We start from the raw sequence: 108,985 nt of genomic DNA on the forward strand, positions 1-108,985 counted from the left end.
CCGCCGGAGCGGATGGCGATGTCGATATCCTCTCTGGCAAAGTCGACAACCCTGTTCGAAGTATCGACGCGCACCGCCAGCGACGGATGCGCGACCTGGAACGAACCGAGATGCTGCGCCAGCCAATTGGAGGCAAATGTCAGCAGCGTCGAAACGCAAAGCACGCCATCGGCGCCGGTGCGCGCGGCGGCATAGGCGCCGCTCAACAGCGCGAACGCCTCGCTGACCGCGGGCGCCAGGCGCTGGCCCGGTTCGGTCAGCACGATCTGTTTTGGCTGGCGCAAGAACAGGGGCGCGCCGATGCGCTCCTCCAGAAGCTTGATCTGATAGCTTGCCGCCGCCTGCGTCATGCCAAGCTCCTGGGCGGCCTTGGTGAACGAGAGATGCCGCGCCACCGCCTCGAACACCCGGATCGCCTGAAGCGGAGGAAGCTGCGAAACCAGCTGCCGTGAATTGAGCTCCGGCATAAGCCCTCCTTATGGGCAGTGATCGACGTTTGATTGGCGGCACCGGCCGGTCCTACCGATATTCCGTATTGAAGATCAATTACGCCTAGAGATAGCGAAGGCTGACGATCATGACCACAATACAGGAAAAGCTGCTTCTTGCTCCAGCCCATGGCTGGTTTTCACGGTTGGCGCGGGGATTGGCAAGGCACGCGGCGCGGAAACGGGCCTATCTCGACGTCCGGGAGCTGCCGCCGCACCTGCAGCGCGACATGGGCTTTCTCGACGGCAACGATCCTTGCGGCCGGCACCAGTAGTGACGCTCGTTTTATCGGGGATTCAGATGCGTTTCGATTTCACATGATCGTTTCCGACCGCCAGCGGCTCGGAGATCATGCGCCCGCAGCCAAGGCGGCGGCGGTCCGCTCATCGGTGATGAGGCCGTTGACCAGCCGCCGGTTGACGGCGGCGAAGATGCCCGGCAGCTTGCGGTCGCCCATGGCAAGCGCGATCACCAGCGACTTTTCGCGCGACGGCAGCGGTGCCGACGACACTCGATCATTGGTGATGCCCTCGATCATGCGGCCGTCACGATCGAATACCCAGCCGACGATCTCGGCGACGCCGCCGGCCTTCTGCAGCGCCTTTAATTCACCCTCCGAAATGAAGCCGTCCTCGTAAAGCGGCGCCTTCGGGCCGAGATCGCCGATGCCGACAAAGGTGACGTCGGCCTCGGCCGCAAGCGCCAGCGTCGGCTGGATCATCGGCTGGCTGAGCAGCATCTCGCGCTCCTCGGGCGAGGAAGCGATGACCGGCAAAGGCATCGGAAACGAACGCGCCTTGACCCTATCGGCCATGGTGAAGATGACGTTGTAGAAGGCCGCCGAGCCGTCCGGCGAGATGTTGCCGGTCAGTGACACCACCTTGTGCTGCGGGCATTCCATCGGCGGCAGTTGCTCGATCGCGGCCTTCAGTGTGCGGCCGGTGCCGATTGCCATGACGATCGGCACCGGCGACCGCAGCCGCCGTTCGATCTCGGCCGCCGCCGCCTCGGCGACGCCGATGACGGTGGAGGAAGAAGAAGGGTCGCTCGGCACCACCTCGACCAGATCAAGCGCAAAGCGCGATTTCAGCCGTGCCGCAAGGTCGAGGCAATTGGCGATCGGGTGGTCGACGCGCACCTTGATCAGCCCTTCGGAGACTGCGAGCGACACCAGCCGCTGCGCCGTCTGCCGCGAGATGCCAAGCGTGGCGGCGATCTGGTCCTGGGTGTTGCCTGCGACATAATAGAGCCAGCCGGCACGCGCCGCGTCGTCCAGCCTGTTGCCGCCGCTGTCCTGCCGCGAATTCAAGTTCCTGCCTCCCAACCCCGCCGAGCATAAGAGGCGGAGCGCAGTAGTTTCGCAGGGAATGAACTTGCGCGCAATTGCCTATTGTAAGAGCAATTGCTTAGTAATGAAACTTGGTGTTTGGAGCGAAGTGACAGGTCGACCCAGTCTCGTTGCAACAGCAAGGCTGTCGAGGTCGCACCAATCCCGGTTCTAAAGCGCGTTGCGTTCGATCGGCCTCATGCGACGCGTTTTAGGTTCTTTTTTATGCATGTCGTCATCGCAAAACCGCTGCACACTTTGCGCGACATGCATTAGCGGGGACGCGGCGGTTTATCTCGCGCGCTAAACGCTTTAAGGAATTTTTTGAGAATGGAGCCTTGCATGACGCCGAAAGCGGTTTTCTGGGATATGGACGGTACGCTGGTCGACAGCGAGCCGCTGCACGAGGCGGCGCTGATTGCGGCGCTGCACAGCGTCGGCATCGCGCCGCCGGCCGACCTGCATGAGCGCGTGCTCGGCATCGCCGCAGGGCCGGTCTACGAAATGCTGCGCGACGAGTTCGGCCTCGACCTGCCTTTCGACGACTGGATCGTGCGCAAATACGATCACTATCTGCCGATGGCCGAAACGCTGATGCCACGCACCGGCGCGATCGAGATTTTCAATGAGCTGCGCGCGCTTGGCGTGCCGCAAGCGGTGGTGTCCAACTCGGACAGGCTGATCGTCGATGCCAATCTGCGCGCCGTACGCCTCGTATATCCGGGCATGAAGACGGTCAGCCGCAACGACGTGCGTGAAGGCAAGCCGCATGCCGAACCTTTCCTGCGCGCCGCCTGGTTGGCCGACGTCGATCCCGCCGAGGCCGTGGCGGTCGATGACAGCGTGACCGGCGCCACGGCGGGGCTGGCAGCTGGAATGAAGACGATTTTCTGGCCAGAGGTGCCCATGGAGGGGCCGCCGGGGGCGATTGTCATCGACAGCGTCGGCGAATTGCGGGCCGAACTCGGGCTTTAAGCCAGGCCCGGCGGGACCGCGCTCAACTCCGGTAGGCAGGCTCCTGCTCGTCGAGGATCGCCTTCAGTTCGGAAAGGTGGCGCTCGGCCTGGCCGGGATAGTCTTCCTGTTCCCTTGCCGCTTTCTCCGCGATCTCATCCGACAGTACCCGCAGCGGCTGGCCGGTCCACAGCGCCTTGATATAGGTTTCGGCGGCGCGCTCGAAATAGAACATGCGGTTGAAGCTGTCGGCGACGCTGTCGCCGATGACCAGCACGCCATGGTTGCCCATCACCATCACCTTGACCTTCGGGTCGACAAGAAGCTGGGAGCAGCGCTCGCCCTCTTCCTCGAAGGCCAGCCCGCCATAATGAGCGTCGACGACATGGCGGTTGAAGAAGATTGCCGAGTTCTGGTCGACCGGCGGCAGCGTCGAGTCGGCGAGCGAGGCAAGCACGGTGGCGTGGATCGAGTGGACATGCATGACGCAGCGCGCATGACGCACGTTGCGATGAATGGCACCATGCAGGCCCCACGCCGTCGGATCGGGCGCATTCGGGCCGACCAGCGTGTCGGGATCATTGGCGTCGATCAGAAGCAGATCGCTCGCCTTGATGCGCGAGAAATGCACCTGGTTGGGGTTCATCAGGAATTGCGAACCATTGTCGTTGACGGCCAGTGAGAAATGGTTGGCCACCGCCTCGTGCATGTTAAGCCGCGCCGTCCAGCGGAAGGCGCAAGCGAGGTCGACGCGCTCCTCATAGAACGGCAGGTTGGTCAGCACTTCCTTCTGCAGGCGCGTGATGCTCATCGTAAACCTCCGTGAAAGAAGCAAGGATGCCGCGCGGCTGGAACACGCGCAACCGGTTTCGTTTGGTACAGGCGAGCGCCGTTATGCCGCCGTGCTGGTGGCCGCGCCGACCCGAAGCCCGCCATGCTCGACGATGAAATCGATCACCTGCTGCAGGCCCTTGCCGCGCGACAGGTCGGTGAAGCCGAACGGCCGCTTGCCGCGCATGCGGGCAGCATCGCTCTCCATGATTTCGAGATTGACGTTCACGTAGGGAGCGAGATCACTCTTGTTGATGACCAGGAAGTCGGACCGGGTGATCGCCGGGCCGCCCTTCCTCGGGATTTCCTCGCCCTGACAGACCGAGATGACATAGAGCGTCAGGTCGGCAAGGTCCGGAGAAAACGTGGCAGCGAGGTTGTCGCCGCCCGATTCGATGAAGACGACATCGAGATCCGGGAATTTCTTGGTCATCTCGGCGATCGCTTGCAGATTGATAGAGGCGTCCTCGCGGATGGCGGTGTGCGGGCAGCCGCCGGTTTCAACACCCATGATGCGATCCTCGGGCAGCGCCTGAAGCCGGGCCAGCATCATGGCATCTTCCTTGGTGTAGATGTCGTTGGTGACGACGGCGATCGAGAACTCGTCGCGCAGCGCCTTGCAAAGCTTTTCGGTGAGCGTCGTCTTGCCGGAGCCGACCGGGCCGCCGATGCCGATGCGAAGAGGACCGTTGGCTTGTGTCATCTAGGGAACTCCGTGATGGCAAGAATGGCGAAGCCGAGCCCGATCAACAGACAGAGCGGCGAATAGTAGCTGACATCAAGCCGCGCGAAAGGCTGTTCGGGCGCCAGCCGGCGCCACCAAGGCGTGAAGCCGGCAATGCCGCGCGCCAGGAAGACCAGTGCGATGAGCAGCGCTGTGGCGGCAAGCCCTGCCTTGGGAAAGGGCGTAGCAAACACACCTTCGAGCGCCATGGGCCACAGTGTCGCCAGGCCCAGGCATGCGGCAATGGCGAAGCTGGCGAAGGGTGCCGGCATCTCGTCGACGCCGCGAAAGCCGATGACCGCGCGAGCGCAGGAGGCGGCGTCCCTGCCCGGCCAGATGCCGCCAATGCCCCAATAAACATGCAGCGTGGTGATCAGCAGCAGGACCAGCGAGAGCGCGAAGGCGAGAATGATCATGAGCTCAGACCCGAGGCAAACAGGTAGCTTCCGCCAACTTTGAAATTCCAGCCACCATTGTCCTCGCTATGGTCAGGCCTGAACCGCAGTGTTGCGCCACCAGCAAAACGAATTTCTGCTTGTTGCCGAAATCCACGCAACTGTGTCCCGACGACTATGGTCCCGATCATCAATTCGATTTCCTTGGCGATCCGACGTGGATTGTCTGACGAGCGCAGACTATAGCCGTTGGGACCACGCAACTCCCATGCAGCGGAGGCCAAAAAGAGATCGCGCTTGGCAATCCTGGAATAACCAGTGCGACGTTTGCCGCTCCTGCGCTTTGCGTAGCGACGCGGCTCAGTTGCACCAAACCCGAGGTTGATCGTCGATCCGATCGAATGCCCGACCACACAGACCGACAACTGGCGAACGCCATTGAGTGCCTCGACAAGGTGAAGCCTGTTCGCGCTGAGGCTCATGAGCGGAACAGCCGCGAATATTGCGTCTCGTGCTTCATCGCCATGATGTCCGAGACGAACGCGCAGCCGCCGAGATCGTCAAGCGTCGAGCCGGAAGCGCGAGCGGCAGTTTCCAACGCCAGTGGCTCGAAGCCGGCGAGCAGCGCCGTCGCTCCGGTCTGGCCGATGACGCCGAGCCGGATCGCGGCCTGGACGAGATTGGAGAAGAAGGCCTGCAGAAAGGCCGCCAGGGCGTCCCGCAGCGCAATGCCGTGATCGCCGGCAACGGCGCCGACGGCAACGCAATAGGCACATTCGGCCGGCAGGCGATCCAGAACCTGGCACGGCCAGGCGAAGGCCGCCTTCAGGAAAGCAGCGCCCTGCAGCATGGTCTCGGCATGGCGCTCGCGCGAGCCTGCCAGAGCTTCGGCAAGGGCGACGATTTCATCGAGATCGCCGGTTTCGCGCGCCCTGCGCCAGCTTTCGGCAAACAGCACCGCATCATTCCAGCCCGAACCCATCTCGACCAGCGTTTCCAGCCACGCGGCGAGCTCTTTGCTGTCGGCAACCAGCCCGGCATGCACGGCTTGCTCGAGACCATGGCTGTAGGAAAAGCCGCCGACCGGGAAGGAAGGCGACAGCCACGCCATCAGCCGCAACAAAGCAATATTGGAAGGCTGGGCAACCTTGGAAGGCTGGTCAGTCATGGTCATGGTCATGCGAATGGCTGTGGGAATGCGATTCGCTATGGGTATGGGAATGCGCTTCGGCGTGGCTGTGCGCATGCGCCTCGGCATGAGCGTGGCCGTGGCCGCCATGCCCGGAATAGGCGCCGCGCACCGGCTTGAACGGCTCGGAGACGTCGCTCACCGTGGCGCCCAATCCCTCCAGCATCGCCTTGATGACATGGTCGCGCAGAATGAGGATGCGCCCAGCTTCGATGGCGGCTGCGAGATGGCGGTTGCCGATGTGCCAGGCAAGCTCTGCCAGATGGACAGGGTCGCTGGCCCTGATATCGTAAAGCGGCTCTTCGGCCGCGATGATCTCGATGTGGCGGCCATCCTCCAGCACCAGCCGGTCACCATGGTTCAAGCTCACCGGTTCGGGCAGGTCGACCAGCACCTTGTCGTTACGCACCGTTTCGATGGCGCGGCGGCGCAGATGCCGCTCGTCATGGGCAAGCACCGCACTGTCGTATGGCGTGGTGGTTCCGGCTTCGCCTGCGGCCAGGACGGAGACGGCGCGCGGGAATTTGGTGAAGTCGGTGCGAATATCGAGCTTCATGTAAAAACTGCCTCTCCCAAAAAGCCTAGCCTATCGCGTCCGCCGCCCCAATGGGGCTCAGACGATCGTGTCGAAGAGCCGCAGGATGAACGATATCTGATAGACGAGCGCGCCGGCGACAAAGGCGATGTGAAAGCGGCGGTCGCGCAGCAGGATCGCAATGACGCAAAGCGCGACGAAAACCGGCGTGCGGATCAGATATTCGACACCAAAATGGGCGAAATGCTCCGGCCCTTTCAGCAGCGTATCGATTACGTCGAGCAGATAGGTCGCCGCCAGCAGGCCGAAGAACCAGGCCCGGCGCGAATAAAAGAAATCCTCATAGCTGGTGTAGTCCAGCATCGAATCCGGAAACAGCAGCGCGCAGAGCAGGAACAGCGTGACGGCGTAGAAGATGATGAACAGGTATTTGCCGAAGGTCCAATTCTCGATCTGGAACAGGCCGAACTCCCACCACCAGAAATGCACCAGCATTAAAAGCACCGACGCAACCCAGGCGAGGTGCACGGGATAGAGCCGGTATTGGCCGGGATGCTGGACGATGCGGGCGACCCCCGACAGCAGGCGGGTGACGCCGAGGCCGATCACCATGCCCAGGACGATGCGGATATGCGGGAAAATGTCGTGGGCGTAGGGGAGTTGCGGGTCCATAGGCCTGGCGCGGCATGTTCTACATCGGTCGTTCTAACGCCTGTGGTTCAGAACAGGAAGTAGCGTTGCGCCATCGGCAGCACGGTAGCCGGCTCGCACGTCAGGAGTTCCCCGTCGGCGCGGACCTCATAGGTTTCGGGGTCGACCTCGACATGCGGCGTGGCGTCATTGAGCACCATCGAATGCTTGCCGATGCCGCCGCGGGTGTTTTCGACCGCGACCATCTGCTTGTCGACGCCGAGCCTGCCGCGCAGGCCGGCGTCGAGCGCGGCCTTCGAAACGAAGGTCACCGACGAATTGGTCATCGCCTTGCCGTAGGCCCCGAACATCGGCCGGTAATGCATCGGCTGCGGCGTCGGGATCGAGGCGTTGGGATCGCCCATCGGGGCGGCGGCGATCATGCCGCCGATCAGCACCATGTCCGGCTTGACGCCGAAAAAGGCCGGATTCCACAGCACGAGATCGGCGCGTTTTCCCACCGCCACCGAGCCGATGTCCTTCGACAGGCCATGCGCGATGGCCGGATTGATGGTGTATTTGGCGATGTAGCGGCGGACGCGGAAATTGTCGTTGTCGCCGGTCTCCTGCGGCAGCGAACCGCGCTGGCGCTTCATCTTGTCGGCGGTCTGCCAGCAGCGGATCGCCACTTCGCCGACACGGCCCATGGCCTGGCTGTCCGACGAGATGATCGAGAAGGCGCCGATGTCGTGCAGAATGTCTTCGGCGGCGATGGTTTCCTTGCGGATGCGGCTCTCGGCAAAGGCGATGTCTTCGGGGATCGACGGCGACAGATGGTGACAGACCATCAGCATGTCGAGGTGTTCGGCCAGCGTGTTGACCGTGTAGGGGCGGGTCGGATTGGTCGAGGACGGAATGACGTTGGGCAGGCCGCAGACCTTGATGATATCAGGTGCGTGGCCGCCGCCGGCGCCTTCGGTGTGGAAGGCATGGATGGTGCGGCCCTTGATCGCCGCGACCGTGTTTTCGACGAAGCCGGACTCGTTCAGCGTGTCGGTGTGGATCATCACCTGCACGTCGTAATCGTCGGCGACCGACAGGCAGCAGTCGATTGCAGCCGGTGTCGTGCCCCAGTCCTCATGCAGCTTCAGCGAGCAGGCGCCGGCGAGCACCATCTCCTCGAGCGCGGCAGGCAGCGACGCGTTGCCCTTACCCGACAGGCCGATATTCATCGGGAAGGCGTCGAAAGACTGGATCATGCGCGCCAGATGCCACGGCCCCGGCGTGCAGGTGGTCGCCAGCGTGCCGTGCGCCGGGCCGGTGCCGCCGCCGAGCATGGTGGTGATGCCCGACATAAGCGCTTCCTCGATCTGCTGCGGGCAGATGAAGTGGATATGCGCGTCGAAGCCGCCGGCGGTCAGGATCTTGCCCTCGCCGGCGATGATCTCGGTGCCGGGACCGATGATGATGGTGACGCCGCCTTGGGTATCCGGATTGCCGGCCTTGCCGATCGCGGCGATACGGCCGTCCCTGAGGCCGATATCTGCCTTGACGATACCGGCGGTGGCATCGACGACCAACGCATTGGTGATGACGGTGTCGACCGCGCCTTGCGCGCGCGACACCTGGCTCTGGCCCATGCCGTCGCGGATGACCTTGCCGCCGCCGAACTTCACCTCCTCGCCGTGAAGAGTGAGATCCCTTTCGACCTCGATGAACAGCTCGGTGTCGGCGAGCCGGACCTTGTCGCCGACGGTCGGGCCGTACATCTGCGCATAGGCGGCGCGGGTGATTTTAGCCATCAGCAATTGCTCCCGAAATACAGCCCGAAAATACCGCTTGTCGAAGCCGGGCCCCACATTGCCGCCATCCTATGGTCACGCAATGACCCGCTGAGCGACACTTTCCGATCCCATTTAGCGTTTGAGGTGGCCGGGCCACCCCAAAACGACCATTTGCCAATCGATGGAAAGGAACATCCATGCGCAAAACGACACTTCTGGCAGCCGCCGCCACGCTGGTGCTCGCAACCGCCGCCAGCGCCCAGCAACAGCCTGCGCAGCAGCCCAGTCCGGCGCCGGCTGCGCCTGCTCCTGCCGCGCCCGGGGCGCAGCCGCAGGCGCCCACCATCCAGGCGATCAACGTCGTCGATATCAAGGATCTGCCCGCGGCCACTCAAGCCAAGGTCAACGAGGTGATCGCCAAGCGCAGCGATGCCGACCTGCAGAAACTGCGCGGCTCGATCGACGCGACACCGCAGGTAAAATCCGCGCTCGAAGCCAAGGGGCTCACCTCGGCGCAGGTGATCGCCGCCAGCATGAGCACCAATGGCGCGCTGACGCTGATCACCAAGAAAGCGAGCTGACGAGACGAGGCGGCGGGCCGGCGCCCGGCCAGCCCGCCGCATCGCAAAGGGAACCTTCACGGGGGACGTTACGTTTCGGTCCTGTCGCCCTGACACGAGCCTCGAAAAGGACCCTGAGAACGAGCGATGGCGATCACCACCTTCTCCGACACCAGATGGCTGCATGGGATTGCCGCGACCGCGTTTCTGGCAGCCAGCATTCCGCACGCCGCGCTGAACGCGCAGAGCCTCGACAGCGCCGAGACCGTCAACCGGATCGTCGGCTCGGAGGTCGGCCAGGAAGAGGCCCAGACAAATGCGGAAGCCGGCAAGGTCAGTTCGGCGATCGACCGCACGCGTGAAAACATCGCCGCCGTGCGCAAGACATCCAAGCTCGACAAGGTCGATATCGTGTTTCTTACCGATGCCGCGCGCACCGAAGGCGGCCCGCCGCCGGCGATCGAAAACAAGGTCAGGCAACATCGGGACGACATCGCCGAGCTGCGCAAGGAGATCGAGGCGAACGCATTGCTGTTCAACGCCATCGATTCGCGGCGAGTGCAAACCGAGGACGTTCTGGCGGTGGAATTCGACGATCCGGGAAAGGTCGTCATCTATGCGGCGGCCAAGCCGCCCGGCTGAGCCGAAACTGCTCGACGCCTTCGATCTCACAGCGCGCCCATGATCTTCTGCTGAAATCCGTAGACCTCGCGCTTGCCGCCGAACGGCACCAGGGTAACGTCGCGCTCTTGGCCGGGCTCGAAGCGCATGGCGGTGCCGGCAGCGATGTCGAGGCGCATGCCGCGGGCCTTGTCGCGATCGAATCTCAGTCCCTCATTGGTCTCGAAGAAATGATAATGGCTGCCTACCTGGATCGGCCGGTCGCCGCCGTTGGCTACCTTCAAGGTGACCGTCGCCAGACCCTTGTTCAGTTCGATCTCGCCGCTTGCCGTGATGATTTCGCCGGGGATCATCGCGGCCTCACACGACGCCGAAAGCGAGGCCGGCGCCAATCACGGCACAAGCGGCGCCAGCGGCGCGGGCAAGCCTGCGGAAGCGCCAGCCGAGGCCGAGACCGGCCGCGATGCCGACGGCGTGGAGCAGTGCCGTGGCAACGGCAAAGCCCGCCATATAGCCGAGTCCGCCGACATTCTCAGGCACCTCGGTGCCATGGGCATAGCCGTGGAACAGCGCGAACAGGCCGGTGACGGCGACGCCGGCCGAGACAGGAAGATCGACGGCGAGCGCAACCAGCAGCCCGAGTGCCACGACGGACGCCAGTATCGCCGGCTCGACGAAAGGCATCGGCACATGCAGCATGCCGAGCACGCCGCCGGCCAGCATGACGCTTACGAAGGCCAGCGGCCATGCCCAGATCGCTTTGTCGCCCCTGAGCGCGGCCCATAGGCCGACGGCAATCATCACCGTCATGTGATCGAGGCCGGAGAGCGGGTGGGAGAAGCCGGCGGTGAAGGACCAAACCGTGCCGGCGCCGACATGGGCATAGGCTGGCATTGCTGCCGCCAGCAGCAGGACCGCCGACAGCGTTGAGCGTTTCATCGTGGCGGGGATCATCGGCGTAGCTTCCATCTTCGAGTACCTCTCACGCCGCCTTGCGGGCCGGAGCGCAGCCCTCTGCCTTGAGGACGCGCCTGGTGGAGGCCGGATATTTCGTCAGCAGCGCTGCCGGACGGATCGGGCGGGCCGAGAAGTTGCCGCCGCAATTCGGACAGGCGCCGCCGAGCACGTTTTGTGCGCAGTCGGCGCAAAAGGTGCATTCGAAGGTGCAGATCACCGCATCCGTCGCATCGGGCGGCAGATCCTTGTCGCAGCACTCGCAGTTGGGACGCAGCTCAAGCATTTTCCTCTCCTTGGCGGTGTTATCTGATCGGCTCGTGCACGGTCACCAGCTTGGTGCCGTCTGGAAACGTCGCCTCGACCTGCACATCGTGGATCATTTCCGCAATGCCTTCCATCACCTGGGCCCGGGTGACGACATGGGCGCCGGCCTCCATCAGCTCGGCGACCGCGCGGCCGTCGCGGGCACCCTCGACGACGAAATCGGTGATCAGCGCGATCACTTCCGGATGATTGAGCTTGACGCCGCGTTCGAGCCGCTTGCGGGCCACGATCGCCGCCATGGCGATCAGCAGCTTGTCTTTCTCCCTCGGCGTCAGATTCATGCTTTTTCCTGCGGTGGCACAATCGAAATCAGAGTGACCATAATTTGGGCAGGCCCGCCCGTCCGTTGAGCAATTCGACAAGCGGCACCAGCCGCTTGCGGAGCTGGTAGCCGTCCTCAGCGAAGAGCCTCGCAAGAAGCTTGCCAGATTTCCGCACGCTCCAGAAACTGACGCCGCCCTGGCCGCCAACTATGCCCCGGGCCGGCTCGAGCAAAGCCTCTGCCCGTGGCGACAGCATCAGCAGCGTCGCCACGGCGACGGCACCGCCGGCCGCTGCGGGACGGTTCAAGGTGGCCGCAATGTCCGGCCCGATGCGGAACTCCTCTGCATGGACCAGCGCCCCGTCCTGGCGGACGCGCCAGCGGTCGTGGAAATGGCCTTGCGAAGCCCGTTCACCCATGGCCAGGCGGCCGAAGACGGTAGCCTCCAGGATCAGCGCCTCGGCTCCGGTGGCAAGCTCCACGTCAAGGCTGCGGGCAAAGGCCGAGCGGTCGAAGACGATGGTTTCCTGTGGCAGCCAGGCAATGTGGCCGTTTTCCCCGACAGTCAGTTGCACCCGCACTTCGGCGCGGTCGGATGCGGCGCGATAGATTTTCTCGCAGGCCTGCGTTGTTATGGTTGCGGAGGCGCCGGCACCGACATCGACCTCCCAGGCGAGACGGTCGCCACCGGTCAGCCCACCGGCGGTGTTGATCAGGACGGCTTCCAGCGGATCGGCCGAGACCGCCGGCATGCGGATCTTGGCCGAACCGTCCTGGTACAGACGCCGAAGACGCGTGCGGCCTCCGTTCCAGTCGCAGCCAAGCCGCGCGACGCCGGCAACACGCTGGGCCGGCGGCACTGAAGTCAAGCTATATGCGATCGTATCCACGACACCAACGTTAAGCACTGCGGCGGCTTTGTCGATATATAGCTTGTTGCTTGACAGCGTTTCGGTTTCTATAGAGGGAGCCACCTTGGTACGGTCACCGGCGCCTGGCGGGGGTAAAAGGCGACGATGACGACGTAATCGAGGACAAAAGGGGCGCTGATCAGTTGGCGTCGGGAAACGACAGAGTTGGGGAAGAAACCGAATGGCTGACCAGCTGGCAAACGATATCATCGCCAAGATCAAGGCTCATGCCGAGCCGGGCGGCGAGGAAATCACCACCAGTACCGAACTGACCGCCCTTGGCATCCATTCGCTGGAACTGACGGAGATCATCTTCGATCTCGAGGAAGAGTATGGCATCGAAATCGAGATGAACACTGTCGATGCCTGGAGCAATCTGAAGAATGTCGGCGACATGGTCGAGGCGGTTCGCGCGCTGATCGCGAAAAAAGCCTGACTGAATGCACAAGCGCGTCGTCATCACGGGCATCGGCGGATTATGCGGGCTCGGCACCAATGCATCGGCAATCTGGAATGAAATGCGCGCCGGCCGTTCGGCAATCGGCGCGATCGACAATCCGCTGCTGCATGATCTGAAGGTCAAGGTCGGCTGCGAAATCAAGGCGCTTCCCGAGCACGGCATCGACCGCAAGCAGGTCGTGTCGATGGACCGCTTCAGCCTTCTGGCGACGATCGCCGCGCGGGAGGCGGCACAGCAGGCGGGATTGAACCCGCACGCGGCCAACACCTACCGGATGGGCACCATCGTCGGCGTCGGCGTCTGCGGCTGGGAGGCAATCGAAGAGAACTATCGCGCCATCCTGCTCGAAGGCAAGAACCGCGCCGGCATCTTCACCGTCCCGAAAGTAATGCCGGGCGCAGCAGCCGGCCATGTCAGCATGAATCTTGGTCTGCGCGGGCCGGTGTTCGGCATCACCTCTGCCTGCTCGTCATCCAACCACGCCATTGCCTCGGCGGTCGATCAGATCAGGCTCGGCCGGGCCGACGTCATGGTCGCCGGCGGCACCGATGCGCCGCTGGTCTGGGGCATCCTCAAGGGCTGGGAGGCCCTGCGGGTACTGTCGCCGGACACCTGCCGGCCGTTTTCGGCCGACCGCCAGGGGCTCGTGCTCGGCGAAGGCGCCGGCATGGTGGTGCTGGAAACATATGAGCATGCCATGGCGCGCGGTGCCGCCATCCTTGCCGAAATCGCCGGCGTCGGCCTTTCCGCCGACGCCTCCGATATCGTCGCGCCAACCATCGAAGGGCCTGAGGCGGCGATGCGCTTCTGCCTCGTCGATGCCGGGCTCAATCCCGAGGACGTCGACTATCTCAACGCGCATGGCACCGGCACCAAGGCCAACGATCAGATCGAGACGGCGGCGATCAAACGCGTGTTCGGCGGCAATGCCTACAAGCTTTCGGTGTCCTCGACCAAATCGATGCACGCCCACTGCCTCGGCGCCTCCGGCGCGCTGGAAATGATCGCCTGCGTGATGGCGATCCGCGAAGGCATCGTGCCGCCGACCGCCAATTATCGGGAAGCCGACGCCGACTGCGATCTCGACATCACGCCGAACGTGGCGCGCGAACGCACTGTGCGCACCGCGATCAGCAACAGCTTCGCCTTCGGCGGCACCAATGCGGTGCTGGCGGTCAAGGCCGTGTGACCGCACCCCTTGCGGGTCCTTCACCGGGGCCGGCGCAACTTTCCATGCGCATATTGATCGCGCCAGGCGTCGCGCCTAACTCTCTGCGACCCGCCATGACCGTGCCGCTCGGCGCGGTCCCTACCAGGAGTTTCGATGACCGATCTGTCCGCGTTTCCGATTGCTAGGCGCTGGCCGGCGAGCCACCCCGACCGCATCCAGCTTTATTCGTTTCCGACGCCGAACGGGGTGAAGATATCGATCGCGCTGGAGGAACTTGGCCTCCCTTACGAGCCGCATGCCGTCGATATCGGCAAGAACGAGAGCTGGACCCCGGAATTCCTGTCTTTGAACCCGAACGGCAAGATACCGGCGATGATCGATCCGGACGGCCCGGGCGGCAAGCCGATCGGCTTGTTCGAATCCGGCGCCATCCTGCTTTACCTCAGCGACAAGACCGGCAAGCTGGTCCCGGCAGACGCGACGCTGCGTTATGAGACGATCCAGTGGGTGTTCTTCCAGATGGCTTCGATCGGGCCGATGTTCGGCCAAGTCGGATTCTTCCACAAATTCGCCGGGCGCGAAATCGCCGACAAGCGCCCGCTGGAACGTTATCGCGACGAGTCGCGACGACTGATCGGCGTCCTCGAAACGAGGCTCAAGGGCCGCAGCTGGATCATGGGCGACGATTACACCATCGCCGATATTTCGATGCTTGGGTGGGTGCGCAATCTGATCGGCTTCTACGAGGCGCGGGAACTCGTCGGTTTCGACGATTTCCCCAGCGTGGGCGCATGGCTGGAGCGTGGCCTCGCCCGGCCGGCGGTGCAGAGGGGCCTCACCATTCCGGCCAGAAGCTGATCTTACGTCGATTCCGCTCGGCTATTTTGCCTTGGTCCGGGGTTTTGAGCCGCCCTTGCCGACTACGGAAGCAGCAAGCGACGCCGCACCTTTGGCGGTGGCAAGCACGGCACCGGCGGCGACATTGGCCGTTGCTTTAACAGTGCGCATTGCGCTGCCTGCGATCGATCCTCTGCTGCTTGCCGATCTTTTGGGCTTGGGTGCAGCGGCTTTGGCCGCGGCAGGCACCACCTTCTTCGGCGCTGCCTTGCCAAAGCTGGGCTTTGCCGCATCCTTGGAGCGGGCCGCCGCTGCCGGGCCGGCGCTGGTTTTCGCTCGAGTTGCTTTTGATCGTGTTGCCCTGCCCTTGGCGGGCGCAGGCTTTCTTGCCATGGTTTCCATCGAACGGTTCCCTCATGGGCACAATTGCCGTGTCCGGGATAACGGCCTGAAACTGTCAAGGTTCCGGCCGGGCGGTTCCTTGCAAGTCAGGCCAGGTCGCCGACCACCAGGTCGGCGGGCCGCCGACGGGCAAGCACGCGGTCGATGTTCGGCATATCGTTAGAGGCGATCCAGGCGCGCGCGTCCTCGTCGGAGCGGCCGTGCTCGTGCCATCGCGCCAGCAGTCGGCGCTCGAGCTCGGCGCGCGGCACATCGACGAAGATCGAGAAGTCGAACAGCGGCGCCAGCCGCGTCCAGGGTTCCTCGTCGAGCAGGAGATAATTGCCTTCGACCAGAATGAATTTGGTGTCGGCGGCGACAATCGCAGCGGCGGCGCGCGACAGCTCCATGCTGCGGTCGAAGACCGGGATGGCGATATCCGGCTCGCCGGCGCGGATGCGCTTCAGCAGCGCTTCGAAGCCGGCAAAATCAAAGGTTTCCGGAGCACCTTTTCGCGCGCGAAGGCCGCGTCGATCGAGAACGACGTCATCGTAATGGAAGCCATCCATCGGCACGACTTCCGCCGTGCCTTCCGGCAGCAGGTCGTGCAAGCCTGTCGACAATGTCGACTTGCCGGCGCCGGGCGGACCGGCAATGGCAACGATGAAGCGCGGCGCCTTGCCGGCGCGCTTGAAAATGGCAGCAGCGATATGGGCGATTTCTGACATTGGCCCCCTTACGGTGGTTCTGGCGCATTTTGGCGGCAGTTTTCGAAAATTTCAAACGCCGGATTGTGCCAAGCCTTCAATCGGGCCCGGATTGACCGATCCGCAGGAAATCGCTGTCGAAGGCGATGTCGCGCACGGCACCGTCAGCCGCCAGGATGCGCATGCGGCCCGGCGAGGTCGTGACGTCGTGCGGCGGCTCGCGGGATGGCCATGGCAGCGCGCCGATGACATGGCGGAACGAAAAGCGGCGCCCTTCGGAAAGGGCAAAGGCGGTCGCCACGCCTTCGCGCTTCAGCCAGTTGTCGCCGAGCGATGCGGCGTGGCCGACGGCCGTGCGGCCGTCCTCGATGCCGAGCACGCCGCGGTGGCGGCCACTCCATGGCGCATAATCGCGCCCGCCGTTGCTGACCCACAGCATGGTGACCGGCAGTTCGGCCGGGTTCTTCAGCACCAGCACGAGATCGGCTTCCGCCTGGCGCGCCAGCGCGGTCCAGCCCGGCCCGCCATGATCGGCCTCGACCAGCGTCACGAAGTCCTCACGCAGCTGGTCCATGCGATAGGTGGTCAGGTCAATCGTGCCGCCGTTGGCGGCGGGAAAGCGCGTCAGGTCGGCGGTTCGCGCCGGGTAGGCGAGCAACGAGCGGCCGCGGGCCGGATCGGGCTCCGGCGCCTCACTCGGCGTTGCGGCAAGGCGCTTGGGCGAGAAGGCCAGCCTGCCGCCGGCCGTCATCACCGTCATCGGGTGGTGGGCGACGGGAATGGCGCCGGCGCCGCCGGAAAAGACGTGTTCCTGATAGAGAAAGGGATGATCGTCGCGCAAGGTCAGGATCTTGTCGACGGTTGCGCCCATGACCGGGCGCTGCAGGCGGAAGACGGCGCGCCAGCCGTCGGCCGTTGCCGCGCTGTCGACGACGTCCCAGCGACTATTTGCCGGCCAGCCATGCAAAGGTGCCGCTTCGACGTCGCTGATCGAGAACGGCGCGCAGAGGAAATCGCCGGACAGGTGGACCGTCCCTTCAGGCAGGTCTTTCGGCAGCATCTCGCGCGGCTCGCCGACCCAGGGTGCGCGATGCAGCGGCTTCAGCCGGCGGCCATCGATATCGACCGTCATGTCGGCGAGATGGCCGACGGCAAGATCGACCGATACCGAAATGCCCGTCGCCGTGATCGTGACCGTATCCATGTGCACCTACCGATTCTGCCAGCCCGATTCTGGCGGCCCGATTCTGCCGGCGCCAGCAAAGCCCACTCGCCGCCGGTTGCGCAAGCGCGGTGGCCGGGAATTCACATTAGGCGGCTCGGCACAGCCGGCACATGGGCCTGTGGACAGGGCACCGATCCAGGCCCGACCGATATTAACCAAATGGACTGTGCCTTTGCGTTAAGATAGCTTCGCCTCGTCTCAGAAACTGCCTGCCTTCGGAACTGACTTGTCCGCCTTCCGGTTCTTTTCGTCCATCCACAAATGCGTCGCTGTGCTGGCGCTGCTGCTGTTTGCTGCCGGCTGCACGACTGTCACGCCGCCCGACAGCGTGCTGGCGGTACCGGCGCCGCCGCAGAAATATGCCGCCATGGTCATCGATGCCGGCACCGGCAAGACGCTGTTCGAGGTCAATTCGACGGCGCCGCGTTATCCGGCGTCACTGACCAAGATGATGACGCTCTACCTTCTGTTCGAGGCGCTGGATTCTGGCCGCATCAGCAAGGAGACACAAATTCCGGTGTCGGACAACGCCGCCCGGCAGCCGCCGACCAAGCTGCGGTTCAGGCGCGGCGAGACCATCGACGTCGATTCGGCGATTCGCGCCATCGTCGTCAAATCGGCCAATGACGTGGCGGTCGCAATTGCCGAATATCTCGGCGGCAGCGAAGAGGGGTTCGCCGGCATGATGACCGCCAAGGCGCGCCAGATCGGCATGAGCAGCACCGTGTTCCGCAACGCCTCGGGCCTGCCGGACGGCGACCAGCACACCAGCGCGCGCGACATGGCGGTGCTCGGCATGGCGCTGCACGCCCGCTTCCCGCAGCATTTCCACTATTTCTCCGAAAGCGACTTCATGTTCCGCGGCAGGCTGGTGCGCGGCCACAACGACATGCTCGGCCGGGTGCGCGGGGTCGACGGCATCAAGACCGGCTACATCAGGGCTTCGGGCTTCAATATCGTCACCTCCTATAATGCGGACGGGCACAGGCTGATCATCGTGGTGATGGGCGCCGACAGCGCGCGCCAGCGCAACGACCACGTCGAGGCGCTGATCCAGCGCAGCCTGTTGCCGACCTCCGAGGCAAAGACGCGGCTGCTGTATGCCGAGGAGCAGTGACAGTTGAAGTCCGAGTGTTGACCGCGTGCGGGTTCAGGCGACAAACGCAGAGCCGCCGTTTTGCGCGACACTGCTGAGATACTTTGCCGGCGGCTTGCCAAGCGCTTTCTTGAACATGGTGATGAAGGCGGTGACCGATTCGTAACCGAGATCGGCCGAAATCTGCTGCACGCTGGCGCCGGAGGCCAGTTCGCGCATTGCGACGATCAGGTGCAGTTGCTGGCGCCAGCGCCCGAAGGTCAGCCCTGTCTCTTTCACCACGAGACGTGCGAGACTGCTCTCGCTGAGCGCGGCGCGACTGGCCCATTCCGCCAGGGTGCTGCGATCGGCAGGATCTTGCGCCAACGCCGCGGCGATGCGCCTCAAGCGCGGCTCGGACGAGATCGGCAAATGTAGCTGCTGGACAGGCATGCGCGGCAGTTCGGTGAGCAGAGCCCTGGTCAGGAGCTCGCCCCTGGCGTCATCGTCCTCAACGCGATCCGTCAGCTCGATGATGAGCTCGCGCAGCAACGGCGTGATCGAAAGCGTGCAGCACCGGTCCGGCAGGTCGGTAGCTCCCGGTTCGATATAGACGAAGAAGATCCGGGCGTTGGCGGTCGCGATATTGCTGTGCTGCATGCCACCCGGAATCCACACCGCGCAATGCGGCGGCACCATCCACAGGCCGCTGGGGACGCGACATGTGACGCCGCCGCCCAGCGCGAAGACAAGTTGCCCCTTGCGGTGGTGGTGGTCCGGCACCTCCGCCCTGGTCTCGGGAACGTCAACGCGCACGGCGATTGCCGGGGCGAGGACGTCATCCGGATCGAAAGGCCAGGGGTAGCGGAGAGGCTGTCTCATGTTGACTGATTTTAGCGATCGACTGCCAAGATATCTAAATTACTCAAACAGGAAAGTCGATAGTTTAGGGATGAGTAACTCAGAAGCCGACAGGCGGGCTTCCATTTAGTCATGCCCTGCTTGCGTTCTGAACGTCGGACCAACAAGCCCGGCGCACGAAAACAGGCTGGCGTCCGCCATGCAGCAAGAAGGGACGATACCAATGCTCGCCTTGGTCACATCTTCCGACAGCGCCACCGGGTTGCGGCTCGCCGAGTTTGGTGAGCCCGAGCCCGCCCCGCATGAGGCGCTGGTCTCGGTCCGGGCAGTCTCGCTGAACCGCGGCGAACTGCGCCTGCTCAACATCCGTCCGAACGGCTGGGTGCCTGGCCAGGACGTCGCCGGAATTGTCGAGCGCGCCGCGGCCGACGGCTCCGGGCCGGCCGTCGGCGCCCGGGTTGCGGCTCTGGTCGACGAGGCCGGGTGGGCCGAACGGGTCGCCGTTCCGACCGACCACCTCGCCGTCCTGCCGGACGACGTCAGCTTCGTCTCCGCCGCCACTGTTCCGGTCGCGGGCACGACCGCGCTGCGGACCCTGCGCCTCGGCGGCGACCTGGCCGGCCAGCGGGTCCTGATTACCGGCGCAAGCGGCGCCGTCGGCCGTTTCCAGATCCAGATCGCCCGCCAGCAGGGCGCGTCGGTGGCGGCGGTCGCCGCCCCCCGGCATGCCGACGATCTCCGCGGCCTCGGAGCCGAGCGGGTCGTCGAAACGATCGAGCTGGCCGAAGGACTGTTCTCGCTGATCACCGAATCGGTGGGCGGCGATAGCCTCGCCCACGCGATCGAACGGATCGCGCCCGGCGGGACCGTCGTCATGTTCGGCTCTAGCAGCGGCGAACTCACGCCCATCGGCTTCCGCCAGTTCGTTCCGGGGCACGAAGGCGCGCGGCTGCAGACCTTCGCCTACTACGCTTCCGGTCCGGAGGTTGGCGCCGACATCGCCTCGCTGCTCGCGCTGATCGCAGCCGGCCGGCTCGAAACGCGCGTGGTCCTGACCGTGCCGTGGCGGGACGTCGGCCTAGCCCTCGACGCGCTGCGGCAGCGCAGCATCAGCGGCAAGGCGGTGCTTACCGTGACCGAATGAGCAGGCGGTGGCGCCGGACGGGACGGTGTCTGTCTCCCCCGGGCTGCAACGGCAACTTGAGCCCGCTGGCGATTGCCCGTTGAAGCCGGCGCCTGCTTCCGCTAAGAAGCCGTGGCTGGCCGGTTTACCGGCTGGTTCGTTTTTGGGATCACCGATCCTGAAGGCACCCGTAGCTCAGCTGGATAGAGCGCTGCCCTCCGAAGGCAGAGGTCACAGGTTCGAATCCTGTCGGGTGCGCCAAAATATCGAACGAGATCAGCGAATTATGACTTAGAGCTATCGCCCCTCCAATTCTGTCATCCTTCAGGTAAGCGTAGGGTAAGCAGAAACCTAAGTTCGAACCGTCCCTTGGGCGCGCGGGACACTGGGGATCAAATCATAATGCTGTTGGCTATGATCTGGGTGACAATCAGCCCAAAGAAGTAGGGAAGCGAGATCGAGACAACGAAGCTGGTGACCCCTGAAAACCACAAGAAAGCCTCCCGAAAGCGGGCCGGTAGCTCAAAGTGCTCGGCGGCTGCGTGCAGACCGTAGCGTATGTAAGTTCCGATAAATAGGAACGCGCCGCCATAAGCTAACAAGTACAAAACTAACACCGCAGGCGAACCGCTCTTTTGCCAGGCTAGTTGTAGTGCGCTCATAATAATCAAGCTTTCGATCGTTACGAAGATGAACTCATGCACCGCTTTGGTGTTGCCGAGCCATTGTTCAAAAAATGATTTCGGCTGATCGAAGTCTCGTAGTGTTCTAAACATGCGAAATAAGATCATCATGCACCTTTTGCTGAGACGCCAACGCGGCCACGGTCCCTCGCCGAATCTTTGCATCCGTGCGCTGCATTAGACAAGCGAGGTATTAGCAACGAGGCCACAAACGTCTTGTTATAATCCCCAACTTAAGCCATCCTGATTATGGGTTTGGGGGATCAATCATGAAAAATTTTGTTACGTCAGTTCTCGGCATCGTCGGCGTCTTTGGCGTGATGGCGATCGGGCTTGGAACGCTCGCGTTCTATACCGTTGCATTCGAAGCTGGTGCTGATGAATGGTTCGGATGGCATGGATGGTGGGTGCCGGTTCTGTTCTTTGTCGCTGTGATCATGTTTCGATCAGGCATGCTAATCGCCGCCGCAATGGTGATTGGCGGCTACGGAGCATACTATACATGGGAATGGCCGATTTGGATCGTTGTCCCGGTCTTCTTCCCAGCACTTGCGTTCATGCTTGCCGGCTTGCTGGTAGCAGCTGTCGGCGGGGTGACGGAGCGCGTGCGCGGATGATTAGAATTGTCGCGATTTGCGCTGCGGTAGCGCTCACCATCGCAACCCTGTCCTTGCCATACGGGTACTATCAGCTGCTGCGTCTGGGAATTTTCGCTGCCGGCATCTATTGCGGCATTAAGTTGAAATCAGCCGATGACGAGAAACTTGCCTTCTCTCTTTTCGCCGTCGCGCTGGCCTTCAACCCATTCTTGCCGGTATTTCTTTCGCGGGAAATTTGGTTGCCAATTGACCTCATTTGTGCGGCCTTGTTCGGCTTCGTCGCATATCGATGCGGAAAGAAGATCCCGGCAATCGGTTCAAAGTAGCGGAGCCGTCTCGCTACCTTCGCCCCTGTAGCTGGTCGTTCTCTTTCTTCGCGGCCTCGACGCGCTTGTCAATCCAGGCGGCAAGGTGGGGCAGATACACGCCCCTAGCCGCCTTCTGGCTGTTCTCGATCCGCACCACCGGCAAATCGATCTCGCCCTCTGTCGTCTTGCGGATGAACTGTTGAGGCGTGAGGTGGCTGAAAAAGGACGCGCACACCTTCTCGACGGGGATCACAGCTGCGCCGTCGAATTGCGCCATGAGTAAAAAAACGGTGTTCATTGGTCTCCTTTAATGCCGTTGTCTAAGGGCGCGACGAAATCGCCCCACACGAAAGATGCGCGCCATTGGGCCTCCTCGACCCCGCAAACGAACACAAATAAGGCCTTGTCGTCGGCTGGATGGGTTTCCCAATCCGGATCGTTCCCCATGACCTGGACGATCTCCCAGTTATCACACGGCGTAAGCTCGTCGCCGTCTACGGTCCCGTCCGCGGCTGTTCGCCATTTCGCCCAGTAGTAGCCGGGCTCAAGCGGGATCTGCGGTACTCTGTGGCCGTATGGAATGCACATCTGGTGAACCCTAAAGCTGATCGGAATCAAAGCCCGGATGTTCTGCCATCACGACGGCCAAGCCGACACCTGTCAAGTTACCCAGGTTGCGAACAAGAATTCGGTCCCTCTCAATTCAATGTCCCAAGTCCAACGTCCGCCCAGTAGGTTCCGTCGATCCAAGCGGCAGCTGTGGCCTTTATCCGGATTTCCGTTTCGCTCTGCGCCGGCAGAGACGAGATTGTTTCCGCAATGGCGAAGGCCGGCGCGCTCGCAGCGTCGATCGCCGCGAACTCCTCATCAACGCTGATGTCCTCGGGCAACGCGTCGATCTTCGCTTTGGAATAGGTCATAGCCTGATGCAGCAGGATGCCGAGGAAATTCATTTCGCCTTCGAAGACAATGCCGTTGCGGTCCATGATGCCCGTCCTTCCGTTTTGGTTCAGTCAACGGTATCCTTTATAGATATTCCGTTGTCCCTTATGGTCAATGATGCAAAACCAGTTGTCAAGCCATTTCGGATAATCTATTATCTTTTTTAGACACCACGAGGGGAATGCGAGAATGATCAATGCAGAACAGATGCGCGCCGCCAGAGCGCTGCTCGACTGGACCCGTGACGACCTCGCGGAAAAGTCTGGAGTGTCCGCGCCGACAATTAAGCTTATGGAAACGCGAGGCACCGAGCGAAGTGTAATCGCTACGGTGAATGCTGTTCAGACGGCCCTTGAGGTTGGCGGGGTTGCATTCATACCGGAGAACGGCGGAGGCGCTGGAGTGCGCAGGAGGGACAGGAGGGCATGACCTCGCCACTGCGTGAAGTCGTCCCCGCCAAGGATGAGGGATAACTTAGCCCCCAATCCGGCCGAGCAGGTATTCAAGCGGCGAAACGTCCTTGCCCTCCGCTTGTCGCCATGCAGCATCGACAAAGCGATTGATCTGAACAGCCGGCAGGCCGGTAGCGAGGCAGGTCGCGTTGATCACCGCCTTAAGATCAGACGCATTGACCTTCCCATCTTCTAGGAATGGGGCCGTGAGAATATCAGCTACGCCCTTGCCGCCGCGCACCACGTCCTTGACGAAGCTGCCGTATGCTCCTCCCGCCTCAAAGCCCTGCATTGCGCTCACGCTGTCGCGGATGAACGGCAGCGTTCCCATGACGGAAAACGCTGTTTGCTTGGCGAGGAACGCCGCCCATTCATCATCCTTGTCGTCTTCGTCGTCGGGTAGCCGGCCACGGATCGCCGCGCCCACCACAGCCTCAAGCGTGAACAGGAACGCCATATCCATCGTCCAGGACAGCGCCTCTTGCGCCGAGCGCGCTGAAAATCCGTCTTGCCCGATTAAACGCTTGGCCTTGGCCGTGCGCTCATAGGCGACGTTAAACTTAGCGAACATGTACGAGCCGAGCGCCGTAAACAGTCGCACAACGTCATTCTGCCGCGCGGTGCGCGAGACAGAACCGCGCTCGACCGCCGAGCGATCGGCAAACAGGCCCGACGCCTGGGCACGCTTCACCACGGCGTCGGCATGAGCGATGGCCTTGGCCTCATCATTGCCGTATTGCCGCAAGCCCTGCCGATAACCGGCCAGCCATGTCGGCACGTCAGCCAGATACCATTGCGTCTTGGTCATCAGCCAGAAGGCGAACGGCCCCACGATCTCAGCTTTGATCTCGCCCCAACGCGAGGCGACCGGCCCTGTCTTCGGATCGGAATAGAAATCGAAGATATCCTTGCTGAAAGTGGTCTGACGTGTCGCCATGAACGGCGACTTGGCCGCGATATCGCGCGCCATGCTGATCGGGTTTTTCGCCGCCTGCATGATGCCAACGGCCATATCCTTCTTGCCGACGACGACCATCGACTGAGATAGGCCGGTCACCTGCATTGCGACCGTCGAAATATTGAACGCCAATTTAGCCGCGGTGAAGTTCGATTTCAGCGTGCGAGCCGCGCGGCCGACCAGATCGGCGGATTTCAACTCGCCCTCGGCCACGTCCTTTAGCCAGATTTCCAGCGCGTCAAAATCGGCCTGCTTTCCCGCTTCCATGAACGCCGAACGGATTTCACCGTTCTGCAAGATGCGCCAGGAGTTCGCGACCGGCTCGCTAAGCTCCAGGTCATAGATCACTTGGTTGACGTGCCTGTGCAGCACCGACATATCAAGCTCGACATCGCGCCCCGAAGATCGCGCGCGCTCCTTGAGGTGCCCTTGCCGTGTCTGCGCTTTGCCAAACCGGCCGGCCTGGAGCGCCTGGGCGATGTTGTTCGCCTCATCATCGCGAGCGAGCGACGACAAGCGCGGATCGTATTTGAGCGGGTAATAGCCGCCCTTCAAGGTCTTGCCGGCGATCTCGACCGGCGCTGCCTCGACCCAATCCGGTTCAACGCCCGTGGCGCGGCGCTCGCGAGCGGCGATATCGTCACGGAACGATCCGACATAATCCCACACCGATTGCACGAAAGCCGCGTCTTTCGCGTCGAGCGTGGCGATCACGGCAGCTATTTGAGCCTCAGACAAGGATCCTCTAACTTTTGGATCGGTGAGCCTCGCCCGGTTGCCAGCGTTGCCGAGATTGAGCGCAACGGCGATCCGCTCCCACTTCGAAAGCGCATAGCCGAGTTCGGGGATATGATCGCGGACGGCCATGCGGCGGCGATCCGCCTTGTCATAGACGGCATACAGACTTTCGAGATCGCTCGCCGCTTTCAGCTTGCGCACTGTCAGCCGATCCATCGCCTCATCTATCGGCGTCTTGATGTTGCGATAGGCCGCGCCCAGGTCCTTGAACCCGTCGATCTCGCGCAGGATCGTGCCGGCATTCAGCACCAGGTCAAAGAACTGGCGAACCGAATGCCGCAAGGCTTCACCCTTGGTTCCGACGCGACCGGGCGGGCGCTTCGGCATGTTGGCGTCAAAGGCCGCGACGACATCGGCAACGACCGCCTCAAGCTCGCGCTGCTTTTGCGCGTCGATCAGCTTGTTCCATCGTGTCGCCATGTGCTCCAGGTTCTTGAGACTGTCGATCACGCCGCGCATTTCTTCGACCGGCAGGGTTTTGTATGGACGGCGCGCCGCGTCACTCAGGACGGCCTCAGGAATGGCAAGCTCATTCTCCCTGCCCGCAGCCGTCATTGCGGCGACAAACGCGTTCAGCGCCCCGCGCCGGCCCTCAGCGGCCCCACTCAGCTTGCGGAAGTCGTAACGCTCAAGGATTTCATCGATAGCGCCGAGATAGTCCACCTGGGCGTTCTCGCGCCGGCCAGCACCCGCGATCCGTTCGCGCGTCGATTTCTTGCCGAGCTTGGCAACGAAGTTTTCCGCCTTCTCGACTTCATCGGCCGCGTTGCGCGCTTCCATGTAGAGCGCGTGATTGATCAGTTGGCGGCGCTTCACATCGATAAGACGGGCGACCGTTTCGTTGTAATTGCCAGTTGAGGCGTTCGCCCGCTCAATCTGAGGCGCAACGGCGTCGACTGTGCCGGCCTCGCGCATGGCAGCGCGCGCCTTGGTCGCAATCCGGCGACGGGCGTTCTGCATCCATAGGCTTTCTCGAGACAGCATTGCGCCGAGCTTGGCGGCTTCATCAGCGGCCTTGCGTTCGGCGGCGAGGAACCGGCTGGAGTTGACGGCATCGCGGACGCGCATGCGGGCAATCGATGCACGAGCCGACGCGCGAGCCTCTTTCGCGGTCATGCCGAGGCCAGCCCCGGCCACCTCGACAACTGCCTTGAGTTCGGCCGCGATCCATTGGCCGCGCTTGTCGGAATGCAGCGCATCGAGCGCCGCCGCCTCGACAGAGCCGTCAGTCAGCACGTCACCGTGCCGCTCGCGCATGAGCTTGTCCGTTTCGGCCTCAATGGCTTCCTTGCGCGGCGGAGCCTTTTCGAGAGCCTGGACAAGCTCATCGCCGCTGTCGAACCCGAACCACCCGGCAGCATCGTCAGGGTCAATCCCGCCCTCGACCGCGTAAATGGTTTGCATGCCGCGCGGCAGCGTCTTCAAGACGCCCTCACCATAGCGCTGCACAAGGATTTCCTTGGACAGCCGAATATCGGGCATTCCTTCCGGCTTCGTTTCGGTGTCCCACCAACGGCGGTTGCCCATCCATTCCCATGCGCGATAATAGCGATAGGTGTTAACTTGGCGCTCGACTTCCTCGCGAACCTTGGCGCGCTCATCCTTGAACCACTTCTCTTGCGCGCGCTTGACCGGAGCCATCGCCTCGCGCAACAGTCGCGCCTTGGCGTCATCCTCAGCCTGATCGCGCAGCTTGAGGAAGGAGGCGAATTCGCCCGGCGTCAGGCCCATTTCGTCAGCCGTGGCGAAGACCGGCCCGTGATCGCCGGCCTGCTCCTTGGCTTTGGCGATCTCATCATCCGAGGCAACCATGCGGTCGAAGACCTCGCGAATGCCGTCCGAGACCGTGACGTTGAGGCCAGCCAGCCGGCGATAGACCGAGATCAGCCAAGACCGGAATTTTTCGAACGCGCCGCGCAATTCGATGGACGGCGCTTTGCCTTCCATCAAATAGGCTTCGAACCCGCGCGCCCATTGCTCTTGCATGCCGACATCAACCGCCGCGTCCTTCATCAGATCGCCGGTCGTTCCGCTGGCGAGCGCCGCGCTCACGTCATCGGCAGTCAGGGTGACATCGGGCATAACGCGCATGCCGTCTTTCGCCACGGCGTCGGCATTCTCGCCCCACCATGCCTTGACGCTTTCCATGTCGCCAGCGGCCGACGCCTCGCCCTTGGCGGCGAGATCGCGAAGAACGGTCAGGAAGTAGTGCCCGCTCTCATGCAGGAATGTCGACAGGTCCGCGCCTTCGAACAGGCGAACAACCGTGTCGCCATTGCCGACGCCGCCGCCTGGGAACTGGATCGAGCCGCGCGGCCCGCGCACGTCGCCGGATTGGAACAGGAACCGCGCATCAGCCGGGTCGAACGTGCCGCGATTGTTGACGGATTTTATTTGCTCGGGAGAGAAGGCTACGATCTCCTGCTCCCCTTCGCCGACATCGGCCACGACGCCATCGTAACCGCGCTCTTTAAGGACTTCCGTCACGGCGCGCGACATGAGCCGTTCGACGTTGGCGTCCCACTCGGCATTCTCGTCGTAAGAAAAGCCGGTTCGCTTCATTACCTCATCGTGGATATCGTCTGGCAGGCGAAGGCCCTGCATAACAACGCCGCGAACACCTCTAGTCTTAGCATTCCAAACATATGGATTTTGAATTGATAGATAAGCAGGGATGACATTTTGTCCCTCGTCGACCCCGCTATTTGCGTAATAGTTGGCTGTGTCAGGGTTGGATGAAAAATACACGCCTTCGCCCAAGAACCCGCTATCCAGCCTCCCGGCTTTAGATGGTTGAAACGCATCAAAATTTGCTTGCGTACCGTGATAGGCAACCATCGGTTCGCCGTTGTCATCAACAATCTTACTCTTGCCAAACCAGCGCTTGAAGGCCGGCGTTTCGATAGCCGGGCGGCTCTGCCCGTACTTCTGCCCCTCGTCGGCCTGATCAGCCTTAACGGCGGCGCGGATAGTGTCGTCGCTATCATCCAGGCCGACACCCAGGCTGTTGAGGTACGCCTCAATCTGGTCAAGCTGGGCCGCGTGATCCGCCGCAGCTGGGTCAGAGGGAACCGCATAGTCAGCCTCGCCGCGCAATTCGCGGTCGATGGCATCGAGCAACGCGTTACCGATGTTCGGAACCTCGCGCCCTTCCTTCACCGCGTTGCGGTATTCGGCCGCCACCGGATCGTTCGCCAGATAGCCGGCCTCAATCGCCGCCTGAGCCACATCATCAACGCCGTGCTTCTTGCCGCTCGCCTGCCCGAACATATCGCGCATGCCGTCGACAATGCCGCCGCGCGCCAGCTTGAGCGACTTCTTGCCCTTGCGCTTGATCACGGCAGCATCGCGAGCTTTCAAATTGCCGCCCGGATCATTGATGCCGCCATAGTCGGAAATGAACTCAAGCAGCGATTGTCGCTTGTCGAGACCGGCAGAGCGGCGAACTCGGGCCTCCGCGAGCGTCCGGTTCAAGGCGTCAACGTCGCGGAACTGCATGCCTTCCGGTATCGATCCGCTCACCTGTGGCAGCGGATAAGCGGCCATGAAGTCTTCGACCGACTGCCCCGAGCGTTCAGCCATAGTGCGATAGAACGCCGGATAAAGCGTGGCCTCAGTCGTGGCTACATCGGTCGACCGGCCGGCCTCGCGCAACCGCGAAACCATCGTGTCGTAGATTTGCTGTTCGAAGGACCGCGAGCCCTCATCCTCCAGGCGCGCGGTCTCAGCGGCTTGGAATGCTTCATCCATCGCGTCTTGCGCGCGTTCGTTGAACTCCTTGGCCTCCAGCGCCGTGAACTCGTTGGGATCGAACCGCATGTTTTCCATGAGGAAAGCGTCGTGTTCGGTGCCGGCGATCTTGGCCGCATAGGTGGCAGTCGGAATTTGCAGATCGCCGCCGCCCGCAAGCGCAACGTCGAGATCGTCACGGCTCACGCCGTCGAGTTCATCGACCAGGGCGTAAGGATCGACGCCGAGGCTTTGGAAGTACGTTGAGAACTGTTCGGCCGGAACATAGACATTTTCCACCGGCCCGTTCGCGGTCGCGGCCTCGACAAACTGGCGGAACTTGTCGGGCGTGCGAGCGCGCACCGCCGACGCCTGGGCGTTGGCGGATATCTCGCCCATCTGGGCGACCGTTCCCTCAGCGGTCTTGGCCTTGCGCCGATTGGCTGCAAACTCGCGACCAGCCACACCCATATCGACGGGCGCAGTGGCGATTTCTGCGACACCTTCCGCAATGATGTCGTTCCAGTCGATTGGCTGACCAGATGCAACCCGAGCGCTGTATTCGCCGGCAGAGCCGAGGATCGCCTGTTGAGCACTCTGCGCTATCGCTTCGACAATGGGATTGTGGGAAGCGGCCTTGCCGGCGAGACCACCGGACAGCAAATCGAAAGCGCCAACGATTGCGCCGCGAATGACGCCGCGCTTTGCCGCTTCCTCCAAAAGCTTCGGATCGGACAGAACGCGCTGCACGTCATCAGGCTTGCCGAGATCAATCCCCTTTTCCGCCAGGAAATCGGCCGGCGCGGTGTATCGTTCGGTGACGTAGGAGCCGCCGCCGAGAGCACCCACGCCAAGCGCCGGGCTGAACCGTCCCGCGACAACAGCCGCCGCAAGTTGCGGCGCGCTTTCGCCGGCCGTCTCCAGAGCCCACGACAGACCGCCGATAGGGTTCTGTAGGAACGCGGTGCCGAAGTTGGCAATCGCTTGGCCGGCCGTCGCGTCCTTGACGATTGCGGCCTTTTCGAACGACTGTGCGGTCGCTGATTTTGGCGTTGCCGCAAGTCGGTCTTGGCTGGCTTTGACGCCTTCCGCGAATTGCACCGCAGCCGCGTTGTCATCCGCGCCGATCACGTCGGCATAGCGGGCATCTACCCAGCGCCCGAACGCGCCGAGGTATTCCGCGCCGGTCCAGGTCTCAAGCGGGTTCCCCTGCATGTCCTTCAAGCCGGAACTGGTTTTCTCTTCCTGGAGGATTTGCCCGAACGGCTTAGAGCGGTCGCGGTTGCGGCCGGCCGTCTGTTCGAACATGAATTGATTGCCCATCTGGCTAAGACGATCACCCGAGCGTGACAGCGTGTTCGCCGCGCCGCGCCCGAAGCCTTCGAACCAGGACAGGTTTTGAAGATCGTCGCGGGCGAGCGCCGCATTGTCGGGGCTGCGCAGCCATTCCGTCAGGCGCGGCTTTGATGATAGGATCGTCTTGTTCTTCTGTTCTTCGATCTTTTGCTGAAAGACGTTCCGGTACTCGCGGACCATTGGCAGCGGCGGAACCGGGTTGCCTGTGGCCTTGCCGAACTCGTTTGCGAGGTTCAGATCGCCGGCTATTTCGTCGGGCTTCTCGTTAACCGAGCCAAGCACGACTTGCGCCGCACCGACGCCGTTCTGTTGCTGCTTTTGTTTCCAGGCGTTATAGTCCGCGATTGTATCCAAGATTGATCTCCTTTAGGCGAATTTTTCTATGGGTGCAGAACGAGCCGGAAGCCTTGCCGATAGCCGACTTCGACAACGGAGACGCCGGTGTCCTTCAGTCGAGCGCTCAGGCCGTCAAATGCTTTTCTAAGCGCGCGGTACATGACCGTCGGCGATGGCCCGCCGTCTGGATCGTCGGCGTACAATGCGTCGAAAACTACATGGCTCATCACCGGCATGCCCTTGCCGCGCCAGACAGCTTCAAGAAGGGCAGCGGCGTGGCCGCTGATCCGACGCTCCGCAATCAAGTCGCTAAGTGCCGGGGCAGACACAGACTGGTTGCAGCAGGGGCAGGTCACCGTATCGCCTTCGACTTCCGAGCCTTTGCCCGGCGTGCTGCGGCCTCGCGGATTTCCGGCGCACGGGCAAGCAACGCGTCCTCTAACCGTTGAGGCTTCGGCGGCTGTGGTGGTAGCGTCGAGCGCAGCCATGCGATGTGTTTCACATGGGCCAAGAAGTCATCCAGCGGCCAGTTTAAAGCCGCCTCACCCAGCCCCTCTTTGATGTCGTCAAGCGGCCCAGGCATCAGCGGTATCCCCGACGCTTGGCTTCCTTGATGGCCGCTCGGAAACATCGCGGCGGCGGCAGGGTCAGGCTTGCCGTGATTTCCCGTCAAGCGCTGTTCCGCAGCTGCATGTTGCGCCTGGGCCCATTCCGGCACCGACGCAGGCTTTGACGGCGCATCATTTGGGAACAGAATGCTTGCGTGATCAATCTCAGCCATCACGCAGTCTCCTGTTCGTTTTCGGCTGCGAGCAAAATGACCCATGCCGAAGTCGCGATTTCTGTCACGGACTTGCCCGGGCCGGAGAGCCGCGCACGGCCATCAGCCAGGCGGATCAGCTTATCGATCGCCATTACTGCGAGACCCATCTGCCCTATGGGTCCGACCGACAAATTGACCTGCGCGCGTCCCAGGTTTTGCCGGATAAGTAGTTCTTCGGCTGCGATCTCAGGCAAGGATGCGGTTATTTCCGCAATCCCCGCATCAATGCGCTTGGTGGCGGCAAGGAGGCGCTTTGCATGGCCTTTCGCGGCGTCGAAGTGTTTCCGGCGCTCAGCTTCCGCCTTGGCCTCGCGAGCGGCGGCTTCGGCCCGCTGCGCTCGTGCCAATGCGCGATTTAGTATCAGGCGATCGACGGCCAACCGTTCGATGCGCTGGTTTATCTCAGCGGCCTTCTTGCCAGCTTCGGGTGCGCCGGCCACGGCGTCGGTCGAAACTTTGCCGAATTCGGCGTCCAGATCAGCAACAAGGATGTCGAGTGCGCTGATCTTCTCGAGGATTTGCGATGACGTGATGACTGTCATCTTAGGCCACCCCTGCCCAGGCATCGGCAGCAAGCGCCGCGATGGTCCTATCGCCCGCGATCGAGGGCTTGCCCATCTGGTCGAAGGCCACCAACGCAAGGCGCTCTTGGTAGGCGCGGCTTGGTTCCGATACGGGCCGTTGCTGCCGGATTTCGGCCTCAGCGGCGTCGACGGCTGCCTTGGCAGCGCGGACTTGACCAATCAGCGTGTCAAGCTCAGCGGCCTTCGTCTGGATGGTCGCAATATTGGTGGCTATGTCAGTCATCGGTTTCCCTTTCTCTCACGTGTTGCGGCGGACACTCAAAAATCCGTCCTCAGCGTTGTCGTAATCTGTGTCGGCAAAGCCCTGCCGATCCGGGTATTGCAGGATGGGTTGATACGGAGCCGGCAACCTCGGTGCTTCCCAATCGGCCGAGACAGCCGGCGAAGGCGCGGGGGCCTGTTCCGGCTTCGGCGCGACCTTCGTCTTTGGGACAGGTTCGGGCGCTGGAGACACCGGCTTATCTTGAGGCGCATCCGTCGCCGGCGCGTCCAAAGCTTGAGCGCGCGATAAGCGCGCAAGCCGATCGGCAAGGCCGTCCAAGCCCTTAACCTCCAGCGTATCGCGGAATGCGGCGACCGATACATGCCGCCCAATCGCCTCTAGGCGGCGCACGCGATCGGAGAGCTTAACTTTCCTGGCTACGCCGATCTGCTTCCGGTCTTCACCTCGACCGTCGAACAATTCCTCAGTCTCGACACCAGCAACTAACCCGCGCCGCCAGACTTCCGGCCATTCGTGGACCGGCAGAAGACTGCCCGTCTCCTCCTCGTAGAGGTCTGCAAGATCGGCCTCGACTTCCTCGTGCAGCCGCTTGAGAAGGTAATCGGCATCGACCCCGACGCGATCAAGCCGCTTTTGCTGTCCTTGCTCAATCGCAGCCAGTATCTCAGGATCGTCCAGGAGCCGAGAGGCCATGGCATGCGCCGACGACGATGCATACCCAGCGCGCAACGCGGCTTCTGTGGCCGTTTCCGACCTCAGATATTCTTGAATGAACCGCCGCTGACGATGCGTGAGTGCCATAAGGCAACGGGTATCAGCGCATGGTTGTTGGCAGTTTCCGCCTTGCACAAATTAGCACTTTTCCGTCTCAGCATGAAAAAGCCCGCCGTCGCGGATCATCGCGAAAGCGGGCAAGGAGGAGAGGCGCGTCAAGGCATCTTCGCCCTGACGCGCTCAACAGCGATTGGCGTTAGGCTGCTAAATCAACGCGACGCCACGGAAGACGGCTCGGAGATACATTCCGTAGAAAACGGACGATATCCGACCGGCCATATAGACGATGCCGCTGAGCTCCCAAGAGCACTACGGGCTGACCAAGTCGGAGGCTAAGTGCCCCGACAAGGTCATCGGCTTCTGTGTGGTTTTCAACGACGTGATCCCGTACCGAGGCTACGGCAAAGTTCACGCCCTGCTCTTTCACAAGAGCGATCTGCCACTGTGCCATTATGCTGCCCTCCGCTTAGCGGCGGCGAGCGCCTCACTTTCAGGGAAACGAAGGCCTTTCAGCACTTCATTGACGCGGCCAGGGTTGACCCCATATGTCGCCGCGATGTTGTGCTGAAACCGTCCATCCCAGTGACGAAGCCAAACGTCGATGGCGTCATCAAGGGTTAGTCGGTAGGGCGGTTCATTCTCATTCATCGTATAAGACTTTCTTTATGTCCCATACGGTGGGGTACGTTTTCCCTCTTGACACGCGGACTCTTGATGTCCAATTAATGTCCGGAGTGATCACGACCCCACCGCAAGGTGGCTTCAAAAAAGGCCCGGTTGGCGTTGACGCGCCTTCCGGGCCGCTCGTTGTCTACCGTTAACTTCCGGTAAACCTGTCGAATTTGGGTCAGGTCTCGCGATTCTGCAAGGCCCCTATGCAAATTATTAGGTTAGCCGATGAAAATCGTTCGGCGGTGAGAAATTTTGCCGTCGTTCGGGATGATCGTCCCGGTCGCCTGATCTGCACTACGAGGCGGCGATTACGTCGCGTCCGAGAGCTTCACGATCTGCTGTCTGGCAACCCCGATCGCGGTTGAGACGCGCTGAGACGCGCCTCAGCACATTGTACCTTATGCACTCATATACTCGCCTTTATAATCCTCTACACCAAAGTCACGCATGCAATGGTCAGAGACGCGTCTCAGCGCGTCTCAACTACCAATCAGCCATCCTCTCTTTCGGTTCAATCGCTTTCCTGCCCGCGATGTCGATACCTTCGTAAATGCGAACTTGCTGCCCCTCGACCCTTGGTCGACTTACCTTTAGACCCGACACAACAGCGCGCAGATCGCGCCCGAATGATTGAAGGGTTCCGGCTTCCTTCCTCCCGTTCGCGTCGCACCAAACCTTCCACTCCTCGAAAACGCGCTCTGGCATGCATTGCAGACCGGGCGCGACGGTGCAGTGCTGTTTCACGAATGCCGCGACAGGAGAGCCGAGCGCTTCAAGCTCGTCTATCGCGTCCCGCGCGCTCTCGGGCTGGAGGAAATACCCGCGTTGCCGAAGTCTAATGTAGCCGGCCCGCGCCCAATTGAGGATGCCGGGAAGCTCGCCCAGGAGCCTGTTTCCAAGCCCGCGATCCTCCCTTCCGAAGAACGAGTTCTCCATCGTCAGGACGACGAACCGCGAGGCCAGCGCGCCCGAAGCATCGGCAAGACGCGGCAGTTCGTTGGTCATGATGACGAACCTGATCGGAAGCCTGCCAGTCCAGGCCGGCAAGAACTTGCGATCAATCGTCAAACTGTCCTCGCCCGAGATTGAGAGCAGGCGTTCTGCAATGGCGGCTTGATCCGCGCGCGAGCCGAGACGAGCGTCACCTATGATGCCGAGCGGCTTCCCAATCAGCGGTGCGAGGCCAAAATTCGTCGCCAGGCTCGCCAATGTCGGAGCCGCAACGCTACCGTGGCCAAGCAAACCAGTGAGGACACGTGCAACCGTGCCTTTGCCGGATCGCTTCGGCCCGACGATGAGCGCTATTTTCTGTTGTGACGTATCGGGCGCAAGCAGATAGCCGAACAGGTCTTGCAGAGTTTCGATGGACTGGCGGTCGTCGGGCCATATTTGATCTAGGAAGCGCAGCCATTCGGTCGGCTCTGGAGCGTTCGGGTCAAACGAGACATCGGCGGCGTTCAGGCCGAAATAGGCAGGCGTCGGCGCGTGGAGCGTTCCGGTGGGCAGATGCAGCAGCCCATTTTCGACGGCCAGCAGTTCGCCCGCTGGAAGCATGTCACCAGACGCCAACCAAGCCGGTGTCTCGACACTGGCCGGCAGATTGCATGCAGCCGACAGTGCCGCGAACACATCGCCAACCCGTGAGCGATTAGGCTGGAAAGGGCCAAGCTCCTTTTCCGGTGTGTGGCATAACGCCTGATCCAGAAATGCCCATATCGCCGCGTGAATAGCGTCATGATCGGCCTCCCGGTAGCACGATCCGTTCCATTCGTAGAACGATCCGCGATGGTGATGCAGAGTGCGCAGCCCCTCTACGGCATAGCACGCCGTCAACAACTTGCGCGCAGATGGCAATGGGTCGCGTCTATCAAGGATCAGAGCCTTGCCAGCATCTTGGCGGATTGTGCGCGCCGCAGCCACGGGCGATGCGGGCTTCGGGCGCTGCGAAGGAGCGGCAGCGGGCTCAACTGTCTCAGCCGGCTTCTCTGCCGGTTTCTGTTGCGGTGGCGACCAGGGCCGAGCCGTCGCGCGCATGAAAGCGTCAAGCTGATCTTTCGACCAGCCGTCATCAATCGCGTCGGCGCAGTCCCACCCCTTCTTTGTTGGGCTCTCCCCTGCTTGCCAATCGGAAAATGAATAAGCCATGCGGACGTTCATTCGTCGTGCGCCTACTCAAATGTCGTCATTTTCAGGAGCCGGTTCCACATCGACCGGCACAGGCTTGGCCTCATCCTCGAATGGTACTGGCTTTGGGCCACGACGCGGGAACGGAACAACGTTGTCGTCAACAATCCGGTGGCCGGTCTTGGCGCAGAAAATGATTTCTTCGGCCATCTTGATCACGCAGCTGCGCTGGTCGACGCCATCGGTTCCGAAGTGACGCTGTTCGCCCAGCGATCCAATTCCGAAACATCGTAGACGACACGGCGCGTCCCAGCCTTCCGGAAGGCAGGCCCACCTCCGATCACGGCGAGCTTTGCCAGCGTGCCGTTGGACCGGCTGATGCCGTGCCGTTCTCTGAGATAAAGCGAAGCCTCAGCGCGCGTTAGGCGGGGAGGAATATTCGCAAAGGTCAACATTGGTCATGCCTTTCTTTTGATTACCCGACATGACTTTTCGTTACCAATGGTTGTGACCACCAACCGGAAAACCACAATAACATCAATGATCGCGAACTAAGCTGATGATTTTTCGCGCATTGCCGGATGGTCAATTACAGCTGCACTACGCGTTTCGCCCATCATCCGCGATACCTCATCGGCCACTTTATCGGCGGCGGCGGTCAGCACGGCGTCAACGCGTGCCACATAGCCGGCAGTGACGCCACCGGCAGAATGACCGAGGAGTGCCGCCACAGTCGGAAGTGTGAGGCCTAGACCGTCCGCCGTTGTCGCAAAGCCATGCCGCAAGCCATGCAGCGTCAGATTGGCCAGCGCAGCGCGGTCGACCTCTTTCAGGTCGGCATGGCGCACTATTCGCGAATAGGCCTTTGGCAAGCCACCAAAGGCTGCATCGCCCTTGCGCTCTGCCGGGAACACAAAATCGCCGCGCTTTTTGCGTTCTCGGATCGAGCGGAGCAGATCGACAGCCGCGCGGCTCAATGGGCGAACGCTCTCCCCCGTCTTACTGTCCGTCAGGCGCAGGCAGCGGCTACTCAGGTCGATCTCGGCCCAGCGCAGGCCGACGACTTCGCCACGCCTCATGCCGGTCAGGGCCGCAAACCGAACCGCATTGACGGCCTGCCAAGGTTCAACGTTCGCCCCGGCTAACGCTAGCGCCCGACCAAGCGCAGCATACTTGGCAGGGAAATCGGAGAGCTTGCGCTTGCCGTCTGCCGGCAGACGAAGCCCGTGCGCCGGGTTCCTCTCGATCAGGCCAAGCGACACCGCATGAGCGAGGACGCCGGATAGCAAACCTGTAGTCCGCTTCGCCGTGCCCTGCCCTCCGGTAACGATGGCGCGCCCGCGCTTCTTACTGGTCTTCACGTTCGCGGCTGTCTTGCCTGCCTTCACCGATACGAAGAACGCACGAACGTCTGAGGGCTTCAAATCAAGTACGACACGATGCGCCAGCAGAGGAAGAATGTGCCGCTCGATCCGGCCCGCATCGGTCGCTAGCGTTGATGCCCGTTTGGCGGCATGGCGGCGCGTGACGATGTTCCCGGCCTCCGTTTGGATAAGATAGTCCGCGCACAGGTCTTTCACGGTCCATGCCGTTCGGTCGATGCCCCGTTGATCGGCAGGATCAGCGCCGCGTGCAGCCGCCGCGAGCATCTGTCGTGCTTCGTCGCGTGCCTCGTCTGGCGTCAGCACTCCATAGCGCCCGACCGTCACGCGGCGCGAGCGGCCATGCTTGTTGCGGTATTGGACGAGGAAGGACTTCGCGCCGGATGGCTTTACCCTCAGCCCGAAGCCGGGCAGGCCATCGTCCCACAGAAACACATCGCCGGCAGAAGGCGACACGGCGTCGATGATGCGCTTTGTGAGCTTAGGCATGAAACCAAATTCCCCAGGTAAGCAAGAGGTCAGCACGGGTAAGCAATCTCAGGTCATGTCCAGTAATGACCGCTGCTTACCGAGTACCGGGATTTGGCTGTGTTCGCAAGGCTTTGGTTATGTCAATCCACTTCGGGTAAGCTTGGGTAAGAACTCGTCTCCTGCCCTCCGAAGGCAGAGGTCACAGGTTCGAATCCTGTCGGGTGCGCCAGTCGCTCAATTCAGAAGTCGAGATCTGCACCGGCTGGCCATTCCAGCCCTCGGGCTCGATTTTGACACGGCGCTCGACGAGACGGTCGCCGACCGTCGCGAGAACCTGGCCACGTATTGTTTCCTTGAGCTCAGCGCCATTCAGCGAAATTCTGACTTGTCTCGTGCGTCCTTGCTCCATTTCCCGGCGGATGATCCTCTCAGCGTCTGCGGCGAGAATTAAAGCGATGGCGCTCGCTACATCATCGAGAAGGCCCCAAACCTGTGATCGCACTCGAAGGAGTTGAAGCGCTTCAAAGCTCGCGATGAGCTGCACCTCGTCACCGACTATTATCTCGCGGCAGAGGACAAGGCTGAGGCCGCCCCACCAGCTTTGTTTGAAAATCGCAACTTTGGCGCGGCCATCAAGTCCGACGTGCTGAAGTCTCTTCGGCGTCCATTCGATTTTGAACAGGCAATGACCGTCTCCGACGACTCTCAAACCTTCTGGGTAGCTAGCGAAGAGTCCATGCGCAGCGTCATTCCAACTCCCGAAAATGTGATAAGGACTGATCGTGCCCCACGGCTGGTGATTTGCGGCCCATCGGCCGTCCATCGGTCGCAAGGGTGCGGGCGCGAGATCAGGGAGTGGGCGTGGAGGATCGATTTCCTTGCTTCTTCCTGGCGAATTCGGATGACGAGCCAAGATATTATCATCGACACGCCCTCCACGTTCACGATCGAAAATCAGGCGGCACGGCACCCCGAGCTGCTGCAGGTCAGAAATGCCGACACGCACGCCGGCGAAAAGGGGGTGCCGGCGTTTGCCGAACAACGCTCGTTCGATCAGCCAATTTTCTTCATTCCACAAGACCCGGGGCACGTCCTTGTGAGCTAAGAGAAGGCGCTTGACGTGTGCCTTCATGGCATTCCAGTCTGCGTCAAAGGGTGGTCGCCTACTGGTAGTAAGAGCTATGTCAATGTCCCCGACAGTTTCCTCAGCCCGCATCGTGCTGCCGAAAAGCCAGACTTGATCGATGAAGCTCGCGCCATTGGTATCTGCATTTAGCGCTGCCGCGCGATCAAGCAGTTCGTCGATAAGCTTCAGTGCACGCGAAAGGGCCGCTCGCTTCGTTGCCTTAGCGTCGGCAATTGCTTCGCCCGCTGCGGACAGTTCGTACCGACTTTCCTTTTCCACGATCAGGCCACGATCAAGGCACTCCTCGAAAACGACGGCTCCGTTGCGGGAATTACCAAAGAGGCTCTTCAACTCCACAAAACTGTTCGGCGAGCGAGTTCGGCGGAAAGCACGGAGAGCCTCCTTGAAAAGGGTAACTCGATACCCCGCAATTTTCAGCCCTTGTGGTAGTGTAACGCCCATAGCGTACGACAGTAGACATCGATAGACATCAAGTCACCACTCTGCTGGTTCATTCTTCATCTTCCCGTTCTCCAGGCGAAGTCAGCGGTGTCGGATGACAATCAGAACGAAAAACAATCCCATGGAATTCCCCGTTCCGCCGGGCGCTAAGATGGTCATGCATTTGTCTATCAGGTCCGGTGGCCGTTTCGTAATGTGGCGAAGATGCCCGATTCGGGGCGCATCATGCTCTAGCTCGTGACGTAGAACGAACGAAAAGCAATCACGAAAGGCGGGACAATCCCAGCGAACAGTTGACCTCACCTCAATAAATGATTCCATGAGTTACTACTATGATCCGAATCGCGAGCGGAGAGAAAGAATGACGGACATCTCCTACGCAGAAGCAGCCGAAAGCGAAGCCGCCCTCGCAACAACAAGGATTGACGTTAAATCGGTTTCGATTGCACTCAAGCCATTGCTTATCGATAGCCTCGCTCTTGCCAAAGCCTACAAGACACGCAGATCCCCTATTGTAAAAAAGACAGTACACATCGCGGACACTGACGACGCGGAGGCCAAGGGCTGGAAAGTTCTCAGACGTCAGAAGCGTGTGACGGTCGTCCAAAAGGCTAAATCCATAGCCGCAAGTTTGGAGGACCGTGTCTGGTGTCTGTGCAGAGATATGGGTTACTCCGTCCTGAACGGTGGAGCTTTCAAAATCTCGTATTCGCGAACCGACGGCTCGACGGGTACCAAACAGATTGACGTTTTCGCGAAAGATTCCGAGACGGCGCTTGTCTTTGAATGCAAGTCGAAGGAGGTCCGTGGCAGGAAGTCACTGCAGAAGGACCTGCATGAGACCGCGTTCTTAAAAAAGTCCGTCGCAAATGCCATTCGGTCCCATTTTGGCGAAGGGTATAATCCAAAAATTGTATGGATCTATGTCACTGACAATATAGTGTGGACAGAGCCGGACGTCGCGCGAGCTTCTGGAGAAGAATACGCATAATAACCGAAAACGAGCTTCAGTATTTTGAAGCTTTTATTAAGCACGTCGGCTCTGCAGGAAAATATCAGTTCTTGGCCGAGTTCCTCAAGGGCCAAGAGATTCCTGCCTTAAGCGGATACAAGGTCCCCGCCGTCAAGGGACGACTTGGAACAGAAAACTTTTACTCGTTTACTATTCCAGCTGGCCATCTTCTTAAGATCGCATTTGTCAACCATCATGCTTTAAACAACCCCGACGGCACTCCCGCTTACCAGCGCATGGTTGAAAAGAAGCGACTTCAAAGCATCGGAAAATTTATCACTGACGGTGGTTATTTTCCTACAAACATCCTTATTAACTTCACCGATCCATGTGTTTTTGAGCCTCTCTCTAAATCCGACAACACAATAGAGGGCCTAAAATTTGGCCATTTGGTTCTGCCAAACAAGTTCAAAAGCGCTTGGGTAATTGATGGTCAGCACCGGCTGCTTGGATTCACAAACCTGCCGGAAGAATATTTGAAACAACCGCTTTTTGTTGTCGCGTTCGAGCAAATGGCCACCGTAAAGGAGGCTGAACTTTTCATAACGATAAACCACAAGCAGAAAAGCGTCCCGGCGAGCCTTTTAGTGGCCCTGCAGGCCGACCTTCAAATGGGCAGTGACGATCCCGATGAAGCGCTGTCAGCGATATCATCGTTTCTCATTCGGAAGTTGGCGCTAGATTCAACGAGCCCTTTCTATGGTCGTTTCCAAACTCCGGGTGTGCCAGCGTCTGATGCGCAAGTGCTGACGGTGCCTGAGATTCAGAAGGGTTTGAAGCGATCCCAACTCCTAGGTCGCGTCGTTAAGAAGGTTCGTCTTGGTGGATATCTTTCGGATGCCACCGATTCCAGCACTCTCGATCGGGCGAGACGAGCAATAAATAGCTATTTTAGAAGGATTGAAGATGCTGTTCCCGAAAAATGGGCGGCAGGGCGTACCGCGCATATCGTTACAAACCCTGGGATACGAGCGCATCTTTTGCTGCTTAATGAAGTACTGAGATTCCAGCATGCTGCAGGAAAGATCGATCCTGTTCTTGCATCACTCGATGAGATTGACGCCTGCGTAGCCAAATTTTGTAAGCCACTGATCGATTGGCTCAAGACCGCCGATGCGGTAGACATTGAAGCTCGATTTGCTAAGCAATACGGCGAGGGTGGCGTTCGTGACTACTTCTTTCACCTCTGCGATTTGATCACATCTGAGACGCCAACATTTGGACCCGACGAATTTCGCGATTATAAAGCAAAGTCAAACGACGAGAGGCGCGCTCAAGCAAAACTCGACGTCGAAGACATGACGAAGCTTATTTCTGGCGTCGTAGTTGAAAAATTGAAGGACATCTATGGGAAAGACGAACTTCCTTCTGGGGAGAAGAAGTACGGGGAGCTCGGAATCGCTGATAGCAAGATAAAACAAGCGGCCTATAACGCCCAGCAACAAGTTAGACCGGAAAAGCGAGCTCCGAAGGAGGCGTACTTACACCTAATAGATTTCGAGACGATTATAAAACAGAAAGGAAATTGGGAGTACTTTAAGACAATCTTCAGCATTCCACTGGTTAGCATTAATCCAAAATCAAAGGAATACCACGTTGACTGGATAAAAGAGTTCAATGACATTAGGAATGTTGCCTCACACAGTTCAATATACAGGCAACTGACGGATGACGATCTAAATTTTCTTGTTTGGTTAAAGGGCGTCCTTTACGAGCGCTGCGAAGCGGCGGAAATCCCTATCGTTGAATTTTAGTGAGAATCAATCTTCGGATCGTGGGGACAAGGTAAGCCGAATGAGCTGGACATTCCAAACGGACGAAATTGTTGTCCCGTTTCTAAAATGGGCCGGCGGGAAGAGGTGGTTTTGCGAAAATCATCTTCATTTTGTCCCGGAATTTAAGGGGCGCTATATCGAGCCATTTCTCGGCAGCGCTGCTGTTTTCTTCGCGTTGCGTCCCCAGAAAGCTTTCTTAAGCGATCTGAATTTGGATTTGATAACTACCTATAGCGCGATCCGTGATGCACCTTTAGAGGTTGGCCGATTGCTGCGATACCATCACGCTCGACATAGTGACAGTCACTACTACGCTACACGGGCGGTGAAGCCGAAGCCGTCGATTGAGCTGGCAGCATGGTTCATTTACTTGAACCGAACTTGCTGGAACGGCCTATACCGGGTTAATTTGCGCAATCAGTTTAACGTTCCAATTGGTACAAAGACTGACGTAATCATGCAGACAGACGATTTTGAAAAGACGTCCGTTTCTTTGCAATCGGCCACGTTGTCTGTGACCGATTTCGAGAGCACCATTGACATGGCAGAGGCAGACGATTTCGTATTTGTTGATCCTCCATATACGGTAAAGCATAACTACAATGGGTTCATAAAATACAACGACAAGATCTTCTCTTGGGCTGATCAGATTCGGCTTCGCGACGCTGTAGTCAGGGCCGCTGGGCGCGGTGCCTCGATAATGGTGCTAAATGCCAACCACGAGTCAGTTCGCGATCTGTATTCCGGAGTTGGTGAGCAAACCACGCTGGCACGAGCAAGTGTGATAGCGGCCAGCGCCGCGAGTAGATCATCCGTGGAAGAATTGATGATATGCGCAGGCGGGCGCTAACATGTTGTGGCTTTCCAACGAGACCGGGCTCGCTCCGGTGAAATGGTAAGCGAATCTGCGGGCTAGCGTTGGGCGATTCGCACCGCAGCTCAGCAGCGTTCCCCTCCGAAGGCAGAGGTCACAGGTTCGAATCCTGTCGGGTGCGCTAAACTTGCGATTTGCCGATTTCTATTTCGGCTATTCGTAAGCCAAAGGTCGAATCCAGCCCTGCCCCCTCACGACGGTCATCTTCGATCCCGCCGATCGCCTTGGAACTCAATCGGCCTCGAACGACTTCTTCGTGAGATAGATCGAAGGAGCGCCCCGTGCCCGCACCACCCGAAATGGATTTCGTCCTCGAAAAGCTGCCTTTGAGGATCGGCGCCTATATCCCCGACGACTTGCTGGAGGACTGGTTTGCGCCGGGAACCGGCATGAACCCGGTCAGCAAGGAAGCACTTGCCGCCGCCAAGACTTACGGCTGGCGCTTCGAATGCGAGTTCAAGCACTACCCCAACCGCAAGGAAGGCGTGTTCTGGAAGTGGGTGCCGGCGATCTGACCGGCGCTGGACGGTTCATCGTTCCGCGGAAACGCAGAACCGGTCTATCTTATTGTTTGACGCAAATACCGGACCGCTTCACACTTTTCCTGGAATTGCTCAGCCTCCGCCTATCGGCGTCGTCACCTTGCCGGTTCTGCCGCATTCGGGGCAGGTGCGGCCGTCGATCATGCCTGACCCTGCACAGCGGCGGCAAATATTCTCGCCAGCGCCTGGAGTGCCTGCGGGGACTTCGTCCGTGTTGGTCTGACCGGCTTGCCGGGGGTTGCCCTGCAGCTTGTTTCTCAGCCGGGCGACCCAGCGTTCGTCGACCTCGAGCGGCCTGCTGCTGTCGTCCGGCAGGCCTTCGCCGGATTGGCCGATGGTTTCATTGCGCGGCCGGTCGTTCGCGCCTGTCGTGATCTTCTGAGCCATTGCGTTTGCCTTTACGCCTTGCAATTTTCGAACGCCTCAGCTCCGCAGAGGTTCCGGTTCGACCGGCAGCCTTTCAGCCGGGTTTTCGCCGCACATTATCTATCCTGAACCCGGATTTCGGCCGCGCCGGCATGCGGGCAAGCGAGACGGTCATATCCTGATCAGGCACCTGGTAGGCCATCGACCGCGTCAGCAGGCGAACCGCTTCCATGATCAGCGCGACGGTGACGGCTTCTCCGGGGCAGCGATGGGTAGTCGCCGGATCTCCGCCGCCATGCGGGATGAAGTCGAAGCCGTGGGTTTTCCAGCTCAAGCCGCGCTCCGGGATAAATCGGGCCGGCTCCACAAACAGGCGGCGATCGTGGTTGGTGCCGTGCAGGTCGAGCAGAACCCAGTCGCCTTTGCCGAAGCGGTAGCCCTTCCATTCGAAGGGGTGGCGGGCGCGGCCGCCGATGAACGGGAAGAACGGATAGAGCCGGCGAACCTCCTCGGCGAAGGCTTCCAGCCCGTCGTCATCGCCGGCGGCGAACTTATCGTACCATTGGCGGTGCTGGTGAAGCGCCAGCGCCGCAAACATGATGAAGCGGCCGATGGCGACGACTGGCCGGATGATGTTGATGATCTCGACCGCAGCACTGGCAACATCGAGCGGCATTCCCTCGGCATCGACATATTCGCTGACCAGGCGGACCGGGCTGTTTGCCGGCAAATCAAGCGCACCGCTTCGAACGCGCCGTACAAGCTCGCCGATAGTGCGTTCGGTCCGGCGGCGCCGCCACAGCGCCAGCATGGTCGACGGCCCGATGCCGCCGGCGTTCTCGACCATGCCGCTGAGCTCGCGGCAGAGTTCGGCGCGATCCTTGTCGGCGGGGATGCCGGCCCAATCCGCTGCCGCCTGGGTCAGGACGAGGTTTACGGCGTCGAACAGGACGATCTCGTCACGCCGCTGCCAGTCTTCCAGTCGGTCGAGCCAGGCGCGACGGAAAGTTGCGCGAAGCCGATCGATCTGGTCACCATCCAACAGGATCGACAGGAAAAGCGCCTTGCGGTGGCGGTGAGCGGCGCCGTCGAGCGCCTGGACGCTGCCCTTGTCCTGCAGCAGACGCAGCGTGGTCTGCGGCATCGCACCAATTCGGGTGAAGTGGTCGCCGCCATAAAACATCTCGGCAGCCTCGGCACCGCGGACGCAGATTGCCGGCCGCAGCATCAGGCGCGTGGCAAAGATGTCGGTGTTCATGCGCCGGCAGCGGGCCGAAATGAAGTCATAGCCTTCGCGCAGCAGGGCCAAGGTGCTGTCGAATGCGGCGCGCGGAATGGGTTTTGCGGCATGATTGCCGCCGTCGGCATCGATCAGTTCACGTCTGTTCATGGCGTGCTCCCTGGCGTTGAAATTCCTCAACGCACGGCCGGCACTTTCGATCACTCGACTTTTTGACGGCTTTGCCGCGCCGCCCTTCGGCCGCGGCTGGCAAGGATGGTGGTCAGCGTGACCGGACGAAAAGCCCAGCTGTCGACGCCGACGTCATACTGGCGCGTGACCGGGGTCAGCCTGCCGTGGGAATGGCCATGCAGGTCGATCGATTTCCTGCCGATCTGGTTCCAGGTGCGAAAAGGGTAGTGGCAAAGGATCAGCAGGCTGCCGTCGAGCGCCAGCTCCTTGTAGTGCTGCGTGCTCGCCCAACCTGTGGCCTCGATGGTGGCCGCAGCATCGTTGTTGCCGATGATCAAATGCTTGCTGCCATGAAGAGACGCCAGAAGCGACGACACGAACGCGGCCGATCCCCTGGCAAAATCGCCGAGATGCCAGACCTCGTCGTCCGGCCCGACAGTCTCGTTCCAGAACGCAATGAGCGACCGGTCATGTTCCGCCAGCGAGCCGAACGGGCGGCGGTCGATGCGCAAAATGCGCGGGTCGCTGAAATGCGTGTCGGCGGTGAAGTAGATCATGCGCGCTCGCTGGGGCCTGTCGTCGACCTGCCGCCCGGTGCTTGCTCAACCCGCTCGATCGCCAGTTGTTCCTGTAAGCAGGCCTAGGCGGTTCCCGCTCGTTGGCACTTTGAAACGGGGGAACTTTGAAACGGGGGAACTTTGAAATGAGACGCAGGTTAGAATGCTTGAGGCCGATGCTCTGAAAGGACCTCGACGATGACCGACGCAGAACCTCTTGGGCGAAGCCCGGCGCAAGCGCGGGGCGACATCGACGCCGGGCGCGAAGGGGACAAGACCCCGGGCATCGATCCGGCTGCGGCTCCCATGGAAACGGACGCTGAATCAGCCGGCAACGCCCCGCCGAAGAGCCCTGCCGCGCGCCATGAAACGCCGAAGTTTACCAACCAGGCGAGCTATGCCAATGCGATGCGCCCGCTGAAGGATGAGCCCGACGTCCAACCGAGCAGATATGGGCCAGTCATGGTGATTGCCGCCATCGTCGTGCTGGCCGCGGCGGTTTTCATCGGCGCAGCCATGCTGCACTGAATACCGCTGCCCCAGGTTCGGCGGCGCGATGGCTGGACATTTTGTTTCCGGTCCGGGACCTTGCTGACGCGCCAGGTTCAGGCGTGATCGAGTCTGCTGCACATTGACCACCAACCATCAATTCTTTGCCCGTGACGCCACCACCGTGGCGCGCGACATGATCGGCGCCACGCTGTTTTTGCACGGCGTTGGCGGCATCATCGTCGAGACCGAGGCCTATCGCCCGGATGACCCGGCTTCGCATGCTTTCGGTGGCAGGACGGTGCGCAACGGCGCAATGTTCGGCGCCCCCGGCAGCGCGTACGTCTATCGCTCCTATGGCCTGCACTGGTGCCTCAATGCCGTGTGCCTGCCCGGCAGTGCCGTGCTTATCCGCGCAATCGAACCGCGATTAGGGCTGGAGGTGATGCGGGCCAATCGCGGCCTTGACGATCCCCGGCTGCTTTGCTCGGGACCGGGCCGCCTTTGCCAGGCGCTGGCAATCGACAAATCTTATGACGGGCTGCCCCTGGACCTGCCGCCATTCGAATTCAGGCAGCCGGGCGAAGCCGGCGCCGTTCTGACAGGCCGCCGGATCGGCATTTCCAAGGCTGTCGATGCCGAGTGGCGGTTCGGACTGCGCGGCTCGGATTATTTGAGCCGCAAGTTCTGATGCCCGCGGCAGCGGCAGAGCAGTTGCCCCCCGGCATCACTCGTCGGGTTTGCCGAGATGCATGGGTGTCGCCTGCTGGCGGGCTTCTCTGGTCACCTCGTCGGCTCCGGCAGGTGAAATCCCTCGCAACGCCTTCGCGGCTTCGGTCAGGCGCCCGCGATCATTGCCGAAGCTCTTGATCAGCTGGCGGACCTGGTCGGCCGTGACGCCGTTCAGTTGGGCAAAATACTCGACCTCACGGTCGTCTTCCGCAGCAACGCGATCGCGGTTGCGGAAATCCCGCTTGTTCTTATCGTCAGCCATTTTTTCCTCCTGGTGGAGCTTCGCATCAATGGCAACGTGGGCAAGCGGCTTTCGTTGCCGCGACCAGGCGGACTTTTGCGCCGTCGTGCCGACTGACCAGGAACCATGAGGCGAGCAGCCGGTTTGGCTTGGATGCAGACATATTCGGCTACAATTCATACCGATGGAGAATACGATGACGCTCGCAAGCAAAACCACCGTAATTGCCGCGGCGCTGGCCATGTTGGCCGCGCCGGCATTCGGCCAGACGAGCCCACCTGCGCCCGCCGCGCCGGCACCGGATCGTGGCGCCGAACCGTCGCCCGGAATGAGCGGGCAGAGCCAGGATGCCATGCGCGAAATGATGCGCCAGATGATGACTGAGATGCTGGAGGAGAGAATGCAAGAAGATCGCGCGCCCCGGGCGGAACGGCGAGGTCCCGACCGCTGGCATCGCGACTACAGGATGGGCCCACCTGAGCGAGGGTGGGAGATGGGAGGGCGCGGCGGCATTCCACGCGGGATGCATGGCGCGAAGATGCGAATGATGTTCGCCATAGTGGATGCGGACGGCGATGGCGCGCTTTCTCAGAGCGAAGTCCAGGATTTCGTCGGGCGAATATTCAACGCCGTCGATGAGGACGGTGACGGCAGCGTCGACATGCAGGAAATCCGGTCCTTCTTCCACGGAGGAGGCGCCGAGGATCAGGAGTAGGTCTCCTAGCGGTCGGCAATGAGGCCCCTAGCGGAGGTAGCGCCCACGTCAACCGGGTGCGAAAACCGTCGCTTGCAGATGCATTCCCTGGCTGGCCTTGCCAAGCCGAATGCCGGGTCGGAACGGTTCAAGACAGCAGGAATTCAATGGCTATGACAGAGAAAACTCCAAACATCGCCCGTGTCTGGCGCGGCAGAACCGTGCCTGAAAAGGCGGATGCCTATGAGAGTTACAACTATCAAGCCGGCATCAAGCCGCTGATCGAGAAGGCGCTGGGCGTGCAGACCTTTCGCGAGGACACGCCGACCCATTCGGAATTCGTGACGATCTCCTATTGGGAAAACGTCGAGGCGATGGCGGCGTTCACCGGCGGCGATCCGACGAAAATCCACCATCTCGAGCGGGACGAAGAGTTCCTGATCGAGTTGCCGTCGCGGGTGCAGGTGTTGCGCATCCGATCGAGTCACGGGCGGCTGGGATAGGGCATCGCCGCCCGGTTCGGCCCGATCTAGGAAATCGCCGTCAAGTCGATTTCGGTGATGTGCCAGCGGCCGAGATTTGCGGTGTAGAGCTTGTCGCCCTTGAAGGCGATGTTGGTGGGGTGGGCGAGCGTCGTTGCCGCCGGATCCTCGATCACCACCTCGAGCCCGCTATCTTTTCGCCAGCGGTAGATGCGGCTCGGCTCGTAGCATGAGATGAACAGCGACCCGTCCAGCGCCAAGGCGACGCCATCGGGGACGTTGTTCACGCCCTCCACGACGAGCTGGCGAGGTCCTGCCGTGCCGTCGGCACGGATCGGCACATAGCTGAGGCAGGCCGCATGGCTTTCCACGACGTAAAGCCCATCGCCACCCGGCGCCATCGCCATGCCGTTGGCGAAGGCCATGGTCTCGCTGCACCACAGGCCGCCTTCGCCGGTCTTCAAATCGTAGCGAAAAATGCCGGAGCGGTTGTCTTCACCGAGGCTGTCGGAAACGTAGAGCCAGCCGCGCGCCTCGTCGACAATCGGATAGTTCGGCACGCGGATGCCGGCCGAGGCGAAGCGCGTCATATCAGCCGTCGCGGCATCCCAGCGAAAGATCGCCGCATGTCTGAGATCGCACGCGAAGCAGTTGTCCGCGCTATCGAAGGCGATGCCGAGCAGAAAGCCGTCCGTGCCGCCCATGCGTTCGACCGAGCCGCCATCGGCGGCCAAGCGCAGCAGGTCGCCGGTTTCGGTGCCGCACCAGATCGAGCCGTCGCGATGGATGGCCACGCCTTCCGGATGGGCGACGCGCGGGCTGGTGAAGATGCCATCGAAGAAGACCCTCGCGGCCGACATTTCGAGCAACGGCTTTGCCATGCGCACCCCCTTCAATCCGGTGCAGTATGCGACCGCCGTGCGGCAATACCGCGCTCGACCATCCGCCGGTCGGCGGCGAGGATCTCGGCGATAAGCCCGCGGCGCTCCCTGGCGCTGACGAATTCGAGGCGCCGCAGGCCGAGCGGGTCGATGCGGTTTCGCAGGATGTCGAGCGTCTCGTTTGAGGGTAGCGCAACTTCGCGGCAATCGGCATCGAATGTCAGGGCAAAGCCGGTGGCATCCTGGAGCTGCTGGCGCGTCACGCCCGGCATGGTCTCGATGACGGCCAATTGCCGGCTCTCCCCGTCGAGCCGAAACACGCAAAGGTCGGTGAACACCAATGCCGCGCCGGTCCGATAGCCCATCGGCTCGCGTTCGGCCTCAGTCAACAGGCCGCGCGCCGAGCTGGCAATCTCGACCGTCTCGACCAGCGACTGCACGGAATGGCGGGGGACGTAGAGCAGATAATCGCGATGCATGTTGGCGACGTCGGCCATGCCGCCTTGCCCGGGCAGCCGGATAAGGCTGCCGTCACGCTTGCGCAGCGCAATGGTGTTGACGCGCCCACGGCGGTCGACCTGCGCGGCACCGACGATCTCATGCGTCACCGCGCCGGCCTGGTAGTAGGTCGAATAGGTGTCGTCGCCGCCGGCATGCGCCACCGCCGTCTCGCAATCGAGGCTTTCGATCAGCGACAGGATCATCGGGCTCGGTGCTATGTCGAGATGGCCGCAACTCATGGTGGCGATGATCATGTCCGGCGCGTGCGTCGCTTTGGCCAGCCGGTAGGCGACATTGGCGAGCGGCGACACCGCGCCGGCACTGGCAAAGCTCTCATTGTCGAGCTCAGCGGCAATGCGGGCGGCGATGATCTCGTCGATGGACGCCTCCTTGTTGCCGTGCACGAGCCTGGGCATTGCGAGGACTGTTTCAGCGCGGACTTTTGCAGCGTCTTGAACCCGCTCCGGCACGCCTTCCGAAGGCATGCTCAGGCTGTCCGACAAAGGTATTTCCTTGGCCGCGAACGCCCCCGCCAACGCTTGATAATCCGTCACATAGAATGGCAGGCAGGAGGCGGGATAGGCGCCGCCTGGTGCCAGCGCGATCGCCGACACCTGGTTGCGGGTCAAAATGCTCTGCCGACCATCATGCCGCAGCGCTCCGACCGGGACGATCTCCTCGACCGTCACCAGCACCTCGCGCGCCGCGCCGGCCATGGCGAAATCCAGCGCCCGTGGTCCGATGATCTGGACATTGCCGCTCTCGTCGGCACGCTGGGCATGGACGACGAACGTATCGAGCCGCAAGGCCGGGATGATCCCGGTCGTGATTCCCGCGATCGGATCGGGCGCGGCGATCGCACCCGGCACGCGCGCCAGCATGTCCGAACCCTCCGGAAGCTGAAACGGCATCAACGGCAGGTTCTGCTGCCCCGCCCGCAGCGCCTGGATCATGGCCAGCGCCGTCCAGTCGCGGACCGGCACGGCATTGGTCTCGGCAGCCGCGCGGAAGCGCGGCGGCAAGCCAAAAATATCGAGGCTGGAAAAGCAGATATCGACCTCCGCCACGGCATTCGCTTCGAGAAGCAGTTCGAGCGGCAGGCCGCCGGCCCAGCAGACATAGCGAAGATCCTTGACGCCCAAGCGGGCGATGGCCCGCAACAAGGCGATCGGCAGCCGGGCAAAATGATGGCCACCGACACCGAAGACGTCGCCGCCGCCGACCATCGCGGCCAGGCCCTCGACATCGGTGAAGCGCGGCCGGTTTTGCTTGACCAGGGACGTCATTTCGCAGCCTTCGGCCGCGGCGCGCTCTTTTCAGCAAATTCCTTGACGCGCCGCTGGCCGGTCTCGCTGCGGTACAGGCCACCCAGGACATCGCGCTCCATGGCAAGGCCGTCGGCCAGATCGCCCGAAACGGCATGCGCGGTCAGCGCTTTCAGCCCTTCGATCGCTGCGGCCGGTTCGGCGGCGATCATCTCGGCAAGGTCCAGCACCCGCGGCATCAGCCTTTCGGCATCGACGATTTCGTTGACCAGACCGGCGCCGACGAACTCGGAAGCCGGCACGATGGCGCCGGTCATCAGCAGAAAATTGGCGCGGTTGCGGCCGAGCTTCTGGACGCTGCGCTGGGTGCCGCCGCCGCCGGGGACCAGCCCGAGCTTGATCTCGGGCAGGCCGAGCTTCGCGAACTGGTTGGCGATGACGATGTCGCAGCACAGCACCAGCTCCATGCCGCCGCCGAGCGCAAAGCCGTTGACCGCGGCGATGACCGGCTTGCGGTTGTTCTCGACCGCCGCATACATGCGCGTGCCGGCGGCCTGGAAGGCGTCGAACTCGATAGCTGTCTGGGCAGCGTATTCCTTGATGTCGGCGCCGGCCATGAAGCCGCGCCCCTCGCCGGTCACCACGATCGCGCCGACGCTGTCATCCTGCGACAGCGCCTCGAAAACCTTGGTGATCTCGCTTTGCATCAGCCGGTTCATGGCGTTGAGCTGATCGGCGCGCCGGAAGGTGACGACTGCGACGCGCCCGGATATTTCCAAGGTGAGTGTCTGGTAAGCGCTCATCGTCAGGCAGCATCCACGGTCATATCGCCGGACGCCTCAAGCGCTGCAATCTCGCCGCTGGAAAGGCCGAACTCGGCCAGTATCTCGCGGCCATGCTGGCCGACCAGCGGCGCCGGCCGTTCTATGGTAGCCGGCGTCTCGCTCATCTTGACCGCCGGCGCGACCACCCTGACCTTGCCGCCGCGCGGATGATGGTAGCTGGTGATCATGCCCAGGTGCTTGACCTGCGGGTCCTCGGCTGCGCGCCTTATGTCCTTCACCTCGGCACACCAGATGTCGGCTGTCAGCAGCCGCGCCAGCAGGTCCCGCGTGGCAAACTTCCTGGTTTCGGCGTTGACCTTGTCGAACACCTCGTCGCGCCTGTCGAACAGCGTCTTCAGATCGTCGTAGACAGCAAGCTGCGGCGCCTCCAGCACTTCATACAGCGTCTTGAACGGGCTCATGGCGATCGACACATAGCCGCCGTCCTTCGCTTCATAGACACCGAACGGCGCCTGCATGCCGGGGTGGCCGATGCCGGAATTCGGGCGCACGAAATCCTCGCCGAGATTGAGCACGGCGACATATTCCTGATTGAGATGCGCCAGCATGCCGGCGAGCAGATTGACCTCGATCTTCTGGCCCTTGCCGGTCTTCTCGCGATAGTAGAGCGCCGACAGGATGCCGTAGACCATGTTCATGGCGCCGATCTGGTCGGCCAGGCCGGCACCGGCCGGAACAGGAGCCTGATCGCCGCGGCCGGTGTTGGAGATCAGCCCGGACAATCCCTGGATCAGCATGTCCTGGCCGGGGCGCTCGACATAGGGGCCTTCCTCGCCATAGCCGGAGCCCGAGCAATAGATGATGGCGGGATTGACCGCCCTGAAATCCTCGTAGCCATAGCCGAGCCTGGCGAGCACGCCGGGGCGGAAATTCTGCACCACCACATCCGCCTTCTTGGCCATGTCCATGATGATGGCATGCACCTTGCGACTTTTCAGGTTGAGCGCGATGGAGCGCTTGTTGCGGTTCCAGGCGAGGAAATTCGGACTTTCGGAGCCGCCGACCCATTTGGCGAAGAAGGTCATGCTGCGGAACATGTCCCCGGCGCCGGCACGCTCGATCTTGATGACGTCGGCGCCCATGTCGCCGAGCAGCTGCGTGGCGAACGGCCCTTGCAGCAGATGGCTGAAATCGAGAATGCGGACGCCTTCGAGGGCTTTGTTCATTTCATGTCTCGTTGGTTGTCAAAGCAGGTCGGGTACGTAGCGGGGTGCTGCGGTGAGGCCGCCGTCGACGCGCAGGTCGGTACCGGTGGTGAAGCCGGCGGCGTCGGAGGCCAGATAGACGGCGGCTTCGGCCACTTCGGACGGTTTGCCGATGCGGCCGAGCGGATGCATCTTGACCCAGGCCTTGGCGAGATTGCCGCCGATCTCCTTGACCAATTTGTCGTTCATCGGCGTGTTGATGGTGCCGGGCGAGATCGAGTTGACGCGGATGTTGAGCGGGCCGAACTCGACCGCCATCTGGCGCGTCATTGCCATCACCGCGCCCTTGGCGCCGGCATAGGCGGTCCAGCCGTCGAGCCCGATGTGCCCTTGCGCCGAGGCCATGTTGATGATCGAGCCGGATTTCTGCGCGATCATGTGCGGCAGCGCATATTTGCAGCCGCGGAACACGCTGGTCAGGTTGACCGCGATCAGCCGGTGCCACTGCTCGTCGGTCATCTCATGGACCGGCATGCCGCCGATGGCGATGGCGGCATTGTTGACGAGAATGTCGAGATGGCCGGTCTTGCCGACGGCTGCGGCGATAAGAGCGGCGATATCGGCCTCGTCCGCGACGTCGCAATGGATGTAGTCGGCGCGGTGGCCGGCGGCGCGCAGTTCCGCCGCAAATTTTTCACCCTTCTCGTCGGCGATGTCGCCAAGGAAGACATGCGCGCCCTCCCTTGCCATCGCCTCTGCGATCGCATGGCCGATGCCGTCGGCGGCGCCGGTGACGATTGCGGTTTTCCCTTTGAGACGATCCATATCAGCCTCCAATGGCGCGCCGGCGCTTTGCTTCGTCGAAGGCGACGGCGGCAATGATGATCATGCCGGTGATGACCAGTTGCCACTCGGTCGGCAGGCCGAGACCGCGCAGCCCGTTGGACAGGAACTGCAGGATCAGCACGCCGAGTGCCATGCCGGTCAGGCTGCCTATGCCGCCGGCAAGGCTCACCCCGCCGAGCACGGTGGCGGCAACGACCTGGAACTCGAAATTCAGCCCGGCCGTATGCTGCGCCGAACCGACGCGGGCTGCCAGGATGATGCCGGCTACCGTCGCCAGCAGCGCGCTGATGATGAAGCAGCTGAACTTGACGCGGCGCACGTCGTAACCCGCCAGCCGTGCCACTTCCGGATTGCCGCCGACGGCATAGATCTGCCGCCCGAACGGCCGGTGCTGCATCACGTAGGCGAAGACGGCGAGCAGGACGATGGCGATGACAGCCGAATAGGGAACGACGTTGAACAGGCGGCCGTCCGACAGCGCGATGAAGCTGTCGAGCGCGGCATCGTCTGGAATAGCACGCTGGCCGGTATAGAGATAAACGCCGCCGCGCATGATGAACATCGTGCCCAGGGTCACGATCAGCGAGTTGATGCCGGCATAGGCCGTCAGATAGCCATTCACGACGCCGATGATCAGCCCGAACAGCAGCGCGCCACTGATGCCGAGCACAAGCGAGTTGGTGTCGTTCATGATGATGATCAGCGGCAGCGCGATCGTCGCCAGCAGCGAGCCGATCGAGATGTCGACCTCGCCTGATATGAAGACGATGGCGCAGCCGATGCCGGCTGTCAGCGCCAGCGAAGCCTGACCGAGCACATTGGTGATGTTGCGCACGGAGAAGAAATTCTCGGCGGTGAAGGAAAAGAACGCGATCACCAGAATGAGGCAGAGGAGCAATGCCAATTCCTGCCGCGCGACGAGCCGCGCCAGCATGGACGGCCCAGCTTTCATGGTGTCGGTGCTTGCCAGGCTCATCGCTTGGTCCCTTTGCGAAGCGTCATCGTCTTAGCCGATTGCCGCATTGAGGATGTTCTCCTGCGTGGCCTCGTCGCGAGGCATGATCGCGGTGAGGCGGCCTTCGCACATCACCGCGATGCGGTCGGCAAGCCCCAGCAGCTCGGGCATTTCGGACGTCATCATGACGACCGCCAGGCCCTCGCCGGCGAGCCGGTCGATGAGCGCAAAAATCTCCGACTTGGCGCCGACGTCGATGCCGCGGGTCGGCTCGTCGACGACGATCACCTTGAGACCGCGCATCAGCCAGCGCGAGATCAGCACTTTCTGCTGATTGCCGCCGGACAGATTCTTGACCTGCTGGAACAGGCTGGGCGTCCGGATGCGGAAACGGTCGACATAGTCCTGCACCGCCTTGCGTTCGCTGACCTTGTCGACGAAGCCCATTCTGGCGAAGGCGCCGAGTGAGGCGAGGCTGGCATTCTGGTAGACCGGCAACTCGCCCATCAGCCCCTCGCTCTTGCGGTCCTCGGTGAGCAGGCCGATGCCGAGCCGGACGCCGGTGTGCGTTTCGTGCGGCAGCAGCCGGCAGCCATCGACCGAAATGGCGCCGGAAGTGATCGGGTCGTAGCCGACGATGGCCTTGGCGAGCTCGGTCCGGCCGGCCCCCATCAGGCCGAAGAAGCCGAGGACCTCGCCGGCATGCGCCTCGAACGACACATCCTTCAGCTTCTTGGCGGTGCTGAGCCCCTCAACGGAAAGCGCGACCTTGCTGCCCGGCGCGCCGCGCTTGCGAGGGAACAGGTTTTCGATGCGCCGGCCGATCATGTCCTGGATCAGCGTGTCGTTGGTGTGCTCGCCGATCGGCCTGGTCGAGACGTGGCGGCCATCGCGCAGCACGGTCACGGTGTCGGCGATCTCGAAGACCTCGTCGAGCTTGTGGCTGACATAGAGCACCGCGATGCCGAGCGCGGCCAGCCGGCGGATGACGGTGAACAGCAGCGAGACCTCGTTCGGCGTCAGCGAGGAGGTCGGCTCGTCCATCACCACGACGCGGGCCTCATGGGCGAGTGCGCGGGCGATCTCGACCATCTGCTGCTGGCTGACCGGCAGCGATCCCGTGCGCGCCGCCGGGTCGACATTGAAGCCGATACGCTTGAACAGAGCGGCCGCATCGGCACGGATCTTCTTCCAGTCGATCGAGCCGCCTTTGCCGGTCGGATAGCCTTCGAGGAAGATGTTTTCGGCGACGCTGAATTCGGCGATCAGCGCGATTTCCTGGAACACCACCTTGATGCCCTCTTTCAGGCTATCGCGCGGCGACTTGATGTCGGCCTCTCGGCCGCGCAGGCGGATAGTGCCGGCATCCTTGCCGTAGACCCCGGCCATGATCTTGATCAGCGTCGACTTGCCGGCGCCGTTCTCGCCCATCAGGGCATGGATTTTGCCGGGTTCCAAGGTCAGATCGACATTGTCCAGCGCCACCACGCCGGGAAAACGCTTGCCGATACCGCGCATCTCCAGCGCCGGCACGCTTTTGTCGACAGCCACGGTTTCGCCGGGGTGAAGGAAATCAACCGACATTGGCTCTGTTCCGCACGATGTCGAGATAGGTCGCCAGGATGATGACGATTCCAGGCACCACCATCTGCAGATCCTGGTTCCAGCCGAGGATGATGATGCCGTTGTCGATGACCTTCAGCACCAGCACTCCAAGCAACGTGCCGAGCAGCGAGCCGCGGCCGCCAAGCAGGCTGGTGCCGCCGAGGATGACGGCGGCAATCACCGTCAGCTCGAAGCCGCGGCCGGCGGTCGGCTGGCCGGCATTCATCAGCGACGACAGGATCATGCCGGCAATGCCGACGCACAGGCCGGTGACGACGAAGGCGAACAGCTTCAGCCGTTGCGAGCGCACGCCGGAGAGGCGGACCGCTCGCTCATTGGCGCCGACAGCGTAGAGATAACGGCCGAGCGTGGTGAAGCGCAGCGTTGCCGCGGCCAGCGCGAAAATCAGCGCGGCAACGACCACGGGCAGCGGGATCGCGCCGAGATAGCCGGCGCCGAGATCGGTGAAGCTTGCAAGCCGGTGGTGGTTCTGCACCGCCTCGCGGGTGAACAGGTAGACGCCGCCCTGCAGCATCATCATGGTGCCGATGGTGGCGATCAGCGAGTTCACCTTGAGGCTGGTGACGACGAGGCCGTTGAAAAGGCCGACCGCGCCTGAAAAGGCGAGCGCCGCCAGCAGCCCGAGCGTCAGGCTGTGCGTTGAATTGAGCACGGCCATGCCGATGCAGCCGACAAAAGCCAGCGATGCACCGACCGACAGGTCGACTTCCGCGGTGATGATCAGCATCGTCATGCCGGAGGCGACGATCAGCACCAGCGCGCATTGGCGCAGGATGGCGATGATGTTGGCCTCGGAATAGAATTGCGGCGCGGCAATCGAGATGGCCATGCAGAGCACGGCCAGGATCACGCCGAGCACCAGCTGGCTGCTGCCCAGCAGCTGGCCGCCGATGAAACGCCTTGGCGCGGAGGATTGCGTAAGCTCGCTCATGTCCATTTCATTTCCGGGCCGTATCGGGTGCCGTCGCCATCTGGAAACTGCCGGCCAAAACAGGACGGTTGCCCTGTTTTGCCGTTCGGCATCGATCCGATGCCCTTCCCGCCGTGCGGGAAGGGCTAGCCGGAATCCTTACTTCTTCAGATCGGCGGAAGTTTTCATGCATTTTTCCGGTGGCTGAAGCGCATTGACGGCATCCCATTTGATTTTGCGTGTGGTGCCATCGTAGTCGTAGAACTTCTTCCAGTCGTCACCGTTCATCGGCGCGGTGGGGCTGACGATGTGTTCCGGCACCTCTTCGCCGTTGAAGAGCTTAACCGCTGCATCGATGGCGGTGTAGCCTTCCTTTTCCGGGAACATCGCGGCTTCGATGCGATAGGACGGCTCGTTCTGCATTGCATTGATGAAGGCGAGGCCTTCGCCGCCGGTGCCGACCGTCAACAGGCCGTCCTGCGACTTGCCGGCCGCTTTCCAGGCCTGAAGGCCGCCGAGCGAGGAGGAATCGTTGATGCCATAGATGATGTTGATGTCGGCGTTCTTGGCAAGTGCCGCCGAAGAGACCTCGAGCGCGCGATCGGGATTGCCGCCACCGTCGAGGTCGTGGACCATGACCGCGTCGGGGATGATGGTCTTGAGGCCATCCATGAAACCCTGCGACCGCAGCACCGTGGCGGACAGCAGCGGCAGGCCGACATTCATCACCTTGGCTTTGCCTTCGAGCTTTTCCTTGGCGAATTTACCGGCTTCGACGCCAGCGGTGTAGCCGGTATCATAGTCGCAGATCGCGACCATTGTGGTCATGCCCTTGACCGGATTGCCTTCGAGCACGACCGGAACGTTGTTGGATTTCGCCTGGCGCAGCAGCGGCACGACGCCTTCCTCGTTGACGGGCGTGATGATCAGGACGTCGACGCCCTTGGCCATGAAATCTTCGGCGGCGGAGACCTCCTTGGCAACGTCCAGATTGGCGTCCTGCACCTCGAGCTCGATACCGAGTTCCTTGGCGCGGGACTGCATGCCCTTGATGACGTTCTGATACCACTCATGCGTGGCGTAGTTGGTGACGTAGCCGATGCGCTTCGGCATGTTTTCGGCGTGTGCCGCGGCGGCGCTCAGAGCAAGCACCGCCGCCGAGGCAAACAGCATCGATTTGGACCAGTTCATGTTTCTTCTCCCTGTATTTCTTGTCAGTTGCTGAACGGATAGTCCCGCCGTTCCGGGTCGGCACGTGAAGAGGCGGCAGCTTCGCCCGCGCCCAGCGCCGCCGATATCGTCTCGGCCGCCGCCTTCGTCCGCTCGAAGACGGTGCTGCGATCGAAGCGGGCGGCCTTTTGCGGCAGGAAGGGGACGGTGAGCGCGGCAATGACGGCGCCGGTATGGTCGCGCACCGGCATCGAGATGTTGGTGCAGCCCTCGACAGCCAGCGAGGCGCGCATTTCATAGCCGAGCCTTGCGACCTCGTTCAGCCGCGCTTCGATTTCCGCCCGGCTGCCTTGGCCTTCGCCTGCGGCGACGATCCGTTCGACGATGCGGTCGCGCTCGGCGCGGCTCGAATGCGCCAGCAGCACCGCGCCGGAGCTCGTTTCGAGGATCGGGAAATGCGAGCCAAGGGCAACCGAATAACGCATCGGCAAAGGCGAATCGATCTGCAGCACGACCAGTGCGCTCTCGCCTTCGCGCACGACCAGATGGCAGCTCTGGTCGGCATTGGCGGCGAGGCCGCGCATCACCGGCAGCGCACATTCGACCAGGCGGTTTACCGGCGGATGCATATGCGCCAGCTCGAACAGCTTCAGCGACAGGCGGAAGCGGTCCGATTGCGTCCGGAAAATGTAGCCGCGCTTCTCCAGCAACAGCAGGATGCGGTAGATCTCGTGAATGGAGCGCCCCATTCCGGTGGCGATCTCGGTTTGGGTCAGCGGCTCGCCGCTGGCAGCCATGAATTCCAGTATGTCGAGCGCCTTCTCCACCGCCGGCACCCGATAGCCGTTGCGGCCGCTTTCGCCTTCGTCGACGATCTGGGCAATATCGGCGGCCATTACGCGACGCTCCGTTGCGGCTGGCCATGCCTGGTCTCGCGATAGAGCCGGTTCAGCCGGTCCGCGAGCTCGGCCGCCTGCAATTCGCCGGCGATCGCCGCCGCGGCATGAGGGGCGCATTGCCGGAAGAAGCTGATGAAGCCCGGATGGGTCGGGCGCAGATAGGAGGCTTGGATCGTCGCCAGCGTCGAGGCGAAGAAGCCGCCCGAGAGAGCGTTGACCACGGTATCCTGCCACGCCGCCAGCGACCCCGGCTGTCCGCCGGATTTCACATAGTCGCCTCGCTGATAGCCGGGCGAGCACAGAAACAGCGCGTAGTCGATGGCGGCTTGCTTGTGTTGCGATTGGGCGCTGACGCCGATGCCGGCGCCGCCGAGCAAGGCGCCGGCGGATCGCGGCGTCGGCACGTCGGCGAAGCGCAGATGCGGCCTGTCTGCCTTAGAGGCGTAGTTCACATAGCCGAAGGCGAACGGCACGTAGACCACGTCGTCATGCGCGATCATGTGATCGTAGCAACGGATCGGGTTCCATTTCGGCGAGTTCGGATGCGACAGCGCCGCAAGCTGGCGCAATTGCCCGACGGCCCGCTCGATTTTTTCCCCGGCGATGAACTCGTCGCCGTCTTCCCGGGGCTCGCCCAGCGTCAAAAGCAGGCACATGGCGTCAGTCGGCACCAACGGCAGCCCAAGCCATTTGCCGTCCTTCAAGGCGCGCCGGCCGAGCTCCAGCACCTCGTCATGGCTGCGCGGCAGCGGTCCGTAGCGCTCCAGGAGATCGGGGCGATATGAGGCAACCTGACAGGCAGCATCGATCGGCAACGCCCATTGAAGCCCGTCCCTTGCGTAGGATTGCCAGGATGCGCCAACCGAATCCCGTTCGAAGCCGCGGCGCTGCTCGGCCGACAAATCGAACGGCACCATCAGCCCGCCTTCGGCAATATCGCCGATGAACGGATGGTCGAACACGACAAGATCATAGGCGCCGAGCACCGGACCAAGCGCGCCCTCGCCGAATTCGTAGAGGCTGCGGCGGTCCCATTCGATCTCAAGACCGGGATTGGCGGCACAATACGGCCCGATGCTGGCGTCGAGCGGACCCCAGCAGCGTCGGTGATCCCACGCGAGACCGCGCAGTCTTGTCATGCCCGAAATTCCTCCCAGAGGCGGCCATGCGCCGGCCCAGCCGATTAGTAGCAACTATTTTCACCTAGACAAGTAGTTTTTACATACGCAAAGCCAGTCCTCGCTTCCGTTTGGCGAGAAAGCCGCCCAACCATCCTTGGTGCGCATCGCGTTGCCGCCGGCCTGCAACCAAAGGCTGCGATGGATCTGGCTTTTGGGGAACTTTCGCGACGAACATTCGTTCGGTTGGCGCAGCCATCTGGAGCAGCATCACTGGAATCAGCAGCCACGTCGCAGGGAGCGGACTAAATGGACCAACCGTGGGCGCGGCCATGAACCGGTTTACCGCCTTGGCATTCGCCACGTTTCTGGCGATAACTTCGATCTGGGTCCTGTTCCTGGTTTCTTAAGATTTGGCTCTGGTTTTTCAAGATTTGGCGCTGGTTTGTTAGGATTTGGAGGGGTTCTCGACAGGTCGACCGCTTAACGACAACATCCACGGCATGCGGTTCTGCCAGCCGGAGCCGCGTGCGTGAAGAAACTGTCGCCAGGAGCACACCGGCACGCACATTCGGGGTTGGCAGCCACGCTGCCTGCAACGTTCCAATCAGTTTTCAGGAAACGGCGAGATCTCATGCTGCTGAGGGTGATCGTTCGAAACTGTGCCGCCATCCGTCTTGGCTGCCTCGGCGCGACGATCTTGCTGGTCGGGCTGCTTGCCGGCTGCCACGGCGGCGTGCTCGATCCGCAAGGGCCGGTGGGGGCGGCGCAGCGGACGATCCTGCTCAATTCGGTTGCTATCATGCTGGCCATCGTCATCCCGACGATCGTGGCGACGCTCGGCTTTGCCTGGTGGTTCCGGGAAACCAACACAAGAGCGTGGTACCTGCCGGAATGGGCCTATTCCGGACGCATCGAACTGGTGGTCTGGTCGATCCCCATCCTCGTCATCCTGTTTCTGAGCGGCATCATCTGGATCGGGTCGCATGACCTCGATCCAATGAAGCCGCTGGATTCGCAGCAAAAGCCGCTTGAGGTGCAGGTCGTCTCGCTCGACTGGAAATGGCTGTTCATCTACCCCGAGCAGAATGTCGCGAGCATCAACCAGCTCGTGGTGCCGGCGGGCAGGCCGGTGCATTTCTCGCTTACCTCGGCAAGCGTCATGAACGCGTTCTTCGTGCCTCAGCTTGGCGGCATGATCTATACGATGAATGGCATGACGACGCAGCTTCACCTGCAGGCGGATCAGCCGGGCGAATTTTATGGGCGGTCGGCCCATTTCAGCGGTGACGGTTTTCCAGGCATGCAATTCGTGCTGCATGCAGTCGCAGCGGATGCCTTCGACGCGTTCGTCAATTCGGCGCGAAGCCAGGGACAGGCACTCGACAAGGCCAGCTACCAGGAACTAGCCAGACAGAGCCTGGACGTGCCGGCTTCGACCTATCGCTCGGTCGAGCCGGACCTTTTTCATGAAATCGCGACGCAGGGCGTTCCGCCCGCGCCCGGCCCCCAGGCCGGTCGCCCCGGGCCGAGCGTATCGCCCAAGGCAGGAGGCTGACAATGCTCGGAAAATTGAGCTGGGACGTCATTCCGTTCGATCAGCCTCTGCCTATGATCGCCTCGGCGGTCGTCGCCCTGGCAATCCTCGGCGTGCTGGCCTGGGTCTTTCTGGCCGGCCATTTCCCCTATCTGTGGCGCGAATGGATCACCAGCGTCGATCACAAGCGGATCGGCGTGATGTACACGCTGCTGGCGCTGCTGATGCTGCTGCGCGGCTTCAGCGACGCCGTCATGATGCGGTCCCAGCAAGCCCTCGCCTTCCAGGCGCCCGGCTATCTGCCGCCCGATCACTTCAACCAGGTCTTTTCCGCCCACGGCACCATCATGATCTTTTTCGGGGCGATGCCGTTCGTCATCGGCCTGATGAACCTGGTCGTGCCGCTGCAGCTCGGCGTCCGCGACGTTGCCTTTCCAACGCTCAACTCGGTGAGCTTCTGGCTCACCGCCACCGGTGCGCTGCTGGTCAACATCTCGCTGGTGATCGGCGAATTCGCCCGTACCGGATGGCTGCCCTATCCGCCGCTCAGCGAGACCGCCTACTCACCGGGCGTCGGCGTCGACTATTATCTGTGGGCGGTGCAGATAGCGGGCGTCGGAACGCTGCTCACCGGGATCAATTTCGTCACCACGATCCTGAAGATGCGGTCGCCCGGCATGAGTTACCTCAGGATGTCGATGTTCTGCTGGACCTCACTTGCCGCCAGCCTGCTCATCGTCGCCGCCTTCCCGATCCTCACCGCCACGCTCGCGATGCTGACGCTCGACCGCTATTTCGGCTTTCATTTCTTCACCAATGAAGCCGGCGGCAACATGCTGATGTTCGTGAACCTGATCTGGGCCTGGGGCCATCCCGAGGTCTATATCCTCGTCCTGCCGGCGTTCGGCATCTTCTCGGAGGTCATCTCCACCTTCTCCAGCAAGCCGCTGTTCGGCTACCGGTCGATGGTGGCCGCGACGCTCTTCATCTGCATCGTCTCCTTCATGGTGTGGCTGCACCACTTCTTCACCATGGGCGCCGGGGCCGACGTCAACGCCGCGTTCGGCATCGCCACCAGCATCATTGCTGTCGGTACCGGCGTGAAGATCTACAACTGGATGTTCACCATGTACGGCGGCCGCATCCGCTTCGCGACGCCAATGCTGTGGTCGCTGGGCTTTATGGTGACGTTCGTCATCGGCGGCATGACGGGCGTGTTGCTGGCCGTGCCGCCGGCCGATTTCCTGCTTCACAACAGCCTGTTCCTGGTGGCGCATTTCCACAACGTCATTATCGGCGGTGTGCTGTTCGGCGCCTTCGCGGGATATACCTACTGGTTTCCCAAGGCATTCGGTTTCCGGCTGCACGAGGGCTGGGGCAAGCTGGCCTTCTGGCTGACGCTGATCGGCTTCTACGTCACTTTCGTGCCGCTCTACGCTGTTGGCCTGCTCGGCATGACCCGCCGAATGCAGCATTTCGACGTGTCGGCATGGTATCCCTGGGTGCTGGCTGCCGGCGTCGGCATGTTAATCACTACCGCCGGCGTGGTCGCGCAGATCGTACAGCTCGTCGTCAGCATCCGGCAGCGCGCGGCGCTTCGCGACGCCACCGGAGATCCCTGGGACGGCCGCTCGCTGGAATGGGCCACGCCCTCGCCGCCGCCGGTCTTCAACTTCGCCGCGCTTCCGCATGTCGAGGGCGAAGAGCCCTACTGGAGCATCAAGCAGCGGGCACGCGAGCAAAACCGGCTGCGCGACGAGCCTGACTACGAGCCGATCGAGATGCCGCGCAACAGTCCCACCGGGTTCATCTGCGCCTTCTTTGCGACCGTAATGGGTTTTGCCCTCATCTGGCACATCTGGTGGATGGTGGCGCTCGGCGCGCTCGGTGCTTTGGCCACCTTCGTCGTATTCGCGTGGCGCGACATCCCCGAATACGTGATTCCTGCCGCCGAAGTCGCCCGGATCGACCGCGCCAACCGAAGTGCCCGCCGCGAGGCGCTGGTTACCTACACAGGGCCAAGGCCATGACCGCGATCGATGTTCGAGAGCGTGACCCTTACCGCCTCCATGGCGGGCACGGCCATGCACCCGGCCACGGCGACGGCGGCCCGGCACCGATTCGGATTGTCGTCGGCTACGGCTTCTGGATCTTCCTTCTGAGCGACATCGTGATGTTCTCGGCCTTCTTCGCGGCCTATGCCGTGCTGGCGGGCAAGACGGCGGGCGGACCAAGCGGAGCCGAGCTGTTCGACCTGCGCAACGTCGCGATCGAGACGGCCGCTTTGCTGTTGTCGAGCTTCACCTGCGGTCTCGCCAGCCTCGCCGTGACAGCGCGGCGAAGCTCCTGGTTCTATGTCGCGATGGCTGTCACCTTCGTGCTCGGCGCCAGCTTCATCCTGCTCGAGTTGCGCGAGTTCGCGCATATGGTTGCCAGCGGTGCCGGACCGACGCGCAGCGCTTTCCTGTCGGCGTTCTTCACGCTGGTTGGATGCCATGGCCTTCACGTCACGGCGGGGCTGCTGTGGCTGCTCACGATGATGGCGCAGATCTTCGCCAAGGGATTCCGCGACGATATTCTTCGGCGTTTCATGTGCTTCAGCCTGTTCTGGCACGCCCTCGACATCATCTGGGTCGCCCTGTTCACGGTGGTCTATCTCCTGGGAGCAAGTCGATGAGCAATGCGGACGATCGCCACGCGCAACGGCGCGACACCGATGGGCTGGAGCGCTACGACATCGATACGGCGCCGGGTGACGAATACCTCGGCGACACCGAAGTCGGATCCGGGCTACGCGGCTATGTGATCGGCCTCGGGCTGGCAACGCTGTTGACCATCGCCTCGTTCTGGCTGCTCGGAACCAACCTGATATGGGCACCCGGCATTCCGGTGGCGCTGGTCGTGCTTGCGATCGCCCAGATGGGCGTGCATCTCGTCTTCTTCCTGCACATCACGACGGGGCCGGACAACACCAACAACGCTCTAGCGCTTGCCTTCGGCGTGCTGATCGTAGTTCTGGTGATTGGCGGCTCGATCTGGATCATGGCCAACCTCGACAACAATTTGATGCCGATGAACGCGATCATGAACATGAACCGCTGATGCATGTCGCGCAAAAGTGTGCAGCGGTTTTGTGATAACGACATGCGTAAAAACAAGAATCTAAAGCGCGTCGCATGAGGCCGATCGAACGCGACGCGCTTTAGCGATTATTCCGGCGGTTCGCCGCAGTTCATGCGACAGCGAGTTCCGGTCTCAAGCCCGTTCGAATGTGCCGACGAGCTCGGCCTCTTCCAGGACGTGCGGCGCGGCCTCCTTCAGCACGTCGTCCACGGCAGCCTTCTCGCCGAGACCCAGCGTCTCGACGTCGAGCGCAAGAAGCCGGAAATGGTAATGGTGGAGCCCATGCCCAGGCGGCGGCTGGGGACCGTCATAATGAGGATTGCCGAAATCATTGACGCCGTGTCCGAGGCTCTCGGTCTTTGCGCCGGCGGTCGTGCCTTCGGGAAGAAAGTTGCGCTGTGCGTCGATGTCGTAGACCGCCCAATGACGGAACATGCCTGAAGGGGCGTCGGGGTCCTCGACGGCCAGGACGAAACTTTTGGTTCCTTGCGGCGCGTCCGTCCACTCCAATGGCGGCGAGACGTTGCCGCCGTCGCGGGAATAGCGCGGCGGTATTTTTTCGCCATCGGCAAAGGCAGAGCTTTTGAGAGTGAAAGCCATGGTCTCCATCTCCCTGTCTGAGATTCCCTCATAAACAGCTACGAGCCGCCGATGTTCCGGTCGCCGCCCCGGTCAAACCGGATTGCCGGCCGTTGGCCGGAACATTCGCCGAGGAAGCGGGTTTTTCGGTTCGGACGCATCGCCGCGGAATGGCGGCAAGAGGCTCGGCAATGGACGAAGGGCGCGACATGACCGGGCTAAGCGGTAAGCAACCAAGCGGGGCGAAAGGTGTTGTGGTCGCATTCTCCGTGCCGGGCGGCGAGACAATCTATACCCACGAGCGGGAAACCGTCGCTGCCGTTGCGCGCACGATTGCGGCGTTGAAGGGCTTTGCCTTCCGCGAGGGCCTGAGTGACGGCGGCGGTGACGGTCGCCGACTGTATTTCGTGCCGGACGACAGCCTGCTTGCCGTCGATGCGCTCCAACTGGGCATAAACGGGCCGGACGACCTCTTCGGCGGTGTGGTGCCCTGGCGCCTCGCAACCACCAAGGCCATAACCCACGAGCTGGTGGACGGGTCGGCGGCACGGCCAAAAGAATGGCCAGCCGGCTTCGGCAGAGCCGTCGGCGCGGCCGTACTGCCCGGCTATACCGCATTTTCACGCGATGACGCGCTGCGCGCAGCGGAACGTCTGCTGCAGCTCGGGCTGGTCCGGTTCAAGCCACCGCGCGCTTCGCGGGGCCGCGACCAGCACACCGCCGCGACCGTCGCCGATATCGAAAGGCTGCTGGATCGATATCCATCCTCCGACCTGAGGGAATACGGCCTTGTTCTCGAAACGGAGCTTCGCGACATCGTCACGCTGAGCATTGGCAGAACGGCGATCGACGGAACATCGGTCGCCTATTACGGCGTGCAGCGGATGACGGCCGACAATGCCGGACAGCCCGTTTACGGCGGATCCGATCTGGTCGTCGTGCGCGGCGGATGGGAGGCGCTCGACAGGCTGCAGCTTTCTCCGGCGCTAAGTTTGGCTGTGGCGCAGGCGAGGACCTACGACGCGGCGATGGATGACTATCCCGGATTTTTCGCCTCACGGCGCAACTACGACATCGGCCAAGGTGTCGATTCCTCGGGCATCTGGCGATCGGGTGTGCTGGAAGCCAGCTGGCGGATCGGCGGCAGCAGCACGGCCGAGCTTGCGGCAATGGAGGCCATGACGCGTGACCCCGACGTGCAGATCGTGCATGTCTCCGCGGTCAAGCAGTTCGGCAACACCGCGCAGCTGCCGCTGAATGCAGAAATCCACTTCGACGGAGAGGACCCCGAGGAGGGCCAAATCACGCGTTACACCGTCGTCACCCAGGCGATCCGAGGGCCGGTCGGGGAAGCCGGCCGATCGTCATTTTAGGTCGAAGTGAAACACGCCTTTGACAGGGAACATCCGCGAATGGCCCGAGTTTGTTTCAGGCAGCCAGCCAGTCAGAAACCGGAGGAAAAAATGATCGAGATGATTTCCGCTCCCCAGAACGTCGCCGCCTTTCGTGTCACCGGCACTGTGACGGCGGACGACTACGACAGAGTCATCCCGGCAATCGAAGCGAAACTGAGCGACCATAAGGACATCGGCGTCCTGACCGATCTTACTGATTTCGAGGACATGACGGCTGGCGCCTTGCGGCGCGACCTGCAGTATGGGCTGAGCAAACTTGGCGAGCTCCACCGCTTCAAACGTGCCGCCGTGATTTCCGACAAGCAATGGATCAAGGCAGCTACGGAAATGACGGACGCGCTGTTTCCGCAAATCGAGGCGCGGGTGTTCCCGGAGGACGAAAAAGCCCAGGCCCTGAAATGGGTGGCAGGCGTACAATAGCGGTGTTGGGGAGTGCCATGCCGTTCGACAAACGACAGGATTCAGAAGGCCTCTGGGAGGTCTATGACAGCGAGAGCGGCGAAGCCGTCGTGGTCGGCGGGTTGCCGCTTTCCGGTCTCGACGAAAGCGAAGCCGATGAAGCGATCGAAAAGCTCAATCGGGGCGATCTGACGTCGGACAACATCCCCGAGACGGTTCGGTCAGGGTGGCCTCCGACCAAGGACGGTTTGTGATGACAGCCTGACGGACGTCACCGAGGACCGGTCGCGGATCTACGACGAGGCCTTGACCCCGAGCTTGCGGGCTTTGTCCTCAAAGTCGTCGCGAATATCCTCGATCGTCGGCAGATGCAGGCGCCGCAGTTGGGCGTGCAACTTTTTGGCGGCATCTGAGCTCAGGTCGCGCTTGAAATTGGTCGCGACCTCCTCGGCCGAGCCGTAATGGCGATAGCGCTCGATCTCGGTCTTCGTGGCTTGCTGGACGTGCTCGAGCGTCTTGCGCTCGGCATCGGATTTTCCGTCTGGTTTGGCCCGCATGACCGGATTGAAGGCTTTGCTGATAACGAATTCGACGAGTTCCTGCTGGGCGTGAGCCATGATTGTTCTCCCTCGAAGCTGTCCGAGCCTAGAACGGTTCATCGGGGGAAACGCTGAACCGATCTCTCTTGTTTTGACGCAATTCCGAACGGAAAACCGTTTCACACTTTTCCCGGAATTGCTCTAACCGCGGCGGCAATTGAAGGTTCCGTGGCTTCGGATTTCGTTATCGCTACAGGTCCAAGGCGGTTCCTCGAAGGTCACAGCCGCGCCTTGGTGGTGCGCGGCGTTGCCAGGAGCAGGCTTGTTTCGCTGCCGGTAATTCCGGGGATCAGGCGGATACGTCTCAGCACCGCGTCGAACTCGCTCAGTGTCTGGGTTCCGAGTTCTATCACCAGGTCCCACCGGCCATTGGTGGTGTGGATGGTCGAGACCTCGGAGAAGCCGCCCAGCGCCCGAATGACGCGATCGGCGGCGTGGCCTTCGATCTCGATCATCATGATGCCACGCACGCGCTGATCGACCGCGTCGGCGCGCAGAATGACGGTGTAGCCGACGATGACGCCGTCTCTTTCAAGCCGCTCGATCCGGGACCTTACCGTTGCCCGGGAGACACCCAGGCTAACGGCAAGGTCGGAAATGCTGCGCCGGGCGTCGTGCCGCAAAGAGGTGATGATCTGCTCGTCGAGGCGGTCCATGATTGCTCACAACGGAAGTAGATGCTGCCGCTATGGTAAGGCACTTCGACAAATTTGCCAATTTGACATGTTCATTCTGCCAGCGATGCCGGCTTCAATAAAGGCATCGTAATTGGCGGGGTATGACAAATGCATTGCACGATCGTTGGGGCGCCGATCCAGGCCGGCTCAGGCCGCATGGGCTGCGAGATGGGGCCGAGTGCGCTGCGCACGGCCGGCCTGGCCGGCGCACTGACCGAGCTCGGCCATACGTTGACCGACCTCGGAACGATCGTCCCTGCCGACATGCGTCCTGTCGTACACGGCAACGCGGCGGTGAAGGCGCTGCCGGAAATTGCGGCCTGGACGGCGGCAATCAGCGAAACGGCCTATGCCGCGAGCGCCGATGCGATGCCGATCTTTCTCGGCGGCGACCACAGCATTTCGGCCGGCACGCTCGCCGGCATTGCCCGCCGGGCGGCGAATGCCGGCCGGCCGCTCTTCGTGCTGTGGCTCGACGCCCACCCTGATTTTCATACGCTCGACACGACGACCAGCGGCAATCTGCATGGCGTGCCGCTTGCCTATGCCAGCGGGCAGCCCGGCTTCGAGGGCTATTTCCCCCGCCTTGCAGCGCAGGTGGAGCCGGCTCGCATATGCGCGCTGGGGATCCGCAGCGTGGACCTGGCGGAAAGGGATGCATTGCGCAGAGCCGGCGTGACGGTCCACGACATGCGTTCGATCGACGAGCACGGCATCGCGCAACTGCTTCGCGCCTTTCTCGAACGGGTGAGCGCCGCCAACGGCATGCTCCATGTCAGCCTCGATGTCGATTTTCTCGACCCGTCGATCGCCCCGGCGGTGGGCACCACCGTTCCCGGCGGCGCCACCTTCCGCGAGGCGCATCTGGCGATGGAAATGCTGCATGACAGCGGCCTCGTCAGCAGTCTCGACCTGGTCGAGCTCAACCCTTTTCTTGACGAGCGCGGCCGCACCGCCACGCTTTTGGTCGACCTGACCGCAAGCCTGATGGGCCGGCGGATCATGGATCGCCCGACGAGGGGGTTCTAAGCCATGACCGTCAATTTGAACATCGTTCCATTCGTCAGCGTCGACCGCATGATGAAGCTGGTGCTTGCCATCGGCATCGAGCGTTTTCTGGTCGAACTCGCCGCCTATATCGAAGAGGATTTCAGGCGTTGGGAGCTGTTCGACAAGACGCCGCGCGTCGCCTCGCACAGCGTTGACGGCGTCATCGAGCTGATGCCGACCAGCGACGGGCAGCTTTACGGCTTCAAATATGTCAACGGGCATCCGAAGAACACGCGTGACGGCCGTCAGACCGTGACCGCTTTCGGCGTGCTTGCCGATGTAGGCAACGGCTATCCGATGCTGCTTTCGGAAATGACCATCCTGACCGCCCTGCGAACGGCGGCCAGCTCGGCGGTTGCCGCGAAATACCTCGCTCCCAAGGCCGCCCGGTGCATGGCGATCATCGGCAATGGCGCGCAATCGGAATTCCAGGCGATTGCGTTCAAGGCGCTGCTTGGCGTCGACAGGCTGCGCCTCTACGATATCGACCCGGCGGCCTCGACCAAATGCATGAAGAACCTTGCCGGCATGGGTTTCGACATCAAGCTCTGCGCGTCGGCGCAGGAGGCCGTCGAAGGTGCAGAGATCATCACCACGGTGACCGCCGACAAGCGGTCGGCAACAATCCTGACCGACAACATGGTCGGGTCCGGCGTGCACATCAACGCGGTCGGCGGCGACTGCCCGGGCAAGACCGAGCTGCATCGCGACATTCTGCTGCGCTCGAATATTTTCGTCGAGTATCCGCCGCAGACGCGCATCGAAGGCGAGAGCCAGCAGCTCGATGCGGACCATCCGATCACCGAATTGTGGCAGGTGATGACAGGAAAGGCAGCAGGCCGGACGGACGCCGGACAGATCACGCTGTTTGATTCCGTCGGCTTTGCGATCGAGGATTTTTCCGCGCTGCGCTACGTCCGCGATCAGCTTCAGCGGACCGGCCTTTACGAGGAACTAGACCTTCTGGCCGATCCCGATGAACCGCGTGACCTGTTCGGCATGCTGCTGCGCGCCGAAAAAGTGGCCGGGCTGGCGGTTGCCGGCAGCTGAGCTGCGATCCTGTCGGTCAGTCCTTCTTTTCCTGGTACAGGCGCTCGGTGGCGCGGTCGCTTTCCCTGCGCTCCGCCGGGCTGCGACGACGCTGGGTGAGCAGGGCGTAGGCGATCAGGATTGCCAGCAGCAGTGGACCGCCTGCAACAACGAGCAACCACAAACTAGTCTCAAACATCGAACCGTCTCCTTTCCTTCACAACCGGGAAGGACCAGAACCGTTCCTCCGTCTTATCGGAGGTCGCCCGCACGGCGTGGCGCGATTCAGGATTTAATGCTTCGAGCGGGGCGTTCCACGCCTTGTCTGCACTCAGGATGCCCTTATCTAGAGTCTTATCATTCGGTCACAGGCACTCTCTGCAAAGTGAAGGGAACCACAAGGGCTTTCCGACATTTGGTTGTTCAAGAGACAAACGTGCAGCCACACCGGCTCCGGGGCTAGGAATACCATGCGTGAGAATCAATCCGACGTCTTCGATCTGTTTTCCGAGGTTTACAAGAATGCGGCGCAGGAGGAGATAAGCCTCCAGCAATATCTGCTTGCCTGCCGCGAGGACAAGTCGATGTACGCCTCGGCGCCCGAGCGGATGGTCGAGGCGATTGGCGAGCCGACCTTTGTCGATACCAGCAAGGACGAGCGGCTTGGCCGTATTTTTTCGAACCGGACGATCAAGATCTATCCGACCTTCGCCGACTTTTACGGTATGGAGGATACGATCGAGCGTATCGCCGGTTATTTCCGCTATGCCTCGCAAGGGCTCGAGGAACGCAAGCAGATACTCTATCTCCTCGGCCCGGTCGGCGGCGGCAAGTCCTCGCTTGCGGAGCAGCTGAAAAGGCTGATGGAGCAGCGTCCGATCTATACGCTGAAGGTCGGCGGCCAGGTCAGCCCAGTGTTCGAATCGCCGCTCGGGCTGTTCGACCCCGATCGCATGGGCGACCTTTTGGAGGACAAATACGGCATCGCCCGGCGGCGACTGAACGGCCTGATCTCGCCCTGGGCGGCCAAGCGCCTCGACGAATTGTCCGGCGACATCTCCAAATTCAGCGTCGTCAAGCTGATGCCGTCCAGGCTTCGCCAGATCGGCATCGCCAAGACCGAGCCGGGCGATGAGAACAACCAGGACGTTTCGGCCCTGGTCGGCAAGGTCGACATCAGGCAGCTGGAAAACTTCAGCCAGTCCGATCCGGATGCCTATTCCTATAGCGGCGGGCTGAACCGGACCACGCAAGGACTGCTCGAATTCGTCGAGATGTTCAAGGCGCCGATCAAGGTGCTGCATCCGCTGCTGACCGCGACCCAGGAAGGCAGCTACAACGGCACCGAGAATTTCGGCGCTTTCCCCTATCAGGGCATCATCGTTGCCCATTCCAACGAATCGGAATGGCTGCAGTTCAAGAACAACAAGAACAACGAGGCGTTCCTCGACCGTATCCTGGTGGTCAAGGTGCCGTATTGCCTGCGGGTCACCGAAGAGCGGCAGATCTACGAGAAGCTGTTGCGCGAAAGCGAATTGGCTAACAGCCCCTGCGCTCCGGAAGTGCTCGATATCCTCAGCCGGTTCACCGTTTCGACCCGCCTGGCCGAACACGACAATTCGCCGCTCTACACCAAGATGCGCGTCTATGACGGCGAGAACCTCAAGGAAACCGATCCCAAGGCGAAGTCGGTCCAGGAGTACCGAAACGCGGCCGGTGTCGATGAAGGCATGACCGGCGTCAGCACCCGCTTCGCCTTCAAGATCCTGTCGCAGACCTTCAACTACGACACCGAAGAGGTGGCCGCCGATCCGGTGCATCTGATGTACATCCTGGAAGAGGCGATCAAGCGCGAGCAGTTCCCGAAGGAAACAGAGGCGGACTATCTCGATTTCATAAAGTCCGAGCTGGCGACCCGTTATGCCGAGTTCATCGGCCACGAGATCCAGAAGGCTTATCTGGAATCCTATAGCGAATACGGCCAGAACCTGTTCGACCGCTACATCGCCTATGCCGATGCCTGGATCGAGGATCAGGACTACAAGGATACCGATACCGGCCAGATCCTCAATCGCGAGGTTCTGGACAACGAACTGTCGCAGGTCGAAAAGCCGGCCGGCATCGCCAATCCCAAGGACTTCCGCAACGAAGTGGTGAAGTTCACGCTGCGCGCGCGGGCCAGAAACCACGGCCGCAACCCATCATGGACAAGCTACGAAAAGCTGCGCGAAGTCATCGAGAAGCGGATGTTCGGGCAGGTCGAAGATCTGCTGCCGGTGATCAGCTTCGGCTCCAAGCAGGACAGCGTGACGGAGAAGCGGCATACCGAATTCGTGCAGCGGATGATCCAGCGCGGCTACACCGAGCGCCAGGTCCGCCGGCTGGTGGACTGGTACATGCGGGTGAACAAGGCGGGTTGAAGCCAGCCCGGGGTAACATATGCCGATCTTCATCGATCGCCGACTGAACCCGAAGGACAAAAGCCTCGGCAACCGGCAGCGTTTCCTGCGGCGGGCGCGCGAAGAGTTGAAGCGCACCATCCGCGATCAGATCCGCACCGGCAAGATCGCCGACGTGGACGCCGAGCATGCCGTTTCGATGCCGGCGCGAGGCACCGGCGAGCCGAGCTTCAAGGATGCCCGGAACAGCGGCAGCCGCCAGCACGTCCTGCCCGGCAACAAGCATTTTGCCCCAGGCGACCGGCTGCCTAAACCCGGCCAGGGCGGCGGCATGGGATCCGCCCCGGGGAGAACCGAATCGGAGGACGATTTCCGTTTCGTGCTGTCGCGCGAGGAGGTGCTCGACCTCTTTTTCGAAGACCTCGAACTGCCTGATATGGTCAAGCTCAACCTCAAGGAGATCCTCGCCTTCAAGCCGCGCCGGGCCGGCTTCGCCGCGACCGGCTCGCCGACCAACATCAATGTCGGACGCACGATGCGCAACAGCCATGGCCGCCGCATAGCGCTCAGGCGCCCCAAGCAGGAGGCGGTCGACGCTGTCGCGCAGGAGATCGCGACGCTGGAGGCGAAGCCGCAAAACGCCGAGATGCGGCAGCGCATCGTGGCGCTGCAGGAAGAGCTTGAGCGGCTGGAGCGCCGCCGCAAGCGGATCGCCTTTGTCGATCCGGTCGATATCCGCTTCAACCGCTTCGACGCCCAGCCGGTGCCGAACGCCAATGCGGTGATGTTCTGCCTGATGGACGTGTCCGGTTCGATGGGCGAACGCGAGAAAGATCTGGCCAAGCGCTTTTTCGTGCTGCTGCACCTGTTCCTGAAACGGCGCTATGACCGCACCGAGGTGGTCTTCATTCGCCACACGCACGAGGCGCAGGAGGTGGACGAGGAAACCTTCTTCTACAACACTCAGAGCGGCGGCACGGTGGTTTCCACGGCGCTCGAGGAGATGCACCGCATCGTCGAGCAACGCTATCCCAGCCGCGAATGGAACATCTATGTCGCCCAGGCCTCGGACGGCGACAATTTCGTCACCGATTCGGAGCGCTGCATCACCCTTCTCGACGAACAGATCATGCGGCTTTGCCAGTATTTCGCCTATGTCGAGATCCTCGACGAGCGTGAGAGCCACATCTTCGGCGCCACCGACAACGGCACGTCGCTGTGGCGTGCCTACAGTGCGGTCAAGCTGAGATGGTCGAACTTCCAGATGAGCCGCATCGCCACGGCGGCCGACATCTACCCGGTTTTCCGCCAGCTCTTCGCCAGACAGCCGGGTTATCAAAAGAGCGCTGAAAGAGGGGGCTGATGGCGAGCAAATCCGGGTTGCTGTTTTCCGGTTCCGACTGGGATTTCAGGACGCTGTCGCGTGCCTACGAGACCATCGAGGCGATCGCCACGGAAGAGCTCCACCTCGACGTCTATCCGGTGCAGATGGAGATCATCTCCTCAGAACAGATGCTCGACGCCTATTCCTCTGTCGGCATGCCGCTGATGTACCGGCACTGGTCGTTCGGCAAGCACTACCTCTACCAGGAATTGCTCTATCGCAAAGGCGGACGGGGGCTGGCCTATGAACTCGTCATCAATTCCAATCCCTGCATCGTCTATCTGATGGAGGAAAACACCATGGCTCTGCAGGCCCTGGTGACGGCGCACGCGGCACTCGGCCATAACCATTTCTTCAAGAACAATTATCTGTTCCAGCAGTGGACGGATGCCAGCGCCATCCTCAGCTATCTCGACTTCGCCAAGGGCTACATTGCCCGCTGCGAGGAGCGGCATGGCGTCGATGCGGTGGAAGAGATCCTCGATGCCGCACATGCGCTGATGGAACAGGGCGTGTTCAGATATCACCGGCCGCCGAAACTGTCGTCGGAAAAGCAGCGCGAGGGCGTTCGCGAGCGCCTAGAATACGAGGAGCGTTCCTACAATGACCTATGGCGCACGCTGCCGCCTTCGAAGGACGGCACCAAGCCCCGTGAGACGGATACAATGGCGGAGCGCAAGAAATCGCTCAAGCTGCCCGAGGAAAACCTGCTTTATTTCCTGGAGAAGAACAGCCTGATCCTGGAACCCTGGCAGCGTGAGGTCATCCGGATTGTCCGCGTCATCGCGCAGTATTTCTATCCGCAGCGCCAAACGCAGGTGATGAACGAGGGCTGCGCCACCTTCGTGCATTACACGCTGATGAACCTTTTGTTCGACCGCGGCCTGATCGGCGAAGGCGCCATGCTGGAAGTGCTGCGCAACCATTCGAACGTGATCTTCCAGCCGGGCTTCGACGATCCGCGCTTTTCCGGCATCAACCCTTACGCGCTGGGCCTCGACATGATGCAGGATATCCAGCGCATCTCGACCGCGCCGACCGCCGAGGACCGCGACTGGTTTCCCGATATCGCCGGCAATGGCGACTGGCGCCAGACCCTGCTGGACGCCTGGGCCAACCATCGCGACGAGTCCTTCATCCGCCAGTATCTGAGCCCTACCCTGATCCGGAAATGGCGGTTCTTTGTGCTTGCCGATGCGGCCAACGATCCGCACTACGAAGTCGCCTCGATACACAATGAGCGCGGCTACGAGAGCATCCGCGCCGCACTCGCCCACAGCTACGACATCGGCGCCAGCCGGCCGGACATCCAGGTGGTGGACGTGGACCTGCTCGGCGATCGGCATCTGCGCCTGCAGCATAAGGTCAAGGACGGCATAGTGCTGGAAGGCGGCAGCCGCGACGCCACGCTGCGCCATATCCGCAAGCTCTGGGGCTACGAGGTCAGCATGGCCGCGGTCGACGCGCAGACCGGCGCCACAGTCCACGAACGGTCGACCAGCCAGATCGGGGAATGACCGAACCGGACTTGCCGGCGAAGTCGGGTGTCGTTGCCTTTTCCGGATCACCAACGACCCTATCTACGCGCGCACCTTGACATGGTCGGGAGCAGGAGCATGCGCGCATTGATGATCGCCACCCTTCTTCTGGTCGCCGTCTCGATGGCGCTCTCGCTCGCGCACGCACTGGAATTGCCCGGCAAGTTGCGCCTCAAGGAGGCCACCTACAAATCAGTGCAGGCGATCTATTATCCCGGCTTCACGATCGGCGGCTTCGCCGAAATCGGCGGCATCATTGCCCTCGCCATCCTGCTCTACCTGACGCCTTATCCAAGCGCTCGATTCTGGTGGACCCTGGCGGCGCTTGCCTTCCTGCTGGCGGAACATGCGACCTATTGGTTGATCACGCATCCCGTCAATAATTTCTGGGTGCAAGACGTTGCCATGCCGCAATCAGCCGCGACGTTTTTTTCAATGTTCTCTCGAAAGCAGACCGGCGACTGGAGAGACTTGCGCAACGTCTGGGAGGCTTCGCATGTCGCCAGGGCAGGCCTGGCGATGCTGAGCCTCGTCTCAATTGCTATCGCCGCGACATTTTTTGCCGAATAGCGCCGAGGAGATCAAGACGGCGCCCTCGTCCGCCAATTTGCGGCTACGAACGCTGCATCCGTCAGATCAGAGAACGGACCCGGCGGCCGTATTGTCTTAACGTCAAGCGATCCTGCCATTTCAGCGGTCGGCGCGATGCTTGTTGTGGGCGCTTTCCTGGTGCTCGCCGCGGATGATGTTGCGGTCGTCGGGATCGGCAATGTCCTTCGGGTCCGATCTGAGCTCGGCACCGCGCCGGAACGCCTCGCGCTCTTGCCTGGTCTTTTTCAAATCCGCTTCCGCGTCGAAATCCTTGCCGGCGTTTTTCGTGTTCTCGCGCTCTTCGATAATGCGCAATTGCTGCTCATGAGTCTTTTTTCCGGCCATCGGTGACCTCCTTCTTTTGATTTTCCGCTTTGCCAGGGTCCAAATTCGCTACAGCCCGAAAGGATAGGTCTCGGGAAGGCCTGTCCCAACATGTTCCGGCCCAAGCGGCGTCACGGCACTGGTTTCATCGAACCAGACGAAAGCATCGAACTGGCGGGCGAGCGAGGCGTCCGCATAATGGCTGTGGAGCTCGGTTTCGGGCCGGTAGATGACGCCGATAAAGCGTTCCAGCCGGCGCTCCAGAAGCCGTTCGCGCAGCGTGTCGTCGCGCTCGAAATCGAGCAGGAAAGGCGAGACGCCGCTGTCGTGGCAAAGCCGCTCATAGCTGTCGTTGTGGGAAGGCCGAACCGGTTTCACTTCCATGTCGCCGTCCCAGTCGGTGGCGGCGGCCACCGTCCCGGAATGCGTACTGAGCCCGATCAAGGCAACCTCGTCGCCAAAACGCTGGCGGCAGAGCTGGCCGATGTTCAGTTCGTCCCTGACGATCCCCATCTCGGTGTAGCGGGCATCGCCGATATGGGAATTATGTGCCCACACCACCGCCTTGGCGTTCGGGCCGCGGGCCTGCAGCAGGTGCTCCAGCGTTTCGAACATATGGGTGTCGCGCAGGTTCCAGGATTGCGCGCCGCCATAATACATAGTGCGGTAATAACGCTCGGCGGAGGCGACCAGGCGGGCATTCTGGCTCGCGTCGAGGAAATCGATGCCGTCCTGCTGCGCGTAGTCGAGCTCTCTGGAAAGCAGTTCCCGGCATTGCTCGAGCACGGCCTTCTCGCATTTCTGGTAACCGGAGGTGAGTGCGACACGGCCATAGGTGGCCGGGTCGTTCTGCCACGGCGTCAGGCAGCCATAGCGTTCGCGCGCGATCCTTGCGGCCTGTGGGTCGACCCGATCGAGATATTGCAGGACCGCCGCTATCGATCCACCCATATTGTAGATGTCGAGGCCATAGAACCCGGCCCGCCGGGAGGATAGCCTGATCCGCTCATTATGCTGTCGCATCCAGTCGACGAACACGGCGACATCGGTGTTGCGCCACATCCAGGTGGGAAAGCGCTGGAACGGCGGATCGGCGCCGGGCCGCGGCGGCCGATGGCGGACGTAGCGGTCGATCGCCGCGGCATCGGGCCAGTCGGCCTCGACCGCGACGATGGTGAAGCCATGCTTCTCGATCAGCGTGCGAGTGATCGCCGCGCGCGCACGATAGAACTCCGATGTGCCGTGGCTGGCTTCGCCGAGCAAGACGACGCGGCGGTCGGCAAACCGGTCGAACAGCGCACCGAAGGCCGGATCGTCGAAATCCGGAAGCGGTTCGGCGGCGGCCGCTATCATCTGCGGCAAGCTGCTCCTGCGCTGATGCCGGTGCGGAAGATCGGCCGCTATTTGGCTGTCGCTGCCTGGCTCGCCCCAGCCTTGCTCGCCGATCAGCGGAACAAACCGCACGCCGCCGAAATCCTCCTCGGTGTAGGTTGCGGCGCCGGTGCGGGTGACCTTGAGCAGGCGCTGCGAGTCGAATTCATCGCCGACCGGGATGACAAGCCGGCCAGCGACGTCGAGCTGTTCCTGCAGGGCGAGCGGCGCGCCGGGGCCGGCGGCCGCAACCAGGATCGCATCGAAGGGTGCCGCCTCGGGCCAGCCCTTGGTGCCGTCGCCGGTGCGGACTTCGATATTGTCGTAGCCAAGCTTTTTGAACCGCTGCCTTGCCGTTTCAGCCAACGCGGCGTGGCGCTCGATCGTGTAGACGCGTTCGACGATCCGGCTCATTACGGCAGCCGCATAGCCCGAGCCGGTGCCGACCTCTAGGACGTGGTCGCCGGCTCCGATCTCCGCCATTTCGATCATGAATGCAACGATATAGGGCTGCGATATCGTCTGACCTTCGGCGATCGGCAGCGGCCCGTCCTCATAGGCGAATTCTTCGAAACCAGGCTCGACGAAAGCCTCGCGCGGGACCTCGCGCATCGCCTGAAGGACATTGCGGTCGCGAATGCCACGGCGGCTCAAGTGGATGTCGACCATTTGGTTGCGGGCATGGGAGAGATCGAGCATCTTTTTGCTCCTCCTATGGGCCTCCGCTACAATCGCCCAAGCTGCTCAACGCCACCTCGGCCGGCTCGTATCTCAGGGCCTCGGCAGTCCCTTTGGATTCAAGCAATGCGGTGCATCTCCCTAACCGTTAGCAAGCCCCGAGGTTCCCCAAAAGACCGACCCGCTTTTGTGTGGCGAGGCGGGTTGCAGGATCGGCAAGCGGGCGCTGGCCACGCCGCCCAAACTTATTTCGAGGCAAATCCTTTCTCCGACGCGACGCCACCCCAGATAACGACGGACGAGGGTATTCCGGAGGCATTTCCATGAACGACGAGGCTCGCACCACTGCGCAAACAACCGGCCTTGACCAGGTCGATCTGATGGACCGCTACTGGCGCGCCGCGAACTACATTTCGGTTGGCCAGATCTATCTGCTCGACAATCCGCTCTTGCGTGAGCCCTTGCGGCCCGAGCACATCAAGCCACGGCTGCTCGGCCATTGGGGCACGACGCCCGGCCTCAATTTCATCTATGTGCATTTAAACCGGATTATCCGTGAACGTGGTCTCGATGTCCTGTTCATCTGCGGGCCGGGTCACGGCGGCCCGGCAATGGTCGCGAACACCTGGCTCGAGGGCACCTACAGCGAAATCTATCCCGAGGTCGGCGGGGACGAAGACGGCCTGCGCAAGCTGTTCCGGCAGTTCTCGTTTCCCGGCGGAGTGCCGAGCCACGCGGCTCCGGAGACGCCCGGCTCGATCCACGAAGGCGGAGAGCTCGGCTATGCGCTGGTCCATGCCTTCGGCGCCGCCTTCGACAATCCGAACCTTGTGGTTGCCTGCGTCGTCGGCGACGGCGAAGCCGAGACCGGCCCGCTCGCCGCGGCCTGGCATTCCAACAAGTTCCTGAACCCGGCATCCGACGGTGCCGTCCTGCCGATCCTGCATCTCAACGGCTACAAGATCGCCAACCCGACGATCCTCGGCCGCATGGAAGACGAGGCGTTGCGCAGCCTGTTCCTCGGCTATGGCTACGAGACCTTCTTTGTCGAAGGTCATGAACCTGCCACGATGCACCGCGAGATGGCCCGCACGCTCGATACCGTGCTCGACCGGATCCACTCCATCCAGGAGCCTGCAAGAGCCGCGGGCTGGAAGGGAGAGCGGCCGCTGTGGCCGATGATCGTGCTGCGCAGCCCAAAGGGCTGGACTGGGCCGAAAGAGGTCGACGGCAAGAAGGTGGAGGATTTCTGGCGTTCGCATCAAGTGCCGGTGTCGAATGCACGCGGCGATGCGGCGCACCGCCAGATCCTGGAAGACTGGATGCGCAGTTACGAGCCGGAAAAACTGTTCGATAAAGGCGGCCATCTCCTGCCGGAGCTCGCGGCGCTGGCGCCCACAGGGTCAAGACGCATGGGTGCAATACCCTACGCCAATGGCGGCCTGCTGAAACAAGACCTGGTGCTCCCCGACTGGAAAGGCCTGGCGCTCGACGTACAGCGTCCGGGCGGTGCTGTCGGAGAGGCGACGCGGACCGTCGGAAGCTATCTTCGCGATGTGATCCGCTTGAACGCCGATGCCAGGAATTTCCGACTGATGGGGCCGGACGAGACGTCCTCCAACCGCCTCGACGATGTGTTCGAGGTCACGGATCGGATCTGGATGGAGCGGATCGAGCCTTACGACGTCCATCTTTCCCGCGACGGCCGCGTCATGGAAGTGCTCAGCGAGCACCTTTGCCAAGGCTGGCTGGAGGGCTATCTGCTGACCGGCCGCCACGGCCTGTTCTCGTGCTACGAGGCGTTCGTCCACATCGTCGATTCCATGGTCAACCAGCACGCCAAATGGCTGAAGACCTCCGGCGAACTTGCCTGGCGCAAGCCGATCGCCTCGCTCAACTACCTGCTGACCTCGCATGTCTGGCGACAGGATCACAACGGCTTCAGCCATCAGGACCCGGGCTTTGCCGATTTCGTCGCCAACAAGAAAGCCGACACGGTAAGGCTCTATTTCCCGCCCGACGCCAACACGCTGCTGTGGATCACCGACCATTGCCTGAAAACCTACAACCGCATCAACGTCATCGTCGCCGGCAAGCAGCCGGCGCCGCAATGGCTGTCCGCCGAAGGCGCGGAAGCACACTGCCAGGCCGGCGCCGGCATCTGGGAATGGGCCGGGACGGTTGCCAAGGACGAAGATCCGGATGTGGTCCTGGCCTGCGCCGGCGACGTGCCGACGCTGGAGACGCTGGCTGCAGCCGATATCCTGCGCTCGGGCATTCCGGACCTGAATATCCGCGTCGTCAATGTCGTCGACCTGATGATTTTGCAGTCGAATTCCGAGCATCCGCATGGCTTTGCCGACGACAGGTTCGACGCGCTGTTCACCAGGGCCAAGCCGGTCATCTTCGCCTATCACGGCTATCCCTATCTCATTCACCGTCTGACCTACCGGCGCGCCAACCACGACAACATGCATGTGCACGGCTTTCGCGAGGAAGGCACGACGACGACGCCGTTCGATATGGTGGTGCTCAACCAGCTCGACCGCTATCATCTGGCGCTCGCCGCGATCGCGCGTGTGCCGGGGCTGGCCGAGCGGGCGAAGGATCTTGCCGCGGCGTTGCACGGGAAATTGGCTGAGCACACGGCCTATGTCCGCGAACATGGCGAGGACATGCCCGAGATCCAGAAATGGTCCTGGCCGCAGGACGGCGCGACGAGGGCCGGCGATTGATGCGACGATCGATCCTCGCGCTGAATGCCGGCTCTTCCAGCATCAAGTTCGGGCTTTACGATCTTGAAGCGTCCGCCGAGCTGGATCTTGCCTCGCGCGGTTCGCTGGATTTGGGCGATGCGCCAAGGCTGACCGCAAAAGCCGCCGATGGGGCGGTGCAGTGCGATCGGCCACTTGCAGCAGACGCATCGCCCGATTTAGGCATCGGCCAGATGCTGCAATGGATCGAGAACGAACTTGGCGGAAGGAAATTGATCGCCGCCGGCCATCGCATCGTCCATGGCGGACGCGAGTTCGTCGAACCTGTCCGCCTGACGCCGACAATTGTCGAGGCTCTCGACAGGCTGACCCCGCTTGCGCCACTGCACCAGCCGCGCAGCCTCGCGCCGATCCGGGCGCTTGCCGCGTTGCGGCCCGACCTGCCGCAGGTCGGATGCTTCGACACCGCCTTCCATCGGACCATCGAGCCTCTGGTCAGCCGTTTCGCGCTGCCGCGCCGCTATGAGGCGGACGGCATCCACCGCTACGGCTTTCACGGGCTTTCCTACGAATATGTCGCCGGCCGGCTCAAGCAGATATCGCCCGATCTGGCGGCGAAAAGAACCATCGTCGCCCATCTCGGCAATGGGGCGAGCCTGTGCGCCATGCGCGCCGGGCGCAGCGTCGATACGACGATGGGCTTTTCGGCGCTTGACGGCCTGGTCATGGGCACGCGCTGCGGCGCCATCGATCCGGGCGTGCTTTTGTACCTGCTGCTGGAAAGAGGCGTTTCGGGAGAGGCACTGCAGCACATGCTCTATGAGGAATCCGGGCTGCTCGGCGTGTCCGGTATTTCCGGCGACATGCGCTCGCTGGAAGCCAGCGACGACGGCCGGGCCCGCGAAGCGGTGGAGCTTTTCGCCTTCCGCGCCGCCAGGGAAGTTGCCGCCCTCGCCAACACGCTGGGCGGGCTGGAATGCCTGGTGTTCACCGCCGGCATCGGCGAGCACTCGGCCACGGCCCGTAAAGCGATTTGCGACAGGCTTGACTGGCTCGGCGTGGCGATCGACGAGGCCGCCAACAGCTCTCATGCCGCGCTGATGAGCCAGGCGGAGAGCAAGGTGGAAGTCCGCGTCGTGGCGACCGACGAAGAAGGTGTCATCGCCCGCCACACGCGCAAGGTGATGGAGGGGCCCGGCTGAGGCGGATGGCCTCGAATGGCGGCGCTTGCTCGACCGGCTACGTCGCGAGGGCGGCCGATCTGTTGAACACGATGGTCACCCGCGTTCCTTTGCCGGGGGCAGAATCCACCTCGAACCGGGCTTTGGCATTTTTCGGTCAGCGATTGAGCGATCAGTGCTCCGAGCTTGCCGGGTTTCGGCCAGGTCTCGCCTTCGCTCGGTTTTTTCGGCTCGGCGGACATTCCAAGCTTTCGATGTTTCGGGTGGGACCATGATCAATATCAGGTCGCTCGCCAACTGCGAAGGCCGCTCATTGCCACCACGCGGCCAGGCATGGCGGAGAGCCGAGATCGTGGTTGAGAAGCGGCTGAAGGCTCAGCTCGACTGGCTCTGCTCGACCAGATGGTATTTGTACCGGTCGCGAATATGCTCGTTGAAGAACCGGCCCTTTGACGAGGCTTTGCGGAATGCCGCGTGGACCTGCGGCGGCACGTCCTCGTAATCATAGCGGTTTCCGCTCGGGACGAACCATACGGAGAGGATCCTCGTCGCCGGTTGGTAATCGATGCTTCTGATCGCAGTTGAAGGCATCCTCGACAGGTCCAATCCACCCCGTCGTGTGAATAACCCTGCACGGAGAGCGAGGTTCCTTCCTGCCGAAGTAGCCTTGCCGCTACGGGCCGGCTTTACCAAATACGGTTGATGCCATCGCCCAAGACATCGGCTGCAGCCCGCCAGGGCGATCTCTTTGCCGCCGCCGACGATCTGCCGGAAGGATTCCGCTACCGGCCCGAACTGATCACGCCGGACGAAGAAGCAGCGTTGGCGAGCCAGCTCGCAAGCCTGCCTTTTCAGGCCTTCGACTTTCACGGCCATCTGGCAAACCGGCGGGTGGTCGGTTTTGGGCTGCGTTATGATTACGACCGGCGCGAAGTCGTCGAGGCACCGCCGATACCCGGCTTTCTGCTGCCGCTCAGGGAAAAGGTTGCAGCCTTCGCCCGCCTGCCCGCCGAGACCTTCGTGCAGGTGCTGATCAACGAGTACCGGCCGGGCGCCGGTATTGGCTGGCACCGCGACAAGCCTCATTTCGAGGCCGTCGCCGGTGTTTCCCTGCTGGCCGCCTGCAGCTTTCGCCTGCGGCGGAAAAACGGCACGCGATGGGACCGCAAGACGGTCACCGTCGAGCCAAGATCGGCCTATCTGATGACGGGCGCCGCGCGCAGCGAATGGGAGCACAGCATTCCGCCGGGGGCGGAGCATCGCTACTCGATCACGTTGCGCACGCTGCGGCCGCAACGCGCTTAAAGCAGAGCGGTGAGGAAGCCCGAGCACTGCCCTAAGAACTGGGCTGAAACAAATTCATCCGTCGCCATGCCGGCCGGCAAAGTCCGCCAGCATGGCGCGCTGGCCTTTCAGGATCTTGAGGTTGGCTTCAGGCAGGGAGAACCAGCCCGCTTTGTCGACTTCGGCAAATTCCTTCATCGAGCCGGACCTTGGCGGCCATTCCATGACAAAGGTGTTGCTGCTGATGGCGTCGCTGTCGAAATCCGCCTCGACGCACCATGCGATGACGAGCTTGCCGCCCGGCTGCCTGTAGCTGCCAAGGTGTTCGAAAACGCCATCGATGGCGACGCCTAGCTCCTCTTCGGCCTCGCGTTTTGCCGCCGCCAGCTCGTCCTCGTTCTCGTCGACCAAGCCCTTCGGGATCGACCATGCGCCGTCGTCCTTCGTCGCCCAGAATGGGCCGCCCGGATGCACCAGCAAGATCTGGAGATGTCCTTCCCTTCGGCGAAAGATGAGCAATCCTGCGCTGCGTTGGGCCATTCCGCTATTTCCCCTGACGAAAATGAAACGAACGTCCGGGCCGGCATATGGAACAGCCTGCCATGGCGGAACGATTTCCGCGCGCAGCCGTTCCGTCCGTTCGACAAATGAGTGATCGACATGGCGACGCCGCGAGCTGCCTGGAAGGGCTTTATGAAAGTCGGATCGGTTTCCTGTGGCGTCAAGATCATCGGTGCCGTCAGCGAGGCCGAGAAAGTGCATTTCAGGATCCTGAACCGCAAGGACGGTCTCCCGGTCAAGAGCGCCTATCTAGACGAGGAGACCGGCGACACGGTCGAGGCGGCCGAGCAGGTAAAAGGCTATGAGGTCGAAAAGGGTGAGTTCATCCATATAGAGCCGGACGAAATCAAGAAACTGAAGATGGTATCGCAGCATACGCTCGAAATCGGCGAGTTCGTGCCTGCCGCCGAAATCGACGCACGCTACCTCGAAAAACCCTACTATCTCGTTCCGGCCGACGCGCCCTCCACGGAGGCTTTCGCGGTGATCCGGGACGCCATGGCCAGGAAAAAGGTAGCAGCCCGCTCCTGCGTCGTGCTCTACCAGCGAGGCCGAGAGGTGCTGATCCAACCGCTGGGCAAGGGCATGGTAATGACGGAATTACGCAACCACAATGAAGTGGTCGCGGCGGACGCGGTGTTCGAAGGGCTGAAGGCTCGCAAGGTAGATCCCGAGATGCTGGAAATCGCGCAATTGCTGATCGACAGGAAGCCCGCCAAATTCGACCCGTCGAAGTTCGACGATACTTATGAAAAGGCGCTGGTTGCAATGATCGAGGCCAAGCGCAAGGGCAAGAAACCGCCCAAGCCGGCACCTGAGCCCAAGACGAACGTCATCAATCTCGCCGATGTTCTGCGCAAAAGCCTGGCGCAGGAAGGCGGCAAGGCTCCCAGCAAAAAGCCGAGAACGGCCCCGAAACGCAAATCAGCCTGAATGTCCGAAAGCGGATCGAACGGAACCGAAAACGCTCGCGCGCATTTAGATGACGTAGCAATCCGTCGGCAAGCCAAGCGGAGCGGGGGACTGGTGGACGTCGTTGAACTAAGGACTGGCGGGATCCCGCAAGTTTCCTCCGCCGATCTGATGCAGGCGTTGCCTGTGGCCGTCTACACTACCGACAAACAAGGCTACATCACCTTCTTCAACGAAGCCGCTGCCGATCTCTGGGGATATCGTCCGGTTATCGGCCAGGATCGCTGGTGCGGGTCATGGAAGCTTCGCCACCTCGACGGGCGACCGATGACGCATGACGAGTGTCCAATGGCCGTTGCCTTGCTCGAGGAGCGGGACGTTCGTGGGGGCCGAGCCATCGCCGAGCGGCCGGACGGCCAACTCATCCCGTTCAGTGCGCATCCGGTCCTGCTTCGCAATGAAGCCGGCGAGGTTGTCGGCGCCATCAACACCCTGCTCGACCTGCGCGTGCAGACGCTGGCCGACGACGCCGGCATAAGGCTCGCCGCCATCGTCGAATCCTCGATGGACGCCATCGTGTCCAAAGACCTGAACGGCATTATCACCAGCTGGAACGACGCGGCACAACGCCTGTTCGGCTATACGCCCGCCGAGGCGATCGGGCGCCCGGTGACGATCCTCATCCCGCCCGACCACCTGGATGAGGAAGCCATGATCATCAGCCGCATTCGCGCCGGCGAACGGATTCCTTCATACGAGACTATTCGGCAGCGCAAGGACGGCACCTTGGTTCCGGTTTCGCTCACCATCTCGCCGATACGCGACGGCATCGGGCGTATCATCGGCGCCTCCAAGATCGCGCGCGACATCAGCCCCCACAAGGAAAGCGAACGGCGCATCCGCACACTCATGCGCGAAGTCAACCATCGCGTTAAAAACCAGTATTCGGTGATCGTCTCGATGATCCGCGAGACCAGCAAGCTGGCGGGTACGCCAGAGGCCTTCCTTTCACGGGTCCGGGAACGCATCATGGCGCTTTCGGAATCGCACGACCTCCTGGTCGATGCGGAATGGCGTGGCGCGACCATCGGCGAATTGATCCATGCACAGACCAAGGCCTTCGCGACACAGGCCCGTCTGTCGATGAGCGGGCCGACGATCATGCTGCAGCCGAACGCGGTGCAATATCTCGGCATTGCCTTTCACGAGCTGGCCACCAATTCGGTAAAGCACGGAGCGCTGTCGCACCATGACGGACGGGTCGAGGTCGAATGGACCGTGACCCCAGCCGCCGATGGCAGCGACGGCTTCCGCCTTGTCTGGCGGGAACTGGACGGACCATTGGTGGATGAAAACACGCGACGCGGTTTCGGAACGGTTGTGCTCAAACGCGTCACGCCGCAGGCGCTCAGCGGCACCGGCCGCCTGGAATTCGCCAGGCACGGCATTACTTGGACGCTGGAAGCGCCGCTGCGCTTCGTTCAGATGTCGATGGCTGGCATCGCGGCTGATTGAAGGCCGCTACACCGGCCGCGGCTTGGCGGCCGTGTGGCAACGCAATCCCTTTGGTAGCAATCAGGAGGAGCAGCGATGAGTTGGCTGGGCATCTGGCGGAATCAGTACGGGTCGGTCGTCGAACTGACCACCGAAGAGGGCGGACGGATCAGCGGAACCTTCAGGACGGCGCTGGAGGACAGCGCCTTCTTCGGCATGACCGTGCCGCTGTTCGGAGCCTGCCACGGAGACGTCATCGGCTTCACCTGCGCGGCCGAAGGGCGGGTCGGAGCCGCGGCGGTGAGCTATACCGGCATCCTCAGGAACGGGAAGCTGGAGATGCTGTGGCACACCGTTGCGGATGCTGCTTTGTCGGCGGAAAAGGAAGGTGCCCCGGCCCGAGCCAGGAAACTGCCCGCCTGGCGCGCCTTTGGAACCAGCCTCGACAGTTTTGAACGCGTCTCCTGACGTGTCGGGCCCGCCGCCGCGGCATTCAGCTCGCAAGTGAGGCAGCAGGGTTCCCGCGGTGCATCGGAACTCGCGCTGACGATGGCGCGTTAGCCAGGACATGCGCTGTTCGTTACGGGGTCGACCCAATGAGCGTGCTTTATCGCGCAGCGAAAATCGCCGAACAGGCCCATGCCGGACAGTCTGACAAGACAAGGCGGCCCTATATCGAACATTGCCGTCGGGTTGTCGATGCCGTCGAAACGCTCGACCAGAAAGCCATCGCCTATCTTCACGACGTCATCGAAAAAGGCGACGGCTGGAACCGCGACCGGCTTGAGGCGGCCGGGTTTGGACCGTCCATCGTATCGGCCGTCGATGCCATGACGCGGCGGCCGAACGAGGGCGATGCCGCGTTCGTTCGCAGGGCTGCGGCCAACCCGCTGGCGTTGCCGGTCAAGCGCGCCGATCTCGCCGACAATCTATGGCAGGCACGGCAGATCGGTGCCTCGACAGCGAAATACGAAGACGGCCTGCGCATTCTCAGGGAAGAGTTCGCGAGCTGACGGACAGCTGGCGGCTGTCGCCGATGTGGGTCTACTCGGTGACGTGCGGCGTGTGCCGCTTGTCTTCCGCGGGATCGGCGTCGATCCGCGCCCTGCCGGGATCGAACGCACCATGGCGGGCGATCGCCAATGCCGGGGTGTCGGGCGTCTCGTAGGCCCACATGAAGTCTTCTGCCGACGAACCGACCGCATGAACACGCCAATAGCTTGCCGTGCCCTTCAGCGGGCCGTGGCTCGTTGTGTTCGTCTTCTCCAAGAGGTCGAAATAGATGTCCTCGAAGGGTATGTAGAAAACAGGATCATGGCCGTCCTCATAGAGCACCTTTGCCCGCTCGCTCGACGCAATAATGGCATCGGAGAACCGGACGGTCACGGTTCCATCAAACGGGACAATCCTGAGCGGGCCTGGGCGGGGGGCGGAATCTGCGGCTAAGGACTGCATTCGACTTCTCCGTTGACTGCGCTGCCTTCCCGAAACGTACTATCGCCGGTCAGGGTTCCAGTTCTACGCTTCTCCTCTTCCGAAACTGTCGAGGAACCCGACAAGGTGATCGGCAACGCGCTCGGGTGCTTCGCGCGTCGGAAAGTGGCCGATGCCAGCCAGAAGCTGGCGCTCGTAATGGGCCGTGAAGTATAGTTCCTTGCCTTCGGACGATTGCGGCAGCACAACGCGGTCGGCATCGCCGTGGATCGTCAGAGTAGGCGCGGGAATGGACTTGGCGGAAATCTGGCGCCGGGCAAGATCGGCGTAGCGCGGATCGGGATCGGCTTCGCCCCAGCGAACCCTGTAGGAGTGCAACGTCACGTCGGCCCAATCGGGATTTTCGAAGGAAGCGGCAACGCTGTCAAAAAGCTCTTCCTCGAACCAGCCGGGCGGGCTCCAGCTTTCCCATTGAAAATGCGCGAACGCCTTACCTTGCTGGCGAACGATCTCGGCGCCGCGATCCGTTGCCATGAACCATTGGTACCAGAATGCCCTGACCTCGTCCAACGGCGGCGTTGCGAATTCGCCCGGCTGCCAGCCAAGCGACAATGCCGAGCAGCACCGTATCCGTTCGGGAAATACCGAGGCGAGCAGGTAAGCGATCCGCGCGCCCCAATCGTGGCCTACGACCGCAAAACGGCCGAGGCCAAATGCGTCGGCGAAATCGATCACGTCCTGAGCCATGGCGGCAATTTCACCGGATCGCATGGTCTCGTCCGACAGGAAGGTGGTTTTGCCGAACCCACGCAGCCACGGCGCAAAGGTGCGGAAGCCGGCACGATGCAGGACAGGCGCAATGCGCGTGAAGGTGGTTGCGTCGTCCGGCCAGCCGTGGAGAAGCAGAACGGGCGCGCCGGCTCCAGGGCCACCGGCGATGTACGCGATGCGCAGCAACGGCGTGGTGCAGAAGGTGGGTGTTTCCATGATCCGGCCATCCCGTTTCGATCACGCCGCATGGCGTCAGATCGTTTTCGGCGCAAGTTTGCTGAACCGCGCGCGGCTGCGATTGTTCCATGACAGAGGCGGACTTCCAATGAAACCTCACCGCTGCTCGCGGTGGAAGAAGACCGACGGGAACGGTTTTCCAAGGTCGTCGTTGTTTCAGACCTCCGCACGCGCCATAATCGCAATGGCCGCCACTCGCCGACTCAACAGCAAATGGACCACATGCTGGATCGATCGCCTACCCTCCCAAGGTCGCTTGGCGCTGCGCTGCGAAGGGAAGTGCCGCGGTTTGCGGCACCCGGCAATGAAATTTCATGCACTACGGTCGCATCCTACAATGTGCATAAATGCGTCGGCACCGACGGCAGGTTCGATCCGGAGCGGGTCGCGGCCGTGGTCAAGGAACTCGACGCCGACATCATCGCTTTGCAGGAGGCCGACGAAAGAACCGGAAGCAGGCAGGGATTGCTGGATCTCGCAGCACTCGAGCGCGACAGCGATCTCGTCCCCACACACATCCCGGAAAACCGCCGCAGCCATGGCTGGCATGGAAATCTGATCCTGGCACGCCGCGGCGTGGTCGAAAGCGTGAACCAGATCCGGCTGCCCGGCCTCGAGCCGCGCGGCGCGGTGATTGCGGACCTGGAGCTGAAGGGCGTCTCGCTCAGGATCATAGCCGCGCATTTCGGCTTGCTGCGGCGCTCGCGCTCGCAGCAAGCCAACGCACTTGTCGAAGCCACGCACCCGGTTCTGCGGCCAACAATCCTGCTTGGCGACCTCAACGAATGGCGCGTCCGCAACAGGTCTTCGCTGCTGGCCCTGCTGCCGCATTTCGGTCCGATCGATGCGGTTCTGCCGAGCTTTCCGTCGCGCTTTCCGCTGTTTGCGCTCGACCGCATCCTGGCCAGGCCGCCGCACCTGATTTCCAGCATCGAGGTGCACAAGACGCCGCTGGCGCAGCGCGCCTCCGACCATCTGCCCATCAAGGCCCGACTGAACCTTGACGCGATAAGGCAGCCGCGACTGCAACCAGAATGAACCTGAAGGGTTGTTAGTCAGATTTCAGACGGTTTGCTTCGCTGATGTTTGTCGGTGCACTTTATGGATACAGCCATTTCGCGGTTTGCCCGGGACAAGATCGCTGCCGGCAATAGCGGGCTGGTGCTGATCGCCGACAATTATGACGCGTTTGCCGCACGAATCCTTGCCGCGCGCAGTGCCACCAGCAGCCTCGACCTGATGTACTATCTCTGGCACGACGACCATAGCGGCCGGCTGCTGATGCAGGAGGTCGTCAAGGCGGCGGAGCGCGGTGTCCGCGTCCGCATGCTGCTGGACGATATCAATCCGCGCAACAGCGACGCCGCTTACCTGGCGCTCAACAGCTACAAGAACATCGAGCTGAGGCTGTTCAACCCCAGCGGCATGAGGAACGGCAGCATCTTTCGCTCGCTGGAGATGGTCGCCCGGCTGTTTGCGATGACCCGCCGCATGCACAACAAGGCCTGGATCGCCGACGGGAGCCTGGCCATCGTCGGAGGAAGAAATATCGGCGATGCCTATTTCGACGCCGCGGAGACAAATTTCCGTGATCTCGACCTGTTGCTTCTCGGTCCTGCCGTAGGGCAGACGATGCAGATCTTCGAGGCGTTCTGGAATTGCGAGGCGGCAAAGCCGATCCAGCTGCTCAACCCGGCTGCGGTGGGCTCGCGCGCCGATTTCCTCGACAATCTCGATGCGACCGCGGACGGCCAGCTTTTGAACAGCCTCAGTGCCTGGCGCACGATCACGGAGTTCATTGCAGCGCACAGCGACGTCTGCTGGACGAAAGGCGTTCGCGTCATTTCCGATCCGCCGGAAAAGGTGCGCGGCAAGCGGCGCAGGAACTGGCTGACCAAAGAGCTGCTTCCCGCTATCGCGGCGACCAGGCAGCGCCTCGAAATCGTCTCGCCCTATTTCATCCCCGGCCGCACCGGGTTGGCCATCCTGTCGAAGCTGGTGGATCGTGGCGCCGAGGTTGCAATCCTCACCAACTCGCTCGCCGCGACGGACGTCGCCGCCGTGCACGGCGCCTATGCCAGATACCGCCGCAAGCTGCTTAAAAAAGGTATCCAGCTTTTCGAATTGCAACCCTTCAACCGCCAGGCCAACATCTCCGTTTTCGGCTCAAAGGGAGCCAGCCTCCATACCAAAGCCTTTACGGTCGACGACACGCTGGGGTTTGTCGGTTCCTTCAATTTCGATCCGCGTTCGGTGTCGTTGAATGCGGAAATGGGCGTGCTTTTCCACGATGCCAATCTGGTGATGGAGTTGCGCCGGCTGTTCGAGCACGAAAAGTCGCCGCAGACGAGCTATCAACTGGTCCTGGACAAAGGGGCCTTGCGGTGGCTCGGCATGGCGGATGGCGAGATGCGTCAATATTCGCGTGAACCGGAGGCCAGTCTCTATCGGCGCATCGTTGCAGCGCTGGTTGGCTGCCTGCCGATCGAATCGCAATTGTAGAAGCGACGGATTTGTCGGAACGGAACTCTTTGTCGGAACGGAAATGCGGGACCACGAGTTGTAACCGTTGTCCGGAGCATGCCGATGAAGACCACGATATACAGTTTTCTTGCCGAGCTCTTGCCGTTCTGGATGGCGCATAAACGCAAAATGCGCGCCGACCGCGCCGCTGAGCGGCCGACACGACCGGCTGCTGCCGACGACGATGGTCGGCCGACAAGCGATCCGAATCGAGCAACACCGGCGCGTCGGCGCAACACGTCTTAGGGCGGGATGCTTTCAAATTAGATCCCGCTCCAACTGTCTGGTTAGACGCAATTCCGCGACGCCAAGTGATTCCATTTGGCTGCAGAAGCTCCAGTTCCTAAGCGATCACGCTATCGTCAAGTATCGCTACCCGAAATCCGGCGTTGCCAAGCATCCATTTTGCAGCACGTACGTTAATGTGCACTACAGGGTTGCCGCTATAGGTGAGCGCCATGAGTGACAGTGCGATAGAATTCTTGCAGGACTGGATCCACGAAAACGTTCATGTGCCGCCGCCTCCGATCAAGCTTGAAAGGGAGGCGGAAATCCTCGCCAGGGAATGCAAGGAAGAGGCGGCCGATGCCGGCGTACCCATCGAAGACATCGAGGAAGAGGTTGGCGACCTCAAGGATCTGCTCGTCGCCAAGCTCGAAGACGCAGCCGAGGACGAGGCCCGGCAACTCAATGGCCACGGCCAAAAGATTTCTACGCTGGCGGCCGGGCAAAAGCGGGCCGTATGAGGCCGGTCCGAGCGCAGGCAAGGCATCACGAGGTGCGCCGCTTCGGCCTATTGTCCGATCAGCGTCAGCCCGAACAGGATCATCAGCCAAAACCCGGCAGCAGCGACCGCAAGACGCGGCAGGACGCCGTCGCTGGCCAGATGCATGAACAGGATGGCGATGACGGCAGTCTTGGCCGCGGCGATCACCAGATTGAGTGCCGAATTGAAGCCGCCGAGCGCGAGGAAGGACGAGCCGACGGTCAGGGCCAGCAAGGCTAAAAGCCCGATATAAGCAAGCGTGAGTTTGCGGAACTCGCTCATCTGTTGATCAGATAGAGGACGGGGAACAGGAAGACCCAGACGATATCGACGAAATGCCAATAGAGGCCGATTGCCTGCACGCGCCGGAACCGGCTGGCCTCGATCGTGCGTGGCCACAGCGCGAGGATGCCGCCGATCACGATTACGCCGCAAATCAGATGCAGCGCGTGCAGTGACGTCATCGCGAAATAGAGGCCGAAGAAGAATTCGGCATGAACAGGATCCGGGCCCTTATAGATGAAAGGTGCGCCGAGCACCGGCGCCAGCCCTTCGCCGAATTCCCTGGCGTACTCCGTCGCCTTGATCGCCAGGAAGACGACGCCGAGCAGGGCCGTCGCAGCCAGTGCCCATCCGGCGGCGCGCCATCGCCTCGCGGTCGTGTACATGTGGGCGAGTGCCATGGCGAAACTGCTGGTGATCAGGACGACGGTGTTGGCGGTGCCCAATGGCAGCGACAGACGCTTCGCCGCGCCGGCGAAGGCGTCGCCGTAACTCAACCTGGCAAACATGAAGACGAGCAGGATGGCGCCGAACAGCATCGCCTCGGAGCCGATGAACACCCACATGGCAAAGCTGTCGGCTGCCGTTTCGCGAGCCGGCCGGTCGAAGGCGATGCTTGTCGTTGGTGACTTCAAACCAGATCCTCCACCGGGTCCGACCGTTTCTCGGTCAGGCCTTTCATCGGATAGTCGTAGGCTGGTCTGGTGACGGCCGGCGTGCGATTGAAATTATGCGCCGGCGGCGGCGAGCTTGTTTGCCATTCCAACCCGGTGGCTCGCCACGGATTGTCCGGGGCTCGCGCGCCTCGAAACAGCGACCACGCCAAATAGAGGAGCGGCATCAGATAGCCGATCGCCAGCACCACGGCGCCAGCCGACGACAGGATGTGCCAGAAAGCGAATTCCGGCGGATAGGTATGGTAGCGCCGCGGCATGCCCAGAAAGCCGAGCACATATTGCGGAAAAAAGGTCAGGTTGAAGCCGATGAAGGTGACCGCCGCGGCTATACGCCCCCAAACCTCCGAATACATTCGGCCGGTGAGTTTCGGCCACCAGAAATGCAGCCCTGCCATGTAGGCGGTCACCATGCCGCCTACCATGATGTAGTGGAAATGGGCGACGACGAAATAGGTGTCGTGAACGTGGACGTCGATGGCGAGCGCGGCAAGGAAAAGGCCGGCCAGCCCGCCGAAGGTGAACAATGCCAGGAAGAACAGCGCATAAAGCATCGGCGTCTCGAAGCTGATTTCGCCCTTGCGCAGCGTCAGGCTCCAGTTGAAGACCTTTATCGCCGATGGGATCGCGACGCAGAAGGACAGGAACGAAAACACCACGCCGGCATAGGCCGACTGCCCGCTGACGAACATGTGGTGGCCCCAGACGAGAAAGCCGAAGACGGCGATAGCCATCGAAGCCAGGGCGACGGCCTTGTAGCCGAACAGCGGCCGGCGGCTAAAGCAAGGCAGCACTTCCGAGACCACTCCCATGCCTGGCAGGATCATGATGTAGACGGCGGGGTGCGAGTAGAACCAGAACAGATGCTGGAACAGCAGCGGATCGCCGCCGAGGTCGGGATTGAAGATGCCGATGCCGAAGACGCGCTCCAGCACGATGAGGATCAGCGATGCTGCAAGCACCGGCGTCGCCAGCACCATCACCAGGCTGGTGGCGTACAGGGTCCAGACGAAGATCGGCAGCCGGAACCAGGTGAGGCCAGGCGCTCGCAAAGTGTGGACGGTGACGATGAAATTGATGCCGGTCATGATCGTCGAAAAGCCGACGATGAAAACGCCGAATGCCGCGGTCGAGACAAACCCGTTGGCATAGAGCGTCGACAGCGGCGTGTAGAAGGTCCAGCCGGTGTCGACGCCACCCAAAACCACCGAGGCGAGCGCGAACAGGCTGCCGAACATGAAGACGTACCAGCTTGCCAGGTTGAGCCGGGGAAAGGCGAGGTCGCGCGCGCCGATCATCAGCGGCAGCAGGAAATTGCCGAGCGTTGCCGGGATCGACGGCACCAGGAAGAACCACACCATGATGATGCCGTGCAGCGAAAACAGCCGGTTGTAGACATCGTCGGAGACCAGGTCGCCGGCGGGCGTCGCAAGCTCGATGCGCATCAGCACGGCAAAGGTTCCGCCGAGGAAGAAGAAGGCCGTCAGCGAGACGAAATAGAGCCACGCCACCCGTTTGTGGTCGGTTGTTAGCAGCCAGGAGCGCGGCCCGGCACCTTCTGCGAGATAGCTTGCCGACGCCAAATCGCTGCTCATTGCGGCGCCTCGTTTTTTGCCGCCGGGAACGAGGGAGATTGGAGCGATAGGGATTTGAGATAGGCCATCAGCATCTGCAGTTCGGCTTCGTCAACGAGACCGTCGAAGCTCGGCATCACCGGCTGGTAGCCGGCGGCGATTTCCTTGTTCGGGACAAGGATCGAATCGCGCAGATAGCGTTCGTCGGCGATGACCGTCTGCCGGTTGGCCAACGCCACCGGCTGGCCGAAAACCCCATCGAGGCCGGGCGCCCGCACTTTGCTGGAATTGCCGTGACAGCCGGAGCAGCCGAGCGCGCGGAACAGTTTCCCGCCGCTCGTGGCAAGGCTTTCGCCTTCACCTTGACTGCCGAGCCATGATGCATATTGCTCCGGCGCCAGCACCGTCACCCAGCCGCCCATCTCGGAATGCTGCGTGCCGCAATATTCGGCGCAGAACAGGTGATAAGCCCCGGCTGCGTGGCGATGAACCAGACATTGGCCGTGCGTCCGGGAACGGCATCCTGCTTGACCCGAAAGGCTGGCACGTAGAAGGAGTGGATGACGTCCTGTGATGCCAGCGACACCACCACCGCCTTGCCGACCGGCACGTGCAGCTCGTTGATCTCGCGCTGGCCGCCGGGATGGCGGAATTGCCAAATCCATTGCTTGCCGAAGCCGGCGATCTCGACGGCGTCCGGTGGCGGACGGTCGCGCCGGACAAAAAGGACTGCGCCCCAGCCGAAGAAGATGAAGGCCATCACCAGGCTGGCAATGGTCCACGCCATCTCCAGCGGCAGGCTGCGGGCACGCGCCCCGGTACGGTCGGCTGCGGAGCCGATACGATATTTGACGGCGTAGCCGACAACGAGAACGGTCAGGAACAGGCCGAGCGCGACTGCGAAAGCCAGCAATGTGTAGAACAAGGCATCGACGCTGCCTGCGATGGACGAGGCTTCCTGCGGGAAAAACCGGATGCCGAAGCTCACGCCCGCCTCCCGCGCGCCAGCAGTATGGCCGTCGCCAACCCCACCACCATCACGATGCTGGCGAGCTTCAACGCAGCCCAGATCGCCGGCGTATATCGCCCCTTGGACGCATCGAAGCCGGCGCAGAGCAGGAAGACATGATCGGCGATCGAGCCGAGCCTGCCGGAAGATGCCTCGACAAGGGCAAGCTCAAGATCGCGCGGCGTGAAGCTCAGCGCCGGCAGCACCTGCGCTATCCGGCCTTTTGGCGTCAGCGCGATGACCGCGATCGGATGGGCGAATTGGTCGATCCGGGCGCGGGTGTCGAAACTGATGCCGGCTTCCGCGGCAAGGGCGCCGCCGGCGCCGTCGGCGCTTGTCAGGAACCGCCACGCCGACAGGTTCCTCGCGTCGGCCGCCGCGGCGACCGTGGCTTGCGCATCGCTCGCATCTTCGGGTGTGTCGGCGGCATCGATCGAGACGAACAAAGCGCGATAGGTGTCGGGGTCGAGCGAGGTCTTTGTCAAATCCGAGGCGACCGCCTGTTGGGTCACACCACAAAGGTTCGGGCATTTGTCGTAGCCGAAAATCAGCAGCGCCGGCCGGCCGGCAAGCATTTGGCCGATCGTGCGCTGCTCGCCGGACGCATCGCGAAACACCCGGTCGAGGCTGAGCTGCGCGCCGATCTCGGGATCGAAGGCCGGGCGTGCGAAGGCAATGGCCGGCAGTGCCGCGAGAAGGGAAAAAGCGGTTAGCCAGGCCTTCACGGCCGGCCTCCCTGGCCTGGCGCGGTCCGGCAGCGGGCGGCCTTTGGCGCGCGTGGTATCTCGGCCTCGACCAATCGGCAGTCGGCGCCGGCGGTCGGCGCCGGCTGCCCCCAGTTCGGCAAACCATGGCTGACGATCGCCCACATGGCGTCTTCGATCGGAATGCGGGCGATGCCAGCCGCGCGGTCGACCCAGCCGACCTTGTTCAGTTCCTGCTCCTCCGCCTTGCGGAAAGCGACAAGGTCGTCTTCCGGAAAGCGCTGCAAGGCTGGACTGCCCCGGTTGCCGACCGATGACGGTCCCGGCAGCGGCCAGAACGGCCTGGTGTCGAAGATGAACCCGGGGACGATGATTGTTGCGGCCAGGAGCAGCAGCAGGCCGGCCGCGAAGGCAAGCAGCGCGCCCGGCCAGACGTCGCGCGTTTCGGGATGGCGGGCTGCCCTAGCCATGGACTGGCCTCCGGCACCAGAGGGCGATCCGGTCCGGCCGGCCAAGCACGAAAAGCAGCAGCGCAAGCCAGAGGCCGCCAGCTCCTGCCAGCGCGGCAAGATCGTACCAGAATGCGATCACATTACCGTCCGCCAACGGCGGTCTGATCCGCCAAAGGACATCGACGTAGTGGCCAGCCAGCACGATGCCGCAGATCGACAGCAGGCCGGCATGGCTGCGCTTCAGATCCCGGCTGAGCAGCCCGGCAAAGGGGACCGCGAATTGCAGCGCAATCAGCAGCCAGAGCAGATACTGCCAGCCATTGCTGCTGCGGATGAGGTACCAACGGATCTCGTTCGGCAGGTCGCCGCCCCAGGTCACCAGCCATTGCATGAACGACAGGTAAGTCCAGAGCAACACGAAGCCGAACAGCATGTTGGCCAAATCCTCGCCGAGCGCGACATCCTCCTCGCCGCCCGGCATGACCTCGATCGAGCGGTTCACGCACAGTACCGTCATCGCCAGGGCGTAAGCGCCAACGACTTCGGCGGACGCTTCCAGCAGCGCATAGATGGTCGAGGAGAACTCCGGCTCGAGCGAGAGCATCCAATCGATGGCAAAGATCGTGACCGCCAGCCCATGCGCAATCAATCCAGCGGCATAGGCCTTGCCGCGGCCGGCGCTGCCGTGGCCGCCATCGGCCGTTGTCCAGTCGAGCACACGCCACGCCAACACCAGCCAGATCGCGCCGCAGGCGGCAAAGCGCAGCAAAAAGAACGGAACGTTCAGATAGAAGAATTTCTGGCGCACCGTCTCAGGCAATGCAGCCGCGTCGGCACTCGCCCAAGGAAAGACCAGGTCAAGCCAGACCAGAACCGGCAGCAGCAGAAGCAGCGCCAGCGGCAGCGTCGCGACGAGCGCGCGCAGCGGCTGGCGGATTGCCTCGCCCCAGCGGCCGCCGGTCAGCCCATGCACCATCAGGATGGTCAGCGCGCCGAGCGGTAGGCCGAGCAGGAAGAGCGCCGCAGGCAGCCAGCCGGCCAACATGGCTCTGAAGTCGAAGGCCAATCCCGTGGCGCAAAGCACAAGTCCTACGGCGGCCACGGCAAGCGCCGGCAAAATCAAACGTTCGGCGGCAAGCCGCATCATCGCCCGCATCATCGATCCGGCTCCGCATTGAGCTCGGCGCGGAGGCTTTCCGGCAGCTCGGCAATTGGTGCATCGCGCGAATATTGCAGGGCGCGGATGTAGGCGACGATCGCCCAGCGGTCGGCAGGCGGGACACGCGCCGCGTAGGAATACATGGCGCCATAGCCGTTGCTGATGACGTCGTAGAAATGCCTGTCGCTCGCCTTGCGCAACGCGTCCTTGTGATAGGTCGGCGGCGCCGGAAAGCCCCGCTCGACGATCATGCCGTGGCCGTCGCCGGCGCGGCCGTGGCAAGGCGAACAGAAGATGTCGAAGCGCTGCTGGCCTCGCCGCAGCAGCGTCATCGTGACCGGATAGGGAAACGTGTCGGGTACCGGCGAAAGATCGGCATCGCGTGCGACCGTGTCCTCGACCGGCGCCCGCGCCGACATGCCGTCGGCGAACTGGTTGCTGCTTTCGAGCGGATCGTAGCGCGGCTGGTCCTCCATGTCCTGCCGGCAGCCGGCGACCAGCAAGGCTGCCGACAGCAGGATCGTGCGCACGTTCACGCCTCCACCTCCTCGACGGTTTCGGCGCCGAGCCGTGTCAGCTGGCCCTTGGTCACGCCCTTGCGGAACTTCGGATCGGCGGCCTCGACGAGCAGATAGAACTTGCCGCCGCGCGCATAGGTGAAGCTCGTGGCGTTGAAGACCGGGTGATAATATTCGGGCAGGCGATTGGCGGCCAGCATGCCGAAGAATGCGGCCAGCGCAGCGCCAAGTATCGCGGCCTCGAAGGCGATGACGAGAAAGGCCGGCCAGGAATGCAGCGGCCGGCCGCCGACATTGAGCGGAAAATCGATCTCGACCGAATAGAGGATCAGGCCATAGACAAACACAGCGCCGGCGATGGCGCCGCCAAGGATGGCCCATGGCAAGCGCGTCTTGCGCATGCCGAGCATGTCGGCCAGCCCATGCACATGGAACGGCGAGAACGCGTCCATGCGCCGGTAGCCGCGCGCCCGCATGGTGCGGACCGCCTCGGTCAGCGCTTCGGGATCGGCGAAAGCCGCAATGACGCCGTAAAGGCTCATCTTGCGCCGCCCCTCTCCCCGGCCAGCTCCTCGACCTCGAAAATGGTGATGGCCGGCAGGACGCGGATGAACAGGAAGACCAATGCGAAGAAGGTGCCGATCGAGCCGAACAGGATGCCGAAGTCGAGCCATCTCAGTGATTGTTCGCCCCAGGACGACGGCAGGTAATCGCGGCTTGGCCCGGTGACGACGATGACGTAGCGCTCGATCCACATGCCGACATTGATGATCAGGGCAATGGCGAACAGCACCGCCATGTTGAGGCGCACCCGCCGGAACCAGAGCAATTGCAAAACAGCGCCGTTGCAGGCGAGCATGGTCCAGAACAGCGGGACATAAGGTCCGAAGGCGCGCTGCCACATCATCGTGCGCTCATAGGTTTCGCCCGAATACCAGGCGAAGAAAGCCTCGGAGGCATAGCCGTAGATGACGATCATGCCGGCGGCGATCATCAGCTTGGCGGCATTGTCCATGTGCCGCAGCGTGATCAGATCCTGGACCGAAAACGCCCAGCGCAGCGGGATGGCGATGGTAAGCACCATGGCGAAGCCGGACAGCAGCGCGCCGGCAACGAAATAGGGAGGAAAGATAGTCGAATGGAAGCCCGGCGTGATGGCGAAGGTGAAGTCGAGCGCGACGATCGAATGCACCGAGACGACCAGCGGCGTGGCCAGTGCCGCCATTAGGAAATAGACCGTCTGGTAGCGCGCCCAATGAAAGGCCGAACCGCGCCAGCCGAGCGCCAGTATCCCGTAGAACAGCTGCGCCGGGCGCGATTTCGCCCGGTCGCGCAGGACGGCGAGATCGGGCAGCAGGCCCATATACCAGAACATCAGCGAAACGCTGGCATAGGTGGCGATCGCCGCGAAATCCCAGACCAGTGGGCTGCGCCATTGCGGCCAATGCATATGCGTGTTGGGTAGCGGCAGCAGCCAGTAGAAGAACCACGGGCGGCCGAGATGCAGGATCGGGAAAAGCCCCGCCATCGCCACGGCAAACAGCGTCATCGCCTCGGCAAAGCGGTTGATCGAGGCGCGCCATGGTTGGCGCAGAAGCAGAAGCACCGCCGAGATCAGCGTGCCGGCATGGCCGATGCCAATCCACCAGACGAAATTGCCAATCATCGTGCCCCAGACCACCGGGACGTTGATGCCGTACGCGCCAACGCCGACCGAGATCAGGTAGGTGATCGAATAGAGGAAGATGAGGACGAGGACGAAGCAGGCGAAAAAGGCTGCCCAGAAATAACGCGGCAGCCTGCCGTCGAGGACGATCGCACTGATACGGCCGCTGATCTCCGGAAGGTCGTGCCGGCCGCGCAGAACGGGCAGTGCGCCCGGTTTTCCACCAATAGCCTCAGCCATCGGCTTTCCCGCCTGGCGAGAGACGGCCGTTGATATTCCTGATCTTGCCGAGATAGGTGGTGCGGGGTCGCTTGTTGAGGTCCTCGAGCAAGGCGTAGTGTTGCGGCGCTGCTTTTTCCCGCACGACAGCGGCGCCCTTGCTGTTGAGGTCCCCGAAAACGATCGCCTGTGTCGGGCAGGCCTGCTGACAGGCGGTCACCACTTCGCCGTCGGCGATGTGGCGGTTTTCGATCTGCGCCTTGATGCGTTTTTCGGAAATGCGCTGGACGCAGTAGGTGCATTTTTCCATCACACCGCGCGAACGGACGCTGACGTCTGGATTGTGCGCGGCCTGTTCCGGTCCGGCCGCATCCTTGTCGAATTCCTGGAAGTCCAGGAAGTTGAAGCGCCGCACCTTGTAGGGGCAGTTCTGCGAGCAGTAGCGCGTGCCGATGCAGCGGTTGTAGACCTGCGCGTTCAGCCCGTCATGGGTGTGGGTGGTGGCGTTGACCGGACAGACGACCTCGCACGGCGCCTTCTCGCAATGCATGCAAGGCACCGGCTGGAAAAAGACGTCGGGATCGCCGAGCGGGCCGGAGTAGTAGCGGTCGATCCGCAGCCAATGCATCTCATGGCCGAGTGCCGACTCGTCCGGCCCGACGGTGGCGATGTTGTTTTCCGCCTGGCAGGCAGAAACGCAAGCCATGCAGCCGATGCATGCCGACTGGTCGATCGACATGCCCCAGGCTTCCTGGCTGTATTGCCAGTCGGGATAGAGCAATCCGGTTGGCGCGGGCGGGGCGCCGTCGCGCACGAAATGTGGATTTTTGCGGAAGGCCTCGAGCGAGGCATGGCGAACGATCGCCCTGCCCTCCATCGCCTGATGGTGTTGCGTGGTGATGACCCGCGCACTGCCGTCCCGCGGCGCGACCGTGGCGCCATAGACGATCCAGGGAGCCTCGAGGCTTCGCAGCCTGTACGCGTCGTGGCCGTCGGCGAGTGCTGCTACCGAACCGAGCTTCCGGCCGAAGCCCAGAGCAAGTGTCACGGTCTCGTCGGGATGGCCAGGCATGATCCAGACCGGCGCATCGATGTCCGTGCCGTTCGAGGCGATATTGACGACCCGGGCGTTTTCCACCTGAAGCCGCCCCGCCGTCGCTGGCGACACCAGCGCTGCATTGCCCCAGACGATCTTGCTCAGCGGCCGCGGCAATTCCTGCAGCCAGGACGAGTTGGCATTGCGTCCGTCGCGCAGCCAGGGATCGGCAACGAAACGGATTTCGACGCCTTTTGCCGCTTCGATGCGTGGCTTCAGGCCACGCAAATCCGGGGGCATCGCAACTTCGACTGGAGTGCTGGCACTGCCGGATACAAAGCCGTCGCGAAGCGCCTTTCGCCACGCGGGATCGTCCAGTGCTTGCGCCCGCGTCGTTTGCGCCCAGGTCCGGCGGACGAGCGGCAGCGCAGAAACAGCTAGTTCACCGCCAAGCACGGCCAGGATTTCATGCACCGTCCGCCCCTGGTAAAGCGGCCTGATCAGCGGCTGCACGATCGACGCGGTTCCGTCATGGGCGCGCAGGTCACTCCAGCTCTCGAGGTCATGCGCAGCAGGGACATGCCAGTGTGCGACGAAGGCGGTTTCGTCGCGGTAGAGACCCCAGTGGACAAGAAGCTTCAGCTGCGAAAACACGTCGCGGACATCGAACCCCGCAGGTGCGGTGTGGAGAGGATTGGCGCCGAGTATGACAACGGTGTCGATATCTCGCGCGGCGATCGCCTGGCAAAGTGCAGCGAGGTCGCCCTCGATGGGCATCGCGTCGGGCGGCTCGATCAGTTCCACGGTGTTGCCAAGCGCACCAAGCCGCGCATTCATGGCAAGGGCCGCGGCATGGACGAACGGTGTTTGATAGGCGCCCGGCACGATCAGCGCCGAGCGGCCGGCCGCCTTCAGGTCGTCCGCAGTGGCAGCCAACCAGGCCGGGTCCAGTGCCAAGGCGCTTGGCGCCGCTTCGCCGCCAAGCACCGCGCTCAGCGCCGCGGCGACGGCTTCGACCTCGCTCGGGCGCACCGGCCTGCGGTGATCGGCGGCAGCGCCGGTGATCGTCGGCGTCGATTCCACCGCATAGACCCGGCTCATCGTATCGTCCGCCCGGCGCACGCGACGCCGCGCGGCAAAGTCACGGGCGTAAGCGAGACGGCCGGGGCCCTCGCCCAGGAAATCCGCGTCGAGACTGAAAATCGCGTCGGCGCGATCGAACCGGTAGACCGGTGCAAGCGCCCTGCCGAAAAGGGTCTGCGTGGCTTCGGCGCCGGACGGCGTTGCCAGGGGATCGTGCCGGAACAGCCTCAGCCTGGGGTAGCGCGCGCGCAGCGCCTCGAGCTGCGCCTTCATGGTGGGCGAGGTCGTCGCCTCGATCAGCAGCGCCGCGCCGGCACCGCCTGAGCCGGCCAGCCGCGAGGTAAGCTCGGCCATGTCGGCAAGGAAGTCGCCATAGGCCGCCGGTTCGCCGTATTTCAGCGGCATGCGCGAGCGATCGGGGTCGAAAAGCGACAGCACCGCCGCCTGCATGATGGCGTCCGTCGCACCGCGCGAGGCCGGATGGTCGGGATTGCCTTCCACCTTGGTCGGCCGGCCCTCATGGCTTTCGACCACCGCACCGATACCGTAGCCATCGCTCGAAAGCGTGGTCGCGTAATAAAGCGGCTTGCCGGGAACGATGTTTTCCGGCTGGCGGATATAAGGCAGGATGTCTTCGGCCCGGCTGCAGGCGGCAAGCCCGGCCAGCGTCAGCGATGCACCCATCAGCTTCAGCAGCGTGCGCCGGTCGAGCCGCGGGATGCGCTCGGCGATCGAGGGAAATTCGGCATCGACAAAGCGGCGGAATTCCGGCGTATCGGCGAGCTCGTCGAGGCTTCGCCACAGCTCCGGGCCGGGCGAAAGCCGTTCGCGCAGGCCGGCCATATCTGGAGCCGCGATCGGTTTGTCAGCGGTGGCAGACATAACAGTCGGTCATGGTCTCGGGGTGGATATCGAGAAGGCTGATGAGTGACCGGCGGATTTCGGCGATGCCGGCCGGTGGCTTCCAGTGCATCAGGAATACGTCCTGCGGCGGACGCAAATTAGGCTCGGGATCGCGATGGCATGCCAGGCACCATTCCATCGATAGTGCGTGCGCCCGCCGCATCAGCGGCATGTCGTCGACCTCGCCGTGGCACGTCTCGCAGGCGACGCCTTTGGCGATATGGATCGAATGATTGAAATAGACGAAGTCGGGGACACTGTTCACCCGCTGCCACTGCAATGGCTGCCCGGAGGCAAGGCTTGCCCGTACCGGCGCCAGCATGGCCGCGTTGGTGAAAAGCTGCGAATGGCAGGTCATACACACCTCGGTCGCCGGCAGACCCGCCGATGACGAAGTCTCGACGCCGCTATGGCAATAACGGCAATCGATGCCAAGCTCGCCGACATGGTGCCTGTGGCTGAATGGCACTGGTTGCGCCAACGGCCGGCCAACGCCGGTGACGAAGTCCGAACGCAGGATGGCGGTGCCGCCGAGAGCCGCAAAGATCGCCATGAAACACGCGCCCCACAGAGCGAAGCGTGAAATGCCGTTGGCGCTCCTTGAAAAGACCTGCGGCATTCCCTCGCCGATTTCGCATCCAGCAAACCGTATTCACCCCCCAAAGCGCCTAACTGCGGCTGCGTGGGTAAGTTCCGGCTGGGGCAGCGGAGATCACAGAATGGTTACCCCGCCCTGGCCCATCAGGTCGGGCTGGCCGGAAACCATCGAACCCTCCGTGCGTTCGGATGAGGTCACGTTCTGTTTCACCCGGATAGGCATCATGACCATCCCCCACCCTCATCCCATTCGCCGCCGGTCCGGCGTTGCCCTCTGGTGGACGATGTTCGTCGGCGCGCTGCTGACGATCCTCGGCCTGCTGATCGGAGGGGGCGGTGCCTGGCTGATCGCGCTGTGCGGATCCTGGCACTATCTGCCGCCGGGATCGCCCTGCTGGCCGCCGGCAGCCTGCTGCTTGCCGGCAATGCCGCCGGTGTATGGCTTTACGTCCTGATCTGGCTGGCGACCCTTGCACCCGGCGGCCACCATTTCATGGAGACCAGGATCGGCGACGACATCATTGCCTACGCACTGCCAAAAAGCTGACGCCGGACGATGACGGCTTCGCGGGACGCTTCCATCCTGATCGTCGGCGCCGGCCCGACCGGGCTGACGGCGGCAGTCGAACTGGCAAGGCGCGGCATTGCACCTCGCATCATCGACCGCAAGGAAGGCCCGACGCCGCTCGCCAAGGCGGTCGGCATCAGTTCGCACAGCCTCGACATCCTTGAACCGTCCAAAGTCGCTGCCCGATTGCTCGCCGAAGGATTGAAAATTCGCCGAGCCCGTTTCTACTTCGAAGGACGAGCGCTCGGCGAGATCGATTTCTCGATCCTGCCCCACCGCCATAATTTTCTGCTGTCGCTGCCGCAGCGCGACACCGAATCGCTGATGACCGATACGCTCAAGGGATTTGGCATCGACGTCGAATGGCGAAGCACATTTGTCGGCATGGCCGAGCACAAAGGCCGGGCCGAGGTGCGGATCGAGGCGCCAGACGGCCGTGACGAGGCAAGTTTCGACCTTGTCTTCGGAGCCGACGGTGCGCAAAGCACGGTGCGTGATGCCATGGGCATCGGCTTCGATGGCTACACGCATCGGCGGCAATGGAGCATTGCCGACGCCGACATCGACGATTGGCCCTATGAGCCGACGGCCGCCCACGCATTTCTTCACAGGAACGGCGACGTCGGTTTTATCATCCCGATCGGCGAGAAGCGCTATCGCGCGGTTTCAAACAGCGAGGATGCGTTGGCGCGCATCCCCGGCAATTACCGGATCACGCGGTTGTTGCGGGCCGACCGCTTCCATATTCCGGTACGACAGGCGCCGCGCTATCAAACCGCATGCGTCTTCCTGGGAGGGGATGCCGCGCATGTGCATTCGCCGTTGGGCGCGCGCGGCATGAATCTTGGCATCGAGGACGCCGGTCATTCGCCAGGCGTTTCGTCGACGGCACGCTTGCCGGCTACACAAGCGAACGCCACCCGGTGGGGCAACGGTGGATCACGCTCAGCGAGCGCATCCTCTCGCTGGCCCAATCGGACAACGGCATCATGCAAGGCATCAGGAACGCGGCCTTCAGCGTCGTCGGCCATCTGCCGCTGCTGCAACGGCCGCTGCTGGAGCGTGTCGCCGGGCTCAAGGAATGACGTGGTCGCATAAACCTTTTCGCCGGACATGCGTTGTTGGGTTTCAAGCCAGGGAGATGACCATGCAGATGAAATCGGAAATCGCCGGCGAGGCCGCCAAGCAACGGCACATCCAGCGCCGGATCGACGAGAAGGACAAGTCCAAATCCAATGGCAGGCAAAAAGGCGCCATGCAGGCCGGTGCCCGCAAATATCCCGAGCCGCCCTTCCCCGAGCAGCACCAGCCGAAGCCGGGGCATGAATGGGCGATCGAGCCGGCGCCGCTTTACGATGCGCCGTACTATATCGGATCGAAAAAGCTCGACGGCAAAGTGGCCGTCATTACCGGCGGCGATTCAGGCATCGGCCGTGCGGTGGCCGTGCTCTATGCGCGTGAAGGCGCCGATGTGGCGATCGTCTATCTCTCGGAGGATAGGGACGCCAAAGATACCAAAAGGGCCGTCGAAGCGGAAGGCCGGCGCTGCATGCTGATCAAGGCCGACGTCAGCGAACGCAACCACTGCCACAACGCGGTGGCTGAGATCGTGCAGGAGTTTGGGCGGATCGACGTGCTGGTCAACAACGCCGCTTTCCAGATCCACTCCAGCGATTTCAGCGAGCTGACCGAGGAGCATTTCGACACGACGCTGAAGACCAACCTCTACGGCTATTTCCACATGGCGCAGGAGGCCGTGCCGCACATGAAACCCGGTTCGGCGATCATCAATACCGGTTCAGTGACCGGCATCGAGGGTTCGAAGCAACTGGTCGATTACTCCATGACCAAGGGCGGCATTCATGCCTTCACCCGCGCGCTCTCGGGCAACCTTGTCGAGAAGGGCATAAGGGTCAACGCCGTGGCGCCAGGCCCGGTTTGGACGCCGCTCAACCCCTCGGACAAGGAAGCCGGCGATGTTTCGAAATTTGGCGCTGATACGCCGATGAAACGGCCGGCCCAGCCGGAGGAGATCGCGCCGGCCTACGTGTTCCTCGCCTCGCCGCACTGCTCGAGCTATATCACCGGCGAGATATTGCCGATCGTGGGCGGCTACTGACGGCATGTATTTCATTGCCCTGGCCACTGACTATGACGGCACGCTGGCGCATGAAGGGGTCGTTGCCGAGAAGACGCTTGCGGCGCTTGAACGCTTCAAGAAGAGCGGGCGCAAACTCATTCTCGTCACCGGGCGCGAGCTGCCCGACCTGAAACGCGTCTTTCCCGAAGTCGCGATCTTCGACAAGGTGGTCGCGGAAAACGGGGCGCTGATCTACACGCCGGCCAGCGAGGAGGAGCGGACGATATCTCCGCCGCCCGCCCCCGAGTTCATCGCCAAACTCAGGAAACGCGGTGTCAAACCGCTTTCGGTCGGACGCTCGATCGTCGCAACCTGGGAACCGCATCAGGCTACCGCGCTCGAGGTCATCAAGAAATTGGGGCTGGAGCTGGAAATCATCTTCAACAAGGGCGCGGTGATGATCCTGCCCAGCGGCATCAACAAGGCGACCGGGCTGACAGCTGCGCTTCAGGACCTCAGATTGTCGCCGCACAACGTCGTCGGTGTCGGCGACGCCGAAAACGACCACGCCTTCCTGCGCGCCTGCGGCTTCAGCGTGGCCGTCGACAACGCACTGCCGGCAGTCAAGGATACGGCGGATCTCGTGACACGCGGCGCGCGCGGAAAAGGCGTCGAGGAACTGATCGCCAAGGTGGTCGAGCGCGATCGCGAGCTTGTGCCGAACCGCGACGGCATTCTGCTTGGCTCGGAGGATGGCAAGGAGGTGTATCTGTCGCCAACCGATACGGTGCTGATCGCCGGCAGCTCCGGCATCGGCAAATCGACCCTGGCGACCGCACTGACGGAGCGCTTCGTCGAGAGAAAGTTCCAGTTCTGCATCTTCGATCCGGAAGGCGACTATGACGGCCTCGAAGGCGCCGTCCGGCTGGGCGACGGCTCGAACGCGCCGACGAAGACGCAGTTGCTCGATCTCCTGGAGAAGCCGGACAACAATCTGGTCGTCAATGGCCTGGCGCTGCGCGTTAACGAGCGGCCGGACTTCTTTGCCGACCTGCTGCCGGGCCTTGGCGGTGTTCGCTTCCGCACGGCACGACCACACTGGCTGATCATCGACGAGGCGCATCACCTCTTGCCGAAGCGGCGCGACGACACGCCAATGGTGCTGGCCATGGAATTGCCGGGCACGATCCTGATCACGGTTCATCCGGACGCGATCTCAACCGAGGCATTGCGGCTGGTCACCGCCGTCATCGCACTCGGCCCCAAGGCGAAAAAGGTCATCAAGACGTTCTGTCACGAGACCGGCACCGAACCGCCAAAGCACAAGGACCTGAACTCTCCAAAAGACGAGCGCGTGCTGTTCTGGCGGCCGCAGGCGCGCAAGAAACCTGCCATGGTCGAGCCGATCGAACCGCGACAG

Annotated in this window: 120 protein-coding genes, 1 tRNA gene and 1 pseudogene (2 of these 122 running past the window's edge); 49 read left to right on the forward strand and 73 right to left on the reverse strand. The window is 62.1% G+C overall.

Translation table 11 applies throughout. The features are described from left to right. Window positions 1-467, reverse strand: the 5' portion of a protein-coding gene (gene gcvA / locus NKJ55_RS08375) for a transcriptional regulator GcvA (RefSeq protein WP_292662413.1). The gene continues 445 nt to the left of window position 1, outside the view; the window shows 467 of its 912 coding nt (coding positions 1-467); its start codon is at window positions 465-467; the stop codon falls past the left edge of the window. Window positions 468-577: 110 nt separating this feature from the next. Here gcvA and NKJ55_RS08380 point away from each other — a divergent pair, with 110 nt between their 5' ends. Next, complete coding sequence (locus NKJ55_RS08380) at window positions 578-763, forward strand: hypothetical protein (RefSeq protein WP_254815832.1); 186 nt, start codon at window positions 578-580, stop codon at window positions 761-763. A gap of 75 nt (window positions 764-838) precedes the next feature. Here the strand turns inward: NKJ55_RS08380 and NKJ55_RS08385 are convergent, their stop codons facing one another. Then, complete coding sequence (locus NKJ55_RS08385) at window positions 839-1,798, reverse strand: sugar-binding transcriptional regulator (protein WP_352449479.1); 960 nt, start codon at window positions 1,796-1,798, stop codon at window positions 839-841. Between the two features lie 360 nt (window positions 1,799-2,158). Here NKJ55_RS08385 and NKJ55_RS08390 point away from each other — a divergent pair, with 360 nt between their 5' ends. Continuing rightward, window positions 2,159-2,791: an HAD family hydrolase gene (locus NKJ55_RS08390; RefSeq protein WP_352449480.1), complete on the forward strand. Its 633-nt coding sequence runs from the start codon at window positions 2,159-2,161 to the stop codon at window positions 2,789-2,791. Window positions 2,792-2,813: 22 nt separating this feature from the next. Here the strand turns inward: NKJ55_RS08390 and NKJ55_RS08395 are convergent, their stop codons facing one another. From NKJ55_RS08395 to ureC, 8 genes are all read right to left on the reverse strand, one after another. Then, entirely contained in the window at window positions 2,814-3,581 is a 768-nt protein-coding gene (locus NKJ55_RS08395; protein ID WP_352449481.1) for a class II aldolase and adducin N-terminal domain-containing protein, read from the reverse strand. 81 nt (window positions 3,582-3,662) lie between these two features. After that, window positions 3,663-4,304 carry an urease accessory protein UreG gene (gene ureG / locus NKJ55_RS08400; RefSeq protein ID WP_352449482.1) on the reverse strand — a complete coding sequence of 214 codons (642 nt, stop codon included), beginning with the start codon at window positions 4,302-4,304 and terminating at the stop codon, window positions 3,663-3,665. Further along, window positions 4,301-4,741: a DUF3995 domain-containing protein gene (locus NKJ55_RS08405; RefSeq protein WP_352449483.1), complete on the reverse strand. Its 441-nt coding sequence runs from the start codon at window positions 4,739-4,741 to the stop codon at window positions 4,301-4,303. The genes ureG and NKJ55_RS08405 overlap by 4 nt, the downstream gene beginning before the upstream one ends. Then, on the reverse strand, window positions 4,738-5,202 hold the full coding sequence (locus NKJ55_RS08410; RefSeq protein ID WP_352449484.1) for a hypothetical protein: 465 nt from the start codon (window positions 5,200-5,202) through the stop codon (window positions 4,738-4,740). The genes NKJ55_RS08405 and NKJ55_RS08410 overlap by 4 nt, the downstream gene beginning before the upstream one ends. Further along, entirely contained in the window at window positions 5,199-5,888 is a 690-nt protein-coding gene (locus NKJ55_RS08415; RefSeq protein WP_352449485.1) for an urease accessory protein UreF, read from the reverse strand. The genes NKJ55_RS08410 and NKJ55_RS08415 overlap by 4 nt, the downstream gene beginning before the upstream one ends. Further along, window positions 5,881-6,465: an urease accessory protein UreE gene (gene ureE, locus NKJ55_RS08420; protein ID WP_352449486.1), complete on the reverse strand. Its 585-nt coding sequence runs from the start codon at window positions 6,463-6,465 to the stop codon at window positions 5,881-5,883. The genes NKJ55_RS08415 and ureE overlap by 8 nt, the downstream gene beginning before the upstream one ends. A 57-nt stretch (window positions 6,466-6,522) precedes the next feature. Then, complete coding sequence (locus NKJ55_RS08425; RefSeq protein WP_023677004.1) at window positions 6,523-7,116, reverse strand: hypothetical protein; 594 nt, start codon at window positions 7,114-7,116, stop codon at window positions 6,523-6,525. Window positions 7,117-7,163: 47 nt separating this feature from the next. After that, on the reverse strand, window positions 7,164-8,876 hold the full coding sequence (gene ureC, locus NKJ55_RS08430; RefSeq protein WP_502900674.1) for an urease subunit alpha: 1,713 nt from the start codon (window positions 8,874-8,876) through the stop codon (window positions 7,164-7,166). 179 nt (window positions 8,877-9,055) lie between these two features. Between ureC and NKJ55_RS08435 the strand changes: the two genes are divergently transcribed. Together NKJ55_RS08435 and NKJ55_RS08440 are read left to right on the forward strand one after the other, a co-directional pair. Continuing rightward, window positions 9,056-9,439 (forward strand): hypothetical protein, encoded by a 384-nt coding sequence (locus tag NKJ55_RS08435; RefSeq protein WP_352449487.1) that lies wholly within the window; start codon window positions 9,056-9,058, stop codon window positions 9,437-9,439. 126 nt (window positions 9,440-9,565) lie between these two features. Next, the gene (locus NKJ55_RS08440; protein WP_352449488.1) at window positions 9,566-10,060 is read left to right on the forward strand and encodes a hypothetical protein; all 495 of its coding nucleotides are present in this window, start codon (window positions 9,566-9,568) and stop codon (window positions 10,058-10,060) included. A 26-nt stretch (window positions 10,061-10,086) separates the two neighbouring features. Here the strand turns inward: NKJ55_RS08440 and NKJ55_RS08445 are convergent, their stop codons facing one another. Genes NKJ55_RS08445 through NKJ55_RS08465 form a run of 5 tightly spaced genes read right to left on the reverse strand, consistent with a single transcriptional unit; the run spans window position 10,087 to window position 12,472 of the window. Next, on the reverse strand, window positions 10,087-10,392 hold the full coding sequence (locus tag NKJ55_RS08445; protein ID WP_352449489.1) for an urease subunit beta: 306 nt from the start codon (window positions 10,390-10,392) through the stop codon (window positions 10,087-10,089). Window positions 10,393-10,399: 7 nt separating this feature from the next. Beyond that, window positions 10,400-10,993: a HupE/UreJ family protein gene (locus tag NKJ55_RS08450; RefSeq protein WP_352449490.1), complete on the reverse strand. Its 594-nt coding sequence runs from the start codon at window positions 10,991-10,993 to the stop codon at window positions 10,400-10,402. 28 nt (window positions 10,994-11,021) lie between these two features. After that, complete coding sequence (locus NKJ55_RS08455; protein WP_352449491.1) at window positions 11,022-11,279, reverse strand: DUF1272 domain-containing protein; 258 nt, start codon at window positions 11,277-11,279, stop codon at window positions 11,022-11,024. A 19-nt stretch (window positions 11,280-11,298) separates the two neighbouring features. Beyond that, window positions 11,299-11,601, reverse strand: coding sequence for an urease subunit gamma (locus NKJ55_RS08460; RefSeq protein ID WP_352449492.1), 303 nt, complete (start codon window positions 11,599-11,601; stop codon window positions 11,299-11,301). 28 nt (window positions 11,602-11,629) lie between these two features. Beyond that, window positions 11,630-12,472: an urease accessory protein UreD gene (locus NKJ55_RS08465; RefSeq protein ID WP_352449493.1), complete on the reverse strand. Its 843-nt coding sequence runs from the start codon at window positions 12,470-12,472 to the stop codon at window positions 11,630-11,632. A 202-nt stretch (window positions 12,473-12,674) separates the two neighbouring features. Here NKJ55_RS08465 and NKJ55_RS08470 point away from each other — a divergent pair, with 202 nt between their 5' ends. From NKJ55_RS08470 to NKJ55_RS08480, 3 genes are all read left to right on the forward strand, one after another. After that, window positions 12,675-12,929 carry an acyl carrier protein gene (locus NKJ55_RS08470; protein WP_023677013.1) on the forward strand — a complete coding sequence of 85 codons (255 nt, stop codon included), beginning with the start codon at window positions 12,675-12,677 and terminating at the stop codon, window positions 12,927-12,929. A gap of 4 nt (window positions 12,930-12,933) precedes the next feature. Continuing rightward, window positions 12,934-14,142 carry a beta-ketoacyl-[acyl-carrier-protein] synthase family protein gene (locus tag NKJ55_RS08475; RefSeq protein WP_352449494.1) on the forward strand — a complete coding sequence of 403 codons (1,209 nt, stop codon included), beginning with the start codon at window positions 12,934-12,936 and terminating at the stop codon, window positions 14,140-14,142. Window positions 14,143-14,277: 135 nt separating this feature from the next. Beyond that, a complete protein-coding gene (locus tag NKJ55_RS08480; RefSeq protein ID WP_023677015.1) occupies window positions 14,278-14,982 on the forward strand; it encodes a glutathione S-transferase family protein in 705 nt (234 codons plus the stop codon). A 21-nt stretch (window positions 14,983-15,003) separates the two neighbouring features. Here NKJ55_RS08480 and NKJ55_RS08485 read toward each other — a convergent pair whose 3' ends face one another. The 4 genes from NKJ55_RS08485 to NKJ55_RS08500 all read right to left on the reverse strand — a co-directional run bounded on the left by NKJ55_RS08485 (window position 15,004) and on the right by NKJ55_RS08500 (window position 17,253). Continuing rightward, on the reverse strand, window positions 15,004-15,132 hold the full coding sequence (locus NKJ55_RS08485; RefSeq protein ID WP_302893450.1) for a hypothetical protein: 129 nt from the start codon (window positions 15,130-15,132) through the stop codon (window positions 15,004-15,006). Further along, complete coding sequence (locus NKJ55_RS08490; RefSeq protein ID WP_352449495.1) at window positions 15,119-15,379, reverse strand: hypothetical protein; 261 nt, start codon at window positions 15,377-15,379, stop codon at window positions 15,119-15,121. The genes NKJ55_RS08485 and NKJ55_RS08490 overlap by 14 nt, the downstream gene beginning before the upstream one ends. Window positions 15,380-15,449: 70 nt before the next feature. Continuing rightward, window positions 15,450-16,070, reverse strand: a complete 621-nt coding sequence (locus tag NKJ55_RS08495; RefSeq protein ID WP_352449496.1) for a nucleoside triphosphate hydrolase — start codon at window positions 16,068-16,070, stop codon at window positions 15,450-15,452. Between the two features lie 76 nt (window positions 16,071-16,146). Next, window positions 16,147-17,253, reverse strand: coding sequence for a hypothetical protein (locus NKJ55_RS08500; protein ID WP_352449497.1), 1,107 nt, complete (start codon window positions 17,251-17,253; stop codon window positions 16,147-16,149). A 247-nt stretch (window positions 17,254-17,500) separates the two neighbouring features. On the opposite strand from NKJ55_RS08500, the gene NKJ55_RS08505 reads away from it, so the two are divergent. Next, window positions 17,501-18,391: a D-alanyl-D-alanine carboxypeptidase family protein gene (locus NKJ55_RS08505; RefSeq protein WP_352449498.1), complete on the forward strand. Its 891-nt coding sequence runs from the start codon at window positions 17,501-17,503 to the stop codon at window positions 18,389-18,391. 33 nt (window positions 18,392-18,424) lie between these two features. On the opposite strand, the gene NKJ55_RS08510 is transcribed toward NKJ55_RS08505, so the two are convergent. Further along, window positions 18,425-19,231, reverse strand: coding sequence for an AraC family transcriptional regulator (locus tag NKJ55_RS08510; RefSeq protein ID WP_352449499.1), 807 nt, complete (start codon window positions 19,229-19,231; stop codon window positions 18,425-18,427). Between the two features lie 202 nt (window positions 19,232-19,433). On the opposite strand from NKJ55_RS08510, the gene NKJ55_RS08515 reads away from it, so the two are divergent. Together NKJ55_RS08515 and NKJ55_RS08520 are read left to right on the forward strand one after the other, a co-directional pair. Continuing rightward, window positions 19,434-20,354: a zinc-binding dehydrogenase gene (locus tag NKJ55_RS08515; RefSeq protein WP_352449500.1), complete on the forward strand. Its 921-nt coding sequence runs from the start codon at window positions 19,434-19,436 to the stop codon at window positions 20,352-20,354. Between the two features lie 163 nt (window positions 20,355-20,517). Next, window positions 20,518-20,594, forward strand: a tRNA-Arg gene (locus tag NKJ55_RS08520). Window positions 20,595-20,725: 131 nt separating this feature from the next. On the opposite strand, the gene NKJ55_RS08525 is transcribed toward NKJ55_RS08520, so the two are convergent. After that, window positions 20,726-21,127 carry a hypothetical protein gene (locus NKJ55_RS08525; RefSeq protein ID WP_023720456.1) on the reverse strand — a complete coding sequence of 134 codons (402 nt, stop codon included), beginning with the start codon at window positions 21,125-21,127 and terminating at the stop codon, window positions 20,726-20,728. A gap of 158 nt (window positions 21,128-21,285) precedes the next feature. Between NKJ55_RS08525 and NKJ55_RS08530 the strand changes: the two genes are divergently transcribed. Together NKJ55_RS08530 and NKJ55_RS08535 are read left to right on the forward strand one after the other, a co-directional pair. Further along, window positions 21,286-21,633, forward strand: a complete 348-nt coding sequence (locus NKJ55_RS08530) for a hypothetical protein (protein ID WP_352449501.1) — start codon at window positions 21,286-21,288, stop codon at window positions 21,631-21,633. Continuing rightward, on the forward strand, window positions 21,630-21,941 hold the full coding sequence (locus NKJ55_RS08535; protein WP_023720458.1) for a DUF6804 family protein: 312 nt from the start codon (window positions 21,630-21,632) through the stop codon (window positions 21,939-21,941). Before NKJ55_RS08530 ends, NKJ55_RS08535 begins: the two co-directional genes overlap by 4 nt. Window positions 21,942-21,954: 13 nt before the next feature. Here the strand turns inward: NKJ55_RS08535 and NKJ55_RS08540 are convergent, their stop codons facing one another. The 3 genes from NKJ55_RS08540 to NKJ55_RS08550 form a co-directional block, all read right to left on the reverse strand. Further along, window positions 21,955-22,221 (reverse strand): pyocin activator PrtN family protein, encoded by a 267-nt coding sequence (locus NKJ55_RS08540; protein ID WP_023720459.1) that lies wholly within the window; start codon window positions 22,219-22,221, stop codon window positions 21,955-21,957. Further along, on the reverse strand, window positions 22,218-22,511 hold the full coding sequence (locus tag NKJ55_RS08545; protein WP_156948129.1) for a hypothetical protein: 294 nt from the start codon (window positions 22,509-22,511) through the stop codon (window positions 22,218-22,220). Before NKJ55_RS08545 ends, NKJ55_RS08540 begins: the two co-directional genes overlap by 4 nt. Before the next feature lie 110 nt (window positions 22,512-22,621). Continuing rightward, window positions 22,622-22,876 carry a hypothetical protein gene (locus NKJ55_RS08550; protein WP_352449502.1) on the reverse strand — a complete coding sequence of 85 codons (255 nt, stop codon included), beginning with the start codon at window positions 22,874-22,876 and terminating at the stop codon, window positions 22,622-22,624. Window positions 22,877-23,054: 178 nt separating this feature from the next. Between NKJ55_RS08550 and NKJ55_RS08555 the strand changes: the two genes are divergently transcribed. Continuing rightward, on the forward strand, window positions 23,055-23,294 hold the full coding sequence (locus NKJ55_RS08555) for a helix-turn-helix domain-containing protein (RefSeq protein WP_023720462.1): 240 nt from the start codon (window positions 23,055-23,057) through the stop codon (window positions 23,292-23,294). 45 nt (window positions 23,295-23,339) lie between these two features. Here NKJ55_RS08555 and NKJ55_RS08560 read toward each other — a convergent pair whose 3' ends face one another. The 10 genes from NKJ55_RS08560 to NKJ55_RS08605 form a co-directional block, all read right to left on the reverse strand. Continuing rightward, the gene (locus NKJ55_RS08560) at window positions 23,340-30,512 is read right to left on the reverse strand and encodes an ADP-ribosyltransferase-containing protein (protein WP_352449503.1); all 7,173 of its coding nucleotides are present in this window, start codon (window positions 30,510-30,512) and stop codon (window positions 23,340-23,342) included. Window positions 30,513-30,538: 26 nt separating this feature from the next. Then, the gene (locus NKJ55_RS08565; RefSeq protein ID WP_051409705.1) at window positions 30,539-30,799 is read right to left on the reverse strand and encodes a hypothetical protein; all 261 of its coding nucleotides are present in this window, start codon (window positions 30,797-30,799) and stop codon (window positions 30,539-30,541) included. 47 nt (window positions 30,800-30,846) lie between these two features. Continuing rightward, complete coding sequence (locus NKJ55_RS08570) at window positions 30,847-31,275, reverse strand: hypothetical protein (protein ID WP_352449504.1); 429 nt, start codon at window positions 31,273-31,275, stop codon at window positions 30,847-30,849. Next, entirely contained in the window at window positions 31,275-31,859 is a 585-nt protein-coding gene (locus tag NKJ55_RS08575; RefSeq protein ID WP_352449505.1) for a hypothetical protein, read from the reverse strand. The genes NKJ55_RS08570 and NKJ55_RS08575 overlap by 1 nt, the downstream gene beginning before the upstream one ends. Before the next feature lies 1 nt (window position 31,860). Further along, window positions 31,861-32,124, reverse strand: coding sequence for a hypothetical protein (locus tag NKJ55_RS08580; protein WP_023720467.1), 264 nt, complete (start codon window positions 32,122-32,124; stop codon window positions 31,861-31,863). A 15-nt stretch (window positions 32,125-32,139) separates the two neighbouring features. Continuing rightward, window positions 32,140-32,925, reverse strand: coding sequence for a terminase small subunit (locus NKJ55_RS08585; protein WP_352449506.1), 786 nt, complete (start codon window positions 32,923-32,925; stop codon window positions 32,140-32,142). A 1,128-nt stretch (window positions 32,926-34,053) separates the two neighbouring features. Continuing rightward, the gene (locus NKJ55_RS08590; protein ID WP_352449507.1) at window positions 34,054-35,727 is read right to left on the reverse strand and encodes a DNA primase family protein; all 1,674 of its coding nucleotides are present in this window, start codon (window positions 35,725-35,727) and stop codon (window positions 34,054-34,056) included. A 15-nt stretch (window positions 35,728-35,742) separates the two neighbouring features. Continuing rightward, a complete protein-coding gene (locus NKJ55_RS08595) occupies window positions 35,743-35,904 on the reverse strand; it encodes a hypothetical protein (protein WP_352449508.1) in 162 nt (53 codons plus the stop codon). 341 nt (window positions 35,905-36,245) lie between these two features. After that, the gene (locus NKJ55_RS08600) at window positions 36,246-37,565 is read right to left on the reverse strand and encodes a tyrosine-type recombinase/integrase (RefSeq protein WP_352449509.1); all 1,320 of its coding nucleotides are present in this window, start codon (window positions 37,563-37,565) and stop codon (window positions 36,246-36,248) included. A gap of 181 nt (window positions 37,566-37,746) precedes the next feature. Next, on the reverse strand, window positions 37,747-39,030 hold the full coding sequence (locus NKJ55_RS08605) for a hypothetical protein (protein WP_352449510.1): 1,284 nt from the start codon (window positions 39,028-39,030) through the stop codon (window positions 37,747-37,749). A 466-nt stretch (window positions 39,031-39,496) separates the two neighbouring features. Between NKJ55_RS08605 and NKJ55_RS08610 the strand changes: the two genes are divergently transcribed. The 4 genes from NKJ55_RS08610 to NKJ55_RS08625 all read left to right on the forward strand — a co-directional run bounded on the left by NKJ55_RS08610 (window position 39,497) and on the right by NKJ55_RS08625 (window position 43,311). Next, entirely contained in the window at window positions 39,497-40,126 is a 630-nt protein-coding gene (locus NKJ55_RS08610; RefSeq protein WP_352449511.1) for a hypothetical protein, read from the forward strand. A 71-nt stretch (window positions 40,127-40,197) separates the two neighbouring features. Further along, a complete protein-coding gene (locus NKJ55_RS08615; protein ID WP_352449512.1) occupies window positions 40,198-41,901 on the forward strand; it encodes a DGQHR domain-containing protein in 1,704 nt (567 codons plus the stop codon). Window positions 41,902-41,941: 40 nt separating this feature from the next. Continuing rightward, entirely contained in the window at window positions 41,942-42,772 is an 831-nt protein-coding gene (locus NKJ55_RS08620; RefSeq protein ID WP_352449513.1) for a DNA adenine methylase, read from the forward strand. A 305-nt stretch (window positions 42,773-43,077) separates the two neighbouring features. Beyond that, entirely contained in the window at window positions 43,078-43,311 is a 234-nt protein-coding gene (locus NKJ55_RS08625; RefSeq protein WP_352449514.1) for a hypothetical protein, read from the forward strand. A 99-nt stretch (window positions 43,312-43,410) separates the two neighbouring features. Here the strand turns inward: NKJ55_RS08625 and NKJ55_RS08630 are convergent, their stop codons facing one another. The 3 genes from NKJ55_RS08630 to NKJ55_RS08640 form a co-directional block, all read right to left on the reverse strand. Continuing rightward, window positions 43,411-43,725 (reverse strand): hypothetical protein, encoded by a 315-nt coding sequence (locus NKJ55_RS08630; protein WP_352449635.1) that lies wholly within the window; start codon window positions 43,723-43,725, stop codon window positions 43,411-43,413. A 73-nt stretch (window positions 43,726-43,798) separates the two neighbouring features. After that, on the reverse strand, window positions 43,799-45,094 hold the full coding sequence (locus tag NKJ55_RS08635; protein ID WP_352449515.1) for a cytochrome P450: 1,296 nt from the start codon (window positions 45,092-45,094) through the stop codon (window positions 43,799-43,801). 50 nt (window positions 45,095-45,144) lie between these two features. Further along, on the reverse strand, window positions 45,145-45,672 hold the full coding sequence (locus tag NKJ55_RS08640) for a metallophosphoesterase (protein ID WP_352449516.1): 528 nt from the start codon (window positions 45,670-45,672) through the stop codon (window positions 45,145-45,147). Window positions 45,673-45,870: 198 nt separating this feature from the next. Here NKJ55_RS08640 and NKJ55_RS08645 point away from each other — a divergent pair, with 198 nt between their 5' ends. After that, on the forward strand, window positions 45,871-46,200 hold the full coding sequence (locus tag NKJ55_RS08645; RefSeq protein WP_352449517.1) for a hypothetical protein: 330 nt from the start codon (window positions 45,871-45,873) through the stop codon (window positions 46,198-46,200). Window positions 46,201-46,303: 103 nt separating this feature from the next. Next, window positions 46,304-46,852 carry a DNA-3-methyladenine glycosylase gene (locus NKJ55_RS08650; RefSeq protein ID WP_352449518.1) on the forward strand — a complete coding sequence of 183 codons (549 nt, stop codon included), beginning with the start codon at window positions 46,304-46,306 and terminating at the stop codon, window positions 46,850-46,852. A 36-nt stretch (window positions 46,853-46,888) separates the two neighbouring features. On the opposite strand, the gene NKJ55_RS08655 is transcribed toward NKJ55_RS08650, so the two are convergent. Beyond that, complete coding sequence (locus tag NKJ55_RS08655) at window positions 46,889-47,155, reverse strand: DUF3606 domain-containing protein (RefSeq protein ID WP_352449519.1); 267 nt, start codon at window positions 47,153-47,155, stop codon at window positions 46,889-46,891. 175 nt (window positions 47,156-47,330) lie between these two features. On the opposite strand from NKJ55_RS08655, the gene NKJ55_RS08660 reads away from it, so the two are divergent. Then, entirely contained in the window at window positions 47,331-47,849 is a 519-nt protein-coding gene (locus tag NKJ55_RS08660; RefSeq protein WP_352449520.1) for an EF-hand domain-containing protein, read from the forward strand. 152 nt (window positions 47,850-48,001) lie between these two features. Further along, window positions 48,002-48,331: an antibiotic biosynthesis monooxygenase family protein gene (locus NKJ55_RS08665; protein WP_352449521.1), complete on the forward strand. Its 330-nt coding sequence runs from the start codon at window positions 48,002-48,004 to the stop codon at window positions 48,329-48,331. Window positions 48,332-48,357: 26 nt separating this feature from the next. Here NKJ55_RS08665 and NKJ55_RS08670 read toward each other — a convergent pair whose 3' ends face one another. The 11 genes from NKJ55_RS08670 to NKJ55_RS08720 form a co-directional block, all read right to left on the reverse strand. Next, entirely contained in the window at window positions 48,358-49,191 is an 834-nt protein-coding gene (locus NKJ55_RS08670; RefSeq protein WP_352449522.1) for an SMP-30/gluconolactonase/LRE family protein, read from the reverse strand. An 11-nt stretch (window positions 49,192-49,202) separates the two neighbouring features. Then, window positions 49,203-50,978: a CoA-transferase gene (locus NKJ55_RS08675; protein ID WP_352449523.1), complete on the reverse strand. Its 1,776-nt coding sequence runs from the start codon at window positions 50,976-50,978 to the stop codon at window positions 49,203-49,205. Next, window positions 50,975-51,760 (reverse strand): enoyl-CoA hydratase/isomerase family protein, encoded by a 786-nt coding sequence (locus NKJ55_RS08680; RefSeq protein WP_352449524.1) that lies wholly within the window; start codon window positions 51,758-51,760, stop codon window positions 50,975-50,977. The genes NKJ55_RS08675 and NKJ55_RS08680 overlap by 4 nt, the downstream gene beginning before the upstream one ends. Window positions 51,761-51,762: 2 nt before the next feature. Then, complete coding sequence (locus NKJ55_RS08685; protein WP_352449525.1) at window positions 51,763-52,968, reverse strand: CaiB/BaiF CoA transferase family protein; 1,206 nt, start codon at window positions 52,966-52,968, stop codon at window positions 51,763-51,765. A gap of 18 nt (window positions 52,969-52,986) precedes the next feature. Continuing rightward, entirely contained in the window at window positions 52,987-53,772 is a 786-nt protein-coding gene (locus NKJ55_RS08690) for an SDR family NAD(P)-dependent oxidoreductase (RefSeq protein WP_352449526.1), read from the reverse strand. Window position 53,773: 1 nt separating this feature from the next. Next, complete coding sequence (locus NKJ55_RS08695) at window positions 53,774-54,769, reverse strand: ABC transporter permease (protein WP_352449527.1); 996 nt, start codon at window positions 54,767-54,769, stop codon at window positions 53,774-53,776. Between the two features lie 30 nt (window positions 54,770-54,799). Further along, complete coding sequence (locus tag NKJ55_RS08700) at window positions 54,800-56,332, reverse strand: sugar ABC transporter ATP-binding protein (protein ID WP_352449528.1); 1,533 nt, start codon at window positions 56,330-56,332, stop codon at window positions 54,800-54,802. After that, window positions 56,322-57,305 (reverse strand): ABC transporter permease, encoded by a 984-nt coding sequence (locus tag NKJ55_RS08705; RefSeq protein ID WP_352449529.1) that lies wholly within the window; start codon window positions 57,303-57,305, stop codon window positions 56,322-56,324. Before NKJ55_RS08705 ends, NKJ55_RS08700 begins: the two co-directional genes overlap by 11 nt. 138 nt (window positions 57,306-57,443) lie before the next feature. Then, window positions 57,444-58,475: a sugar ABC transporter substrate-binding protein gene (locus tag NKJ55_RS08710; RefSeq protein ID WP_352449530.1), complete on the reverse strand. Its 1,032-nt coding sequence runs from the start codon at window positions 58,473-58,475 to the stop codon at window positions 57,444-57,446. Window positions 58,476-58,498: 23 nt separating this feature from the next. Then, window positions 58,499-59,350, reverse strand: a complete 852-nt coding sequence (locus tag NKJ55_RS08715) for an IclR family transcriptional regulator (RefSeq protein WP_352449531.1) — start codon at window positions 59,348-59,350, stop codon at window positions 58,499-58,501. Continuing rightward, window positions 59,350-60,492 carry an extracellular solute-binding protein gene (locus NKJ55_RS08720; RefSeq protein ID WP_352449532.1) on the reverse strand — a complete coding sequence of 381 codons (1,143 nt, stop codon included), beginning with the start codon at window positions 60,490-60,492 and terminating at the stop codon, window positions 59,350-59,352. The genes NKJ55_RS08715 and NKJ55_RS08720 overlap by 1 nt, the downstream gene beginning before the upstream one ends. Window positions 60,493-61,105: 613 nt before the next feature. Between NKJ55_RS08720 and cyoA the strand changes: the two genes are divergently transcribed. The 4 genes from cyoA to cyoD are packed head-to-tail and all read left to right on the forward strand — an operon-like array spanning window position 61,106 to window position 65,110. Further along, window positions 61,106-62,029 carry a ubiquinol oxidase subunit II gene (gene cyoA / locus NKJ55_RS08725; RefSeq protein WP_352449533.1) on the forward strand — a complete coding sequence of 308 codons (924 nt, stop codon included), beginning with the start codon at window positions 61,106-61,108 and terminating at the stop codon, window positions 62,027-62,029. A 2-nt stretch (window positions 62,030-62,031) separates the two neighbouring features. After that, the gene (gene cyoB, locus NKJ55_RS08730; RefSeq protein WP_352449534.1) at window positions 62,032-64,038 is read left to right on the forward strand and encodes a cytochrome o ubiquinol oxidase subunit I; all 2,007 of its coding nucleotides are present in this window, start codon (window positions 62,032-62,034) and stop codon (window positions 64,036-64,038) included. Further along, on the forward strand, window positions 64,035-64,685 hold the full coding sequence (gene cyoC, locus NKJ55_RS08735; RefSeq protein WP_352449535.1) for a cytochrome o ubiquinol oxidase subunit III: 651 nt from the start codon (window positions 64,035-64,037) through the stop codon (window positions 64,683-64,685). Before cyoB ends, cyoC begins: the two co-directional genes overlap by 4 nt. Then, complete coding sequence (gene cyoD / locus NKJ55_RS08740) at window positions 64,682-65,110, forward strand: cytochrome o ubiquinol oxidase subunit IV (protein WP_352449536.1); 429 nt, start codon at window positions 64,682-64,684, stop codon at window positions 65,108-65,110. Before cyoC ends, cyoD begins: the two co-directional genes overlap by 4 nt. 153 nt (window positions 65,111-65,263) lie before the next feature. On the opposite strand, the gene NKJ55_RS08745 is transcribed toward cyoD, so the two are convergent. Continuing rightward, window positions 65,264-65,731 (reverse strand): YbhB/YbcL family Raf kinase inhibitor-like protein, encoded by a 468-nt coding sequence (locus tag NKJ55_RS08745; RefSeq protein WP_352449537.1) that lies wholly within the window; start codon window positions 65,729-65,731, stop codon window positions 65,264-65,266. A 170-nt stretch (window positions 65,732-65,901) separates the two neighbouring features. Here NKJ55_RS08745 and NKJ55_RS08750 point away from each other — a divergent pair, with 170 nt between their 5' ends. The 3 genes from NKJ55_RS08750 to NKJ55_RS08760 all read left to right on the forward strand — a co-directional run bounded on the left by NKJ55_RS08750 (window position 65,902) and on the right by NKJ55_RS08760 (window position 67,778). Continuing rightward, window positions 65,902-67,083, forward strand: coding sequence for a DUF3182 family protein (locus tag NKJ55_RS08750; protein ID WP_352449538.1), 1,182 nt, complete (start codon window positions 65,902-65,904; stop codon window positions 67,081-67,083). A gap of 90 nt (window positions 67,084-67,173) precedes the next feature. Continuing rightward, complete coding sequence (locus tag NKJ55_RS08755; RefSeq protein WP_023677052.1) at window positions 67,174-67,545, forward strand: SpoIIAA family protein; 372 nt, start codon at window positions 67,174-67,176, stop codon at window positions 67,543-67,545. Window positions 67,546-67,562: 17 nt separating this feature from the next. Then, entirely contained in the window at window positions 67,563-67,778 is a 216-nt protein-coding gene (locus NKJ55_RS08760) for a hypothetical protein (RefSeq protein WP_352449539.1), read from the forward strand. A gap of 39 nt (window positions 67,779-67,817) precedes the next feature. Here the strand turns inward: NKJ55_RS08760 and NKJ55_RS08765 are convergent, their stop codons facing one another. Further along, window positions 67,818-68,141, reverse strand: a complete 324-nt coding sequence (locus tag NKJ55_RS08765; protein ID WP_352449540.1) for a hypothetical protein — start codon at window positions 68,139-68,141, stop codon at window positions 67,818-67,820. Window positions 68,142-68,341: 200 nt separating this feature from the next. Continuing rightward, window positions 68,342-68,779, reverse strand: a complete 438-nt coding sequence (locus tag NKJ55_RS08770; protein WP_352449541.1) for an Lrp/AsnC family transcriptional regulator — start codon at window positions 68,777-68,779, stop codon at window positions 68,342-68,344. A 129-nt stretch (window positions 68,780-68,908) separates the two neighbouring features. On the opposite strand from NKJ55_RS08770, the gene rocF reads away from it, so the two are divergent. Then, window positions 68,909-69,829, forward strand: a complete 921-nt coding sequence (gene rocF / locus NKJ55_RS08775; protein ID WP_352449542.1) for an arginase — start codon at window positions 68,909-68,911, stop codon at window positions 69,827-69,829. A gap of 3 nt (window positions 69,830-69,832) precedes the next feature. Continuing rightward, the gene (ocd, locus tag NKJ55_RS08780) at window positions 69,833-70,900 is read left to right on the forward strand and encodes an ornithine cyclodeaminase (RefSeq protein ID WP_352449543.1); all 1,068 of its coding nucleotides are present in this window, start codon (window positions 69,833-69,835) and stop codon (window positions 70,898-70,900) included. 16 nt (window positions 70,901-70,916) lie between these two features. Here ocd and NKJ55_RS08785 read toward each other — a convergent pair whose 3' ends face one another. Beyond that, window positions 70,917-71,078 carry a hypothetical protein gene (locus NKJ55_RS08785; protein WP_352449544.1) on the reverse strand — a complete coding sequence of 54 codons (162 nt, stop codon included), beginning with the start codon at window positions 71,076-71,078 and terminating at the stop codon, window positions 70,917-70,919. Between the two features lie 271 nt (window positions 71,079-71,349). On the opposite strand from NKJ55_RS08785, the gene NKJ55_RS08790 reads away from it, so the two are divergent. From NKJ55_RS08790 to NKJ55_RS08805, 4 genes are all read left to right on the forward strand, one after another. After that, the gene (locus NKJ55_RS08790; protein ID WP_352449545.1) at window positions 71,350-73,299 is read left to right on the forward strand and encodes a PrkA family serine protein kinase; all 1,950 of its coding nucleotides are present in this window, start codon (window positions 71,350-71,352) and stop codon (window positions 73,297-73,299) included. Between the two features lie 19 nt (window positions 73,300-73,318). After that, entirely contained in the window at window positions 73,319-74,641 is a 1,323-nt protein-coding gene (locus NKJ55_RS08795; RefSeq protein ID WP_352449546.1) for a YeaH/YhbH family protein, read from the forward strand. Beyond that, complete coding sequence (locus tag NKJ55_RS08800; RefSeq protein WP_352449547.1) at window positions 74,641-76,179, forward strand: SpoVR family protein; 1,539 nt, start codon at window positions 74,641-74,643, stop codon at window positions 76,177-76,179. Before NKJ55_RS08795 ends, NKJ55_RS08800 begins: the two co-directional genes overlap by 1 nt. 99 nt (window positions 76,180-76,278) lie before the next feature. Next, complete coding sequence (locus tag NKJ55_RS08805; protein WP_352449548.1) at window positions 76,279-76,770, forward strand: DUF1772 domain-containing protein; 492 nt, start codon at window positions 76,279-76,281, stop codon at window positions 76,768-76,770. Window positions 76,771-76,890: 120 nt separating this feature from the next. Here NKJ55_RS08805 and NKJ55_RS08810 read toward each other — a convergent pair whose 3' ends face one another. Then, entirely contained in the window at window positions 76,891-77,136 is a 246-nt protein-coding gene (locus tag NKJ55_RS08810) for a hypothetical protein (RefSeq protein WP_023720508.1), read from the reverse strand. Between the two features lie 48 nt (window positions 77,137-77,184). Then, window positions 77,185-79,185, reverse strand: coding sequence for a protein-L-isoaspartate(D-aspartate) O-methyltransferase (locus NKJ55_RS08815; RefSeq protein ID WP_352449549.1), 2,001 nt, complete (start codon window positions 79,183-79,185; stop codon window positions 77,185-77,187). 302 nt (window positions 79,186-79,487) lie between these two features. Between NKJ55_RS08815 and NKJ55_RS08820 the strand changes: the two genes are divergently transcribed. Together NKJ55_RS08820 and NKJ55_RS08825 are read left to right on the forward strand one after the other, a co-directional pair. Further along, window positions 79,488-81,899 carry a phosphoketolase family protein gene (locus NKJ55_RS08820; RefSeq protein ID WP_352449550.1) on the forward strand — a complete coding sequence of 804 codons (2,412 nt, stop codon included), beginning with the start codon at window positions 79,488-79,490 and terminating at the stop codon, window positions 81,897-81,899. Next, complete coding sequence (locus NKJ55_RS08825) at window positions 81,899-83,080, forward strand: acetate/propionate family kinase (protein WP_352449551.1); 1,182 nt, start codon at window positions 81,899-81,901, stop codon at window positions 83,078-83,080. The genes NKJ55_RS08820 and NKJ55_RS08825 overlap by 1 nt, the downstream gene beginning before the upstream one ends. A 37-nt stretch (window positions 83,081-83,117) precedes the next feature. Here the strand turns inward: NKJ55_RS08825 and NKJ55_RS08830 are convergent. Further along, window positions 83,118-83,274, reverse strand: a pseudogene (locus NKJ55_RS08830) (histidine kinase); the annotation flags it as partial. Between the two features lie 160 nt (window positions 83,275-83,434). Then, window positions 83,435-83,650, reverse strand: coding sequence for a KTSC domain-containing protein (locus tag NKJ55_RS08835; protein ID WP_352449552.1), 216 nt, complete (start codon window positions 83,648-83,650; stop codon window positions 83,435-83,437). Between the two features lie 111 nt (window positions 83,651-83,761). Between NKJ55_RS08835 and NKJ55_RS08840 the strand changes: the two genes are divergently transcribed. After that, complete coding sequence (locus NKJ55_RS08840) at window positions 83,762-84,364, forward strand: alpha-ketoglutarate-dependent dioxygenase AlkB (protein ID WP_352449553.1); 603 nt, start codon at window positions 83,762-83,764, stop codon at window positions 84,362-84,364. Window positions 84,365-84,418: 54 nt separating this feature from the next. Here the strand turns inward: NKJ55_RS08840 and NKJ55_RS08845 are convergent, their stop codons facing one another. Continuing rightward, entirely contained in the window at window positions 84,419-84,883 is a 465-nt protein-coding gene (locus NKJ55_RS08845) for an NUDIX hydrolase (RefSeq protein ID WP_352449554.1), read from the reverse strand. A gap of 120 nt (window positions 84,884-85,003) precedes the next feature. Between NKJ55_RS08845 and ku the strand changes: the two genes are divergently transcribed. The 4 genes from ku (at window position 85,004) to NKJ55_RS08865 (ending at window position 88,323) form a co-directional block, all read left to right on the forward strand. Beyond that, window positions 85,004-85,837 carry a non-homologous end joining protein Ku gene (ku, locus tag NKJ55_RS08850; protein WP_352449555.1) on the forward strand — a complete coding sequence of 278 codons (834 nt, stop codon included), beginning with the start codon at window positions 85,004-85,006 and terminating at the stop codon, window positions 85,835-85,837. 93 nt (window positions 85,838-85,930) lie between these two features. Continuing rightward, window positions 85,931-87,331, forward strand: coding sequence for a PAS domain-containing HWE histidine kinase family protein (locus NKJ55_RS08855; RefSeq protein WP_352449556.1), 1,401 nt, complete (start codon window positions 85,931-85,933; stop codon window positions 87,329-87,331). A 75-nt stretch (window positions 87,332-87,406) separates the two neighbouring features. Then, on the forward strand, window positions 87,407-87,778 hold the full coding sequence (locus NKJ55_RS08860) for an avidin/streptavidin family protein (protein WP_352449557.1): 372 nt from the start codon (window positions 87,407-87,409) through the stop codon (window positions 87,776-87,778). A gap of 128 nt (window positions 87,779-87,906) precedes the next feature. Beyond that, a complete protein-coding gene (locus tag NKJ55_RS08865; RefSeq protein WP_352449558.1) occupies window positions 87,907-88,323 on the forward strand; it encodes an HD domain-containing protein in 417 nt (138 codons plus the stop codon). A 31-nt stretch (window positions 88,324-88,354) separates the two neighbouring features. On the opposite strand, the gene NKJ55_RS08870 is transcribed toward NKJ55_RS08865, so the two are convergent. Continuing rightward, window positions 88,355-88,765, reverse strand: a complete 411-nt coding sequence (locus NKJ55_RS08870; protein WP_352473066.1) for a DUF427 domain-containing protein — start codon at window positions 88,763-88,765, stop codon at window positions 88,355-88,357. 63 nt (window positions 88,766-88,828) lie between these two features. Continuing rightward, window positions 88,829-89,731, reverse strand: coding sequence for an alpha/beta fold hydrolase (locus NKJ55_RS08875; RefSeq protein ID WP_352449560.1), 903 nt, complete (start codon window positions 89,729-89,731; stop codon window positions 88,829-88,831). A 243-nt stretch (window positions 89,732-89,974) separates the two neighbouring features. On the opposite strand from NKJ55_RS08875, the gene NKJ55_RS08880 reads away from it, so the two are divergent. From NKJ55_RS08880 to NKJ55_RS08895, 4 genes are all read left to right on the forward strand, one after another. After that, window positions 89,975-90,790 (forward strand): endonuclease/exonuclease/phosphatase family protein, encoded by an 816-nt coding sequence (locus tag NKJ55_RS08880; RefSeq protein ID WP_023677076.1) that lies wholly within the window; start codon window positions 89,975-89,977, stop codon window positions 90,788-90,790. 63 nt (window positions 90,791-90,853) lie between these two features. Further along, window positions 90,854-92,254, forward strand: coding sequence for a phospholipase D family protein (locus tag NKJ55_RS08885; protein ID WP_352449561.1), 1,401 nt, complete (start codon window positions 90,854-90,856; stop codon window positions 92,252-92,254). Between the two features lie 84 nt (window positions 92,255-92,338). Continuing rightward, window positions 92,339-92,521, forward strand: coding sequence for a hypothetical protein (locus NKJ55_RS08890; RefSeq protein WP_352449562.1), 183 nt, complete (start codon window positions 92,339-92,341; stop codon window positions 92,519-92,521). A gap of 212 nt (window positions 92,522-92,733) precedes the next feature. Further along, the gene (locus NKJ55_RS08895; RefSeq protein ID WP_352449563.1) at window positions 92,734-93,021 is read left to right on the forward strand and encodes a hypothetical protein; all 288 of its coding nucleotides are present in this window, start codon (window positions 92,734-92,736) and stop codon (window positions 93,019-93,021) included. 47 nt (window positions 93,022-93,068) lie between these two features. Here the strand turns inward: NKJ55_RS08895 and NKJ55_RS08900 are convergent, their stop codons facing one another. From NKJ55_RS08900 to NKJ55_RS08960, 13 genes are read right to left on the reverse strand one after another with little or no spacing between them, the layout of a single operon-like run. Continuing rightward, window positions 93,069-93,323 carry a cytochrome C oxidase subunit IV family protein gene (locus NKJ55_RS08900; RefSeq protein WP_023677081.1) on the reverse strand — a complete coding sequence of 85 codons (255 nt, stop codon included), beginning with the start codon at window positions 93,321-93,323 and terminating at the stop codon, window positions 93,069-93,071. Next, window positions 93,320-93,958: a cytochrome c oxidase subunit 3 gene (locus NKJ55_RS08905; protein ID WP_352449564.1), complete on the reverse strand. Its 639-nt coding sequence runs from the start codon at window positions 93,956-93,958 to the stop codon at window positions 93,320-93,322. Before NKJ55_RS08905 ends, NKJ55_RS08900 begins: the two co-directional genes overlap by 4 nt. Then, window positions 93,955-95,592 (reverse strand): cytochrome c oxidase subunit I, encoded by a 1,638-nt coding sequence (gene ctaD, locus NKJ55_RS08910; protein WP_352449565.1) that lies wholly within the window; start codon window positions 95,590-95,592, stop codon window positions 93,955-93,957. Before ctaD ends, NKJ55_RS08905 begins: the two co-directional genes overlap by 4 nt. Then, on the reverse strand, window positions 95,589-95,993 hold the full coding sequence (locus tag NKJ55_RS08915) for a c-type cytochrome (RefSeq protein ID WP_352449566.1): 405 nt from the start codon (window positions 95,991-95,993) through the stop codon (window positions 95,589-95,591). Before NKJ55_RS08915 ends, ctaD begins: the two co-directional genes overlap by 4 nt. Then, window positions 95,978-96,559, reverse strand: coding sequence for a cytochrome c oxidase subunit II (locus NKJ55_RS08920; protein ID WP_352449567.1), 582 nt, complete (start codon window positions 96,557-96,559; stop codon window positions 95,978-95,980). Before NKJ55_RS08920 ends, NKJ55_RS08915 begins: the two co-directional genes overlap by 16 nt. Further along, window positions 96,556-97,305, reverse strand: coding sequence for an SCO family protein (locus NKJ55_RS08925; RefSeq protein ID WP_352449568.1), 750 nt, complete (start codon window positions 97,303-97,305; stop codon window positions 96,556-96,558). The genes NKJ55_RS08920 and NKJ55_RS08925 overlap by 4 nt, the downstream gene beginning before the upstream one ends. Then, window positions 97,302-97,754 (reverse strand): hypothetical protein, encoded by a 453-nt coding sequence (locus NKJ55_RS08930; protein ID WP_352449569.1) that lies wholly within the window; start codon window positions 97,752-97,754, stop codon window positions 97,302-97,304. The genes NKJ55_RS08925 and NKJ55_RS08930 overlap by 4 nt, the downstream gene beginning before the upstream one ends. Beyond that, on the reverse strand, window positions 97,747-98,895 hold the full coding sequence (locus tag NKJ55_RS08935; protein WP_352449570.1) for a hypothetical protein: 1,149 nt from the start codon (window positions 98,893-98,895) through the stop codon (window positions 97,747-97,749). Before NKJ55_RS08935 ends, NKJ55_RS08930 begins: the two co-directional genes overlap by 8 nt. After that, entirely contained in the window at window positions 98,892-99,371 is a 480-nt protein-coding gene (locus NKJ55_RS08940; RefSeq protein ID WP_502904468.1) for a c-type cytochrome, read from the reverse strand. The genes NKJ55_RS08935 and NKJ55_RS08940 overlap by 4 nt, the downstream gene beginning before the upstream one ends. Window positions 99,372-99,427: 56 nt before the next feature. Continuing rightward, the gene (locus NKJ55_RS08945; RefSeq protein ID WP_352449571.1) at window positions 99,428-99,955 is read right to left on the reverse strand and encodes a DUF3341 domain-containing protein; all 528 of its coding nucleotides are present in this window, start codon (window positions 99,953-99,955) and stop codon (window positions 99,428-99,430) included. Next, entirely contained in the window at window positions 99,952-101,319 is a 1,368-nt protein-coding gene (nrfD, locus tag NKJ55_RS08950) for an NrfD/PsrC family molybdoenzyme membrane anchor subunit (RefSeq protein WP_352449572.1), read from the reverse strand. The genes NKJ55_RS08945 and nrfD overlap by 4 nt, the downstream gene beginning before the upstream one ends. Then, on the reverse strand, window positions 101,312-104,299 hold the full coding sequence (locus NKJ55_RS08955; protein ID WP_352449573.1) for a TAT-variant-translocated molybdopterin oxidoreductase: 2,988 nt from the start codon (window positions 104,297-104,299) through the stop codon (window positions 101,312-101,314). The genes nrfD and NKJ55_RS08955 overlap by 8 nt, the downstream gene beginning before the upstream one ends. Then, window positions 104,283-104,939 (reverse strand): cytochrome c3 family protein, encoded by a 657-nt coding sequence (locus tag NKJ55_RS08960; RefSeq protein ID WP_502901466.1) that lies wholly within the window; start codon window positions 104,937-104,939, stop codon window positions 104,283-104,285. Before NKJ55_RS08960 ends, NKJ55_RS08955 begins: the two co-directional genes overlap by 17 nt. Before the next feature lie 333 nt (window positions 104,940-105,272). Between NKJ55_RS08960 and NKJ55_RS08965 the strand changes: the two genes are divergently transcribed. The 4 genes in view from NKJ55_RS08965 to NKJ55_RS08980 are tightly spaced (at most 49 nt apart) and all read left to right on the forward strand, a layout consistent with a single transcriptional unit that may run on beyond the window. Next, window positions 105,273-105,464: a hypothetical protein gene (locus tag NKJ55_RS08965; RefSeq protein WP_352449575.1), complete on the forward strand. Its 192-nt coding sequence runs from the start codon at window positions 105,273-105,275 to the stop codon at window positions 105,462-105,464. Between the two features lie 9 nt (window positions 105,465-105,473). Continuing rightward, entirely contained in the window at window positions 105,474-106,583 is a 1,110-nt protein-coding gene (locus tag NKJ55_RS08970; RefSeq protein ID WP_352449576.1) for an FAD-dependent oxidoreductase, read from the forward strand. A gap of 49 nt (window positions 106,584-106,632) precedes the next feature. Next, window positions 106,633-107,604 carry an SDR family oxidoreductase gene (locus NKJ55_RS08975; RefSeq protein ID WP_352449577.1) on the forward strand — a complete coding sequence of 324 codons (972 nt, stop codon included), beginning with the start codon at window positions 106,633-106,635 and terminating at the stop codon, window positions 107,602-107,604. A 4-nt stretch (window positions 107,605-107,608) separates the two neighbouring features. After that, window positions 107,609-108,985, forward strand: partial view of an HAD family hydrolase gene (locus tag NKJ55_RS08980; protein ID WP_352449578.1) — the 5' portion only. The gene runs 339 nt beyond the window's last position; only the first 1,377 of its 1,716 coding nucleotides appear in the window; it begins with the start codon at window positions 107,609-107,611; its stop codon lies off the right edge, out of view.

Source organism: Mesorhizobium sp. M0106, assembly GCF_040322715.1.
Lineage (GTDB): Bacteria > Pseudomonadota > Alphaproteobacteria > Rhizobiales > Rhizobiaceae > Mesorhizobium.

Excerpts from the sequence above, each read along its gene's own strand:
- NKJ55_RS08630 (WP_352449635.1), bottom strand. The coding sequence starts at position 43,725 with ATGGCTCAGAAGATCACGACAGGCGCGAACGACCGGCCGCGCAATGAA.
- NKJ55_RS08675 (WP_352449523.1), bottom strand. The coding sequence starts at position 50,978 with ATGACGTCCCTGGTCAAGCAAAACCGGCCGCGCTTCACCGATGTCGAG.
- NKJ55_RS08495 (WP_352449496.1), bottom strand. The coding sequence starts at position 16,070 with ATGTCAGAAATCGCCCATATCGCTGCTGCCATTTTCAAGCGCGCCGGC.
- NKJ55_RS08695 (WP_352449527.1), bottom strand. The coding sequence starts at position 54,769 with ATGAGCCTGGCAAGCACCGACACCATGAAAGCTGGGCCGTCCATGCTG.
- NKJ55_RS08715 (WP_352449531.1), bottom strand. The coding sequence starts at position 59,350 with ATGGCCGCCGATATTGCCCAGATCGTCGACGAAGGCGAAAGCGGCCGC.
- NKJ55_RS08960 (WP_502901466.1), bottom strand. The coding sequence starts at position 104,939 with ATGCCGCAGGTCTTTTCAAGGAGCGCCAACGGCATTTCACGCTTCGCT.
- NKJ55_RS08660 (WP_352449520.1), top strand. The coding sequence starts at position 47,331 with ATGACGCTCGCAAGCAAAACCACCGTAATTGCCGCGGCGCTGGCCATG.
- NKJ55_RS08515 (WP_352449500.1), top strand. The coding sequence starts at position 19,434 with ATGCTCGCCTTGGTCACATCTTCCGACAGCGCCACCGGGTTGCGGCTC.
- NKJ55_RS08440 (WP_352449488.1), top strand. The coding sequence starts at position 9,566 with ATGGCGATCACCACCTTCTCCGACACCAGATGGCTGCATGGGATTGCC.
- NKJ55_RS08900 (WP_023677081.1), bottom strand. The coding sequence starts at position 93,323 with ATGAGCGAGTTCCGCAAACTCACGCTTGCTTATATCGGGCTTTTAGCC.
- NKJ55_RS08620 (WP_352449513.1), top strand. The coding sequence starts at position 41,942 with ATGAGCTGGACATTCCAAACGGACGAAATTGTTGTCCCGTTTCTAAAA.
- NKJ55_RS08445 (WP_352449489.1), bottom strand. The coding sequence starts at position 10,392 with ATGATCCCCGGCGAAATCATCACGGCAAGCGGCGAGATCGAACTGAAC.
- NKJ55_RS08645 (WP_352449517.1), top strand. The coding sequence starts at position 45,871 with ATGACCGACGCAGAACCTCTTGGGCGAAGCCCGGCGCAAGCGCGGGGC.
- NKJ55_RS08665 (WP_352449521.1), top strand. The coding sequence starts at position 48,002 with ATGACAGAGAAAACTCCAAACATCGCCCGTGTCTGGCGCGGCAGAACC.
- NKJ55_RS08640 (WP_352449516.1), bottom strand. The coding sequence starts at position 45,672 with ATGATCTACTTCACCGCCGACACGCATTTCAGCGACCCGCGCATTTTG.
- NKJ55_RS08410 (WP_352449484.1), bottom strand. The coding sequence starts at position 5,202 with ATGAGCCTCAGCGCGAACAGGCTTCACCTTGTCGAGGCACTCAATGGC.
- NKJ55_RS08680 (WP_352449524.1), bottom strand. The coding sequence starts at position 51,760 with ATGAGCGCTTACCAGACACTCACCTTGGAAATATCCGGGCGCGTCGCA.
- NKJ55_RS08685 (WP_352449525.1), bottom strand. The coding sequence starts at position 52,968 with ATGAACAAAGCCCTCGAAGGCGTCCGCATTCTCGATTTCAGCCATCTG.
- NKJ55_RS08500 (WP_352449497.1), bottom strand. The coding sequence starts at position 17,253 with ATGGATACGGTCACGATCACGGCGACGGGCATTTCGGTATCGGTCGAT.
- NKJ55_RS08655 (WP_352449519.1), bottom strand. The coding sequence starts at position 47,155 with ATGGCTGACGATAAGAACAAGCGGGATTTCCGCAACCGCGATCGCGTT.
- NKJ55_RS08540 (WP_023720459.1), bottom strand. The coding sequence starts at position 22,221 with ATGAACACCGTTTTTTTACTCATGGCGCAATTCGACGGCGCAGCTGTG.
- NKJ55_RS08755 (WP_023677052.1), top strand. The coding sequence starts at position 67,174 with ATGATCGAGATGATTTCCGCTCCCCAGAACGTCGCCGCCTTTCGTGTC.
- NKJ55_RS08810 (WP_023720508.1), bottom strand. The coding sequence starts at position 77,136 with ATGGCCGGAAAAAAGACTCATGAGCAGCAATTGCGCATTATCGAAGAG.
- NKJ55_RS08450 (WP_352449490.1), bottom strand. The coding sequence starts at position 10,993 with ATGATCCCCGCCACGATGAAACGCTCAACGCTGTCGGCGGTCCTGCTG.
- NKJ55_RS08510 (WP_352449499.1), bottom strand. The coding sequence starts at position 19,231 with ATGAGACAGCCTCTCCGCTACCCCTGGCCTTTCGATCCGGATGACGTC.
- ureG (WP_352449482.1), bottom strand. The coding sequence starts at position 4,304 with ATGACACAAGCCAACGGTCCTCTTCGCATCGGCATCGGCGGCCCGGTC.
- NKJ55_RS08975 (WP_352449577.1), top strand. The coding sequence starts at position 106,633 with ATGCAGATGAAATCGGAAATCGCCGGCGAGGCCGCCAAGCAACGGCAC.
- NKJ55_RS08930 (WP_352449569.1), bottom strand. The coding sequence starts at position 97,754 with ATGGCTAGGGCAGCCCGCCATCCCGAAACGCGCGACGTCTGGCCGGGC.
- NKJ55_RS08530 (WP_352449501.1), top strand. The coding sequence starts at position 21,286 with ATGAAAAATTTTGTTACGTCAGTTCTCGGCATCGTCGGCGTCTTTGGC.
- NKJ55_RS08800 (WP_352449547.1), top strand. The coding sequence starts at position 74,641 with ATGGCGAGCAAATCCGGGTTGCTGTTTTCCGGTTCCGACTGGGATTTC.
- NKJ55_RS08600 (WP_352449509.1), bottom strand. The coding sequence starts at position 37,565 with ATGCCTAAGCTCACAAAGCGCATCATCGACGCCGTGTCGCCTTCTGCC.
- NKJ55_RS08705 (WP_352449529.1), bottom strand. The coding sequence starts at position 57,305 with ATGAGCGAGCTTACGCAATCCTCCGCGCCAAGGCGTTTCATCGGCGGC.
- NKJ55_RS08790 (WP_352449545.1), top strand. The coding sequence starts at position 71,350 with ATGCGTGAGAATCAATCCGACGTCTTCGATCTGTTTTCCGAGGTTTAC.
- NKJ55_RS08585 (WP_352449506.1), bottom strand. The coding sequence starts at position 32,925 with ATGGCACTCACGCATCGTCAGCGGCGGTTCATTCAAGAATATCTGAGG.
- NKJ55_RS08390 (WP_352449480.1), top strand. The coding sequence starts at position 2,159 with ATGACGCCGAAAGCGGTTTTCTGGGATATGGACGGTACGCTGGTCGAC.
- NKJ55_RS08575 (WP_352449505.1), bottom strand. The coding sequence starts at position 31,859 with ATGACAGTCATCACGTCATCGCAAATCCTCGAGAAGATCAGCGCACTC.
- NKJ55_RS08880 (WP_023677076.1), top strand. The coding sequence starts at position 89,975 with ATGCTGGATCGATCGCCTACCCTCCCAAGGTCGCTTGGCGCTGCGCTG.
- NKJ55_RS08710 (WP_352449530.1), bottom strand. The coding sequence starts at position 58,475 with ATGAACTGGTCCAAATCGATGCTGTTTGCCTCGGCGGCGGTGCTTGCT.
- nrfD (WP_352449572.1), bottom strand. The coding sequence starts at position 101,319 with ATGGCTGAGGCTATTGGTGGAAAACCGGGCGCACTGCCCGTTCTGCGC.
- NKJ55_RS08765 (WP_352449540.1), bottom strand. The coding sequence starts at position 68,141 with ATGGCTCACGCCCAGCAGGAACTCGTCGAATTCGTTATCAGCAAAGCC.
- NKJ55_RS08870 (WP_352473066.1), bottom strand. The coding sequence starts at position 88,765 with ATGCAGTCCTTAGCCGCAGATTCCGCCCCCCGCCCAGGCCCGCTCAGG.
- NKJ55_RS08970 (WP_352449576.1), top strand. The coding sequence starts at position 105,474 with ATGACGGCTTCGCGGGACGCTTCCATCCTGATCGTCGGCGCCGGCCCG.
- NKJ55_RS08885 (WP_352449561.1), top strand. The coding sequence starts at position 90,854 with ATGGATACAGCCATTTCGCGGTTTGCCCGGGACAAGATCGCTGCCGGC.
- NKJ55_RS08610 (WP_352449511.1), top strand. The coding sequence starts at position 39,497 with ATGACGGACATCTCCTACGCAGAAGCAGCCGAAAGCGAAGCCGCCCTC.
- NKJ55_RS08380 (WP_254815832.1), top strand. The coding sequence starts at position 578 with ATGACCACAATACAGGAAAAGCTGCTTCTTGCTCCAGCCCATGGCTGG.
- cyoA (WP_352449533.1), top strand. The coding sequence starts at position 61,106 with ATGCTGCTGAGGGTGATCGTTCGAAACTGTGCCGCCATCCGTCTTGGC.
- NKJ55_RS08550 (WP_352449502.1), bottom strand. The coding sequence starts at position 22,876 with ATGAATTTCCTCGGCATCCTGCTGCATCAGGCTATGACCTATTCCAAA.
- NKJ55_RS08670 (WP_352449522.1), bottom strand. The coding sequence starts at position 49,191 with ATGGCAAAGCCGTTGCTCGAAATGTCGGCCGCGAGGGTCTTCTTCGAT.
- NKJ55_RS08545 (WP_156948129.1), bottom strand. The coding sequence starts at position 22,511 with ATGTGCATTCCATACGGCCACAGAGTACCGCAGATCCCGCTTGAGCCC.
- NKJ55_RS08865 (WP_352449558.1), top strand. The coding sequence starts at position 87,907 with ATGAGCGTGCTTTATCGCGCAGCGAAAATCGCCGAACAGGCCCATGCC.
- NKJ55_RS08945 (WP_352449571.1), bottom strand. The coding sequence starts at position 99,955 with ATGAGCCTTTACGGCGTCATTGCGGCTTTCGCCGATCCCGAAGCGCTG.
- cyoB (WP_352449534.1), top strand. The coding sequence starts at position 62,032 with ATGCTCGGAAAATTGAGCTGGGACGTCATTCCGTTCGATCAGCCTCTG.
- NKJ55_RS08860 (WP_352449557.1), top strand. The coding sequence starts at position 87,407 with ATGAGTTGGCTGGGCATCTGGCGGAATCAGTACGGGTCGGTCGTCGAA.
- NKJ55_RS08395 (WP_352449481.1), bottom strand. The coding sequence starts at position 3,581 with ATGAGCATCACGCGCCTGCAGAAGGAAGTGCTGACCAACCTGCCGTTC.
- NKJ55_RS08470 (WP_023677013.1), top strand. The coding sequence starts at position 12,675 with ATGGCTGACCAGCTGGCAAACGATATCATCGCCAAGATCAAGGCTCAT.
- NKJ55_RS08895 (WP_352449563.1), top strand. The coding sequence starts at position 92,734 with ATGAGTGACAGTGCGATAGAATTCTTGCAGGACTGGATCCACGAAAAC.
- NKJ55_RS08940 (WP_502904468.1), bottom strand. The coding sequence starts at position 99,371 with ATGGAGGACCAGCCGCGCTACGATCCGCTCGAAAGCAGCAACCAGTTC.
- NKJ55_RS08835 (WP_352449552.1), bottom strand. The coding sequence starts at position 83,650 with ATGCCTTCAACTGCGATCAGAAGCATCGATTACCAACCGGCGACGAGG.
- NKJ55_RS08405 (WP_352449483.1), bottom strand. The coding sequence starts at position 4,741 with ATGATCATTCTCGCCTTCGCGCTCTCGCTGGTCCTGCTGCTGATCACC.
- ureE (WP_352449486.1), bottom strand. The coding sequence starts at position 6,465 with ATGAAGCTCGATATTCGCACCGACTTCACCAAATTCCCGCGCGCCGTC.
- NKJ55_RS08840 (WP_352449553.1), top strand. The coding sequence starts at position 83,762 with ATGCCATCGCCCAAGACATCGGCTGCAGCCCGCCAGGGCGATCTCTTT.
- NKJ55_RS08915 (WP_352449566.1), bottom strand. The coding sequence starts at position 95,993 with ATGGGCGGCTGGGTGACGGTGCTGGCGCCGGAGCAATATGCATCATGG.
- NKJ55_RS08690 (WP_352449526.1), bottom strand. The coding sequence starts at position 53,772 with ATGGATCGTCTCAAAGGGAAAACCGCAATCGTCACCGGCGCCGCCGAC.
- NKJ55_RS08875 (WP_352449560.1), bottom strand. The coding sequence starts at position 89,731 with ATGGAAACACCCACCTTCTGCACCACGCCGTTGCTGCGCATCGCGTAC.
- NKJ55_RS08425 (WP_023677004.1), bottom strand. The coding sequence starts at position 7,116 with ATGGACCCGCAACTCCCCTACGCCCACGACATTTTCCCGCATATCCGC.
- NKJ55_RS08750 (WP_352449538.1), top strand. The coding sequence starts at position 65,902 with ATGGACGAAGGGCGCGACATGACCGGGCTAAGCGGTAAGCAACCAAGC.
- NKJ55_RS08525 (WP_023720456.1), bottom strand. The coding sequence starts at position 21,127 with ATGATGATCTTATTTCGCATGTTTAGAACACTACGAGACTTCGATCAG.
- NKJ55_RS08490 (WP_352449495.1), bottom strand. The coding sequence starts at position 15,379 with ATGAGGGAACCGTTCGATGGAAACCATGGCAAGAAAGCCTGCGCCCGC.
- NKJ55_RS08415 (WP_352449485.1), bottom strand. The coding sequence starts at position 5,888 with ATGACTGACCAGCCTTCCAAGGTTGCCCAGCCTTCCAATATTGCTTTG.
- ctaD (WP_352449565.1), bottom strand. The coding sequence starts at position 95,592 with ATGAGCAGCGATTTGGCGTCGGCAAGCTATCTCGCAGAAGGTGCCGGG.
- NKJ55_RS08535 (WP_023720458.1), top strand. The coding sequence starts at position 21,630 with ATGATTAGAATTGTCGCGATTTGCGCTGCGGTAGCGCTCACCATCGCA.
- NKJ55_RS08795 (WP_352449546.1), top strand. The coding sequence starts at position 73,319 with ATGCCGATCTTCATCGATCGCCGACTGAACCCGAAGGACAAAAGCCTC.
- NKJ55_RS08745 (WP_352449537.1), bottom strand. The coding sequence starts at position 65,731 with ATGGCTTTCACTCTCAAAAGCTCTGCCTTTGCCGATGGCGAAAAAATA.
- NKJ55_RS08595 (WP_352449508.1), bottom strand. The coding sequence starts at position 35,904 with ATGGCCGAAGAAATCATTTTCTGCGCCAAGACCGGCCACCGGATTGTT.
- cyoD (WP_352449536.1), top strand. The coding sequence starts at position 64,682 with ATGAGCAATGCGGACGATCGCCACGCGCAACGGCGCGACACCGATGGG.
- NKJ55_RS08580 (WP_023720467.1), bottom strand. The coding sequence starts at position 32,124 with ATGACTGACATAGCCACCAATATTGCGACCATCCAGACGAAGGCCGCT.
- NKJ55_RS08485 (WP_302893450.1), bottom strand. The coding sequence starts at position 15,132 with ATGCGCACTGTTAAAGCAACGGCCAATGTCGCCGCCGGTGCCGTGCTT.
- NKJ55_RS08435 (WP_352449487.1), top strand. The coding sequence starts at position 9,056 with ATGCGCAAAACGACACTTCTGGCAGCCGCCGCCACGCTGGTGCTCGCA.
- NKJ55_RS08785 (WP_352449544.1), bottom strand. The coding sequence starts at position 71,078 with ATGTTTGAGACTAGTTTGTGGTTGCTCGTTGTTGCAGGCGGTCCACTG.
- NKJ55_RS08455 (WP_352449491.1), bottom strand. The coding sequence starts at position 11,279 with ATGCTTGAGCTGCGTCCCAACTGCGAGTGCTGCGACAAGGATCTGCCG.
- NKJ55_RS08825 (WP_352449551.1), top strand. The coding sequence starts at position 81,899 with ATGCGACGATCGATCCTCGCGCTGAATGCCGGCTCTTCCAGCATCAAG.
- ku (WP_352449555.1), top strand. The coding sequence starts at position 85,004 with ATGGCGACGCCGCGAGCTGCCTGGAAGGGCTTTATGAAAGTCGGATCG.
- NKJ55_RS08720 (WP_352449532.1), bottom strand. The coding sequence starts at position 60,492 with ATGACAAGACTGCGCGGTCTCGCGTGGGATCACCGACGCTGCTGGGGT.
- NKJ55_RS08770 (WP_352449541.1), bottom strand. The coding sequence starts at position 68,779 with ATGGACCGCCTCGACGAGCAGATCATCACCTCTTTGCGGCACGACGCC.
- NKJ55_RS08590 (WP_352449507.1), bottom strand. The coding sequence starts at position 35,727 with ATGAACGTCCGCATGGCTTATTCATTTTCCGATTGGCAAGCAGGGGAG.
- NKJ55_RS08815 (WP_352449549.1), bottom strand. The coding sequence starts at position 79,185 with ATGCTCGATCTCTCCCATGCCCGCAACCAAATGGTCGACATCCACTTG.
- NKJ55_RS08570 (WP_352449504.1), bottom strand. The coding sequence starts at position 31,275 with ATGGCTGAGATTGATCACGCAAGCATTCTGTTCCCAAATGATGCGCCG.
- NKJ55_RS08760 (WP_352449539.1), top strand. The coding sequence starts at position 67,563 with ATGCCGTTCGACAAACGACAGGATTCAGAAGGCCTCTGGGAGGTCTAT.
- rocF (WP_352449542.1), top strand. The coding sequence starts at position 68,909 with ATGCATTGCACGATCGTTGGGGCGCCGATCCAGGCCGGCTCAGGCCGC.
- NKJ55_RS08955 (WP_352449573.1), bottom strand. The coding sequence starts at position 104,299 with ATGTCTGCCACCGCTGACAAACCGATCGCGGCTCCAGATATGGCCGGC.
- NKJ55_RS08460 (WP_352449492.1), bottom strand. The coding sequence starts at position 11,601 with ATGAATCTGACGCCGAGGGAGAAAGACAAGCTGCTGATCGCCATGGCG.
- NKJ55_RS08845 (WP_352449554.1), bottom strand. The coding sequence starts at position 84,883 with ATGGCCCAACGCAGCGCAGGATTGCTCATCTTTCGCCGAAGGGAAGGA.
- NKJ55_RS08890 (WP_352449562.1), top strand. The coding sequence starts at position 92,339 with ATGAAGACCACGATATACAGTTTTCTTGCCGAGCTCTTGCCGTTCTGG.
- NKJ55_RS08635 (WP_352449515.1), bottom strand. The coding sequence starts at position 45,094 with ATGAACAGACGTGAACTGATCGATGCCGACGGCGGCAATCATGCCGCA.
- NKJ55_RS08555 (WP_023720462.1), top strand. The coding sequence starts at position 23,055 with ATGATCAATGCAGAACAGATGCGCGCCGCCAGAGCGCTGCTCGACTGG.
- cyoC (WP_352449535.1), top strand. The coding sequence starts at position 64,035 with ATGACCGCGATCGATGTTCGAGAGCGTGACCCTTACCGCCTCCATGGC.
- ocd (WP_352449543.1), top strand. The coding sequence starts at position 69,833 with ATGACCGTCAATTTGAACATCGTTCCATTCGTCAGCGTCGACCGCATG.
- ureC (WP_502900674.1), bottom strand. The coding sequence starts at position 8,876 with ATGGCTAAAATCACCCGCGCCGCCTATGCGCAGATGTACGGCCCGACC.
- NKJ55_RS08820 (WP_352449550.1), top strand. The coding sequence starts at position 79,488 with ATGAACGACGAGGCTCGCACCACTGCGCAAACAACCGGCCTTGACCAG.
- NKJ55_RS08935 (WP_352449570.1), bottom strand. The coding sequence starts at position 98,895 with ATGATGCGGGCGATGATGCGGCTTGCCGCCGAACGTTTGATTTTGCCG.
- NKJ55_RS08805 (WP_352449548.1), top strand. The coding sequence starts at position 76,279 with ATGCGCGCATTGATGATCGCCACCCTTCTTCTGGTCGCCGTCTCGATG.
- NKJ55_RS08480 (WP_023677015.1), top strand. The coding sequence starts at position 14,278 with ATGACCGATCTGTCCGCGTTTCCGATTGCTAGGCGCTGGCCGGCGAGC.
- NKJ55_RS08475 (WP_352449494.1), top strand. The coding sequence starts at position 12,934 with ATGCACAAGCGCGTCGTCATCACGGGCATCGGCGGATTATGCGGGCTC.
- NKJ55_RS08700 (WP_352449528.1), bottom strand. The coding sequence starts at position 56,332 with ATGTCGGTTGATTTCCTTCACCCCGGCGAAACCGTGGCTGTCGACAAA.